The sequence below is a fragment of the Dyadobacter sp. OTU695 genome, assembly GCF_038440355.1.
In the GTDB taxonomy this organism is placed as follows: domain Bacteria; phylum Bacteroidota; class Bacteroidia; order Cytophagales; family Spirosomataceae; genus Dyadobacter.
Map to the genome: position 1 here is coordinate 1 of NZ_JASATN010000023.1, position 91,977 is coordinate 91,977.

General features: G+C 49.2%; 74 protein-coding genes and 1 pseudogene. 41 read left to right on the plus strand and 34 right to left on the minus strand.

Features of this window, described 5'->3' with window-relative positions; translation table 11 throughout:
• Positions 1–204, minus strand: a pseudogene (locus tag AAHB90_RS27825) (hypothetical protein); the annotation flags it as partial.
• A 31-nt stretch (positions 205–235) separates the two neighbouring features.
• Between AAHB90_RS27825 and AAHB90_RS27830 the strand changes: the two are divergent.
• A complete protein-coding gene (locus AAHB90_RS27830; protein WP_342088533.1) occupies positions 236–484 on the plus strand; it encodes a hypothetical protein in 249 nt (82 codons plus the stop codon).
• 169 nt (positions 485–653) lie between these two features.
• On the opposite strand, the gene AAHB90_RS27835 is transcribed toward AAHB90_RS27830, so the two are convergent.
• Positions 654–806, minus strand: coding sequence for a hypothetical protein (locus AAHB90_RS27835; protein ID WP_342088534.1), 153 nt, complete (start codon positions 804–806; stop codon positions 654–656).
• A 285-nt stretch (positions 807–1,091) separates the two neighbouring features.
• Between AAHB90_RS27835 and AAHB90_RS27840 the strand changes: the two genes are divergently transcribed.
• Genes AAHB90_RS27840 through AAHB90_RS27850 form a run of 3 tightly spaced genes read left to right on the plus strand, consistent with a single transcriptional unit; the run spans position 1,092 to position 2,121 of the window.
• On the plus strand, positions 1,092–1,214 hold the full coding sequence (locus AAHB90_RS27840) for a hypothetical protein (RefSeq protein WP_342088535.1): 123 nt from the start codon (positions 1,092–1,094) through the stop codon (positions 1,212–1,214).
• 9 nt (positions 1,215–1,223) lie between these two features.
• A complete protein-coding gene (locus AAHB90_RS27845; RefSeq protein WP_342088609.1) occupies positions 1,224–1,667 on the plus strand; it encodes a 2'-5' RNA ligase family protein in 444 nt (147 codons plus the stop codon).
• Positions 1,668–1,680: 13 nt separating this feature from the next.
• Positions 1,681–2,121, plus strand: coding sequence for a DUF7684 family protein (locus tag AAHB90_RS27850; protein WP_342088537.1), 441 nt, complete (start codon positions 1,681–1,683; stop codon positions 2,119–2,121).
• 184 nt (positions 2,122–2,305) lie between these two features.
• On the opposite strand, the gene AAHB90_RS27855 is transcribed toward AAHB90_RS27850, so the two are convergent.
• From AAHB90_RS27855 to AAHB90_RS27900, 10 genes are all read right to left on the minus strand, one after another.
• On the minus strand, positions 2,306–3,691 hold the full coding sequence (locus tag AAHB90_RS27855) for a putative oxidoreductase C-terminal domain-containing protein (protein ID WP_342088538.1): 1,386 nt from the start codon (positions 3,689–3,691) through the stop codon (positions 2,306–2,308).
• A gap of 45 nt (positions 3,692–3,736) precedes the next feature.
• The gene (locus tag AAHB90_RS27860; RefSeq protein ID WP_342088539.1) at positions 3,737–4,513 is read right to left on the minus strand and encodes a glucosamine-6-phosphate deaminase; all 777 of its coding nucleotides are present in this window, start codon (positions 4,511–4,513) and stop codon (positions 3,737–3,739) included.
• A 13-nt stretch (positions 4,514–4,526) separates the two neighbouring features.
• Positions 4,527–5,717, minus strand: a complete 1,191-nt coding sequence (gene nagA, locus AAHB90_RS27865) for an N-acetylglucosamine-6-phosphate deacetylase (protein WP_342088540.1) — start codon at positions 5,715–5,717, stop codon at positions 4,527–4,529.
• Between the two features lie 249 nt (positions 5,718–5,966).
• Positions 5,967–7,289, minus strand: a complete 1,323-nt coding sequence (locus AAHB90_RS27870; protein ID WP_342088541.1) for a sugar MFS transporter — start codon at positions 7,287–7,289, stop codon at positions 5,967–5,969.
• A 277-nt stretch (positions 7,290–7,566) separates the two neighbouring features.
• A complete protein-coding gene (locus AAHB90_RS27875) occupies positions 7,567–8,949 on the minus strand; it encodes a Gfo/Idh/MocA family protein (protein WP_342088543.1) in 1,383 nt (460 codons plus the stop codon).
• 11 nt (positions 8,950–8,960) lie between these two features.
• Positions 8,961–10,292 (minus strand): hypothetical protein, encoded by a 1,332-nt coding sequence (locus AAHB90_RS27880; protein WP_446717937.1) that lies wholly within the window; start codon positions 10,290–10,292, stop codon positions 8,961–8,963.
• A gap of 24 nt (positions 10,293–10,316) precedes the next feature.
• Entirely contained in the window at positions 10,317–11,684 is a 1,368-nt protein-coding gene (locus AAHB90_RS27885) for a neutral/alkaline non-lysosomal ceramidase N-terminal domain-containing protein (protein WP_342088544.1), read from the minus strand.
• Entirely contained in the window at positions 11,681–13,075 is a 1,395-nt protein-coding gene (locus tag AAHB90_RS27890; protein WP_342088545.1) for a DegT/DnrJ/EryC1/StrS family aminotransferase, read from the minus strand. Before AAHB90_RS27890 ends, AAHB90_RS27885 begins: the two co-directional genes overlap by 4 nt.
• A gap of 34 nt (positions 13,076–13,109) precedes the next feature.
• Positions 13,110–14,129, minus strand: a complete 1,020-nt coding sequence (locus AAHB90_RS27895; protein ID WP_342088546.1) for a Gfo/Idh/MocA family protein — start codon at positions 14,127–14,129, stop codon at positions 13,110–13,112.
• 654 nt (positions 14,130–14,783) lie between these two features.
• On the minus strand, positions 14,784–15,842 hold the full coding sequence (locus AAHB90_RS27900) for a LacI family DNA-binding transcriptional regulator (protein ID WP_342088547.1): 1,059 nt from the start codon (positions 15,840–15,842) through the stop codon (positions 14,784–14,786).
• Between the two features lie 185 nt (positions 15,843–16,027).
• Between AAHB90_RS27900 and AAHB90_RS27905 the strand changes: the two genes are divergently transcribed.
• The 8 genes from AAHB90_RS27905 to AAHB90_RS27940 all read left to right on the plus strand — a co-directional run bounded on the left by AAHB90_RS27905 (position 16,028) and on the right by AAHB90_RS27940 (position 26,655).
• On the plus strand, positions 16,028–17,236 hold the full coding sequence (locus AAHB90_RS27905) for a sterol desaturase family protein (protein ID WP_342088548.1): 1,209 nt from the start codon (positions 16,028–16,030) through the stop codon (positions 17,234–17,236).
• A gap of 439 nt (positions 17,237–17,675) precedes the next feature.
• Positions 17,676–20,768 (plus strand): SusC/RagA family TonB-linked outer membrane protein, encoded by a 3,093-nt coding sequence (locus AAHB90_RS27910; protein WP_342088549.1) that lies wholly within the window; start codon positions 17,676–17,678, stop codon positions 20,766–20,768.
• Between the two features lie 24 nt (positions 20,769–20,792).
• Positions 20,793–22,388: a RagB/SusD family nutrient uptake outer membrane protein gene (locus AAHB90_RS27915; RefSeq protein ID WP_342088550.1), complete on the plus strand. Its 1,596-nt coding sequence runs from the start codon at positions 20,793–20,795 to the stop codon at positions 22,386–22,388.
• 81 nt (positions 22,389–22,469) lie between these two features.
• Positions 22,470–23,909: a sulfatase family protein gene (locus AAHB90_RS27920; protein ID WP_446717938.1), complete on the plus strand. Its 1,440-nt coding sequence runs from the start codon at positions 22,470–22,472 to the stop codon at positions 23,907–23,909.
• A gap of 79 nt (positions 23,910–23,988) precedes the next feature.
• Positions 23,989–24,291, plus strand: coding sequence for a HigA family addiction module antitoxin (locus AAHB90_RS27925; RefSeq protein ID WP_342088551.1), 303 nt, complete (start codon positions 23,989–23,991; stop codon positions 24,289–24,291).
• A 390-nt stretch (positions 24,292–24,681) separates the two neighbouring features.
• The gene (locus AAHB90_RS27930) at positions 24,682–26,127 is read left to right on the plus strand and encodes an arylsulfatase (RefSeq protein ID WP_342088552.1); all 1,446 of its coding nucleotides are present in this window, start codon (positions 24,682–24,684) and stop codon (positions 26,125–26,127) included.
• 100 nt (positions 26,128–26,227) lie between these two features.
• On the plus strand, positions 26,228–26,437 hold the full coding sequence (locus tag AAHB90_RS27935) for a hypothetical protein (RefSeq protein ID WP_342088553.1): 210 nt from the start codon (positions 26,228–26,230) through the stop codon (positions 26,435–26,437).
• A complete protein-coding gene (locus AAHB90_RS27940) occupies positions 26,428–26,655 on the plus strand; it encodes a Txe/YoeB family addiction module toxin (RefSeq protein WP_342088554.1) in 228 nt (75 codons plus the stop codon). Before AAHB90_RS27935 ends, AAHB90_RS27940 begins: the two co-directional genes overlap by 10 nt.
• A 42-nt stretch (positions 26,656–26,697) precedes the next feature.
• Here the strand turns inward: AAHB90_RS27940 and AAHB90_RS27945 are convergent, their stop codons facing one another.
• Both AAHB90_RS27945 and AAHB90_RS27950 read right to left on the minus strand, forming a co-directional pair.
• Positions 26,698–27,315, minus strand: coding sequence for a response regulator transcription factor (locus AAHB90_RS27945; protein WP_342088555.1), 618 nt, complete (start codon positions 27,313–27,315; stop codon positions 26,698–26,700).
• A gap of 47 nt (positions 27,316–27,362) precedes the next feature.
• Positions 27,363–29,294, minus strand: coding sequence for a tetratricopeptide repeat-containing sensor histidine kinase (locus tag AAHB90_RS27950; RefSeq protein WP_342088556.1), 1,932 nt, complete (start codon positions 29,292–29,294; stop codon positions 27,363–27,365).
• A 205-nt stretch (positions 29,295–29,499) separates the two neighbouring features.
• Between AAHB90_RS27950 and AAHB90_RS27955 the strand changes: the two genes are divergently transcribed.
• From AAHB90_RS27955 to AAHB90_RS27975, 5 genes are all read left to right on the plus strand, one after another.
• The gene (locus tag AAHB90_RS27955; protein ID WP_342088557.1) at positions 29,500–29,925 is read left to right on the plus strand and encodes a hypothetical protein; all 426 of its coding nucleotides are present in this window, start codon (positions 29,500–29,502) and stop codon (positions 29,923–29,925) included.
• Positions 29,926–29,952: 27 nt separating this feature from the next.
• Positions 29,953–30,855: a hypothetical protein gene (locus tag AAHB90_RS27960; protein ID WP_342088559.1), complete on the plus strand. Its 903-nt coding sequence runs from the start codon at positions 29,953–29,955 to the stop codon at positions 30,853–30,855.
• Between the two features lie 502 nt (positions 30,856–31,357).
• On the plus strand, positions 31,358–31,480 hold the full coding sequence (locus AAHB90_RS27965; RefSeq protein ID WP_342088561.1) for a hypothetical protein: 123 nt from the start codon (positions 31,358–31,360) through the stop codon (positions 31,478–31,480).
• Positions 31,481–31,513: 33 nt separating this feature from the next.
• The gene (locus tag AAHB90_RS27970; RefSeq protein WP_342088562.1) at positions 31,514–32,599 is read left to right on the plus strand and encodes a sterol desaturase family protein; all 1,086 of its coding nucleotides are present in this window, start codon (positions 31,514–31,516) and stop codon (positions 32,597–32,599) included.
• A 196-nt stretch (positions 32,600–32,795) separates the two neighbouring features.
• Positions 32,796–33,305: a DUF1016 N-terminal domain-containing protein gene (locus tag AAHB90_RS27975; protein WP_342088563.1), complete on the plus strand. Its 510-nt coding sequence runs from the start codon at positions 32,796–32,798 to the stop codon at positions 33,303–33,305.
• On the opposite strand, the gene AAHB90_RS27980 is transcribed toward AAHB90_RS27975, so the two are convergent.
• On the minus strand, positions 33,287–33,784 hold the full coding sequence (locus AAHB90_RS27980) for a DUF1579 domain-containing protein (protein ID WP_342088564.1): 498 nt from the start codon (positions 33,782–33,784) through the stop codon (positions 33,287–33,289). The two genes, AAHB90_RS27975 and AAHB90_RS27980, sit on opposite strands and share 19 nt — an antisense overlap.
• Before the next feature lie 230 nt (positions 33,785–34,014).
• Here AAHB90_RS27980 and AAHB90_RS27985 point away from each other — a divergent pair, with 230 nt between their 5' ends.
• Positions 34,015–35,034 carry a GlxA family transcriptional regulator gene (locus tag AAHB90_RS27985; RefSeq protein ID WP_342088565.1) on the plus strand — a complete coding sequence of 340 codons (1,020 nt, stop codon included), beginning with the start codon at positions 34,015–34,017 and terminating at the stop codon, positions 35,032–35,034.
• A gap of 53 nt (positions 35,035–35,087) precedes the next feature.
• Here AAHB90_RS27985 and AAHB90_RS27990 read toward each other — a convergent pair whose 3' ends face one another.
• Together AAHB90_RS27990 and AAHB90_RS27995 are read right to left on the minus strand one after the other, a co-directional pair.
• The gene (locus AAHB90_RS27990; protein WP_342088566.1) at positions 35,088–39,260 is read right to left on the minus strand and encodes a carbohydrate-binding protein; all 4,173 of its coding nucleotides are present in this window, start codon (positions 39,258–39,260) and stop codon (positions 35,088–35,090) included.
• A gap of 144 nt (positions 39,261–39,404) precedes the next feature.
• Positions 39,405–39,665, minus strand: coding sequence for a filamentous hemagglutinin (locus AAHB90_RS27995; protein ID WP_342088567.1), 261 nt, complete (start codon positions 39,663–39,665; stop codon positions 39,405–39,407).
• Positions 39,666–39,826: 161 nt separating this feature from the next.
• On the opposite strand from AAHB90_RS27995, the gene AAHB90_RS28000 reads away from it, so the two are divergent.
• Together AAHB90_RS28000 and AAHB90_RS28005 are read left to right on the plus strand one after the other, a co-directional pair.
• Positions 39,827–40,780 carry a YjgN family protein gene (locus AAHB90_RS28000; protein ID WP_342088568.1) on the plus strand — a complete coding sequence of 318 codons (954 nt, stop codon included), beginning with the start codon at positions 39,827–39,829 and terminating at the stop codon, positions 40,778–40,780.
• Positions 40,781–40,794: 14 nt separating this feature from the next.
• Entirely contained in the window at positions 40,795–41,880 is a 1,086-nt protein-coding gene (locus AAHB90_RS28005) for a M48 family metallopeptidase (protein ID WP_342088569.1), read from the plus strand.
• A gap of 128 nt (positions 41,881–42,008) precedes the next feature.
• On the opposite strand, the gene AAHB90_RS28010 is transcribed toward AAHB90_RS28005, so the two are convergent.
• Together AAHB90_RS28010 and AAHB90_RS28015 are read right to left on the minus strand one after the other, a co-directional pair.
• Positions 42,009–42,881, minus strand: coding sequence for a hypothetical protein (locus AAHB90_RS28010; protein ID WP_342088570.1), 873 nt, complete (start codon positions 42,879–42,881; stop codon positions 42,009–42,011).
• A 135-nt stretch (positions 42,882–43,016) separates the two neighbouring features.
• Positions 43,017–43,856: a hypothetical protein gene (locus AAHB90_RS28015; protein ID WP_342088571.1), complete on the minus strand. Its 840-nt coding sequence runs from the start codon at positions 43,854–43,856 to the stop codon at positions 43,017–43,019.
• 167 nt (positions 43,857–44,023) lie between these two features.
• On the opposite strand from AAHB90_RS28015, the gene AAHB90_RS28020 reads away from it, so the two are divergent.
• Both AAHB90_RS28020 and AAHB90_RS28025 read left to right on the plus strand, forming a co-directional pair.
• Positions 44,024–44,797 (plus strand): SHOCT domain-containing protein, encoded by a 774-nt coding sequence (locus tag AAHB90_RS28020; protein WP_342088572.1) that lies wholly within the window; start codon positions 44,024–44,026, stop codon positions 44,795–44,797.
• 138 nt (positions 44,798–44,935) lie between these two features.
• The gene (locus tag AAHB90_RS28025; RefSeq protein WP_342088573.1) at positions 44,936–45,811 is read left to right on the plus strand and encodes a mechanosensitive ion channel family protein; all 876 of its coding nucleotides are present in this window, start codon (positions 44,936–44,938) and stop codon (positions 45,809–45,811) included.
• A gap of 75 nt (positions 45,812–45,886) precedes the next feature.
• On the opposite strand, the gene AAHB90_RS28030 is transcribed toward AAHB90_RS28025, so the two are convergent.
• Entirely contained in the window at positions 45,887–46,723 is an 837-nt protein-coding gene (locus AAHB90_RS28030) for a hypothetical protein (protein ID WP_342088574.1), read from the minus strand.
• A 449-nt stretch (positions 46,724–47,172) separates the two neighbouring features.
• Positions 47,173–48,489: an adenosylhomocysteinase gene (ahcY, locus tag AAHB90_RS28035; RefSeq protein ID WP_342088575.1), complete on the minus strand. Its 1,317-nt coding sequence runs from the start codon at positions 48,487–48,489 to the stop codon at positions 47,173–47,175.
• 311 nt (positions 48,490–48,800) lie between these two features.
• On the opposite strand from ahcY, the gene AAHB90_RS28040 reads away from it, so the two are divergent.
• The 7 genes from AAHB90_RS28040 (at position 48,801) to AAHB90_RS28070 (ending at position 54,691) form a co-directional block, all read left to right on the plus strand.
• A complete protein-coding gene (locus AAHB90_RS28040; RefSeq protein ID WP_342088576.1) occupies positions 48,801–49,898 on the plus strand; it encodes a sensor histidine kinase in 1,098 nt (365 codons plus the stop codon).
• Positions 49,899–49,903: 5 nt separating this feature from the next.
• The gene (locus AAHB90_RS28045) at positions 49,904–50,626 is read left to right on the plus strand and encodes a LytR/AlgR family response regulator transcription factor (protein WP_342088577.1); all 723 of its coding nucleotides are present in this window, start codon (positions 49,904–49,906) and stop codon (positions 50,624–50,626) included.
• Between the two features lie 148 nt (positions 50,627–50,774).
• The gene (locus tag AAHB90_RS28050) at positions 50,775–52,241 is read left to right on the plus strand and encodes a PKD domain-containing protein (protein ID WP_342088578.1); all 1,467 of its coding nucleotides are present in this window, start codon (positions 50,775–50,777) and stop codon (positions 52,239–52,241) included.
• 33 nt (positions 52,242–52,274) lie between these two features.
• Positions 52,275–52,598, plus strand: a complete 324-nt coding sequence (locus AAHB90_RS28055; RefSeq protein ID WP_342088579.1) for a hypothetical protein — start codon at positions 52,275–52,277, stop codon at positions 52,596–52,598.
• Positions 52,585–53,055, plus strand: coding sequence for a hypothetical protein (locus AAHB90_RS28060; protein WP_342088581.1), 471 nt, complete (start codon positions 52,585–52,587; stop codon positions 53,053–53,055). The genes AAHB90_RS28055 and AAHB90_RS28060 overlap by 14 nt, the downstream gene beginning before the upstream one ends.
• A 56-nt stretch (positions 53,056–53,111) precedes the next feature.
• Positions 53,112–53,936 (plus strand): TapB family protein, encoded by an 825-nt coding sequence (locus tag AAHB90_RS28065; RefSeq protein WP_342088582.1) that lies wholly within the window; start codon positions 53,112–53,114, stop codon positions 53,934–53,936.
• Entirely contained in the window at positions 53,936–54,691 is a 756-nt protein-coding gene (locus AAHB90_RS28070) for a carboxypeptidase regulatory-like domain-containing protein (RefSeq protein ID WP_342088583.1), read from the plus strand. Before AAHB90_RS28065 ends, AAHB90_RS28070 begins: the two co-directional genes overlap by 1 nt.
• Before the next feature lie 88 nt (positions 54,692–54,779).
• Here AAHB90_RS28070 and AAHB90_RS28075 read toward each other — a convergent pair whose 3' ends face one another.
• From AAHB90_RS28075 to AAHB90_RS28085, 3 genes are all read right to left on the minus strand, one after another.
• Positions 54,780–55,370, minus strand: coding sequence for a carboxymuconolactone decarboxylase family protein (locus AAHB90_RS28075; protein ID WP_342088584.1), 591 nt, complete (start codon positions 55,368–55,370; stop codon positions 54,780–54,782).
• A 111-nt stretch (positions 55,371–55,481) separates the two neighbouring features.
• Complete coding sequence (locus AAHB90_RS28080) at positions 55,482–56,033, minus strand: peroxiredoxin (protein ID WP_342088585.1); 552 nt, start codon at positions 56,031–56,033, stop codon at positions 55,482–55,484.
• Between the two features lie 216 nt (positions 56,034–56,249).
• On the minus strand, positions 56,250–57,557 hold the full coding sequence (locus AAHB90_RS28085; protein WP_342088586.1) for a UDP-N-acetylmuramoyl-tripeptide--D-alanyl-D-alanine ligase: 1,308 nt from the start codon (positions 57,555–57,557) through the stop codon (positions 56,250–56,252).
• A 110-nt stretch (positions 57,558–57,667) separates the two neighbouring features.
• Here AAHB90_RS28085 and AAHB90_RS28090 point away from each other — a divergent pair, with 110 nt between their 5' ends.
• From AAHB90_RS28090 to AAHB90_RS28130, 9 genes are all read left to right on the plus strand, one after another.
• Positions 57,668–59,935 (plus strand): FG-GAP-like repeat-containing protein, encoded by a 2,268-nt coding sequence (locus AAHB90_RS28090; RefSeq protein ID WP_342088587.1) that lies wholly within the window; start codon positions 57,668–57,670, stop codon positions 59,933–59,935.
• 85 nt (positions 59,936–60,020) lie between these two features.
• Positions 60,021–61,103, plus strand: coding sequence for an L-rhamnose/proton symporter RhaT (gene rhaT, locus AAHB90_RS28095; RefSeq protein WP_342088588.1), 1,083 nt, complete (start codon positions 60,021–60,023; stop codon positions 61,101–61,103).
• Between the two features lie 2 nt (positions 61,104–61,105).
• Entirely contained in the window at positions 61,106–62,338 is a 1,233-nt protein-coding gene (locus tag AAHB90_RS28100) for a DUF6786 family protein (RefSeq protein WP_342088589.1), read from the plus strand.
• Positions 62,339–62,775: 437 nt separating this feature from the next.
• Positions 62,776–63,831, plus strand: a complete 1,056-nt coding sequence (locus AAHB90_RS28105) for a tail fiber domain-containing protein (RefSeq protein ID WP_342088590.1) — start codon at positions 62,776–62,778, stop codon at positions 63,829–63,831.
• 186 nt (positions 63,832–64,017) lie between these two features.
• Complete coding sequence (locus tag AAHB90_RS28110; RefSeq protein ID WP_342088591.1) at positions 64,018–65,103, plus strand: tail fiber domain-containing protein; 1,086 nt, start codon at positions 64,018–64,020, stop codon at positions 65,101–65,103.
• 279 nt (positions 65,104–65,382) lie between these two features.
• Positions 65,383–66,378 (plus strand): T9SS type A sorting domain-containing protein, encoded by a 996-nt coding sequence (locus AAHB90_RS28115; RefSeq protein ID WP_342088592.1) that lies wholly within the window; start codon positions 65,383–65,385, stop codon positions 66,376–66,378.
• Between the two features lie 157 nt (positions 66,379–66,535).
• Positions 66,536–70,105 (plus strand): PVC-type heme-binding CxxCH protein, encoded by a 3,570-nt coding sequence (locus AAHB90_RS28120; protein ID WP_342088593.1) that lies wholly within the window; start codon positions 66,536–66,538, stop codon positions 70,103–70,105.
• 68 nt (positions 70,106–70,173) lie between these two features.
• The gene (locus AAHB90_RS28125) at positions 70,174–71,346 is read left to right on the plus strand and encodes an FG-GAP repeat domain-containing protein (RefSeq protein WP_342088594.1); all 1,173 of its coding nucleotides are present in this window, start codon (positions 70,174–70,176) and stop codon (positions 71,344–71,346) included.
• Positions 71,347–71,352: 6 nt separating this feature from the next.
• Complete coding sequence (locus AAHB90_RS28130; RefSeq protein ID WP_342088596.1) at positions 71,353–72,198, plus strand: sugar phosphate isomerase/epimerase family protein; 846 nt, start codon at positions 71,353–71,355, stop codon at positions 72,196–72,198.
• A gap of 141 nt (positions 72,199–72,339) precedes the next feature.
• Here the strand turns inward: AAHB90_RS28130 and AAHB90_RS28135 are convergent, their stop codons facing one another.
• Both AAHB90_RS28135 and AAHB90_RS28140 read right to left on the minus strand, forming a co-directional pair.
• Positions 72,340–73,884 carry a malate:quinone oxidoreductase gene (locus AAHB90_RS28135; RefSeq protein WP_342088612.1) on the minus strand — a complete coding sequence of 515 codons (1,545 nt, stop codon included), beginning with the start codon at positions 73,882–73,884 and terminating at the stop codon, positions 72,340–72,342.
• A gap of 227 nt (positions 73,885–74,111) precedes the next feature.
• The gene (locus AAHB90_RS28140) at positions 74,112–74,693 is read right to left on the minus strand and encodes a hypothetical protein (RefSeq protein WP_342088597.1); all 582 of its coding nucleotides are present in this window, start codon (positions 74,691–74,693) and stop codon (positions 74,112–74,114) included.
• 279 nt (positions 74,694–74,972) lie between these two features.
• Between AAHB90_RS28140 and porU2 (AAHB90_RS28145) the strand changes: the two genes are divergently transcribed.
• Together porU2 (AAHB90_RS28145) and porU2 (AAHB90_RS28150) are read left to right on the plus strand one after the other, a co-directional pair.
• Positions 74,973–77,927: a putative type IX secretion system sortase PorU2 gene (porU2, locus tag AAHB90_RS28145; RefSeq protein ID WP_342088598.1), complete on the plus strand. Its 2,955-nt coding sequence runs from the start codon at positions 74,973–74,975 to the stop codon at positions 77,925–77,927.
• 69 nt (positions 77,928–77,996) lie between these two features.
• Complete coding sequence (porU2, locus tag AAHB90_RS28150; RefSeq protein WP_446717939.1) at positions 77,997–81,299, plus strand: putative type IX secretion system sortase PorU2; 3,303 nt, start codon at positions 77,997–77,999, stop codon at positions 81,297–81,299.
• Here the strand turns inward: porU2 (AAHB90_RS28150) and AAHB90_RS28155 are convergent, their stop codons facing one another.
• From AAHB90_RS28155 to gcvT, 8 genes are all read right to left on the minus strand, one after another.
• The gene (locus tag AAHB90_RS28155; RefSeq protein ID WP_342088600.1) at positions 81,300–83,234 is read right to left on the minus strand and encodes an asparagine synthase-related protein; all 1,935 of its coding nucleotides are present in this window, start codon (positions 83,232–83,234) and stop codon (positions 81,300–81,302) included.
• 11 nt (positions 83,235–83,245) lie between these two features.
• A complete protein-coding gene (locus AAHB90_RS28160) occupies positions 83,246–83,401 on the minus strand; it encodes a lasso RiPP family leader peptide-containing protein (RefSeq protein WP_342088601.1) in 156 nt (51 codons plus the stop codon).
• A gap of 135 nt (positions 83,402–83,536) precedes the next feature.
• A complete protein-coding gene (locus AAHB90_RS28165; RefSeq protein WP_342088602.1) occupies positions 83,537–84,253 on the minus strand; it encodes a hypothetical protein in 717 nt (238 codons plus the stop codon).
• Between the two features lie 23 nt (positions 84,254–84,276).
• Positions 84,277–84,930, minus strand: a complete 654-nt coding sequence (locus AAHB90_RS28170) for a uridine kinase family protein (protein ID WP_342088603.1) — start codon at positions 84,928–84,930, stop codon at positions 84,277–84,279.
• Between the two features lie 48 nt (positions 84,931–84,978).
• The gene (locus AAHB90_RS28175; RefSeq protein WP_342088604.1) at positions 84,979–86,805 is read right to left on the minus strand and encodes a PorZ beta-propeller-like domain-containing protein; all 1,827 of its coding nucleotides are present in this window, start codon (positions 86,803–86,805) and stop codon (positions 84,979–84,981) included.
• A 9-nt stretch (positions 86,806–86,814) separates the two neighbouring features.
• Positions 86,815–88,794 carry a hypothetical protein gene (locus tag AAHB90_RS28180; RefSeq protein WP_342088605.1) on the minus strand — a complete coding sequence of 660 codons (1,980 nt, stop codon included), beginning with the start codon at positions 88,792–88,794 and terminating at the stop codon, positions 86,815–86,817.
• Between the two features lie 21 nt (positions 88,795–88,815).
• A complete protein-coding gene (locus AAHB90_RS28185; protein WP_342088606.1) occupies positions 88,816–89,526 on the minus strand; it encodes a 2-phosphosulfolactate phosphatase in 711 nt (236 codons plus the stop codon).
• A 29-nt stretch (positions 89,527–89,555) separates the two neighbouring features.
• Positions 89,556–90,638, minus strand: coding sequence for a glycine cleavage system aminomethyltransferase GcvT (gene gcvT / locus AAHB90_RS28190; RefSeq protein WP_342088607.1), 1,083 nt, complete (start codon positions 90,636–90,638; stop codon positions 89,556–89,558).
• 160 nt (positions 90,639–90,798) lie between these two features.
• Here gcvT and AAHB90_RS28195 point away from each other — a divergent pair, with 160 nt between their 5' ends.
• Positions 90,799–91,968, plus strand: a complete 1,170-nt coding sequence (locus AAHB90_RS28195; protein WP_342088608.1) for an FG-GAP repeat domain-containing protein — start codon at positions 90,799–90,801, stop codon at positions 91,966–91,968.
• The last annotated feature ends 9 nt before the right edge of the window (positions 91,969–91,977 follow it).

Genomic DNA, 91,977 nt, shown 5'->3' on the forward strand with positions numbered 1-91,977 from the left:
AAAGCGCTTGACGTTGCGGCCTTCGTGGATCTTCGGGTTGGAGGTAGTATGTGTCATACAGAAAGCGATTTCGTTGAAATGGCAATTTATATAAATCCGGCGGGAAGTTTTCGGGTAATTTACAGGTATTTCGGCGTAAGTTACCGGGCCGCTGTGTTGGGTACAATTGGCAGGAATGCGTGCTTTACGGAAAACGTAAGGCAAGATTTGTCCCACACTTCTCAAAACCGACCCCATGAACACAGAAACACACGCACTCGCCCCCTCAGACCCGACCTTGCTGGCCTATGGCAGGGAAGTAGGCAAGCTCCTGAGCAGCAGCAGCGCCGAAAGCTGGTCCAACGAACTCTGGACGATTTTCACCGGCTACATCATCTCCCTCAAAGAACAAGGCCACGCGCCGGAGCTTTGTGATACTTACTTTTCGTTTAAGGAGTTGATTGCGTTTTTTGCAGAGGTGGAGCGGATTGGGAGAGGGGAGTAGGGGAGTGTCTAGTGCTTGTTGCAAAATGTCAGTCTGAGCGCAGTCGAAGACAGTCCGTACCGAGGTATGTAACCGGACATCTCGCATGCGCTTCTACCGCCGGGCGGCCCCTTGCGCTCAGCGTGACAATGACATTTGCTACACCGCAGAGAAGCCCCCAATAATGTAGCTATTCGGGCTTGATATGCGTGATTTTGCCGTCTCTCATGACGACCAGCACGCTGTTTTTCTGCTTCTTGAATTCAATGAGCTTCTCATAGGCCTTGTCTAGGCCAGCGAGAAGCTTGTCTCTAAATTCCAATTGCTCTTTAACTGTTTTCATACTAACTAAATGTCAAGCTTTGCCTTGATTAAGACGGCCGCATCCCTCGTTTCATGTTCGTTTAGCAAAAGAGATGTTGGGGAAAGTGTATCTACTCGCAGAATGATTAACTGGCGGGAACGAACATGCGAACGGCAGTAACTTCGTCTTAATAACTCTTATTTCTCACTGAATCCACATAGCGGGGTGTAGCCACGTTTAAACTGGGTGCGATCGAAATAATCACTTTTCACGAAAACAGTCAATAAATAATTACTTTTCACGAGAAATAAGGGTTTTTCACAAATGAGCCAGCCGATCCGCTACATCATCGCCATACGTCCGCCCGCAGACATCATCGCGGAAGTGAGAGGAATGAAGATGGCTTTGAAGAAAGCCATTGGCGGATTCTACAATAGCGTCAATTGAGAAGCGCACATTACGCTCTTTGAGTTTTATGCCTTGGACGAGCATTATCCGGCATTGCTGGAAGAATGTACAAGGGCGGCTGGAAGTCTGGAACCATTCGAACTGGAATTTCAGGGCTTTCATCACTTCTCGAAGAGCGGAGCATTTTACGTGCATCTGACCAGCGAATCGTCGAGCTCGGTTATTGACCGGTGCATTCAATTCCGGCAGACATTCAGTCCCGAGATTCTAAGTATCCACACCGAAGGCTGGACCGACATGTTCGAAACACCGCACATGACTATCGGCAGGCGGCTGCAACCGCATTGGATCGACATAGCATATTCGCTCTTTAAAGATTTCAACGCCCAATTTTGGTGCAATTCCCTCGCCATTCGAAAATTCAACGACGATAGAAAGCAGTTCGATGTCATTGCTGAGCTTCCCATGATGGGAACGAACTTCAAGTCTTAGCTAACCTTTAACAATGCAACCAGACTACTTTCTCCACGGCCGAAAGGTAACGCTAGTCGAATACGATACTGCAACCAACTGGTCGGACCACCTTCCATATGCCAACTGGCTTTGTGTATTGGTCAGCGACGATCGCGAGCGGCGATATCTGGATGAGGTAATCAGTAAAATCATTGCGAAAGATGTGTGCTGGGTCGCGACAATCGGCAACCAATGTGAATGGGTGCATGACCTGATTGACGAAGAGATTGTTTATCGCCAGGTAGATATTGAACCGCTGTATTTACCGAAGCACGATATTATGACGACTTTTCACCGTGATTTCGCCGATGGAATTTGGTTTTCTATCGTTGCGGCGCATGATGATTATTTTGAAATTGAGACGGTTGTCATTTTGGATTTGATGCGAGGGGCGAGGAAGGAAGAGATTCAAGCCGCTTTGAACAATAGATAGGGAAGCGAACTGACAATGTGACGATAAAAAAACAGCGAGCAGGCCGTGAAACCTGCTCGCTGCATTTGCGTTTATGTTATGCTAAGCGCACGGGGCCGCCCGGCGGTCGAAGCATCATGCGTGATGTTGCATCTTGCTGTACAGACTGTCTTCGACTTCGCTCAGACTGACATCCTCGCAATTATTATTTCTTCTCCTTCGCCTGCTTCAACGCCGACGTCGTCAGCCAATACTTCGCAATCATATTCGGCACCTCCCATTCAGGCAACTTCCCTGCTTTGAGATACTCCATATACTTGTTAGCGACCTGCGCGAAGTGTGACTCGTGCCCTGTATCGTATTTCGCATCAATTACAACCTCCCAACCCGCAGCGATCTTTTTCAGCTCGATGCCCGGGAACTTGTCCTGAACACCTTTGAATGCAGCCGCAACGGCATCTTCATAAGCTTTGCTCTTATCGGTGGTTTCAATGTAAAGCACCGGTTTGTATTTCTGGTCTTTGCCCTGGCGGACGATCAGGTTAGCTTTGGAGCCTTTCATGATCGAGTAATGCGTGTCGCCGGTGCCTTCGGGAGCCTGGAAGTTCCAAATCACGGATACCTTCGCGTGCACGCCTTTCAGGGTGTAGTTCAGCTCGCCGTTGGAATATACATTCAGCAAAGAGTCCTTCACGTCCTTTTTGAGGAATTCAGGGTAAGTTTCGCTTTTGGTGACGAGTTTGAATTGCGATGGCGTCAATTGTGTCGCAGTACGTTTGGTCGACAGTAGTTGAATATCCTTTTGATAATCCAGCGCTACATTTGGGAAACAGCTCCATTGCACGAGGTCGATCAGGTGGGTCGTTACGTCTACCATCCCTTCGCCTTGCTGGTTCACGTCGAAGAACCAGGTAGGACGTACCAGCGCCTCGCCGGAAATGTATTTAAAAAAGTGGTGAACGCTTTCTTTGGAAACCGCAGGGTTACCGGGCGAGCCTTTTTGCAACTCGCCGAAAATGTCGGGCAGCAATGCGAGTTCGCGTTGCAGGGTGTTGGTGATCTCATAACGCTCGGTCATGATATCGTACAGGAGCACCTTATTCTTGTCGGCGCTCGCGAATGCTTCTTTCAGTTTATCAAAACCAGCCGCGTCGATCGCCATCGGTTTGTCGGCGAGGACGTTAAGACCTGCGTCGACGGATTTTTTGATGAAATCGGTCTTTTTCTGGTTGTTACCTGCCAGTACCACCACATTACCCTTTTTCTCCGAAATCATTTTTTCAAAGAAATCGGCGCCGGTGTACACTTCTTCTTTCCAATGCGTCGGGTCTTCGGGGCGGGTGTTGTATTTCTCCACCTTGTCGAGGTAAGCCTTCACATCCGGGCCTTCGGACGCATACACATGCACGACGGAATCAACGTCGGCGTACATGGATTTCTGGACCAGCGCCGCATGGAAGTGGCCGGGTTCCACCACGATCAGGCTCAGCGGTTTCTTCTCCTCATTCTTGGCTTCCTCCTTCTTCGAATTACATCCCTGATTGAATACCATTGCGCTCAATAAAGCGATTGTCAAGAGTTCTTTTCTCATTTGAATGGGTTGAGGTAATACATGCAAGATAGCTCCGGTGCGGAACTATGCCTGCGAGTATGACGAAATTTCTTTGAGTTTCCCTGAACTTGCCTTGTCGGTGAAAAGGATCGCATTCGGGTGCGTGCGCAAGATTGTCGACGGGAATGCCTCCTGAATATCCTCGGCCACGGTATGGTAAATCGCCTGCGCCTTTTTCTCACCCGGGACAATACAGAAGGCATATTTGGCCTTCATCAAAGTTGGAATGGTGAGGGTCAATGCGGTTTGCGGGACTTCGCCGAAGGTATCGAAACATTCGTCATTCACCTGCTGCTGGCGGCACGCGTCGTCGAGCTCCACCACTTTCACTTCCAATGGATCATCGAAAAACGCCACATGCGGGTCGTTGAATGCCAAATGTCCATTCTCGCCGATACCCAGACAAACGATATCGATCGGGTTCTCGCGAAGCAATTTTGCATACCTGTCGCATTCTTCCTGCGGGTCGGTAGCGTTACCGTCGAGATAAGAAACGGAGCGGACGGGCACATAATCGAACAGCCGCACTTTCAGGAAATAACCGAAATTCTGCGGCGCATCGGCGGCGATGCCGATGTATTCGTCCATATGAAATGCATTGATTTTCTTCCATTGGATGCCCGCTTCTTCCTTCAATGCGGCCAGAAATTCATTTTGTGAAGGGGCGGAGGCAAATATGATATTGACAAATTCCTTCGTATCCTGAATCTCGCGGATCTTGTCGGCAACGGCTTTGGCCGAGCTTTCGCCCATTTCCTGGCGGGTTTCGAAGATCTTTATTTCCAGTTGGTCAACTTTCATTTTATGTGTTAGGTTAAATTTGGGGTATAGCGTTATGGTAAACTGTTTTTCCTTTAATAATGGTCCTCTGAACCCGGATGTCGGCATCGAAAATGACTATATCGGCATCCTTGCCCGCCACCAATGTGCCCTTGCGGTCGTGTACGCCCATAATGCGTGCGGGCGTGGCGCTCGCCATGCGCACGGCGTCGAGCAGCGAGACATCGGCTAGATTGACCATCGTGCGCACGAGCCGGTCTGCTGTAGAGACGCTTCCGGCAAACGAAGTACGGTCGGGCAACTTGGCCACACCATCCTCGACGATTACTTTCAAGCCGTTTTTGAGCGAACCGAGCGTACTTTCGCCCTCCGGCATTCCCGCAGCGCGCATGGCGTCGGTGATCAATGCAATGCGGTCGGGGCCTTTGATTTTATAAATGAGTTTCAAAAGCGGCGCGGGTAAATGCACGCCATCGGCGATGATCTCGACATCCATATCGAGCAGAAAGGCGCTCTCGATCGTCCCTGCGTACCGGAACGCATTCCTGCGCGTCACGCCCGACATGGCCGAGTACAAGTGCGTCGCGAGTGTGTAGCCGTTTTCGTAGGCTTCCAGCACGTCCTCATAAATCGCATCCGTATGCGCCACGGCCGCCAGAATGCCTTTTTGTTTTAATCTCTTCCCAAAATCAATAGCCCCCGGCAGCTCCGGCGCAGCGCTCCAACGGGTAATGGAAGAGGAATATGCCAAAACTTCCTCATACTCTGCGGGATCGGGATTGCGGATATAACGCGGGTCCTGCGCGCCCCGCTGGCTCAATGCGAAATAGGGCCCTTCCAAATGCATCCCCAGAAACTGCGCGCCGTTGAAGTTGGTCGCATTCGCCTTTTCATAGAAATCCAGCGTTTCGAGTAAATCCTCTTTTTCGGCCGTCAATGTAGTAGGAACCATCGCCGTGGTGCCATACTGCGCATGGGTTTCCGCGATTTTCAAAAACGCCTCCACGCTTCCATCCATGAAATCATGCCCGCCACCACCATGAATATGCAGATCGATAAACCCGGGAGCGACATAATTTCCACCCGCATCAATAACCTCCGCCCCCGGAAAATCCACATCCCGCGTTTCAATTCCGATGATTATTCCATCTTCAACCAGCACCGTCCCGTTCCGAATGTAGCGGTACGGGGTGATGATGGTTCCGTTTATGATTTTTACTTTCATTTTTTAATTTTAATGTTCGATGTTGCCAAATTGGCCGCACTGTCACGCTGAGCGAACGGGGCCGCCCGGCGGTCGAAGCGCATGCACGATGGCGCTTACATTTCTCGGTAAGGACTGCCTTCGACCGCCCGGCGGCCCGGTACGCTCAGGCTGACATCTCTCAGGCTGACAATTCTCAGACTGACATCTTTCTACATGTTCTCATTTTCTTCTTCCCTTCCTCCCTTTCCTCCATCCTCCTTTCCTCCCCTAAAACCCCCACTTCCGAAACTTATGCCCCTTCACCGCATAAAAAACCAAATACAAATAGCAAGGCAACAACACCCAATAAGCCTCCCGTACATTCACCACATCCGCGAAATGGCCGTAGAAAAGCGGCATAATCGCATTGCCGCAAAGGCCCATGATCATCACTGACGCACCCAGCTTGGTAAAGCGCCCCAGATCATCGAGCGCCAGCGGCCAGATGCCCGCCCATACGAGCGAGTTGGCCAATCCGAGCAGCACGACGAACCAGATGGAAATGTCGGTGGTGTGGCCCAGGAACGTTACCTGTCCGTGCGTGAAGATGATTAATAGAGTAAAAATCGTCCCGAGCAAGGTGCAGATCCGTAGCGCATTGACCTGACTGATGAATTTTGGAATCACCGTAATGCCGATCAAATACCCGCAAATGGTACAGAAAAGCGTGTAGGAAGGAAATACCTTCGCTTCCAGCAAGTCAATACCCATGGAATTGGCATAACCAATAATGGTATCGATCGCGATCACCTGCGTGCCTACGTGCAGGAAGATCGCCAGCGCGCCCAGGATGAGGTGCGGAAAGTCGAAAATGCTTTTCTTGCCCGCATTGGCAGAGGCTATTTCCTGGCTTTCATGCTCCGTGTCGATTTCGGGCAGCGGCGATTTGAAAACAAGGATCCCCAAGGTGAACAGAAAGATTCCAAGGCCAATGTACGGGTTGATTACCCGCCTGATCAGTTCGTCCAGCGCTGCACTGCGTTCCACCTCCGTCATCGAGCTTAGCTGGGCGAAGAGGTCCGTGTCGGTAGGTTTCAGGATCACCGCTGCAAATACAATTGGGGACAGGATCCCGGCAGCTTTGTTACAAATACCCATAATGCTGATCCGCTGGGCCGCGCGTTCCTTGGCGCCGAGGATGGTAATGTACGGATTAGCAGCCGTTTGCAGAATGGCAAGCCCGATGCCGATCGTGAAAAGGCCGGCTAGGAAGATCTCGTACGTACGCGACAAAGCAGCCGGCACGAAAATGAACGCGCCCAAAGCCATCGCCCAGAACCCGATCATCATCCCTTTTTTGAAACCGACTGCCTTTAACAAATAGGAGGAAGGCACCGACATCACGAAATAGGCAATGTAAAATGCGAATGCGACGAGGTAAGCCTGAAAGCTGGTGAGTTCACAGGCGATTTTGAAATAGGGGATCAAAATGGAGTTGACCCACGACACAAAACCGAAAATAAAGAACATCAGCCCGATCAGGAAGATCGAGATCATCGTTTCCCGCTTCGTCAGGTCTTGTACTTTGATGGCAATGGCTTCGCTTTTCATTTACTAAGGGTTTATTTATTCAAAGGCTTTGTGCTGTATGGACTGCCTTCGACTTCGCTCAGGCTGACAATAGGGGCTATGTCAGCCTGAGCGGAGTCGAAGGCGGGCAATTGTGGTTATGTCAGCCTGAGCGTACCGGGCGGTCGAAGGCGGGCAGGCTGGCATTGCGCGTGTTGTCATGTTGAGCGTACCGGGTCGCCGGGCGGTCGAAGTGAGCAGGCTGGCATTGCGCGCGTTGTCATGCTGAGCGGAGTCGAAGCATCATGCGTCGACGCTACTACACCGTAGGTTCCCAGCCTTTTTGGTACTCTCTTTTCCAAAACTTCTCCGCCGCTTTACTTCCTTTAATATGCCCGTTCGTCGGATCGATATTTAGCGTCTCACCAGACCGGATGGCGATATTACCCAACTGCGCCAGCAACGTACTCTGGTGCCCGCCCACGATCTCAGCCGCCAGGGGCGCGCCTTTCTTGATCCCATCAAAGAAATTTTGGATGTGAAATGCATCAAGGCTCTGCGACGGGTTCATTTTATTGCGGGGATCGATGACCAGGTCATTCTTTACTTCTTTTACCAGCTTGTTATCGAGGTCGTAAATCTTATAGTTATTGCCTTCACCGATTTGCAGCGAGCCTTTTTCTCCATAGAAAACCACTCCGACAGAACTACCTTCAATCGTGCGGCCATTGCAGCTGCGGCCTTCCCAGGTCATGGCGGTATTGTTCGCAAATTCGAGGTTGATGACCTGCGTATCGGGCGTTTCCCAATCGTCTTTGTAGCGGAAACGACCTCCCGAGGATGTTACGCGGGTCGGGAAATCGACTTGCAGGCCCCAGCGCATGAGGTCGAGCATGTGGGTGCCGTTGTTGAGCGCCTCGCCGGTACCCCAGTTCCAGAACCAGTGCCAGTTGTAATGCACAAGATTATCCTTGAATGCACGGCGCGGCGCCGGTCCCTGCCACAGTTCGTAGTCGAGCCAGGAAGGTACGGCCGTTTCTTTGCCTATGCCGATGGACGCGCGGTTATTGGTATACCAGCCTTTGGCAAAATAAGCCCGACCGATGGCCCCGTCATGCACTTCCTTGATACCGGCAGCCACATTCGGCCAGGAGCGTCGCTGGTTGCCCATTTGAATTACATTCTTATATTTTTTGGTCACTGCCACGAGCAGTTCACCTTCGTGCGGGTTGTGGCTGCATGGTTTTTCCAAATACACATGCTTGCCTGCCTTGGAAGCCAGAATGGCCGCCGGTGCATGCCAGTGATCGGGTGCAGCTACTACCAATGCATCTAGATCCTTATTTTCAAGCGCCTTGCGGAAATCAGGGATGTTGGCAGGTTTGGATTTTTGAGTATCGTTTACAATGCCAATGCATTTCTCAGCGGCGCGGGTGTCGACGTCCGAAATGGATATTACTTCGCAATTAGGCTGCAATGCATAGTTGGTTGCCAATGCCAATCCGCGGCTGTTCACGCCCATGACGCCTACACGTACCTTTTCATTGGCGCCAATGATTTTGGCATAGCTTTTCGGACTGAAACCGGGCAATATGCCGCCGAATGTCAGCAATGCGCTTCCGGCCAGTGATTTTCTGATGAAGTCACGGCGGTCGTCACCGCGCCGGCCGTCGTTGCCGTTGAGATTATTTAGATTTTCCATTGAGAAAAAGGTTAATGTCTGTTTATTGAAAACGGGTTAGGAATCTTGACGAGGTCTTGAATGATCGTCCCTTCATGCTCGAAACGTGCCAGGGTGTAAATGCTGCCATCGGTTCCCACGGCAATGGCGTTCACATAGGTCGGCCGCGCACCGTCTTCGTAAAAGATCGCTCCGTGGTCTTTATAAGTATGGGTGGGCAAATGATACGTAATTAAATGCAGATTTTCCAGTCCGCGCGCCGCACCTTTTGCTATTTGATCCTCGCCTTTGATACGTCTGCCATGCTGATAAATAGGCCCGCCGGTGAGGTAATAGATCGTTTCCCCATCGGGGCCAAGCTGAAAACCGAGGTAACCGTAGCTGAACTGATCGAACATCCCGCTTTTGCGTGACGGCTCGGAGGTAATGCGCTCGACGAGCTCTATCTTTTCAGCGCGAGGATCAAAACGGAAGAGGTAACCCGAATTGCCATGCACACCATAAGCCACCTGCTCTTTGGGATGCCAGAAAATTTCCCGCCAGTTGTAGCACATGCTACCAGGCCGTGTCGGGTCGTATTTGCCGAAGTAATCCAGGCGCAGGTCTACGTTTTCGAGTTTGTGCAGAATTTGAGTTTCAGGGTTGTAAGTAAAAATATCGCCGTCCGCCACCGAGAAATAGACATCGCCTAACTCCGCATCCACAAACAGCGAGCGGCAAAGCGACCGAAAATCCGAACCCGGCGTGCCTGCTTCTCCTTTGTGGGAAATGGGGCCGAGGTTGTTGAGGGTTTTTTGCTCCGTATCGTAATGAATAAAGTTGCCATACGGCCAGCTAATGCCGTACAAATGCCCACGGTCGCGGTCCATCGTCATCGACACCATGCCTTCGCCATTGGGTACCAATGCCAGATCCTCGAATGCGCCCGTTTGCAGGTCATAGGAAAGGAAATGCCCGCCAGGATAGAGCGCATAACCTTCCGGTGCCTGCTCGGGAAGGCGGTCCATGCCGTCGATCAGCTGGTAGTAACCAACGTGCGTCGAAAAGTAGAGCTTCCCGTTTCTTTCATAAAAACGGACGTGGCTTTTGCCTTGCGGAATGGCTTTTAAATGCGTTTCACCGCAAATGTCGGTCAGGTCGCCGAGGTGTTGGGTGCTGTCGATTGCCGGATCGTACACAAACATTTGCCCGCCGATCTCGTGGTTGTCCGATGAGAGGAGGTAGTAAATTTTCCCGTCGCTCGCCGCCGAAAGCGCATTGTAAGTGTCGTGCGCCCGCGAAAAGCCTGAATAGTAGTGCTTTGCAATCAAAGGCCTCGGCTCGGCGAGCTGCTCAAAAGTCATGGAGTAATCGATACTGTTCACGGGGAAAGGCACTTTTGGTAAACATTAATTCTTGATAACCCTGTATTCCGGCTTGACGACCCCGGCCTGTTTCGCCAGTTGCACCATCCCGTTCAATATCTCTATTTCCACATCCGATGCCCAGGTGGCAGGTAGCCCGTAGACGATCGCAGCTACTTCGCCCTCATAGCCGCCCTCGCGGAGAATGGTCGTGCTGGGGATGTAGGTCATCACGTCATTGGAATAGCCCATTACAAATGTGTCCTGGCCGAATATCTTTTTCAGATTAATCGCATAATCCACCACCAGTTCACCGCCGAGCGTCATAATGGCCTGGTCACCCAGCTTCCATACCTGCAACGGGAAAGGGTAGGAGGTTTGAAAAGGTTTGCCCTCGTCGATCTGCGCGATCATCCGTTTGGCCCATTTCTGTTGGAAGCCGGTTGCTTTTTCAGCCATTGCCGAAAGCTGCTGGCGGGTAGGAGCAGTGGTTAATGAAAGGGTCACCTCGCTGTATGCGGTAGAGAGCTGGGGAGTCAATGGCTTCATTTCCTCACTTAAAACACGCTCCACGGCGGCGGCCAGCGTCTTGCCATATTGAACAGCCAGCGGGACTGTATGCCGCGGCAATGGATTCTGATCGGCTCCCGCGCCTTGAAAGAATAATGTGGTAGCGCCAGGATACAGTTTTTCCAACTCGATCTGTGCCCAACCGGGATAGTCACCCGACCAGTTGTAGCCGTCCAAAACCGTAGGATGGCAGGCATAACCGAATGCAATGGCGATAATTTTACCCTTGGCATCCGAAACTTTCAGTACAGGCACGGCAGGATCGCCGGGGCCGGTGATTTCCGTCAATCTTTCCAATGTCGCCGCGTTATTATTCCGGCGGTTTACCTGAAAGCGCGTCACGCCATTCTTCGCTTCGATCGTTGCGGGCTGCAATGCCTTTAATGCATCACCGGTCAAAGTCACAATCTGTTCAATGAGCTTAGCAGAATATTGATCAATCTTTTTTTGCTCCCCTTCATTCAGAGGGTAAATATCCGACAACGCTGCCCCAAGTACCGGCCCTGAATGCGTGTGCGAGCTATTAAGGATAATTTGCGCTTTCGACAGCTTGTATCGCGTATTGATTTTGGCACGAATATCGTCCGACATTGCTTTGGGAAAACCCAACAAATCCGTCGTGATCAGCACCGCCTGCTTACCGTTCGCATCCTGAATCGCCAATGCTTTTGCCCAAAGATCATGCAGCTTGCCCTCGGACGCGTGCGTGCGTGACGCAAAACCCGCCATCCACATCGGTTCGGCCGGGGTAATCGTCGCTTTGGCAACGCCTGCTTTCCAGCCCTGCGCGTATGCGGGGAGGAAGGACAAAAGCAACAAAAACCATGCAAATGCTATCCTCATTTCTGGCCCAAAGTTTTGATCTTATCGACGTTGTGGTGGATTTTCTCAATCGCGGAAGCAATGGACTTCATGTCGTCCTTTGTGCCGAGGAGCATGTTTTGGGTAAACCAAACGGCTTCTTCGTTGCAGATTTTGTCGTTGACCGGACATTTGTTCTGCTCGTTGTATCGGTTGATATCGAGCATTTCCTTCGGGTACATTCGCCGGTAATTTTCCGATTGGAAGGTTTTTCCTAAAAACGGCTGTGTATTCAGCGGCGTGTAGCCGCTCATGCACGGCACGCCCTCTGCTTTAACCGCCTTGATAAAACTCTCGCGAGAAAGTCCTTTGAAGCCATCCTTTTGATAACGAAAAGCAAACAAATGAAAAGCGCCGCGGTTGACCTTGTCGTATAATTTGTACGGAATAATACCGGGAATGTCCTTGATCTGCGATTTTAAATACTCCGCATTCTCGTTACGTGTCGTCGTTTGCTCATCCAGTCGTTTCAATTGCGCGATGCCGATGGCCGCCTGGTATTCCGAGAAACGCAGTTTGGTCCCCTGCATCACGCTCCCGGTACTCACCGAGCCGACGGCCGTTCCGTAGGGATTCCCGAAATTGTGATACGAATAGCACAAATCCATAAAATGCTCGTCATTGCTCACAATGGCGCCACCTTCGCCAATCGGGAGGTTTTTGGAGTTTTGAAAACTGAAACAACCTACATCGCCGATTGTGCCGACCTTCTTTTTATCATATTCTGCCAAATGCGCTTGGCATGCGTCCTCGATCACGATCAGCTTGTGTTTTTTGGCAATAGCCATAATGCGGTCCATATCCACAGGCAAGCCCAGCACGTGGACGGCCATAATGGCTTTGGTACGCGGCGTAATTTTAGCCTCTATTTTGGCAGGATCAATTTGAAAAGTTTCCTGATCAATGTCTACAAAAACCGGCATCGCCCCGTTGGATAAAATAGAAGAAACTGACGCAATGAACGTATAGGGAGGCACCAGCACTTCGTCGCCGGCGCTGATACCAAGCTGGTTAATAGCAATGACCAGTGCATTGGTACCATTCACGACGGCCAGGCTGCGCTTCACATTCAATGCCGCCGCCCATTCTTTTTCAAACTGTGTCACCACATCGGCCCGCGACCATACACCGCTCCTGATCACCTCCAAAACCAGTTTCTCGTCCGTTTCCGGGTTCCATTGCGGCCATATCGGCCATTTGTCCGCCGCCCAGGCCGACGGCCCGCCCAGTATCGCCGGCATTTGCGCCGCCTTCGAGCCGATCACCGGCGCGGCGGCTGTGAGCGATGAGGAAGCAAGGGCCACACCCAGCCCCGCCATTGAATTCTGTTTGAGAAACGTTCTTCGCGACAATCGGGAGCTGAATGCTTTCATACGACAATGATTTTAAGGGTTGATCTCGGGAAACCTATTTTTTACCGGCCTTGGCAAGCACGCTTTCCAGCGTCACGCTCTTGCCGCCCTGGCGCTTGCTTTCATCGGCTGCTTCCATGAAAGCGAAAATTTCGATCGTCTCTTCGGGTGTCACCGGCACTTCACCGGTTTTAAAATACTTGATAATATCGACTAAAAGCGGCTCATAACCACCATAAGGGCCTAAAACTTTGTTGCCATCCTCGGTGAAAACCGTGCCGCCGTAATCGTGCTTGCCCGTGCGTGTGCCGCGGAAGGTGCCTGTGCGGCCATCTCCCCAAATGCCTACCACAATGTCGGTATTAGGCGTGTTCACGCGGGTTACGCTTTTGCAACCTGTGCCCATCACCGTATACAGCGTTTCGACACCGTGGATACCATACCAGAAGAAATCAGGGTGTGTTTTTTCAAGAACGGCAGGGCTATACGTATCGGCGCCCAGTACCTTTTTCTTATCGATGCTTTCAATGCCCTTGATGTAGCGGAGCGACGAGGCCGTGAAAATCGGGATGTTGTATTTTTTGGAAGCTTCGTAAATCTTCAATGTATCGGAAAGGGAAGCGGCGACCGGTTTGTCGATAAACATCCGTTTACCTGCTTTGAAAACTTCCAGTGCCTGTTCCAAATGCAGGCGACCGTCGTTGGTTTCGAGCAATATCACATCCGTTTTGCCCAGCAGTTCCTTAATGGAGCCAACGATCTCGACGCCCATTTTCTTCACTTCCTCGATATAACCTGGAATGCGCTTGGTACTTGATTCGATATCCTTGCTGCCGTGAGGGTAAGCGGCCACCACTTTGTAGCCGTCATAAACCGAGTCGGGCTGTTCGGCATTCAGTGCCTTCGTGAATGCAATGGCATGTGAAGTGTCCAGCCCAATAATCCCGACCCTTTTGCCTTCGGCTGGTTTGCCCAATGCGGGCCGCGCCGTTGTCGGCAGATAATCCATTAAACCCAGACCGATACCGGTTGCTGCCGATTGGAAAATAAACTTTCGTCTGCTAAGCGAGTGCATACTTGAAGGGGAAAAAGAGTTCAGGAATAGCCACTCCGATTTTGATTTCGGGTACGTACCCGTAAATATACACACATATTTTAATTTACAAGTAATGTGGATTATTGTTTACAGGAAATTTTGTGATGTTCATGGATTTGTGGGAGTAAATATGGTTATGTACGTGAATAGCGATATACGAGGCGTTTTGATTGTGGTTACATGCCTGACGGCATTTTAGAAACGCCAATGCGAATGTGTTTCTACCAATATTACATGCCTAGCGGCATTTTTGGGGAATGCCCGTTGGGAGCAAAATCGCGTAGCGATGTAATGTTGGTAGTAGTCCCGGAACCAGCCTAGGCCGCAAATCCAGTAGGATTTAACGGTGTGTACCTGCAATTTGATTGTCGTTACATGCCTGACGGCATTTTGAAAACGCCAATGCGAATGTGTTTCTACCAATATTACATGCCTGGCGGCATTTTGGGGGAATGCCCGTTGGGAGCAAAATCGCGTAGCGATGTAATGTTGGTAGTAGTCCCGGAACCCGCCTAAGTCGTAAATCCCGTAGGGATGTAACAACGAAAATAGTAAACGTCCTGGTGCAAATCTCAGAATTTGTACACACCATTCGCAGGCATCTGGCCGGCACGAAGGTTGACCTTCGCGCCATTAATTTTGATAAAACGCCTGGTTCTCCTTTGTCACAATATCAATCGGCATGAAATGCGTCTTTTCTACCGGCGCGCCGAGGACGAGCGTCTGGTAGAGTGCCATCAGGCCGCGGTAACCTTGCTCTTCGGGTTTGTGACAGATCAGAAAATCGATGAGCTCCTTGTTCAGGTAGGCGATGTTTTCTTTTAAATAATCATAACCAATCAGCGAAATGTCGGTGCGCTTGCTCTTTTCGAGGAATGCGGCGACGGAAAAAACACGGGAGTTGGTGACGAAAATGGCCTCAATGTCGTCGTGCTCGTGCAATGCACGCGTGAGATCACGGGTGACTGACAGGCTGTCGGTGTCCTTGATGTCGATCCGGATGATCTCGATCGGCAGGTTGTGATCCTTGAAATAGGAGCGGAAACCTTCCTCGATTTGCAGGTAATTATAGCTGTCGGTTTCTTTGGAAATGTTCACGACAGCCACTTTGTGCTTCGCTTTGAGGCGGTAAGTCGATAATTTAGCCCCCACATAACCGCTCTGAAACAAATGCGGGCCGATGTAGCAAAGGTTGTCCTCGTCGGGTACGTCGGAGTCGATGAACACGAACGGTATCTTTTTCTCGCGGCAGGCACGGACGAACTTTCGGGACTCGTCGATGAACGAAGGAGCCAGCAGTACGCCTTTGAAATTACCTCCGAGAATAGCTGAGGCCTGCTCGTTGAATGTGGCCGAGTCGTTCAGATCGAAATAGAAAGTCGTGACCTGTACGCCATATTTTTTGATCTCCGAATCGGCACGGGTAATGCCTTTCATAGGCGCTTCCCAGAAATCGGTTTCCTCCGAAACGCGTGGAATGAGCACGGCCAGCGAGATGATTTTCTTCGAAGCAAGCCGGCTCGCGAGGATATTAGGCTGGTAATCCAGCTCCTTGATAATGTCGTTGATCTTCCTCTTGGTCTTTTCCGAAACGCCCGACCGGTTATGCAATACGCGGTCGACTGTCGCGATGGAGACGTTGGCGCGGCGGGCGATTTCCTTCACGCCGTAGTAGGTATTTTCTTTATCCATCCGGAAAAAAGAGGTTTGGTATCAGTGGTTAATCCGGCAAGCTGACGTACCTGCGTTGTAAAACCACGAATAAAAGGGTTTTACATTTTATTTAACGGTTTTCCTTCAATTTTTTGGCAAATACAATCCTGCATCCAATATTTGTATATATAATCTATTAATTAAATATAGTAAAAGAATCGGTTATGGCGCTGAACTATATGGCATTGGCCGTTCCATTGTTCCTTTTGCTGATCGGAATCGAATACTGGATTTCGAAGCGGCTGGGGCGGCAATTGTTCAATTTCAACAGCTCCATTGCCAACATGAATGTAGGCGTGGCCGAGCGGCTGATCGACATGTTTACGGCCGGTTCGTTCTTCTTTTTCTATGATTACCTGCAAAAAAACTACGGGCTGTTCGAGATCCGGCCGAGCCTGCTGGTTTGGATCGCGCTCATCCTCGCGACCGATTTCGTTTGGTACTGGTACCACCGGATGGGCCACAAGATCAATCTCTTCTGGGGATTCCATGTCGTTCATCACACGAGCGGGGAGTTCAATTACACGGCAGGGACGCGCATTACCATTTTTCAGGCGGTGGTCAGGACTGCCTTCTGGTCGGTGCTGCCGCTGATCGGTTTCCCGGCCCCGATGATCACGACCATGCTCATTGTCCACGGACTTTATCCATTCTTTACGCATACGCAGGTCATCGGTAAACTGGGCTTTCTTGAATACATCCTCGTAACGCCCTCGCACCACCGCGTGCACCACGCGAGCAACGAGGCTTATCTCGACAAGAATTTCGGGGATATGTTCATCATCTGGGACAAGCTTTTCGGGACGTTCGCCGAGGAAAAGGAGCAACCGGTTTACGGCCTCACCAAGCAGCTCGACAGTTACAGTTTCCTCTGGCAGCATTTCCATTTCCTCGTAGAAATATGGTACTCCGCCCAGCAGAAAAAGGGTATTTTGGCCAAATTGAGGGTTATTTTCGGTAGTCCGTCCGATTTCGATCCTGCTGTCCGGCGCATTGTGGAAAAGCGGTTTCTTTCCAAAAACAAGGTACGCGTGCGATCGCAGAAGTTTCGCCGGTATGTGCTTGTGCAGTTCACCATTACCGTAATCACGCTGTTTTTTCTGCTGCTATTTGAACATCAGGAGGAAACCTTCCTGCAAATCATGGTCGCGCTGGTCATTTTCGTGACGCTGATCAACTGCGGGGCCATTATGGAACAGCGCCGCTGGGTATTTTACCTGGAATTTGCACGCGGCGCATTGATCTTCGTAACTGCCTATCATTATTTTCCGCACCCGACATTGCTATTCCTGATCTGGGCAGTACTCATCGGCGGCGTGCTCTATTTCTCGACCCTGCAAAGACAATATTTGCAAACCATCTATGGGCGATGAGTTTAGTTGCTGTTTTAGTATTTTTTTAATGAATTATAGAAATTAACCTTAAAAATTGACTTGTTTGTTAAGAATAAGTAAACGCCGGTTGCTTGTTGATATTTCTCTATTTTACTTTGCCTATATATTTAATAGGATTTATAGTTTGATTAACCCATTTCCCAACCACCAACCTAAACCGACCCATGAATCTCTCCCGACTATTCCCTTTTTGTTGTTGTCGCTAGCCTGCACAGTTTCCCGACACGTTCTTCTTTAACGATTCGATCGCACCGATCCGGCGATCCGGCGATCCGGCGGGCCTGCAATCTAAAAATACGGCCCGTGGTCTACTGTTTGTGGCCGGTCGAAGGCCAAAAAAGCGAACGGTCGTCAACGATCGCTTAACACAGTTGTATGCATTGAATATCCGAACCCAGCCCCATTTTAACTCATTACTATGTTCCAAAATCTATCCAGAAACTCTTTTCTGAGCGGAAACATGCTTGTGGCATTCCTGCTCTTTGGCCTCAGCGCCTACGCCCAGACCGTCGCGGTGAAGGGCACCGTCACGTCCGCCGCCGATAATAGCTCCTTACCGGGCGTCAACATTCTTGTAAAAAACACGCTTACCGGTACCACCACCGATGTGGACGGTAAATTCGAGATCAATGCACCGTCCGACGGCACCCTTGTTTTCTCCGGGATCGGGTACGTTACCCAGGAGGTGGCGGTGAATGGACGCACGGTGATTGACATTAAACTGGCAGCGGATACGAAGCTGCTGGAAGAAGTGGTCGTGGTGGGCTATGGTACCCAAAAGCGGAATGCCCTGACCAACTCCGTGTCGCAAATAAGTGGTGAAACAATTACCAAACGGCCGGTTTCAAATATCCAGCAATCCATGCAGGGCTTAATGCCGGGCGTGACCGTGCTCGATCAGGGTGGTTCGCCGGGTAAATCGAATACCAATATCCGTGTCCGGGGTATTACTACATTTAATATCAATGGCAGCAGCACGAGCGGTTACGATCTGGGTAAAAACGATGCATTGGTGATCGTCGACGGGATCGAGCAACGTCTGAGCGACATTAACCCGGACGATATTGAATCGATCTCCGTTTTGAAAGATGCCTCTTCCACCGCCATTTATGGTTCACGTGCGACAAACGGGGTTGTGCTGGTAACGACCAAGCGCGCCAAAGGAGGCAAGGTACAAGTCGATTACCACGGCTACTACGCCATTCAAAAATCCAATAATGTGCCCAAAATGATGGGTATCGAGGCTTACATGCGCGAGCAGGTGGCCGCGTACACGAATGCGGGCCTGGCCGTTCCGGCGCGCTTCACGGAGCAGTCCATACAGGCGTACGTGAATGCGACCGACCGTGAGAAGTACCCCATGCCGAACACCTGGTTTGAGACCATGCTCCGCTCGGCGCCCCAGCAGAACCACACCATTTCGGTGGCCGGCGGCACGGATGTGATCCGGACGAGGTTAAGTGCCCGTTTTCAGGATCAGCAAGGTGTAATTGCAGGTTATTCCAATAAAATAGGCGAATTCCGCCTCAATACGGACTATACTGTTTCCAAACGATTGCGCGTGAGCGGCGACATCAACTACCGCTATGCCCGTGCGTTGAACCCGACGGTGAACAACACCGGCAACAATCCGCAGCCATTGAACAACTTCTTCCATGGCACATTGTGGGCGGTTCCTAAATACCCGGATGGTACTTACGGATTGAGCACGCAGGGTAATAACCCGTTGATGTTTAATGAGATCGGCGGGCAATCAAGACAGGTGACCGATTACCTGGCTGGTTATGTTAAAGCAGAATTCGACATCGCGGAAGGGCTGACATTCTCTACCCAAATCGCAGGCCGTGGGACATTTACCAACCAGAAAAATTACACCAACTCCTACACCAACACCGACAAGAATACGAACATCACCAAAACCGTGGCGATCAACTCGCTGACCGAGGTCCGGAACACGTTGCGCGAGTACACGCTCAACAACTTGCTTACTTACGAAAAAAGCTTCGGCGATCACGGTTTGAAAGCATTGGTAGGGTATTCGCAGATCGGGAATACCCAAACTTTCCTTTCGGCTTACCGCGAGCGGTTCTATAATAATGATATTGGTTCGATTGGCCAGGGTGCGAATGATGGCACGAAGAGCAACAGTGGAAATGACGCAGAATATGGCTTGCGCTCCTTCTTCGGCCGGGTCAATTATGATTATAAAGAGAAATACCTTTTCGAAGCGAATGCCCGCTACGACGGTTCTTCCAAATTCACCGGTTCGAAGCAATACAGCGTATTTCCTTCTTTCTCGGCGGGATGGCGTATTTCAAAAGAAAACTTCTGGCAGGGGCTTGAAAAGGCTGTGAATGACCTGAAAGTCCGCGGTTCCTGGGGTATCACCGGAAACCAGTCGGTGGATCTGTACAGCTACTATTCCGCATTGACTTCCCTGGGTTACAGCTTCGGCGGCGTGCCGGTGCAGGGTTACCGTCCCACCACGTTGGCGAACACCGGCCTAGGCTGGGAATCGACCACGCAGCTTGACCTCGGCCTGGACGCGACATTCCTCAACAAGCGCCTGACCCTTACAGCCGATTACTACCGCAAACTCACCGACGACATTCTCCTCAACCTCGACATTCCGGCCACGATCGGTTTGAAAGCACCGCCGCAGAATGCAGGATCGGTGGAAAACAAGGGTTGGGAGTTCAGCCTGAATTACCGGGGCGCAGCCAGCTCTTCGGGTTTCCGGTACAGCCTGGGTGGTAATTTGAGTATTAATGAAAACAAAGTAACAGACCTGAAAGGCACCGGGCCGTACATTACCGGTTCCGATATCGACCCGCGCTATATCATCGCAAAAGGGCTTCCGATCAACACGCTTTGGGGTTACCAGACCGACGGGTTGTTCCAGACACAGCAGGAAATCAGCGAATACAAAGCCACCTATGTTGCCAATACCAAGCCGGGCGATGTGAAATATGTAGACCGCAACGGTGACGGCAAGATTAATGCCGACGATATGACGGCGATCGGTAACTCGTTCCCGAAATACACATTCGGATTGAATACCGACTTTTCGTACAGAGGTTTTGACCTGAGCATTCTCTTCCAGGGTGCGGCGAAAGTGGATGCCCGCCTAGCCGGTGCATTGGCCGAAATGGGTAACCAGGAAGGTTTTACCCACGAGATTTACACCAACGATTACTGGACGCCCGAGCATACCGGCGCCCGTTTCCCACGCCCGGTGAAGTTTGACCTGCGCAATGTCGCTACTTCGGACCGGCTCGTGATCGACGGCTCTTACCTGCGGCTGAAAAACGTGCAGCTGGCCTACAACATTCCTTCCGAAATCGTGAACAAGCTGCATGTAAGCCGCATTCGCGTTTACACTTCGGCGACCAACCTGCTCACATTCTCGAAACTGAATGAATGGAACCTCGACCCCGAAGTTCCGTCCGGCCGTGCCGTGTATTTCCCGCAGACAGCCCTGTACACATTTGGTTTGAACCTCTCATTCTAACCGGCCGCTAAAAGCATTTGATCTATGAAAACAAATACATTTAAACATACCATTTACGCAGGGATCGCTGTTTTGACGCTCAGTCTGGCTTCCTGCGACTCGGGCCTGCTCGAAACTGTGCCTAACGACCGTCTTTCGGAAGATTTGTTCTGGAAAACGGAGAACGATGCCAAACTGGCCGTGAACTCACTTTACACGGACCTGGACAGTACGACGGCTGTGACCTGGGACGGCATTACCGATCTGGCGCATACCAACCAGAGCTTCAACGTGGCCGCCTACATTGAGGCGGGCAGCTATGACGCGACGAGCTCGGTGATTTATGATGAATGGAAACGTGCTTACCGTGGCATTCGCGGCGTGAATTATTTCCTGGAAAATGTCGATAAGGTACCGAGCACAAACACCGCATTGCTCAACCAGCTGAAAGGCGAAGCGAAGGCATTACGTGCCTATCATTATCTGAAACTGGCCGGATTGTTCGGCCCGGTGCCGTTGGTAACCTCGTCGATCAGCATCGATGAAGGTCGGGCATTGACGAACACACCGGTAGAGGAAATCTGGAATTTTGTGGAAAAAGAACTGACCGAAGCTGCCGCATTGCTGCCGGCCACTTATGGTGCTGCGGATAAAGGCCGGTTTACCAAAGGTGCCGCCCTGGGCCTGCTCGCACGTGCGGACCTGTACGCGGCACGTTACCAGAAATCCGCCGATGCGGCCGATCAGGTGATCAAGTTGGGTGTGTATGGTTTATATGATTCTTATGAAAAACTGTTTAGCTATGCGGCGGAGAACAATAAGGAGGTTTTGCTGGACAAACAGTATTTGAAAGATGTATCTCAAAACAACGTCTTCAACTTGCTCGCACCTTACAGCCAGAAAAATGCGCAAAGTACTTATGTTCCTACAAAAACGTTGGTAGATACTTACGAAACGCTGGCGGGTAAAAAGATCACCGATCCTTCGAGTGGTTACGATCCTGCGAAACCTTATGTGAACCGTGATCCGCGTCTGAAATTCTCGGTTTTCCTCGAAGGCGATGCATTACCCAGCGGCATTACCTTCCAGCCCCGCCCGACGAGCGGAACAGCCGATGCGATCGGGAGTACTTACATTGCTTCTACCACGGGTTTCAATATTAAAAAGTATATCAATACCGAAGATTTTGCCAACCCAACCAACAGCGGGATCAACATCATCCTGCTCCGTTACGCCGAAGTATTGCTGACTTATGCAGAGGCGAAAATCGAGCTGGGGCAAACTGACGCAAGCGTGCTGGCTGCGATCAACCAGGTACGGAACGGGCGTTCGGACGTGAAACAACCTTCGATAGCAACAGGCACACAAGCGGCATTGCGCGAGATCGTGCGCCGCGAGCGGACTGTGGAACTGGCATTTGAAGGGCAGCGGATATTCGATATCCGTCGCTGGAAAATCGGGGAGCAGGTGATGAACGGGCCGGTATTCGGCATTACTTATCCGGATGCAAGCGGTAAACTGGTTACGGTGCAGGCCGCTTCATCCGACCGTGTGTTCGATGCGAGCCGTCATTATTTGTGGCCAATCCCGCAAAAGGAGCGGGATTTGAACCCTAATCTGAAACAAAATCCGAATTGGTAATTACTTTTGGAATAACGCGATGGCACCGGCGGGACGCCGGCGCCATCGCGGCTTATATTTACCTAAAACCAACCTTCAAATATGTTTAGAGTACTTTCGCTGTTGCTGGTATCGGTGGGCATTTGCCTGTTGATGGCCTTTCAATCCGAAAAACCGGCGGCAAAAACACCCAACATCATCCTGTTCTTCATCGACGACCTCGGCTATGGCGACTTATCCGTCAACGGCGCATTGGGTTACAAGACCCCCAACCTGGATAAAATGGCCGCGGAAGGCACGCGTTTCACCAATTTTATGGCCGCCCAGGCTGTGTGCAGCGCTTCCCGTGCCGCATTGCTGACAGGTTGTTATCCCAACCGTTTGGGTATTTCAGGGGCATTCGGACCCAATGCAGGTGTAGGATTGAACCCTAAGGAAGAAACGATTGCGGAACTTGTGAAAGCACAAGGCTATGCGACCGGTATTTTCGGGAAATGGCATTTGGGCAGCGATCAGGAGTTTTTGCCATTGCAACAGGGCTTCGACGAATATTACGGGGTGCCTTACTCGCACGACATGTGGCCGCTGCACCCATGGCAGGAACGCGCCAAATACCCGCCATTGCACTGGATCGACGGCAACAAGCAGGTGAAAGAGATCAAAAACCTCGAAGATGCCAGCGAACTGACACCAGTGATTACCGAAAAGGCTATTTCATTTATCAAAAGGAATAAAAACAAGCCATTCTTCCTGTACGTACCGCACCCGCTGCCGCACGTGCCCCTGGCCGCCTCCGCGAAATTCCGGGGCAAAAGTCAGCGCGGTATTTTCGGGGATGTGATGATGGAACTCGACTGGTCGGTAGGGGAGATCATGAAAGAGCTGAAAGCGCAGGGACTGGATAACAATACCCTCGTCATTTTCACGAGCGACAATGGCCCCTGGCTCAACTACGGCGACCATGCAGGCTCAGCCGGCGGTTTCCGCGAAGGCAAAGGAACTTCTTTCGAAGGGGGGCAGCGTGAGCCATGCATTATCCGCTGGCCGGGAGTAGTCCCAGCAGGACGGGTGTCGAACAAGCTGCTTTCAAACCTCGACGTGCTGCCGACCATCGCCAGACTCACCGGCGCCAAACTGCCCAAAGAAAAGATCGACGGCCTCGATTTCACTGCATTGCTCAAAGGCGACGAAACCCAGACGCCACGCGAAAGTTTCCTGTACTACTATCGCAAAAACAACCTGGAAGCCGTCCGCAAAGGCGACTGGAAGCTCATTTTCGCCCACCCTGGCCGTACTTATGAAGGCTCATTGCCCGGCAAAAACGGACAGCCAGGCCCGGCGCCCGAAGACCATCAGTTCCCTAAAGCATTATACAACCTCGCCCGCGACCCAAGCGAGCGCTACGATGTGCTGGAACAAAACCCGGAAATCGTGGCCGAACTGGAAAAAATAGCCGACGCGGCACGGGAAGATATGGGAGATGATTTGCAGCAGAAGACAGGAAAAAACGTTCGGGAGATCGGGCGTACCATTAAAAAATAGCGGATAGTATTTTCAGCAGTGATGTGAGTATTACTGCTGAAAATATCAGTAACCCTCTGGGTGACACGCTATATAAGTTATGGAAAGTGAAATGAAACCTGTGCATCCCGGTGCCGTTCTGCGGGAGGACATTCTGAAAGAAATGAATATCTCCGTCACGCGGGCGGCCAGGGAGCTGAATGTGAGTCGTAAGCAGCTCTCGGAAGTTGTCAATGAAGTAGCTGCGATATCGGCGGAAATGGCGGTGAGATTGGAAAGCGGCTTTGGTGTAAGTGCAGAATTCTGGCTGGATATGCAGAAAAAGTATGATATCTGGCGCGTCAGGAAGAGTGGTCGGGGTCAAGGCATTCATCCGATTACATCCGTCGCCGGTATCAGATAATTTTTTTTAACGAATTCATTTTGGACTTGTTTGTTTAATCGTTTTATCTTTACTTTGTCTATCAAACAAGTAGATTATATCGATTCTTCGATTCGCAATATTCAGAACGTATCTGCTTTTCCGATACCCTAAAAGACAGTCCTGGCGCGACTTGCCGGAATTTTCGGTGGTTGTCAATTCATGCTGGTCGTCCGGGCTGTCGTAGGGTATCGGGAACAAAGATACATCGCATTTCGCTTTTTGTCCTCTGCACTTCCGGTTTTTGTAAATCTGCTCTCAAAACGGTCTAAGCAGGTACTTTTCCCCAATTTTAAAGGCACTGGCCTCGTTTAATTCAAGTAATCCTAGGGTTGCATTGTCTTTCTGAAGTATATTAACCTACTCCCCAAAATGAAAAAGTATTTGTTTCTGGTTACCCTCCTGAGCTCTTCGTTCCTTTACCACCGTTCCCAGGCCCAGGCGCCGAAGCCTACCCGCCCGAACATCGTTTTTATCCTGGCCGATGATCTGGGATACGGCGATGTGGGTTTCAACGGTCAAAAATTAATCAAGACGCCTAACATCGACCGGCTTGCCCGGGAAGGGATGATATTCAATCAGTTTTATGCTGGTACTTCTGTATGCGCGCCGTCGAGGTCGTCGCTGCTTACCGGGCAGCATACGGGGCATACCTACATCCGCGGTAACAAAAGTGTGGAGCCGGAAGGCCAGCAGCCGATTGCCGATTCTGTGGTGACGCTTGCGGAAGTATTGAAAAAGTCGGGATACGTAACGGCGGCTTTCGGCAAATGGGGATTAGGACCGGTAGGGTCAGAAGGCGACCCCATTAAGCAGGGTTTCGATCGTTTTTACGGTTACAATTGCCAGAGCCTCGCGCACCGTTATTACCCGGAGCACCTTTGGGATAACAGTAAAAAAGTCCTTTTGGAAGGAAATAAAGCCCTTATTCACAATAAAGAATATGCACCGGACCTGATCCAGAAAAAAGCGCTCAGCTTCGTGGATGCGCAGGATGGTAAGCAGCCTTTCTTCCTGTTTTTGCCCTACATTCTGCCCCACGCCGAGCTGATGGTGCCGGATGACAGCCTGTTTCGGTATTACAAGGGCAAATTTGAAGAAAAGCCGTACAAAGGAGCGGATTACGGTAAAGGAGCGACAGGCGGCGGCTATGCTTCACAGGAATTTCCGCACGCTACATTCGCGGCGATGGTGGCGCGCCTCGACCTGTATGTAGGCCAGGTGATGAACAAATTGAAAGAGAAAGGGCTGGATAAAAACACGCTGGTGATCTTCACCAGTGATAACGGCCCGCACATTGAAGGTGGGGCCGATCCCAATTTTTTCAACAGCAATGCAGGCTTTCGTGGTGTGAAGCGCGATTTGTACGAAGGCGGCATTCGCGAGCCATTTGCAGCGCGCTGGCCGGCCGTTGTTAAACCGGGCTCAAAAAGTGATTATATAGGTGCATTCTGGGACATTCTTCCCACTTTCGCAGAACTGGCAAATGCATCGGCACCGCGTAACATCGATGGCATTTCATTCACCGACGCGCTGAAAAGCAAACCGACACAGAAAAAGCATGATTACCTTTATTGGGAATTCCATGAGCAGGGCGGAAGACAGGCCGTACGCCAGGGCAACTGGAAAGCGGTGCGGCTCAAAGCGGCTGGCAACCCCGACGGCCTGGTCGAGCTCTACGATCTTTCAAAAGATCCCCAGGAAAAGACCAACCTCACCCCCCAATTCCCCGACAAAGCCAAGGAGCTGGGCCAGATTATGAATCGGGCGCACGTTTCATCGGCTATTTTCCCATTCGGAAGCCTGGCGACGAATTGACGTCATGCAGAAGCGCTGAGCATGGTTGAAATGATCAGCGCTTCTGCGACAAGTAAGATTGTAAGAAAATCGGTATATTTGATTTTAAATCGATTGGAATATGGCCACATTAATCATTGAGGGCGAGAACGATCAAATCGCGACTGTAAAAGCGTTTCTTGAAACTGTCGGAATCCGTTTCCGGACAGAGCAGGACGCTACTGACTATCTACTCAGCAATTCCTCTAATACTACTGAACTTTTAGACTCCATCAGAGAAGCCAAGGACGGAAATACCTTGAAACTTGGCCTCGATGATATATGGAAATAGCGTTCACCCCGAAAGCATTATCGCAGCTCAATTATTGGAAGCAAACCGGAAACGAAACCATTCTCCGGAAGATTCGCACATTGCTTGAATCGATCTCAGAAACGCCATTTTCAGGACTAGGTAAGCCTGAACCACTCAAACATCAATTATCCGGATACTGGTCGAGACGCATTAACGACGAGCATCGGCTGGTGTATTGTGTGGAGCGAATAAAGTGATTGTCGTTCAATGCCGCTTCCATTACCCCAAATAGTATCCCCCTATATCAGCCCCAACCCCGCGGCCAGCTTGATCAGCGAAGCGGTATTCGATACTTCGAACTTTATCAAAAGATTTTGTCGATGGCTGTTTACCGTAGTGACACTGATGAATAGCTGTTCTGCGATTTGTGGGTTGGTAAGTCCTTCGGCAATCAGAACTAATACTTCCTTTTCGCGGCGGGTCAGGAATGGTAACGTTTTTGGAGCCGTGGAGGGCGTTACCTGGTCGAATTGCACGTTCATAAAGTAGCCGCCGGCCTGTACCTGCGCGATGGCTTCGAGGATATCTTCCTTGCCCGAGCTTTTGATCAGATAGCCGGATGCCCCGTTCTGGATCATGCGAGAGACGTACGCCCGTTCGTTGAATGTGCTCAATGCAAGTGTTTTTACCTCCGGAAACTGATCTTTCACCTTCTTGCATAGGTCGATACCGCTGATGTCGGGCAGGTTAATATCGAGGAATGCAATGTCGACTTCGTTGCTTTTCAGGAATGCGATGGCATCGATCGCGTTGGTGGCCGTTCCGACCACTTTGACTCCTTCCGCGTCGGCGAGCAGCGATTTCAAGCCTTCCAATACCAGCGGGTGATCGTCTACGATGAGGATTTTGACACTCATAGTTCTTTTATTAAGGTTAAAGCCGTTTCCGGCATTGGTATCATTTATTAAAGCGTGATTTCGACAAGTACCGATGTGCCTTCGCCCGGTTTCGACTGAATATCGAGTGTCCCGCTCAGGTAGTCTACACGCGCTTGTACATTGCGAAGACCTGCGCCTTTGTTTTGTTCGAGATTTTTAATGTCGAAGCCTTTACCATTGTCCTCTACGGTAACACTCACATTGTTATCCACCCAGGTAAGCTGCACCTGCGCTTCACTGGCGTCGGCATATTTGAGCACGTTGTTGAGCAACTCCTGGATAATGCGATAAAGCACCACTTCTACCTGGGAATCGAGGCGTTTGTCGTCGAAGCCGAATGCCTGCATGTGCACTTTCAGGCGGCCGGATGCGCTGATACCTTCGCAAAAATCGCTCAGTGCGTCAATTAATCCGAACCGTACAAGCGATTCGGGCATCATGCTGTGGGCTACGCGGCGCATTTCGCTGATCGCGCCGTCGAGTTGGGTTAGGGCCCTGGTAAACGTCATTGCGCTTTCTTCGGGCAGGATTACGTTTCCTTTCACGGAATTCAGAGTTAGTTTTATGCCTGATAATAGTCCGCCCAGACCGTCGTGCAGGTCACGGGCCACGCGGGTGCGTTCTTCTTCCTGTCCTTTCAAAATGGAGTTAGTCGCAACGAGTTGCTTTTCCTGTTGCAGCTGCAACACTTCCTGCTCGGCCACGCGCTTGCGAAATGCAATGTTCCGGTAAGCCAGCACGGCGATCGCCAGCAACCCTACCAACCCTGCAATGAGGCCATATATCAATGTGTTGCGGGTTTGCTTCTCCGATTCCAGGGTTACAATTTGCTTTTCCTTCTGCGCCGTGAGGTATTTTGTGTCGAGCTCCTGTAATTGTTTTTGTATGTCAATTCCCTGAATGGAGTCGTTCAGGATCGAATATTTCATCAGGTAATCATAAGCGCCTTTGTAATTGTTCTGCCGCGCGAGGTCGGTAGCATAATCTTCATAAAGCTCTACCAAATGGTCGGTCATGTTGCTGGCCTCCGCGATCGTGAGTGCTTCCTTCGTGTATTTGGCTGAGAGGTCAATTTTATTGGCATCTTCTGCTAGGAACATCAATGCGCGAAGGCAGTCGAGTTCCAGAAACACGTTCCCTGATTTTCGGGCGAGATCAAGTCCTTTCTGTCCGTAGACCCACGCTTCGTCCAGTTTTTTTTGCAGGCGACTGGTGCGGCAAAGCCCGATGTAGGCCTGGGTAACAAATATGTCCGAATGAATTTTTTCGGCCACAGCCAGCCCTTCCTTGAAATGCGCGATACTTTCCCTGTAACGTTTGAGGTTGAAATAAGAGCCGCCAATATTGGTCAGGATATCAGCGAGTTGCAGGCTGTCCTTCATCGGGCGGGCCAGTTGAAGCGCTTTCTGCTTGTAAACCACCGACTTATTGAAAAGATTGGCATGCTCGAATGCGGATCCAATGCTGATGTACAACCTCGGCAAAAACTCCTTCATGCCCAGCTTATCGAACTGGCTTGCCGCCTGCTGATAATACTGGATCGCCTGCGTGAAATTTCCCATATAGGTATAACTCGCAGCGATATTGTTGAGGCTCTTGCCAATGTTGACCTCGTGCTTCATCCGCTTCGCTATTTCAAGACTTTCGCGGTTCAGTTTGAGCCCTTCTTCAAATTTCCCCTGCAAATTGAGGATATAAGTGTAATTCGACCGGAACTTGAAGCGGCCCAGATCGTAGTTCAGCTTTTCGCTGAGGGCATCCGCTTTGAGGTAATATTTACCGGCACTGTCGAGGTTGTGGTTTTCATAATACTGCCCGTATTCGATGTACGCGAGTACCCGGTTGGTATCCTGCCTGCTGGCCTGAATGCGTTTCAGAATGGCGGTGGGATCTGGGTTTTGTGCAAATGCTGCGCTGGGAAAAAGGATAAGTAAAAGTGCTCGCAAATATAATTTCATCGGATCCGGAGAGTAGAATGGACTGGAAAATTACCGTGGCAAAAGTCTGAAATAAAACCTTTTAATAATATCCTATAAACATATGATTTTTGAAAAATCCTACTTTCATAGGATTGATCCCGGACTGTCGGCTGAGCTACCTTTGTCATGTCGAAAGGCAAAAAATTATCTCATCCATTATCCATTTTCCAAATCAAATACAGCCATGAAAAAGATTACATTTTTGAAAAACATTTTCGCTCTGTTGTTGCTTTCCACTCTGATGTTCGCCTGTGAGGATGACGATAAGGACGTATCCCCGGAACTGAGCTCGAAAGCAGCGGGGATTTACAAGGTGACGAAGCTAACCGTCGACGGGGACGATTATCCGCTGGAAGCAGCAAAGGCGGTTATCACTATTCAGTTGGACAAGTTCTCTTCCGAAGTTGTGACCGGAAAAATGAAGGTGAAAATCGACGGAGACTCCGAACCGGATGAAGACCTCGGTACCCTGAACCTGAAAAATGCCGGAAGTACCGGAATCGATATTTATGAAGGCACCGACAAAGTAGGGAATGTTAAGGACAATAAAATGAGCATTTACGTCGAGTATGAAGGTCAGGATTTCGAAATGATCGCAGAAAAACAGTAAACCCTTCCCTTGATTACAATTACAGCCATGAAAAATAGATCAGTACCCTTTTTACTCTGCGCCTTTTGCGTTGCATTCCTGAACTTCACTTTCAACGACGAATTCGAAGAATACGGGATCAGCCAGAAGGACATTCAGAACCGCCTTTGGAACGGCTTGCAGAATCCTTTGAACGTGCCCTATTTCAGCAGTTCCGTGAAGTCGGCGTGCCGGTCACTGGCGCCCGATGCGCAGGCCATTGCCATTAAAAAGGCCGGAACATTTATGAAGACCTATTTCAGTTCGGAGGATTTTCAGAAGCGGTACAGCGAATCGATCGCGAAACGCTATCCGAAACTGGAAACGGCCGTGAGCGAGCAACGCAAAGCGGAAATCCGCGCGAACCGTCTGAAAGGCGTACAAGGATTGCAGGCGAAAGATATGGAGCCGGTTGTGGATATTCAGATCCAGTCTGCCGAAACATTTGTCGGTATGGAAAGCATGCTCAGCAGCATTCCGGCCGAGCAACGTACCGATTTCAAGAAGCAGATCGAGGACGGGAAGCGTAATGCGGCATTCTTCAAAAAGATCAAACCGCTTTTGAAAACCAATATGGAGGAATTCAAAAAGCAATATGCGGAGTATTTGGCCAATGACGAGATCCGTCAGTCGGAAGAGACCCTGGCGCGAAATGCGAAAAGCAATGCGGATGAATTCGAGAAGCTGAAAGACCCTAAAAAGGTGCTCGTCGCCCGCCTGACGGACTTTCTGAACCAAAGCAAAGGCGTGGATTTCGCTGCGCAGACGAAGGAAGTGAATGGCCGTAAGAAGTTTGTGAATGGGGCTTACGAGGGTAAAAACGACGTTTGGAAGTTCTGCTACCGGATGGGCGCGACGCCTACTAATACTGCACGTGCATTTGCCCAGCAGTGGTTGACCGAGTTGAAATAAATTGGTTTATATAAAATCGACAGACAGGTGTCATTGACGCCTTTTCTGTCTGGTCCGTGGCCGACAGCGCGTTACTGTTGCCACGGATTTTTTATTTTCGAGAAAAATTGACGGGAGGTATTGCATTTTAAAAAACATTAAACTTACTTTGTCTATCAAATAAGTATACTATTAAAAGCAAAGCTCCTGAACCACCCTGAGCTGAGTATTAATCCAGGCATCTTAGATATGAGCGCGGTTAATTTACTTTGTAAGGCCCCTGCGAGGGGAGTTGTGGGACATACCTTCACGCTTTGTTTTTCCCATCCCGATAGCTGTTGTTGCAACGGCTAACATTCGACTGACATTTCTCGGAAATATCCCGTGTGATAGTCATGGCTGATCATCTGAAATTTTCGGTGGTTGGCGATTTCAGTTGCCGGCTGTGCTGTCCCGGGGTATTTCCGTGCCCATATTATTTGCTGCGTTTATAGTAAACCGGTACTACAATATCTTTTCAAATATGTTCACATTCTCAGACGTGGTGCTGCTTGCGAGGAAGATCGCCGTCGGCATTCTGCTAACACTAATCCCCTTTGTACTGATCGCCGGAGGCATTTGGCTGGCGTGGAAATTATTTACCTGACATCTCATTTCACCATAAAAAAACAAATCACGCATGAAATTGGATAATACACTGGCCCGGAAGATTACCCGCGACGGCCTGATCAGCGTGGTGCTGTACATCGCACCCATTATTTTGATGTTTGCCAGCTTCCAGGTTTTCGATTACCGGCCCTGGGAAGGTAGCAATGAGTTTCCCTTCAAGGCTCCGGCTTTCGTGGAGGCCGTATTTAAAAACCTCAGCAGCTGGGGATTACCGGTAATCGTGCTCGTGCTGGGCGTGATCGAATTTGCCGCCGGTTTGTACGAAAACAAATGGACCAAGAATGAGCGGATCCTGGATATCGTCTGCTTTGTAGTCCCTAAGCTGATTATCAGGCCTTTTGTCGCCTATTTTGGATTGAAATTCTTGCCGCTGGTGCTGCCCGATGCCAAAGATGCATTTGGGTGGGTGCCATTCTGGTGGGCATTCCTGATCATCGCCGTAGCGGACGACCTTACGCAATACTGGTACCACCGCCTGCACCACCAGGTGCCATGGCTATGGCGCTTTCACCGCACACATCACTCGGCTACCTACATGGGTATGGCCATGGCGAGCAGGCAGAATGTGATCTATTCGATTTTTTTCTCACAAACATACCTGACAATCGCGCTTACTTACCTGGGATTGGGTTATGCGGCATTGTTTGTGAAAGTGATCAAGTCGCTTATCACCACCGGCGCGCATTCGAGCATTCCCTGGGATAAGCCTTTTTATGAAATCAAATGGTTGAAACCCATCGGCTGGGTGCTGGAAAGAGTTATTTCCACTCCCGCCACACACCATGCACACCACGCGGATACGACCGATGACGGAATAGGCTATTATAAAGGCAACTTCGGAAATATGTTCTTCCTCTGGGACATTATCTTCGGAACCGGCATCATTACCCGCAAATACCCGTCGTCCTACGGTATCAAGCATTATCAGGAAGAAGAATGGTACGCACAGTTTATGTGGCCCATTTTTAAATCCAAAAAAGAGGGCAGTGAGTTGTCTCAAAACGGGCCGATGGTGGGAGACGCCGTTCCGGATACGCCAGAACCTATTATCCTTAAACCTGATACTACAATCACTGCTGCTACGGCAGTCGCTTAAAATTCTTAGATGACCATCGGCTTGACTGATGGTCATCTTTTTTTGTATTTCAAAGCTTTGGAATACAAGGGTAATGTGCCCAACTGATGGCTTTTTGAACCTCAGGATAAGGAAGTCATGTCATTGGAGAATCGGATGAGGTCGATAACGCAGGATGGTTTGATCTTTTGGCTTTCTCACCAAAACTTCATCGATCATGACTGACTTTAATTCCTTAGTAACAAGTATTCACGAGACCAATTCCACCCTGCAACAAAGCGCTTCCAAGGCAATCAACAGGTATCTGACAATCCGCAACTGGCTGATTGGTTTTCATATTGTCGAATTTGAGCAGAATGGAGAGGATCGGGCCGAGTACGGGCAGAGACTGGTAGACGAACTGGCCGAAGTTCTGGCAACACCAGGGCTGGGTGCAAGAAATCTCAAAGTGTTTCGGCAATTCTATCTGGCCTATCCTCAAATTGTGCAGACGCTGTCTGCACAATTCAAAGGTCTGTCTTCTATAAGGTTAAATGACCTGACTGCGCGGCTAAACACGGTTAATTATGTTGCCAATGAGCCAGGCAATAAGTTCTCAATCGATGCGGAAATATTGCTTTCCCGGTTATCATTTTCACACCTCGCCTTACTACTTCCGCTAAAAGAGCCAGAAAAGAGGGCTTTCTATGAAAGACAATGCGGTGCTAGTCAGCTTACCCGTTTGTAAATCGTCTCAGTCGCTTTGTCTTCCTCACCTTCCGGGGAAATGTTGTAAGCTGTGATGATTAGCGTGTCCGGGTCTGTGAGTTCGGCTGTGGTGCGCCAATTCCAGGGGGCCGGATATTCGGGTACGCTGTATTGACCCAGGACAGAAAATCCATTTTCGGTAGGCGTACCGTTCGAAACCATCAATCCCGTGCCCATGTGGAAGCTGTCGATCCAAGCCGATTGGAATGTATTGTTCGGAATGTCGAACCCATAGATCGCGATGCCCTCGAATGGTTTGCCGTTGAGGCTGCCCTGGTATTCGTGCAGGAGGAATGCGCCGCCAAGAATGGGTTTGATGGTCCCTTTCATCTCGGATTCGTCCGCAAGGACGCCGGGCTCGAACCATGTTTTGGTAGAGCCTTCCCAGCTGCCCGTTAACGCTTGCAGCCGATGGTGTACGCCGGATTCCAGCGAAATTTCGAATTTGCTTTTTGACATGGTCGGTATGGTTAAGGTTGCCACTGGACTACGAATTTACGCGAATCCTTTTGCCTGAAACACACGGCGCGTGTAGTGGACACAATATATTAATATGGAAACCCAAAACTTGATAAAAATAAGATCGGATGCAACTGGGTAAAATGCCAAATGGGAGGGGTATTTGAGACAAAATCTTTATATTGGTGCCCGCTTTGGTCTGAATATCAAAGATTAACCACATCAACAACATGATACAATTAGGTTTATTAATTACCAACCGGCACCGCTTATTGAGCGTTGCCGCGATTCTGGATGTATTCGAATCGGTGAACAGCTTCTACGAGCGGGCCAACCAGCCACATTTTTTCAATATTACCCTTTTCTCACCCGATCCTGAGCCGGGAAAATTCTACGGTGCTTACCCGATGCAATCGATCAGCGAATTCACCCAACAGGATCTCGTACTGGTGCCGGCGTTTGGCGCCGGGGATGTCCAGCTCTCGACTATGAGCAACCAATGCTGTATTCCCTGGCTTTGGGAGCAATATAAAAACGGCTCGGAGCTGGCCAGCTTCTGTACGGGGGCATTTCTGCTCGCAGCGGCGGGACTGCTGAATGGCAAACACGCTACCACGCATATAGACGCAGCGGAGGCGCTGGCCTCGAATTTTCCGGATATTATCATGAAAAGCGATGCCGTGGTGACGGAGGACAAAGGGATTTTTACGAGCGGCGGCGCTACCAGCAGTTTCCACCTGATGCTGTACCTGATACAGCGTTTCTGTGGAAAAGATCTTACGCTGAGGACTGCCAAAATGTTTGCAATAGACATGGACCGGGAGCAGCAAACTTATTTCGGGACCTTCGCGCCGCCACAAAACCACGGCGACGGGTTGGTAAATATGGCGCAGCAGAAGATCGAGAAAGAGTACCAGGAAGGAAGTACGATCGAAGTGCTTATTCAGGATATACCTGCGAGTCGCCGAAATGTGGTGCGGCGTTTCAAGCAGGCTATTGGCGTGACTCCCATCGAATATTTGCAGCGGACGCGTATTGAAGCAGCCAAGAAACTCTTGGCACAAACCGATCAGAGCGTACTCGAAGTGATGTTAAATTCCGGGTACAACGATTTGAAATCTTTCCGGCAGTTATTCAAGAAAAGTACGGGCGTGACGCCGAAGGAATACCGCGACAAATTTAATATAGCACGGCTCGAAACCGGTGGACAGTGGACCCGGCGAATGAGCGGTGCATCTTACCTTGATTAAAGCAAAAAGCCCGGATCGAAAATGTCCGGGCTTTTAATTTGCTTGATATTACGTCAATTAACTTTGGCAATTTTACGGAATGCGCGATCATTGCCTTGTTTGATTTCAACAATGTATACGTTTGCAGGAAGCTGTGTAATGTTAAGCTGGTGCGAGAAACGGCTGGTCGTTTTATTCACCAGTACATTTTTATAGAGCGTGCCCGATTTCGCGTCAAAAATGCGGATTTCGATTTGTTCGGTTTTATCATTGGCAAGGTCGATGCTCACGAAATCAGAGGTAGGATTGGGATAGACTTTCGCATCGGCATGAAGAGAAATTTCTTCCTTTAAAACCGGCGCGGCTATTTCCACTGCTGCCTTTCGTGAGTTTTGTCCGTCGGCTGCGAGGACAAAAATAGGCGTTTCTCCTGCTGTAACGGTCACTTTGCCATCTACAATGGGCAGCTCGGTCATAGCCATATTACTGGCACCGGCGGTTGGAGTGTAAATACGTGCAACACCCGACTGGTTCAGATTGACGGTATATTCAGCCGTTCTCCCGACCTCATCAGGCACGGTCAATATGAAGAGCGATTGGCCATTCAGCTCATAGCGGTCCACAATCGGGTCGTTGTGGAGCGTTTCCTTGTATTCATATTGGCCGAATAGTTTCTGCGTTTGCAGGAAATAGTCCGCGGAAGGCCGGCGGGTCTGGTCGTCATTTACAAAGCCGGAGGATGCGAACATCCCCCAACCGCCATTGTCGTACATCTGGTAAAAGAATACTCTCTCTACTCCGTGACGCGCAGAGAAAAGGGATGTGCGAAGAATCCAGTCGGCCTGGGTTTGCTGTACGGATTTACTGCCGATAGCAATCGCTTTCAACGGGCTTTCCTGGTTGAGGTCGTAGCCGGCTTCGGTGAGCCACACAGGCTGATCATTAGATAGTTCACGAGCGACTTTTACAAAATTGTCGAGAAGCACATTGGCATTTGTAACCTCGGGGGCCGCGCCGCGCGTGGATGTGCCGCTCTGGCTCGATGAGGCGTCGTCCGTATACAAATGAAAGTTCACAATATCCCAGCAGAGGTTCACGGTGCCGTCGGCATGATAGCCGCGGAATTCTTTGCACCAGTCAACCATCCCTTTGATGAAATCGGGGCCGGTAACCAACCCGGCGATTACCACTTTCATATTGGGATCGGCATTTTTAACGCCTACACCAACACCCATCGTGTTTTTGTGGCCATCATAAAATGCCGACATGTTCGCGGCATATTCGCGGGCTGTCTGGTAACCTTTGCGGCCTTTCCACCATTTATCGCGCTCATTGTCGCATTCGATGTATTTAATGAGATTCAAACCGATTTTTACGGTATTAACCGGGTCGTTTGTCCATCTCGGCGTGGTAGACACGCTCAAAAGCGACGGATCGACATTGACATTACTTCCATAGCGCGCCGCGTATTGAAATGCAACCTTGGCTTGTTCGATATATGAAACAGGGTCAGCGAAGTTCTTTCCATAACGAACCGGCACATTTTCAGCATCGCGTTGGTCTTCCGGGTAGGTCTGCATCATCCAGCCCGGTTGTGTTTTAAGACAAGCCAGTACTTCAATTCCTTCCTGTTTGCAGCGCTCGTAGATCAGATCATAGTTCCAGCTGCCGCTCAATGTGGGGTTATAGGAATAAACGCCTTCCGTCGATTCCAGTTTTTCCCAATCCATGTAATGCCGCAGACCGGTGAAGGTTTTCGCTGCCTGCACTTTCGTTTCCACCAGTGACTCGGTGTGTGCGCCATCCTGAAAATACCATTCATAACCATTCACACCCAGCATATCGTTCAGCTTAATGTGCTTGGTTCGGGCCGGCGGCGAAGGCTCATTGCCTGGTGTATAGCTTCCGTAAAACTCGATTTCCGTCGGCAATGTGTTCGACATGGTCATTACCAGATACCGGATATTGCTCATCGGCTGGTCCAGTTTGTACTGCGCGTCTCCGGACAGTTGGCGATCGGGATAGGGGCCAACCCAGCCGTTGTAGATCTCGCCTGTGAAAGTCGCGACCGGAATGCGCTGCCATTGATCGGTAATGACGGATAGCACGAGCGGAAAGTCCTGCGCGCTGCCTGTGAAATCAAAGAATTTGACACCATTAAGCGTGATTTGTTCCCCTTCTTTCAGCGGATAATACGCTTCGTAGTTATTGATTATCTTTCCCCAGCCCGTGAGTACGTTCTCTTGCGTGTTGCCATCGAATAGCCCGTCGAGGCCGTTAGCGGCATTGGTGAGCTGGTACCAGCGTTTCGGATCAATGGGGATCTTCGTACCTAATGCGGGGTTGTTGGGATTCGAATTGTCGGAAACGGTAAATGTCCTGGAAATGTTTTCTGCCGTCAGATAATTGTTGTTGCCGGCTTGGGAGGCTGTAATCGTTACCTGTCCCGCAGCATGAATGGAGGCTTTCCAGATACCGGTTGCATTCGAAACTGAAACGATCGATGGATTGGAAGAAGTAAATTGAACGGGCGTTTCCGGATTGGTGCTGCTGGCGGTGAGGTTGAACGAACCATCGGTCAGGTTTTTGTCTGAAATGGGTTCAAAAGTGATCACGGATTGTCCCTGAACGGAACCGGGAATTACCTCAAACCAGTTGAAATTAAATGCACCGCGGTTGGCAAAAATGCGGAACACCTGGCTGCCGGCTTCCAGTTGTACCGTAGTGCGTACGGTGGTGTAAATCTGCCAGCCGCCGGTTTGGGGCACATCCACACTTCCAAGCACAGTCCCGCCCGTATTTTTGAACTGAATATTACCATTGCCCCATTGGTTGGACACCCTGAAATTGATGGTGTAAGTTCCCGCCGTTGGTACATTTACATTATAGTCCAGCCAGTCGTTATCGTCAATATAGTTCACATTAATGTCGCCGTCTACATCGCCTGTCACCTCCGTGCGCACGTCCGACGCCACATCGTACGTTTCCGCTTCAATTCTTGTTGTTAACGCACGGGATTCTTTCGCTTCAAACCAGTTGAAATTCCAGCCGCCTTTGCTGGCAAACACCCGCAACCGCTGATTGCCGGCAGGCAGGGAAGCAATCATACTGACGGTTTTCCAACCTTGCATACCACCCGTTTGAGGCAATAGAATGCTACCCAGTTCAGCGCCATCACTATTTCTGAGTGCCAGTGTCGCCTCAGGGCTGTACCCATTGGCTATGCGGTAGTTGAATGTAAAAACACCAGCAGTTGGTACATGGACATCATAATCAATCCAGCTGTTATCCTGGACCCACCCTACATTCTGTCCACCGCCGGTATCCTCCGTATTCTCAAGTTGTACGCTGTTAAAGTCATCATAGCTTTCGGCTTCAATTTTGGCGGGTAGAATCGTGCCGGTGATTCGGGTACCGGCCGAGACGAAAGAAAACCAGTTGAAATTGAATGCGCCACTGCGGGCGAAAAGTCGCACTACCTGGCTACCGGCAGGGAGGGGAACGGTCGTGCTGACGGTTACCCAGTTCTGCCAACCACCTGTTTGAGGTATATTTACCTGCCCGAGCACAGTGCCCGCCGCATTTTGGATTTCAATAATACCGTTTCCATAGGCATTAGCGACCCGGAACTGAATTTCATAGTCACGCGCATTCGCGAGATTCAGGTTGTAATCCATCCAGTCGTTGTCGTCGATGTAACCGACATTCTGACCACCGTCCTGATCACTCGTAGCTTCGGTACGCACTTCATACATGGCATCGAAGCTTTCGGCTTCGACTTTCCCCGACGAAATTGATCGCGAACCAGCCACCTCGAACCAGTTGAAATTCCAGCCTCCTTTTTCGGCAAAAATGCGAATTGTATGAGTTCCTTGTGGAAGTAATGCGACAAATGAGATCGTCTGCCAGCCCTGCATCCCGCCGGTTTGCGGTAGAATGGCCCGGCCAAGCGTGGCACCGCCTGCCGTTTGTAAAGCCAGCGTTGCTTCCGGGCTGTATCCATTCGCTATGCGGAATCGGAATGTGTAGTAGCCTGCCGATGGTGCCTGCACGGCGTAATCCATCCAGCTGCCATCCTGAATCCAGCCAACGTTGCGGCCTCCATCAACGTCTGAGGTATTTTCGGTACCTACGGCGTTCATGGCCACGAAATCTTCTGCTTCGATCTTTCCGGGAAGTAGCTCAGTTGATTGAGCCTGAATAGAGAAGGAGAGTAGTAAAAAGTAGATAGTAAAAATTCTAGCCATTCGTCGGGTCTACAAATAAATTCAAGTGAAGATACAACGAATTTAACTTCGGCTACAACTTTTGTAGTAGTTTTTTCAATGAAAATAGAAAATATAACACCTGTCGATGAAATTAACTTGAAATGCGACGTTTTGTAAATTTCATCACTTAAAAGCCGGTATTCCAGGCTCTTCACCGGGTAGCGGCTCTACTTCCGGCACGACGGGCTCTGTCGCTGGTAGTTCGGGTTGAGGTTCTACCGGGGGCGTTTCGGGTTCTTGCTCAAAGGGCGGGGTTTCTTCCGGCACGTCCGGTGAAGGGACTTCCGGTCGGGGATCGAATGGAGGCGTCTCACGCGGACCGCCCGGATCGCCCCCTCCATCGATAGCATCCAGGTATTCGTTGGCCAATTGATAAATATCCATGATTTCCAGTTGTTTGATGAAATGAAATATGAATGTTTTGGTAAAATAACTGTGCCGGATGATAAATCCCCTACTTGTTTTTGTGTCTGTTAATGGTAGATTAATTTATTAGCGGGTTGAAATTTTTATATTTGACATTCTTCAAATTCAAATCTAACTAAATGGAACAGCACGAAACCCGCCAGGTTACCTTCTACGGAGAGGGGGCCAAACTATTCGGTATTTACATCGTCAATATTCTTTTGACACTTGTTACGCTCGGACTCTACTATCCATGGGCAAGAGCCGCTTTGCTGAAATACATGTATGAGGAATCCGAATTCGAAGGAAGCCGTTTTACATTTCATGGAACCGGCAAGGAAATGTTTATCGGTTTTATCAAAGCGATCGGGATTTTCCTGGGCCTCTATTGCATTTTGCTGGGTGGAATTGTAACAAACAACACGACCATCACGCTGATCGGCGCCGCTGTCTTTTATATCGGATTTCTGCTGTTGATACCCATTGCCATTCACGGCGCACTTCGTTACAGAACATCCCGGTCGTCGTGGCGGGGAATCCATTTTGGCTACCGCGGAGATAAAAAGGAGTTTCTGAACATGTTTATTGTAGGCAGTCTTATCACGCTGTGTACGTTGGGCATTTATGGTGCATGGTTTGTTATCGAAATCCGGAAATATATCTTCAAACACTTGCGCTTCGGGAATATCACATTCTCGTACGAAGGCGAAGGAGCAGCTTTTTTCTGGCTGAATGTAAAAGGCTATTTTCTGTCACTGATCACGCTGGGTATTTATTCGTTCTGGTGGGTAAAAGACCTTTTCGGCTATTACGTGAACAATATCCGAATGTACCAGGGCGAAACGCGGCTGACTTTCCGTTCGACAGCGACCGCTGGCGGCTATTTCAAGCTGATCGTAATAAATATGCTGATCATCGTGCTGAGCCTTGGTCTGGCCACTCCCTGGGCGATCGTGCGCGCAATGCATTTTGTATTTTCCAATATCCATATCGATGGACCGCTCGATGTTAACGCAATCGCTCAAACCGAGGCCGATTATACCGATGCAACCGGCGAAGATCTCGCGGATATGATCGATATTGGGATTGTTTAACCGACTATTGCTTCATGTACAATTTTAGTGTCCGTTATCACGACGGAAGACTGTCCATCGCGCACGACGCGACGCTCACCCTTATGCCCGATCACTGGCTCATTCATTACCTGGACCCCTCAGGTGAGCTCACTTCGGTGCGATGGACACTGCCCGGCATTGTAACAGACGAGAATTTCAGCAACCTCTATATTTTTCGGTACGGAGAATTTCCGCGGCAAACTATTGAGGCGAAGGACGAAAACCTGCCGACAATGCTCAAAAAGCAATATCCTGAAAAGATATTCTTCAAAAGGCGTGTCACAGACATTTTCAAGCTGAACAATGCAACTATTGCAGGGGTTGCGTTGGTCGTTTTAATGCTGCTTGGTCTCGGTTACTGGTTTGGACTCCCCTGGTTGGCCGGAGCTGTGGCCGCCCGCATACCCGTGAGCGCGGAGACTAAAATGGGTGAAACCATGTACGATAATATGATCCTCGCCTACGACGTGGACGACCAGCTAACTGCCCGCGTGAATGATTTTGCCAAAGCCATCGATTTCAAAACCGAGTACCCGATCCGTGTGACGGTGGTGAAGGAAAAAGACGCCAACGCATTCGCGCTGCCTGGCGGCAACATCGTGGTATTCGACGGTATTCTTCGTAAAATGAAAACGAAGGAAGAACTTGCCGCACTGCTCGCGCATGAAGTGTCGCACGTGCATTACAGGCACTCGTTGCGCAACATTTTCCGGAGCCTGGGCGGTTACCTCTTTCTTTCGTTGCTCCTGAACGACATCAATGGTGTCGCCACCGTCCTCGCTGATAATTCCAATATGCTCGCCAACCTCACATACTCCCGCGAACTGGAAACGGAAGCCGACCGCAAGGGAATGGATGTTCTTCAAAGCAACGGCATTAGTCTGGAAGGTTTCGTCGACCTATTTCAAACGCTTAAAAGCGCGCACGGGGATGTTGGAAGCCTCAAACTGCTAAGCACGCATCCATTGACCTCTGACAGGCAGCGGTTGGCGGAAACGATGGCAGAACAGCAGAAGGGGGTAAATGAGAACGAGGAATTGGAGCGAAAGTGGGCGATGATTTTGAGGGCAGGGAAATAATAGAATAGGACCGTTGGCGAGACGGCCCTATTCGTTTGACTACGGTGTGCGCCGTTGAATGTAGGGTTATAAAAAAGAGGCTTCTGAATAGCAGCCTCTTTCCTAATTGAGTTTACAAATATATTATCCTACAATCCCGCCCATTGGCTCGAAAATGTTAGCAGATTGTAACTAGTTTGCTTGCCAGCATTGTAACCATATCCCAGTGGGTAGTATTCTTTTGTTATTGAACTGACATAGCCATTATAGTCAAGTCCATAATAGTATTGGAAAAATGGTTTCGACTGGTTGGTATATGGAAGTGGTGTAATTTGCGCTCTTAGCACTAATGCATCACTGAATTTTCCAAAAATGGTCAGGTATTTATCGAAACCGGAATTTTCGGGATTAAGGAAGTATTTGTCCTGCTTGGAAGGTTGATCGCCTACGGTGTAAAAATAGTTTACACGTTGGAATTCCCCTACTGGAGTTGATGTCGTTATGTCGCTCAAGCGTTCCGCACCGGTAGCGGGAATATACTCATATTTAAACACTTTCTTTTGGGAAACTCCTCCGCCCGATATATTAACTTCATCCAGACGGCCGACCTCATTATACTTGTATTCGGACGTGCGGTTATTGGTGATATCAATACTTTTAATGCACCTTTTGTTGGAGATTTTATATTTGACTTCTTTAATCAAAGTATTCGACGATTTGCTGTATTGCTTGCTGGTGATCCAGAGATCGCCGGTGCTGTCGTCGTACGAGTAGATGGTGTAGCAAGAGACTTCGGAGACTTTTGAGAGGTAACCCAAAAACCTTCCCGACTTAATGTACTGCAGTATTGTCGCCCCATCCTTTACTAATTTGAGCTCTGCGTTTGTTTTTGCATTTTGGTCGCTGATTGTGGAAGTGGCACTATCAGCTGGAGATACCTGGTCCTGATTTTGGCAACCGGCCAGCAGGCCTGCAAATACCATGGCCTTTAAAACTTGTCCTGCAATGTTCAGTTTTTTCATAATCATTAATGATTAAATGTGTGAGTAAAAATTACCGTTTCAAACATAGAGGTGGTGTTTATTATCCCAGTAATCCGATGGGTGAGCGGACTGGTTGAATAAGCTTTCGGCTTAAGAGAGGCTATTAAACCTGGGTTATAATTTTGGAGAGGAGTAGGTGCGGCTTGTGGTGACCGATGAGTTGGTCATAGTGGAGTTCGCAGTAATTGTTTTAGCATAGCCGTTAGAATTGAAGCTATATGCGAAATTGTTTCCGGGAAACGGCGCGCCGTTCCAGGGAAGACTTTTTATTCCTTCCAATGTCGGTAGGTTTGAATGAAAAACTCCGAATAGGGGCAGGTATTTACTTGTAATGCCCAGTGCATCTGGATTAGTAGGGTATTTGTTTTCCAGCTGGCCTCCTCCCTGAACGGAATAGTTGTAGGTGACCTCCTTCGTAGGCGTATTTCCCTGGTCAAAAAAGTTGATTTGATTTAGTAGTGGAGCATTACTCTGGGCATATTGGAACTCCATGCGCTCGTTGGGATTATTCTTGTTGTAAACCTTCACCAACCTGCCCAACTGCCCATATTCATATTTCAATGGTTTGTTCGTTTCGGAGCTTAGGCTTTCGATGCACCGGCCCGAAGCATCCAGTTGATAGGTGACCTGATAGACAAGGGCATTCGTTGAAATGTGACGGCGTTGCGCTACGATAGTTTGCCCGTTGTATTGATATTCAGTATACGCCCCCTCAGGTACATTGGTGAGTTTTTTAAGCTTGCCCCTGTTCAAATCATAATCTCCGTAATATTCCAGTTCGTTCGCACCTTCTTTTAGCAGCTGTGGCGTAAAGATGGTTTTGGCATTGCGGTCATGGGCCGTAGCGTCGGTCTGCGAATTATGCGTAACAACGTCGTCATTCTGGCATCCGGTCAGCAGCGCAGCCAGTACCAGCCCTTTTAGCAGGTTTCCTGTTGCAGTAAGTTGTTTCATAACGTTTTGTGTTAAGTGATTTGACATTTTGACTTCTGTCGGATCAAACATAGGCGCAATGTAGAAGTCGACCGAAATCAAATGCGTGAGTGGCCGGGCTCGATAAGTCTGCGGTATTTTTTAGCGTAATGGCACTGTTTTTGTGGTTGTAGCTAAAAATGGAAATCATGAAAACATTAAGCAAAGACGGACAGCAGAAAGTGAATGCTATTGCTGACCGATATAATTTGAAGCCCGAAACGGTGGGGATGCTCTTAAAAGCGATCGTCCAGGGCAATGGCACCATGGCGCAATTCAACTTGCCTGAGCTGGGAGGCGCAGGGCAGTGGATGAAGGGCGGGATGACCATGGTAGGGGATATGTTCAATAGCTCGCTGAAAACCACCGTCGACCAGCTTTGTAATGAGCTGGCCGGACTGGTCACTACTACGGTGCTGTACGAGGATACCGACGAGCCCGCAAATCGGCCGATGGCGCAAAAAAATGCCTCCTTTGCTCGCCCGGGAGGTTCATGGCCAACTGTTTTTGGAAATCCGACATCCAGCGGCTCGCAAAACAATTTCCGTTATGCCTATTTCGCTCCTGTGCACAGGTTGGTGATCGAGGAGGGTGGAAAACGGACGATCTACGACACGAAGCATCATCAGATTACCGGTGTTTCCCAACAGCAGGGAGCGACCAGCTCGTACCGGTTTACCAGTCAGGAAGGGCAGGTAGATCTGTCGGAACTGCAGGTGGTCTCGGATCCGGACGCACCCAGGCAGGCAACCCCCGAGATGGCCTACGATGTCACGTCGAATGCCGATTTGCGATCCAACGATAAAAGCCCGCAGGATATTGTAATAGCTACGATTGAAAAGCTGAATATTCTTTTTGAAAAAGGACAGATTTCCGAGGCGGAATTTAGCGCAAAGAAAAAAGAGCTGCTCGACCGCCTTTGATTCGCAGACAGTAAAAAGCGGCGGGGCCTGGATCTAATCCGGGCCCCGCTCGTTATTTTTGTACTCCATACAACATTTTCCGGCCAAGGCCTGTTTAGAATGCGCCGGGAAGCCGATCCCGGGCAGTTATAACCAAATATGATTTTCGCACAAATTTCAAAAATAGTAGATCCCATTGCCGTAAAGGTCGACCGATGGACGGTGGAAGCTTACCGCTTGTTGCCCAATTTGCTTATTGCCGTTATAATCCTGGTTGTATTCCGGATATTATCAAGGCTTGGCGGAAAGTTTATTGAACGCATATTGGGGCACGCTTCGCAGAATGTGGCACTAGTAGGGTTGATTTCAACCATTACCCGTATTTCAATCATCACCACCGGTTTCTTCTTTGCATTGGGTGTTCTGGGATTAGATAAAACGGTAACTTCACTGCTCGCAGGCGCGGGGGTACTTGCATTGGCGCTGGGTTTTGCATTCCAGGACCTTACGACCAACTTTATTTCCGGCGCATTCATCGCCATCCAACGGCCTATTCAGGTAGGAGATATTATCGAAACGAATGGCTACACAGGCAAAGTGCTGTCGATCGGGTTGCGATCGGTGAAGCTGGATAACTTCGAAGGACAACAGGTGGAATTGCCAAGCAAGGATATTTTTCAGAAGCCCATCGTGAATTTCACGCATTCGGGTGACAGACGTGTACGGATGGAAGGCAGCATCGGTTACCGGGACGACCTCGCATTGGTAGAAAACCTCGCATTAAGCGTCGTTAAAAAGCTGGATTTCATCGACCCATTGAAAACGGTAGAATTTAACTTCACGCGTTTCACGGAAAAGAGCATTGATTTTGAAATCCTGTTCTGGATCAGACAGGACAAAATCGGGCCGGGACCAGCGAAAAGCGCGGCTATGAAAGTGGTGAAACGGATATTCGACGATAACAATATCTCTTTCCCAACGCCAGCGAGGCCAATTGACCTGGTTCCGCCGGCGCCAGGCAAGCCTGAGGCGTGATTTTGAATTTAACTCATAAAAAAGACCGGCCCGCAATGAGCGTAGGCCGGTCGTTACTCGCGACGGGTGCTTTCGCTAAAATTTATACGTCGGTACAAAGTATTTTCTGTCAGTGGAGGAGACCAGCGTACCATTGGTTTTCTTCATAGTAATATTGTTAACCCTACCTGCATAATCAAAAGTATAGCTATACATATAGGTGTTACTTGACGCTTTCTGCCCATTCGCGAGGTATTTGTCTTCAATCAGGACTTTCACGAGATTAGTATTGAAATTCCCAAATATCGGTAGGTACTTGCTGACTTCGGCCGGAAGAATGTCCGGAGTTAAAGGATGCTTGTCCGGAATAAGTCCTGCTGCTGTACCGTAGCTGAATTTTAGTTCCTTCGTTTTTACGCCCGACTCGTTATAGAATGTCACTTGGCTCAGGGATTTTTTCCAGCCATTAGCATCTGCGGCATATGAAAGTTCTCTCCGCTCATTCGGCTGGTTTTTATTGTAGAAGCCTGTGAGCTGACCACTCGCATTGTATTCGTATATATATGTTTCCCAATATGTGGCAGACTGAACACAACGTCCATACGGATCGAGGATGTATTTGCACTCTGTTGATGGGTTACCATATTTATACCCTTTGGCCGTAATCAGTTGTGGTGCGTAGGTGAATTCATAATAGCAATTCGCATGAGTTTCCTTCGAAAGAAGAGTTTGATATTGGCTGCTATATGCCAGATCGGTATTGCCGTCCTTAATCAGTGCACCAGTTGCTACCGAAGTTCTTGCGTTTTGGTCTGATGGTGCTGATGGTACCTGCGGCGCCACCGGCATGTTGTTCTCGTTCTGGCAAGCGCTCAGCATGCCTGCGACGAGGATGCTTTGAATGAAAAATGGTGTGTTTCGAAATAGTTTCATAATCATACTGTTTACGTTAGATAAAATGGATTTTGAACCAGATCGAACATAGGGGCGCTCACCGACTATAAGAAATGCATTTGGCAACTGGTAGAGCTTGAATAGCTTGCGGTAAAAAGGAACTTGTCAGCAGGCCATTTTTCTTAAGAGGTATGTTTGCAAGCAATGCCATACTTCCGAGTTCTTTACCCGTCCGAAGAAATCGGGCCGCTTATTAATTCGACGGAGCAGCCGCATTAGTAATATGCTTTTATCTCCCGCGTATTCATCGCAATTCAGCGACCCATTCCAGGCGGGATTGGGTCGAGTCGGGTCAATTGAAGGTGCAGCAAAGAAAGTAATGAAGCGATGCCCGGGAAGCCCTTGGGCAGCAGAAGAGTTATTTTTTAAGCAAAAAAAGACCCCGCAGACTTTCGCCGCAGGGTCTTTTCAATTTCAATCCAATAAAATTAATACCGGTAAGTCTCCGCTTTGAAAGGACCTTCTACGGATACGCCGATGTAAGCAGCCTGCTCTTCCGTCAAGGCATCCAGTTTCGCGCCTACGTGTGAGAGGTGCAATGCAGCTACCTTTTCGTCAAGCGCTTTTGGAAGAACGTATACTTTCTTCTCGTAAGCAGCCGTGTTAGTCCAAAGTTCGATCTGAGCCAGGGTCTGGTTCGAGAAAGAGCAGGACATTACGAATGACGGGTGCCCCATCGCGCAGCCCAGGTTCACCAGACGGCCTTCTGCCAATACGATGATGTCCTTGCCTTCCACGTTGTAGATGTCAACCTGCGGTTTGATCTGCGATTTGGTGTGGCCGTAAGATTTGTTCAACCAGGCCATGTCGATTTCGTTATCGAAGTGACCGATGTTACAAACCACCGCTTTGTCACGCATTTTAAGGAAATGACGGTCGGTGATGATTTTGTAGTTACCAGTTGCAGTAACGAAGATGTTAGCGCGGTCGGCAGCTTCGTCCATGGTTACTACTTCGAAACCGTCCATAGCAGCCTGCAATGCGCAGATTGGGTCGATTTCAGTAACGAGTACGCGGCAGCCTGCTCCACGAAGCGATTCGGCAGAACCTTTACCCACATCGCCGTAACCTGCTACTACTGCTACTTTACCAGCCAGCATAAGGTCGGTTGCGCGGCGGATAGAGTCAACCAGTGACTCGCGGCAGCCGTATTTGTTATCGAATTTAGATTTGGTAACCGAGTCGTTTACGTTGATGGAAGGCAGGTGAAGCGTTCCGTTTTTGTAGCGCTCGTACAAACGGTGAACACCGGTTGTAGTTTCTTCCGAAAGACCTTTGATACCGTCGATCAACTCAGGATATTCGTCAAATACCATGTTGGTAAGGTCACCACCGTCGTCGAGGATCATGTTGAGCGGCTTGCGGTCTTCACCGAAGAACAAAGTCTGCTCGATACACCAGTTGAATTCCTCTTCGTTCATTCCTTTCCAGGCGTAAACAGGGATTCCCGCTGCTGCGATAGCCGCCGCTGCATGGTCCTGGGTAGAGAAGATGTTACATGAAGACCAGGTAACCTCAGCACCCAGCGCTGTAAGCGTTTCGATCAGAACGGCTGTCTGGATCGTCATGTGCAAGCAACCCGCAACACGCGCACCTGCCAATGGCTGCGAAGGACCGTATTCAGCACGGATCGCCATCAAACCAGGCATTTCAGCTTCTGCCAATGTGATTTCTTTACGGCCCCATTCGGCCAGCGAGATGTCTTTTACCTTGTACGGGATGTACGTTTCGGTTGACGTTGCCATTATTTTACAGTTTAGTTAATATCTTGATTTTAGTACAAAACTAAGTAGAAAAACCACCAGAGGGAATATTTGCAGATACAAATTCTGGTTTGAGGCCTTAATTTGGATATTTTATCTTTCAAATGCTGGATATAGACGTATTATGAAGTGACGGCCCTGTGATTCACCGGTTAAGGAAGATATTTTGTCTGTACAACAAAGGATTACCCGCAGGAGTACCTGTTTGATGCCGTTCGTCGACAATAGTATGACATTGGTCGACAATGCTTTTCAAAGCCCGTATTGGCTTTTGAAATCGTTATCTTTGTTACATGCGCCCTGTTTCCCCGGTACTGAATTACCCCAGGCATCAAAGAATCTTACTGCACATCCTGTTCTGGCTCGCCGTATTGACGATCCTGACAATTATTTACGGTGCAGGCATGCCCGATTATTGGCTGACGATCGGCATTGTAGCTTTATTCATGCCCATCCATATCGGCTATTTCTACCTGATCGCCTACGTGATCATCCCACGGTATTTTGACCGTAAGAAGTATGTGCAGTTCGTGGTTCTGTTTCTGCTGATTGTCGCCGGTTCTACACTGGCATTCAGGTTGATGGAGATTCTCGTCGCCGATCCGATTATTTATAATGCAGTAAAAAAGAACGATCCGACGTTCGTTTGGCGCAAGCTGGAAGGCACTTTCCGGCAACAGCTTGCCAAGCCTACTTACCTGATCAGCGCATTCGAGCAGACCAATATTTTCGTTTGGATCGCATTGTCGGTGAAGTTTTTCAAAATGTGGTTCGACAGGCGGCAGGCGGCGATCGAAGCGGAGCTTAACTTTCTGAAAGGGCAGCTGCACCCGCATTTTTTATTCAACACACTCAATAATTTATATGCATTGACCCTGAAACAATCCCCGCAGTCGCCGGGTGTGGTCATGGGGCTGGCGGAGATATTGCGGTATATGCTTTATGAGGCTAATACGGAGATCGTGCAGCTGGAACGGGATATCAGTATTCTCAAAAGTTATATTGAGCTTGAAAAAATAAGGTATGAGGAGCGGCTCGATATTAATTTCAGTATCAATGGTTTATCTCCGGAATACAGGATCGCGCCGTTGCTGATATTACCGCTCGTGGAGAATGCATTCAAGCACGGCGCCAGCGAGCAGATCGGCCAGGCGTGGATCAATATGGATTTGCGTGTGAAGAACAATGCATTGAAGTTTAAAATCTCGAACAGCAAACCGGAAACGGCCGTGCAGGACGACCGCCCGCACCACGTGAGCATAGGCCTGGCGAACGTGCGCAAACGGCTCGAAATCCTCTACCCTTCGGCCCATAACCTGAAAATTATGGATGAGGAGGATGTATTCGCCGTGATCCTGGAAATTGACCTTGACAAACGTTTGGAAATCTGATATTTATGAAGTTGAAAGCCATTCTGGTGGACGATGAGCCCCACGCTATCGAAGTATTGGACAACTACCTCGCCAATTTTACGGAGATCGAAGTTGCGGCGCGCTGCCAGGATGCCATTCATGCATTCCAGGTTTTGCAGCAACAGAAAATAGACCTGATGTTCCTTGATGTGAAAATGCCCGGACTCAAAGGGACCGATTTGCTGAGAAGTCTTAAAAATCCACCCAAGGTTGTCTTTACGACGGCTTATCAGGATTATGCCGTCGAAGGCTTTGACCTTAATGCCGTCGACTATCTGCTGAAACCCATTCCGTTCGAACGTTTTTTGCGTGCGATGGATAAGGTATTTACGGGATTGAATATGACGAACCAATCTGTTTCGGTAGCGCAAAAGGCCGCGCCGGTAAGCCAGGATGTGTTTTTGTATTTAAAAATTGACCGCAAGATGGTGAAGGTAAACGTCAACGACATCTACTGGATCGAAAGTTTGCGGGACTATATCAAGGTTGTTTTGAAAGACAAGGCACTTGTTTCAAAACAGAAGATCAGCCTTTTGGAAGAACTCCTTCCGGAGGACGCCTTCATCCGCGTTCACCGATCGTTTATCGTTTCCGTCGACAAGGTTGAAAGCTACCATTCTCACAAACTCGAAATTGCCGGTAAGGAGCTTCCTATCGGTCGTAATTTCCGTAACGACTGCCAACGCCGATTCAAGCTGACTTTTTAAACGGCGCCGCAAAAGGCGTTTGTCGACAAAACCCGCTGTTGATCGACACTCGCTTTTCGGCCCTTCTCCGGCTCGCCAAATCGATTTAAAATTGCACCGCCATTGAGAAATGGAATGTAATTCATTCAAATCATTTGGAATATTAGCCATGTTAAACGCAAGAAGAATTCTTTGGGCAACCTTGTCCTTTGCCCTGTTACTGGGGAGCTGCAAGGAAGACGAAGATGTAAAACCATCCAACACATTGACCGCCAAAGCAGGAGCGGACCAGAATGTAAATGCAGGCTCGGTTGTCAAACTCGACGGTAGCGCTTCTACCGACAGCGAGAATAAGCCGTTCGAATTTAGCTGGGCATTCAGTAAAAAACCTGCAGGCAGCACGGCCAACCTGGCCTCGGCTGCCACTGCCAAACCTACTTTCACCGCAGACGTTCCGGGTGAGTACGAAGTTGAACTGACCATCAGCAACGCCAATGGCCAGAGCAAAGACAAAGTCCTGATCACCGCGGCGGTCATTGACCCGATCGTGATCGATGCCAACATCCGCGCCAAACTGACTTTGAACGACCGTATCGACAATCCTGCCATTCCGGATTACATCGTGAACGCGAATGTATCGGTGAACGCGGAGCTCGAAATCAAGCCCGGCGTCGTGATCGCATTTGCACGTGATACCCGGTTGGAGATCAACGACAACGGCGGCATCCTGATCGCCAAGGGCGATTCGGCAAAACCTATCCGCTTCATCGGCAAGGAAACTACGAAAGGTTTCTGGTCGGGCGTGACATTCCGTTCGTCGAGCAGCGCGAACACGCTCGAATATGTGCAGGTGTTGCACGCGGGAAGTAAGCCTTTATATAGCACCACCAAGGCAGGGATGGCGGTACTTGGCAGTCAGGCAGAAGTGAACATCAGACACTGTCTTTTCGAAGTCAATGCAGGATATGGGCTTTACATTCAGCAGGGTGCGAGCCTGGCGGCATTTGAGAAAAACAATTTTAAAGACAATACAGAAGCCGGTTTGCTCCTGAGCGCTGAAAATGTGAAAAACCTCGATATCGACTCGAAATTCACCAATGGCAACGGGCGTAATGTGGTAGAAATATTTGCTTCATCGCTACCTAAGAATGCAGCTGCCGAAGTGATCTGGAAAGGTTTCAAAGACAAAACCCCTTACCGCATTCTCGAACATCTCACTTCCGATGCCAACTGGAAACTATTGCCGGGCGTGACCATCGAAGTGGGACGCGCCGGATTTATCACTATCGACGACGGCTATTTCAATGCGGTAGGCACAGAAACCAATAAAATCGTGATCCGCGGGGCCGAAAATACGGCAGCTTACTGGAAAGGCATGCTCTGCTTCTCGACGAGCGACCAGAACGTGATCGAAAATGCGGAAGTTTCAGGGGGAGGTAACATCGCGATCGTGTCGGGTAAGAAAGCCAACATCGCAATCTACGGCGGGCAATCGCGCATGGCGATACGCAAGTCGGTAATTTCCAACAGCGGAGGCTACGGTATTTTCGTCAACTACCAGGGGACTGTTAATGCCGACGTTGAAACCGTCAACACGTTTAAAGACAACGCCCAAGCCAAGCTGCTGAAAGAGTAGGGTGCTAGGAATGGATAGTTACACGTCGTAGCCATGAAAATCATAACACATTGTATGCTCGCGGGCCTGCTGGCGGCCGCGGGCATACAAAGCCAGGCCGTGAGCAAAGCCGCACGCTCCGCACGGCAGCCATTCCCCGAAAAGGGCTTCTGGGTGGCGGAAACGGTTCCCGGTAAAAAATCGACGATCGTCAGATATTACGCCCATAGCAACTACCTCGTGTCGGAAACGACCGAGCCTGTGCTGCTCGACGTCAGGAAGGTTTCCGTTAGAAAATACCTCAATGAGAAGCTCCGCAAAGAGCTTGAAAAAGATACAACAGGCCAGGCGGCAATCAGACTTTATGAAATCGATTGAAATCCTGGATATCGTGCGGTCGCTCGGACTGGTGCTGTACTTCTTTGTGGCGGCGCAGGGCGCTTTTTACCGGGTTGGCTTTGGGAAGGCACTTTTCGATATCTCGCCCGAAAGTTTCATCGAGCTGCGCAAAGCCGTTGACCCGCGCGTGAGGCGACCGCTGAAAGCCCTGTATGTTTCGTCATTGGCGACCATGCTTACCTGGCTGGTCCTGACGGTTAATTCTGGCGGATTGCTCACCTATGGGCCGGTCCTGGTCGCCTTTCTGCTGCTGGTCGCAGATCTGGTACTTGCATTGAAATGCAGTGAGCCGGTTAATGTGCTGATCAACGCAGACCTCCTGAACACACGCCAGGGTTACGTCAACGCCCGGGACGAATGGATGAAGTATATCCATATTCGCGGTTTACTGAGTATTACCGGCTTTGTGGTACTCTTGCTGCATGTGGGTTTGTGATAGAAGTATTAGTGTTAATTGTTTAAATATTAGTTATTTATAAATTTAAAATTGCCATGAAAATTAAAGTACCCTCACTAGCCATTGGCAGATTTGCGAAACCTGCATTGGCCCTGGCCGTTCTGGCTATGTCCTTCACTGCTTGTAAGGACGACGACAAAAAACCGGATCCTGATGGCGGCGATGGCGGCGGTACCGAAAAAGTGTTTATCCCGTCGAAAGACAAAAGCTATTCGTACAAAATCACTGATTCGGACGGTGAAACCGGCGATATTATTACCAAGATCGTCAGCACCAAAGACTCAGCCGGAATCGATGTCCACACGATCAGCAACTTTATCCGCGAAAATGAAGAGGAAAAAACGTTTTTTTCGAAAGCCTATTTCAAAGGCGGGACCACAACCAACGAACTGCCTTACCCGGTTGCTTTGAAAGAGCTGATCAACGAGATCAACGACGTCGCATACGTCTCTAAAATAAAGGTAACAGGCTTCCCGCAGTTCCAATATCTGGAAAATAACGGTAAGGTCAACAGCGCGCTCACATTCAAAAGTGACCCTATTAATCTATCGATGGAGCTGGAAATTCCGGCGGGTGATGAAGGTTCGGTGCTCGGGAAGCTCGAAGCACGCATGACTAATAAAAATGGAAAGGCCGTTGCCGAGGAAGCGGTAACCACACCGGCAGGTAATTTCAATTGTACGAAATGGGAATACTCGTATGAGGCTTACATTAAGTTTGAGACGGAGGTAACCGAGCCGGAAATCACCACGGAACTGGTCCACGTAACACTCTGGACTGCGCCTGGCGTGGGAATAGTGAAATCGATCGAAAAGGGGGAAGACGGCACATCCACAACCGAATTGCGTAAGATCGAGTAATGAAAAAGTGGGTATTAATGCTGCAATGGGTCCTGATAATGGGTCTCGTTGTAGCCTGCACCACCGACGACGAACCCGCCGCGGATGGGCCAGGTCCTAAAAAAGGCTATGCGACCGGAAAGGTCATAGATACGGAAGGTAACCCGATCAAGGGAGTGGAAGTGGTGATCGACAATAACATGATTTATGCATCGTACTCCCTGGGCAATACCGATGCGAACGGCAATTATGAAATCCAGCTGCCCAAAGTAGGCACCTTCACAGCTTCGGCGCAGATTGTGAAGCTATATAACGGCCGCCGTTACGAACTAGACCTGGACCCCGATGTGTACGAGGCATTCAGCATCGACGGGGCCGTGCGGAATTTCCAGTGGAAACTCACCGGCGAGCGCCCCGAAGGCGAGGGCTACTACGGCGCCACGATCGGGCTCAACAAGTCACTTTACAGTAGCATTTACGACGAAGAGAACATTGAGTTTACGCTTACACCGGTAGGGGACCTTATCGATGGGTCCAAAGGCAAGACCTTGAAAATGAAGCCGGGGAAGCCTTATTCGAAGACTTACGGCTACCTGGTAGATATTCCCCTGGGACGGTATGAAATGACCGCCTATTACAATGGGGAAGGTGGCAAAGCTCCGCTGAAACTGCGCAATCACTTTTCGGAAGACGAGTATGAAAGCAAACTGGTGGTCGATTTCGAGCCTAGTACCATGTGGGGTCGAAACTCCTTCTACATCAGCTACATGGAGTAGGGTAATACAGTATCCAAAGAGAAACAATAGAGAAATAGGATGGATAATTTGGGACTAGCCAGATCTTCAAGACCTGGCTAGTTTTGTTTTATATCAAAACAGAAAAGCTCTTGAAGATCGCTCCAAGCCTAACTGCGTCGAATATACGTGCCTGCGAACCGCCGTGGTTCAGCACCGACTGCTCGTGTGAAGTTACGCACATCTCGCAACCATTGAGCGCCGATACGACAAGGCTCATCAATTCGAAAAATTCTTTACCCAAAACTGGGTTTACCATAATGCTCATTTTGATGCCTGCGGGCGCATTATCGTAAAATTCCTTGTGCATGAAATGACGGAAGCGGTAGAATACGTTGTTGGCGTTCATCAGTGAAACACAAGCTGTCACTTCCGCGATCTCTTTCTCGTCGGCGCCTTCCTGGATAGCCAGTTCTTCCAGCGCAGCGATCAACGCCGCATTCTTTTCATTGATAGCGACCGACAATGCGAGCAGTAATGCCTCCTTGCGGTTCAGTGTCTGTGATTTTAAAACATTACCTACATTGATTTTCAGGTCTTTGAGGTAGCGGTGGTCAAGCGCTGCAAGCTTGTTCAGCAACACGCTTTCAAATTCCGCAGGCAAATTGACTTCTTTATACAGGGACTCTTTCGTGTTCCCTGTGGCTGCAAATGGATACATGTTTGTTTGAAGTTGACTGGGAAGATAATCCCGGTGGGTGTTAAAAAAAGCAGTTCACAGAACCGGCGTACGAATGACTAAACCGCTGTGAACTGCTTCATATAAGGTCGGTTAGGCGATAGTTGCCTCGCCTTTTTGCCAGTTGCAAGGGCAAAGCTCGTCGGTTTGCAATGCATCAAGCACACGCAATACCTCAGGTACGTTACGGCCTACCGAGAGGTCGTTAACGCTTACCCAGCGAATGATACCTTGTGGATCCACGATGTAAGTTACGCGGTAAGCGATTTTCTCGTTTGCTTCAAGAATACCCAATTCTTCTGCCAATGATTTTGAAGTATCGGCCAGCATTGGGAATTGCAGGTCGCGCAGGTCGTCGTGGTTTTTGCGCCATGCCAGGTGAACGTATTCGCTGTCGGTAGAAGCACCGATCAGGATCGTGTCACGGTCAGCGAAGTCTGCAGTGTGTTTGTTGAACTCGGCAATCTCCGTTGGGCAAACAAAAGTGAAGTCTTTTGGCCACCAGAACATCACCATCCATTTCTCAGCGTTTTTGTGGTCTTCAGAGGTAATATCGTAGAATTCGTTTCCTTTTTCAAGCGATACTACGGATGTCTTTTTGAATTCCGGGAATTGCGATCCCACTGATAACAGTCTATTAGCCATGATTGCTCGTTTGTTTATAAATTGTATTTTTTGGTGTTACAAAACTACGAACGATGAGTACATGGGTCAAACCCCAACCTGGTACTATGCCAGGAAAGAGTTGATTTAATTAAATGAATTTAGTTTTATTTATAGGAACGTAGAAGTTATAAATGGCGCTTATAATGCCATAAATTTTTGCAATATAATTATACTAATAATAACTGTAATAATAAATTATCTATCGGGCATTACGCTAAGCACTGTTTCCAGGGACATTCCCCTCGAACCCTTGATCAGGAAGTGTGTATTTTCCTGCGGATTATCCATGATCCAGTTGTGCAGTGAGAACTTGTCGGGGAAGTAGTAGGCCTTTGGCAAAGCCGGTAATGCGTGTTGCATGAGTTTTCCTGCGAGAATCACAATGTCGAAATGCTCCCCGGCGATCTGCTTTCCGAGCGCGAGATGCTCCTCCGCTGCCGCCTCGCCCAGCTCGAACATATCGCCCAGTATCAATATCTTGCGGGGCGCTTCCATCCTGCCGAAATTAGCTACCGCCGCGGCCATCGAGGATGGATTTGCATTGTAAGCATCCATGATAACCGTGTTCGTGCCCTTTTTAACGATCTGCGAGCGGTTATTGTCCGGCTCGTAGGTGGCTACTGCCTCGCAGGCATCGGCGTCGTCCACCCCGAAATGCTTTCCGACGGCCAGTGCGGCGCAAATGTTGTCGAAATTGTACCTTCCGGGCAGATGTGTGGTTACCGTCTTGCCACCGTTGCTGAATACTACAAAAGGGTTTTCCGAGATCAGCGTTGGGTTCACTGCGCTGTTTTCCGAGCAATAGAATACGATCTCACCGAACGCCCGACGCTTGCTCACCATATCCATGATCACATCCTGCGTCGAGTTCACGAATACCGTTCCCTTCTTTTTGGAAAGGTAGTCGAACAACTCGCCTTTTCCTTTGATAATGCCCGCTACCCCGCCGAAGCCCTCGAGATGCGCTTTACCGATGTTGGTAATGAGCCCGTGCGTAGGTTGGGCGATACTGGCGAGCAATGCGATCTCCTGCTGGTGGTTGGCCCCCATTTCAATCACCGCCATTTCATGCCTCGCCGGATCGATCGAAAGGATCGTGAGCGGTACGCCTATGTGGTTGTTCAGGTTCCCGCGCGTGGCGTAGGTGTTGTACTTCATCGAAAGCACCTTTGCGATCAGCTCTTTGGTGGTGGTTTTGCCATTGGAGCCAGTCAGTGCGACGACCGGCATTTCCAGTGTTTTGCGATGATGCCGCGCCAGGTCCTGCAATGCGGTGAGGCCATCGGCAAAAAGCATGAAACGATCGCTGGTAACGACGTTCGGGTCGTCTACCACGGCATAGGCAGCTCCCTTTTGTAATGCCTCCGCCGCGTACTGGTTGCCATCGAATTTATCACCCTTCAATGCGAAGAAAATGCAGCCTTCGCTGATCTGGCGGGTGTCGGTGCAAATTTTGGCGCCCTTGCGGTATATGTCGTAAAGCGTTTCTATGGAAGTATACATGAATTGTCGGGTCGTTATAAAGTTATGTTGGCTTATTTCGTTACGTTTAAGACAAACAAGCCCGCGGCGTCCGTCAGAAACCTGCAAAACTAATAGATTATTCCTCAACGATGCGAACCAAATTTACCTCCTTTTTCCTCTGCCTCATTTGCTTTTACAAACCTTCGGAACTACTGGCCCAGCAAACCTGGTTTAAGCTCGATACGCTTACCAACGTGTCGGCCGGCGGCGTGAAAATCACGAATCCCTGGGGCGGCGGACTCAACGCGTCGCAATACCTCAAAATGCATTTGAACAGCGATGCCGACGAGGACCTCGTAGTTTACGACCGCACCAATAGCAAGGTTACCACATTCCTGGCCGGCCCTGATCCCGTAAATGCGGGTAAGAAAACGTTCATCCATGCGCCGTATTATGAAACGCTGTTCCCCCAGGCCGACAACTGGATGATCCTCGCCGATTACGATGGTGATGGTCTGAAAGATCTTTTCGCGAGCACTTCGCTGGGCATTATCGTTTACAGGCAGGTCAAAACAGGCAATGCCTGGTCGTGGAAGCTCGTGCGTGATGTTTTGTATACCAAAGGCTTTTCGGGTAATATCAACTTGCAGGTGTCGGGTACCGATATTCCGGCCATTACGGATATCGACGACGACGGAGATCTCGACCTGCTGACCTTCGATTTTTCAGGAACCTATATCGAGTTGCACCAGAACCTGAGCATGGAAAAATTCGGTGTGCGCGACAGCCTCGGCACGCAAGTCAGCCCGGTTTTTCAGCGTAACGGCGATTGCTGGGGCAACTTTCATAAAGGTGATCTGGAAGATTTTGTCGTAGGCGTCAACTGCGAGGTCGTTACAGATCCCTCCGGTCGGCTGGCCGCGCCCGTGCGTATCCTGCATGCGGGCAACTCCATTCTGCTCCACGACCTTAATGGCGACGGCACTAAGGATCTCCTGGCCGGCCACGTGAGTAACGAGCATATTTCTTTCCTGCCCAATTCCGCCAAAGGTATTATTGCCAATTTCACGGGTTTTACCAATACCTATCCCGCCAAGGACCCGGTTTCAATGCATATTTTCCCGGCGGCTTTTTATGAAGATGTGGATTTCGATGGCGCAAAAGACCTGCTCATCGCACCGAGCATTCCGGCCAATGATATTAACCTGACGGATTTTAAATCCTCCGGCTGGTATTACCACAATGAGGGCACAAGCGATAAACCGGTTTTCAAACTTGTGCGGAAGAATTTCTTGCAGGACCAGATGATTGATGTCGGAGAAAATGCGGTGCCTACCTTTTTTGATGTCGACGGCGACGGCGACCTGGATATGCTCATCGGGACGAGTGGAATGCCGGTGACCGGTGGTTTTAAAGGAAGTTTATGGTTCTTGAAAAACAATGGCACTGCCGCCGCACCCGATTTCAGCGTAGAATCGCAGGACTATCTTCAACTGCTTTCAAAGCTTTCTGTCTACAATATCAAACCGCAATGGGCGGATTTTAATGGCGATGGCGTCGCAGATCTTGGGTTTGCAGCTACTGCTACATCCAACCTCAAACTCGAATACCGCTATATTCCTAACAAAGGAACAAACAGTGGCGCGGTACAGCTTGATATCGCCGATGCGGTCACGATAGCATTACCAGCGGAACTGCAAACCGGCGACTCGCCCTATTTCTACGATGCCGACGACGACGGCGACCTCGACCTGCTTACAGGCAAAACCCAGGGCAACATTTATTATTATACCAACACAGGAACCAACAAACAATATGCATTCAAACTCGAAACTGACTCGTTTGCGGGCGTAGGCATTAATTTCGCCGGCCGCTTCCCGCAGGTAGCCGTTGCCGATTTCGATCTCGACGGCAAGCCCGACCTTGCGGCAGTGGATCACACCGGGACGATCCGGGTCTTCCATAATGCCGATTGGGGCAAATGGACCGAGCGTGCCGGCACTATTGTGAGCTTGAACGGCAAGCCAGGGGATGTCAATTTCGGAAACTACCTTTCTCTGGCCGTCGCCGACCTGAACGGCGACAAAAAGCCCGACGTCGCGATCGGAAACAATGCAGGGGGCGTGCGTTTGCTGACCAACATCCTGCCGGTGTCGATTACGGGTGTAGAGCCGGGCAATGGAGGTGAAGTAAAAGTATTCCCTAATCCTTCGGTGGATTTTTTCAAAGTCTATTCTTCCAGAACGGGCACATTCGATGTACTCACAGCAGGAGGCGTACGAATGCTCCGGAACCGTGGCATCCGTGCCAACGAGGTGCAGCAGATATCTACTGCGCATTGGCCGGCGGGATTGTATCTGGTGGAGTTGAAAGCCGGTAACAGCCGGGTTGTCAGGAAGGTTGTCGTTGGCGAATGAAAAAAATGCTGATTTAAAGAGTTTTCCTGTCTTCCAGTAGATACCCGGAGGAACGCCCTTACATGATAAAATTCAAAAATTATTCATGCAAGCTCTTCTGGGTGTTATCTTCCATTTCATCGGTGGCTTCGCCTCCGGCAGTTTTTATATTCCCTACAAACAAGTTAAAGGTTGGGCCTGGGAATCGTACTGGATCGTCGGCGGGCTTTTCTCCTGGCTGATCGTCCCACCCCTTGCGGCTTACCTGACCATTCCGGGTTACACGGAAATCATCGCCCACACCAATGGCGGCATTCTCTTTCTGACTTACTTTTTCGGCGTGCTCTGGGGCATAGGCGGCCTCACATACGGGTTGGGCGTGCGTTACCTGGGCGTCGCGCTCGGAAGCTCGATCATCCTGGGGCTTTGCTCCGTTTTTGGTGCATTGATCCCCTCGGTGTATTACGAATTCAACCCCCAGCCCGGTAAGGACACGATTTCAATGCTTTTCAGCGAAAGTTGGGGGCAAATGGTATTACTGGGGTTGCTCGTCTGCGTGATCGGGATCATCATCTGCGGTAAAGCCGGCGCGATGAAAGACGGTGATCTGCGAAAGACAGGCCACGTGGCAGCCGACAATACCGAGTTTAAAATAGGCCTCGGCTTAACGGTATCTATTATTTCCGGTATTCTCAGCGCCTGTTTCGCATTCGGGATCGACGCCGGTAAGGTGATGGCACAGGAAGCGAACGAGGTATGGAAAGCGGCGAATCCCGGCGAAGGCGAGTTTTTATTCCAAAACAATGTCACTTATGTCGTGATCCTCTGGGGCGGGCTTACCACCAATTTCATCTGGTGTATGCTCCTCAATGCACGCAATAAAACCTTCGGCAACTACACCGATTCGTCTACGCCCTTGCTGTCGAACTATATTTTTTCAGCATTGGCCGGTACCACCTGGTTCCTTCAATTCTTCTTTTACGGCATGGGAGAGAGCAAGTTGGGTAACGGGCCTAGCTCCTGGATCCTGCACATGGCTTTCATTATTCTGGTTGCGAATTCGTGGGGACTAGCCCTCAAAGAGTGGAAAGGAGTAACTAAAAAGACGATTACGACGATTGTTACCGGCATTCTGGTGATCATTCTCTCGGTGCTGATCGTCGGTTATGGTAACTATTTGAAGGAATAGCCATGAAAGCGTATTATCCGGTCGTTCTTGCGGCAATGATCGCTGCGGGCTGTTCGACGAACAACAAAAGCGACAAATTGGAAACAGAACAAACGCAGGCAGCCGGTACTTTTGGCTACGACCTGGCATTTTTAAAGAAACACAAAGAAGCCGTCGTGCTATCGGCGCCGGATAATGCCGATGCACAGGCCATTATCATTCCCGCATACCAGGGACGCGTCATGACCAGCACTGCCAATGGCGACAAGGGCAACAGTTATGGCTGGATCAACTACGGGCTCATCGAAAACGGGCAATACCAGCCGCATATGAATGGTTTCGGCGGGGAAGAACGTTTCTGGCTCTCTCCCGAGGGCGGGCAGTTTTCGGTGTATTTCAAAAAAGGGAAAGCTTTTGAATTTGAAAACTGGCAGACGCCTGCACTGATCGATACGGTTGCCTATCAAGTCGTGGAGTCGGATGCTTCGTCGGTGAAGTTTCAGATCAATGCGATGATCGAGAATTATTCGGGCAAAATGTTTGTCATCGGGATCAGCCGCAAGATTCACATGCTGACAAAGCAGAACATAGCCGATCTGCTCGATTTACCTGAATTAAATGGCGTGAAAGCCGTTGCTTACCGCTCCGTTAATGCAATCACCAACCAGGATGAAGCATGGAAACCGGAAAGCGGTATGCTGGGGATCTGGCTGCTGGGTATGTTCCGGCCGTCGGACCAGACGACCATTATCGCACCTTTTTCAAAAGCATTATCCGATAAGCCACTTATTACCGACGATTATTTTGGTAAAATACCTGCCAATAGGCTCGTAATGAAAGACTCTACCTTATTTCTTAAAGCCGACGGCAAGCACCGGAGCAAGATCGGTATCGCCCCCAAATCGGCCCGGAATGTGGCGGGAAGCTATGATGCGGAAAAAGGCATTCTAACGATCATTCAATTCGACCTCGACCCGCAGGGCCAATACATGAAATCGACCTGGGAGCTGCACGAGGACCCTTACAACGGTGACGCATTGAATGCTTATAATGACGGAAAACTAGACGATGGCACGCAAATGGGGCCGTTTTACGAGCTGGAATCGAATTCTTCGGTAAAAGCGTTGAAAGAGGGCGAGTCGATCACACATCGCCAGAGCACATTCCATTTCGAAGGCGACAAAGCGGCACTGAATGCCATCGCACAAAAGGTACTCGGTGTGCATATTGAACAGATCGGGCAAATTTTTAAATAAATCGGGATTTAGGGAGCAGTCAGCACAAGACGTTCGCCGGAGTGTGCCTGAGCATCGGTAATCGGAGTGAGCGTATACTTGTCTACGTTACGATTGAAGGTGTGGGGAAATTGTTTAAATGTTACCTGGTCCGCTGGGACGGGCATTGTAGATAAAGCCCGGAGCCCGTTCATCGAAGGCTGAAAAGAATGAATCGCGGCGCTACACATCTAACAGCAGCAAGCCATTGCATTACAGAACGGGGGAGAATTCATGACTTTTGCGCCAATGGCGAACCGGGGTCGGGCGGGAGGGGGGCGTTACGATTGCAAGCCGTGAACGCCGGTAAATAAACGTGGTTTGCCACTTGGGTATCGATGAATGTGATTGTAGGGCAATTGGCTGACATTCGGGCATTTTAATGATGTCCAATGTCAAACTTTTACAAATCACGCACAATGAAAAAAAACAAAAAAGTGGGACTGCTTGCATTAGGTGCTGCTGTCCTTAGTTTAGTGGCCTTTACCTCGGAAGCGCAGGTGGGGATCGGAACGACGTTGCCGCAGGAGAAATTACATGTACACAATGGAGCACTACTGGGAACAAGCGACGCAGTAGGGCCTGAAAACAATCCTTATTCGCAAGAGCAGGATCCCATCGAGTTCAAAATGAAATGGTTCCAGGATAAAAGTGCCGTGCGCTTTTTGGGCGAAAGGGTAGGACAGACTGGGTTGGACAAGACCTCCATAGGAAATTACTCATTTGCCTCGGGATTTGAAGTGACCGCCTCAGGTGAAGCATGCAGTGCATTTGGGATAAGAACTTTCGCTGCAACCCGGGGTTCTTTCGCAAGTGGCCAGGAGGCTGTAGCAATTGGAAGTTCTTCTTTTGCTCATGGCGTGCAAGTTAAGGCAATTGGACACCACAACGTCGCCATGGGGAGCCAGGTCGAGACCAATGGATACAGCGGATGTTTTATTTTTGGGGATAATAGCGGGGGTTCTACAAAAAGTATAACTGATAATCAAATGATTATGCGGTTTTCCGGGGGGTATAGGCTGTATACCAATAACAATTCTTCGCTGGGACTGGTAATGGGTCCAGGAGGAAGCTCCTGGTCTGTTATTTCGGATCAAAATAGGAAAGAAAACTTTGTACCTGTAAACGGGGAGGATTTTTTGAAAAAGATCAGCGTTATGAAGCTGTCTTCCTGGAATTATAAAGGCCAGGATCCGAAATCATTCCGGCACTACGGCCCGATGGCGCAGGATTTCTATAAAGCATTCGGACAGGATGAATATGGTACGATTGGTACGGACACGACCATCAACCAGGCGGATTTTGACGGGGTGAATTTGATTGCTATCCAGGCGTTGATCCGAAAGATGGAACAGATGAGTGCAGAGATCGTAAAAATTAAGGCTCAGTTGGGAGAGGCTCAATCTGCCGTAGGGAAAAGGAAGAAACGTATACGGGAGACCCCAAAGCAGCATCTCATACTAGCTGGAAAATGAAGGGCATAAGCTACTCTTTGACACGACAGCGAAACATTACCGATTCAGGGATAAACTTAAATGGTGCGTTCCGGTAAATAAACACAAAGTGCCACTTGGGTATCGATCAGTGCGATTGTGGGTCAATAGGTTGACATTCGGGCATTTTAATGATGTCCAATGTCAAACTCTTACAAATCACGCACAATGAAAAAAAACAAAAAATTGGGATGGCTTGCATTAGGTGCTGTTGTCCTTAGTTTAGTGGCCTTTACCTCGGAAGCGCAGGTGGGAATCGGGACGACCTCGCCACAGGCGAAGCTGCATGTACACGATGGGGCAATAATGTCCACGACCAAAAATTACGATCCCATATTTGACCCATTCTACGACCCTCAGTTACCATTTACTGATTCAATTCAGTTTGGTTTAAAATGGATTTACGATAAGGGAGCCTTACGAACGGGAGGATTCAGGGAAGGGAAAAGTGATTTCGATTCTCCTAATATAGGATTGTACTCTTTCGCTTCGGGTTACGAGAATTCGGTTATGGGACGGGCAGCGGCCGCAATTGGCCTGCAAAATACCACAAGTGGTTCAGGGGCGCTTGCTGTTGGAATTGGCTGTAAAGCTTTTGGTGACTATTCATTTGCGCATGGAAGCCAATCCAAAGCAAGCGGACTCAATGCTGTTGCTTTGGGAGTTGGCGCGATTGCAGACGCGGGTAACTCTGTCGCGATAGGAAACGGCTCCACCAACAGCAAAATAGGGTCCTTTGTTTTGGGCTATGGAAACACGCTGATCAAGAGCAACCTTAATTATCAAATGACCATCGCATTTACAGGAGGATATCGATTGTATACGGATGATATGGCTACTATCGGAGTCTTGCTTCCATCCAATGGAAATGCCTGGCAGGTTTTTTCCGACGTGAATAAAAAAGAAAATTTCGCGCCCGTCGACGGCGAAGAGTTCCTTCAAAAGATCAGTAAAATGAACCTCACATCCTGGAACTACAAAGGCCAGGATCCGAAACAATTACGGCACTACGGCCCGATGGCGCAGGATTTCTATAAAGCATTCGGACAGGATGTATATGGCACCATCGGTACGGACACGACGATCAACCAGGCGGATTTTGACGGGGTGAATTTGATAGCCATTCAGGCATTGATCCGAAAAATGGACCAGATCAACAGCGATTTGCGGGAGGAAATAGCTTCACTAAAAGCACAAATAGCCATTCGGGACAGACCGTTGAAAGGCAGACGGGTTCTGGTCAGCAAAAGGTAAACACTAGCCATACACTATGATATACAAACGGAAAGCAGCCCGTTTACGCTCCTCTTTTTAATGACGACGATGACGTAATCCATACTTTCAAATGGTTCATGAAAAGGGTATTATCCGGTTTTTGGGTAAGGGTTTTAACGGCATCGGTCTGGACGCGACAAAAGCCGGGAGGTCCTCTTTGGCAGCGGGCTATACTTCCGGAACGGCGCCGGAAACCCAAACGAAACGGGATATTGCTTTCCAGGAATTAGTCTTTTTCACACATCTACCACAATCGTTATGAATATTAAAACTTTAACATTTGGGCTTGTTTTCTTTCTGACAAAGCTGGCCGCTCATGCCCAGTTCGTGACGGGCAACAGCTTGTTTGTGAATATCGGTACGGTCTTCTCGGTCGACAGCTTGGTACTGGTACCCACCGAAGGTCTCAACCTGGGCGACGATTACTCGCTTCAAGTTACTCACACCGCGGTGCCCGGTGCTCCGAATCCAAGCATCAAAAAGACCTTTGTTTTTAACAAGCCAGTCAATTTTCACGGGAGCCTCGGGATCATTTATGCTCCTTCCCAGTTGAATGGAAATACGGAATCGCTGCTGGAACTCGCTAATTCCTGGTCGGATCAGTCGGCATTTGTGACCATGACCGGCAGCACACGCGATTTAGGGATGCATTATGTTTCAAAGGACGTAGCCGACCTTGACATCCGTATGCTCACGCTCGTGAACGGGCAAAGCGCATTGCCGGTAACACTTGTCGCCTTCGATGCCGAAAAGGAAGAGAAGGGTGTGAAGCTGACCTGGAAAACTTCCTTCGAAACAAACAGCGATTTCTTTGAAGTCCAGCGTAGCAAGGATGCAAAAGGGTGGCAGCCGCTCGGGCGTGTAGCCTCTACGGGAGAGAGCAGAGGCCAGGTGTCCTATAACTTCACGGACGGCGATCCATTTGCGGGAGAAAACTATTACCGGCTCAAAATGGCCGACCGGGATGGCACTTTTGCATTCAGCCAGTTGAAAAAGGTATCATGGGCCGGCGGCAAGCTGGCGGTTTTCCCAAATCCCGCTGTCGACCGGCTTGAAGTTGATCTGAAGGACTGGTCGAAGGTAGTTAAAGTCAGGATACTGAATGCGGCCGGCCGGATTGTCCGTGATGGAGGGATGGCACTGAATTCGAAGCAAACTAATGTGCCCCTTACCGGGTTCAAACCCGGCAATTACATCTTGCAAGTCGAATACCGCGACGGTAGTACCGAACGCACTCATTTTGTAAAATATTGATAATCCGGCTCCGGGCTATTGTGTTGTCGGTAACGCGCACGATAGCCCGGTTTCTAATTTAAATCCTAATTATCATAGTAAAATTACCGACTTTCCGGGTTTAGTTAACAATACCTATTCAACGAAATTCCTTAACCCTGCTTTCCTCTTCGATCGTATGCCGCCATTCCGAAGTACTTTCAGGATCGGTCTGTCATTGCTGACCGCTTCCCTGCTGTTTTATCCACAAGGCTGCAAACCTCTCAAAAAATCTGGTCAGAATGTTACCGTTAAGAATGCGCCCCAACAGGCAGAAACGGACATTTATGCCGAGCACATCCGGACCTCCGGTTTCAAAACGCCGGAAGAAGAGCGCCTTAGCTTTGTGCTGCCCGAGGGCTTCGAGGTAACGCTTTTCGCTTCCGAGCCTGATATTACCAAACCGATGAACATGGAATTCGACGACCGCGGAAGGTTGTGGGTGACCCAATCGTCGGAATACCCTGTGGCGGCGGGCGAAAGTGACGGAACGGACCGCATTACGATCCTGGAAGACAAGAACGGCGATGGGCGGGCCGATACCTTCACCCGTTTCGACGACAATCTTAATATTCCCATCGGTATTATGCCCGTGGCAGATGGCGCGATCGCGTATAGCATCCCAAACCTGTATCATTTAAAGGATAATAACAACGATGGCAAGGTTGATAGCAGGGAAATATTGCTTGGCGGCTTTGGGCACAAGGATACGCACGGGATGGTCAACAACCTCATGCGCGGGTACGACGGCTGGTTGCACGTATGCCATGGGTTTTCCAACGTTTCGAATATTGCTGGAACGGACGGTGATTCGATACGGATGACCTCCGGGAACACATTCAGGGTGAAAATGGATGGAAGCCACGTCGAACAAACGACCTTCGGGCGCGTGAACCCGTTTGGATACGCATATGACGAGAGAGGCTATTTGTACTCGGTAGATTGTCATACCAAACCGATTACGCAGCTGATTTTTGGCGGGGAATATCCTCATTTCGGAAAGAAATCGCCCGTCGGGTTGGGTTTTGCACCGGCAATGATGACGTACGATCTGGGCTCGACGGCATTGGCCGGACTTGTCTATTATACCGGAACGCAGTTTCCGGCCAGGTACCGCGGCAGTTTCTTCACCGGCGACGTCGTTACCTGTCGCATTGACCGGAATACCGTCACTTTCAACGGCTCGACACCTTCTTCGAAAAAGGAAGAGCCGCTGCTGATCAGCAAAGATCCGTGGTTCAGGCCGGTAGATATTAAAGTAGGGCCGGATGGAGCTTTATACATTGCCGATTTTTATAACCGGATCATCGGGCACTATGAAGTTGCCCTGAACCACCCCGGCCGTGACCGTGTGAGCGGGCGAATCTGGAAAGTAACTTACAAAGGAACCGAGCCGCATGATAATTTGCCGGTCACCGACTGGTCGAGGGCAACAATCGCCCAGCTTTTGCAGGGGCTTAAACATCCGCAGCTGAACACACGCCTTAAAGTAGCCGACCGCATTGTGGACACCTGGAAAGAGAAGGCAGTCGAGCCGGTGAAGGGGCTCCTGGCAGATCATACTGACGCGCCTTCTTACACCCATGCACTATGGATCTTACACCGCCTCGGCGCGCTCGACGATCGGATGCTTGATCATGTATTGGCAGGTAAAGAACCGATCGTGCAAATCCACGCACTGCGAATTCTGAGCGAACGCAATGCTATTAGCGACGCGCACTACCAACGGGTGAAGGTAGCATTGAAAAGCGGCGATCCATTTATCCGACGGACGGCGGCAGAAGTTTTGACTCGGTTTCCTAAGTCGGAAAACATTGGATTGCTTATGGATTTGTATGAAAAAACGCCCCGGGAGGATACACATTTACGCTATGCCGCATTGCTGGGTTTGCGGAATAATCTGAAAAATACCAGTGTAATGTGGCGCGTTCCAGCGATGCAATGGACCGATAGCCAATTGGCGTTGCTGAACAAGGCATTACTCGATGTGCCGTCTTCCGCTGGCGCGGCGTTTGTGCTTGACTACACACTGACCCATGAGCAGGATCCCAAAGACCTTTTGAACAATCTCGAATATATCGGCCGTCTTGCCGGACCCTATCAGATCGAAAAGGTTATTGACCTGATCAATGCAAAGTTTGTCAACGAACCGGAAAAACAACTATCGCTTTATGGGACGATTCAGGCGGGTATCCGGCAAAGCGGGGCTTCTCCAAGCCCAAAAATGGTTGCCTGGGGAGAACAGCTTGCGGGAAAATTTTTGACCAATATTTGTGCCGAAACTGAAACCTGGAAAATTAGGAAAATAGCCAAGAATGCGGATCCGGTGAACTCCTGGACGGTTTCCGATCGGTTCCTGACAGATGTAATGCCTGCATTTCGTATCGTTCTGAGTGAAAAAGGGGGTTATGGCCCGCAGTCTGCTTTGTATTCGGTGCCGTTCAAGTTGCCGTCGACCTTGAAAATGAATGTATTTGATAACGATGTGCACAACCGGGCGGAGAAAAAAGGTATTTCGAAAAACTCCGTGAAAATCCGGCTGGCCGACACCGGAAAGATAGTCGCAGAATATCGGGTCAATCAGGCAGAAGCCATGCAGTTCAAAGAGCTTATCCGGAATGCGACGTTCAATCTGGCCGGATATGAAGGGCAAATGGGGTATATCGAGGCAGTGGATAGTTCGCAGACGGGCTCAGTGGGCATCGGGCAGTTTGAACCGGCGGTTGTTACTATTCCCGAAAAAGGTCCGTCCACCATCTCGGAGCAGAGGATTACAGCCGCTGAGATTGCAGGGGAATATCGCATCAGATCCCTTCAGCCTGCATTGAGAAGCATTTTACAAACCAAATGGATGGACTATACGGTGCGAAGCGTTGCCGCAGGCGCGTTGATGAACATCGATTCGAAGGAAAATGTGGATGTTCTGTCGGGTATTTTCAATGATCCTGCGGAGCTGCCCGCTTTAAAGGAAAAGCTGGCCGTTTCGATGGGACAGGCATCGTCGCCTTCCGTGTATGAAACGTTGAAAAACCAACTGGCAAGCGGTGCAAGGAATCTTCAAATCGTGATCGCAACCGTACTGGCCAATACTTCGGAAGGCATCGGTTATTTGTTGAATGCATTCAAAGAAGAAGAGCTCGCGGCCGATATCGCTACCGAAGTGCCGGTGCAGGAGCGGCTCACCCACAATGCAGACGCTTCCCAGCAAACACAAATGCGGCAATTGCTGACAGCCGGAGCGAGGGAACGCGAGGAACGCCAGAAGCTCATCGATGCGCGCATTGCGAATTTCAAGCCGGCGAACACGTTTTCAGAGGCGGGAAAAATGATTTTTGTGCAGAATTGCAGCGGCTGCCATCAGATTCAGGGCTCCGGCGGGCTCGTCGGTCCGCAGCTCGACGGCATCGGAAACTGGGGACATAAGGCATTAACCCAAAAAATCCTTGACCCTAACAGGAATATAACTGAGGCATTTCGTACTTATAATATCACATTGAAAAATGAAAAGACCCTTACCGGCTTGTATCGTAGGACCGAAGGAGAAACAATCGTGTTTGCGGATATGACAGGGCAGGAGTTTTCAGTGGTAAAAGGCGATATGAAGGAGTACCGGGCGTCCAAATACACTTTAATGCCCGACCAGTTCCGGAATATCATCCCTGAAAAGGACTTTTACGCACTGCTCGACTATCTGCTGGGAGTAAAATGATATTTAAGTATTAATCCTAAACCATAAATCCGATGTTGTTAACGGGAAGAGTTTTGAAATGGCTTTGTTTGATCAATATTGTAGTCTTTGCCTGGACAAATGCAAATGCGCAGACAAAAGCGAAGAAAGGATCGGCTATTACATTTAAAAAAACGGATCTTACCAAAAGATTCATCGCGGAAGGTGCCGCGATGGGCGATGTGAATAAGGATGGCAAAAAAGACATTCTTTCGGGGGCCTATTGGTTTGAAGCGCCCAGCTGGAAAGCGCACGAGCTGGCGAAGCCCGATTCCTTTATTGTAAATGGAAGTTACAGCAATTCGTTCCTGGATTTTGCGATGGACGTGAACCAGGACGGATGGATAGACCTTATTCGCATCGACTGGCCTGGTAAGGCTGCCGCCTGGCATGAAAACCCGCATAACAAAGAGGGACATTGGCCGATGCATACTATTTATTCTTCGGTAGGGAATGAATCACCGCAATTGGTAGACATCGACGGCGACGGGAGGATGGACCTGCTTTGCAATGACCCGACGGGTAAGAAAGTGATCTGGCTGAAAAGTCCTTCCAAAAAAGGGGAAACGGCCTGGGAAAAATATGTGATCAGCAACGACCCCAACAACTCCACGCATATGTACACGCATGGAATCGGTTATGGCGATGTCAATAGTGATGGCCGTAAAGATGTGCTCGTGAGGAGCGGCTGGTGGGAAGGTCCGGCGGACGGGCCTGCCAAACATCCCAAAGACAAAGACTGGGAATTTCACCCGGCCGATCTGGGGCAGGATTGTTCACAAATGTATGTGCTGGATTTGAATGGCGACGGTCTGAACGACGTACTCAGCGCTTCGGCGCATAATTATGGAATCTGGTGGCACGAGCAGAAGAAAGAAGGGAAGGAGACGGTATGGATCCATCACGACATCGATAAAACCATTTCGCAGACACACGGGTTGGCGCTGAAAGACCTGAATGGGGACGGCCATCCCGATTTTATCACCGGTAAACGCTATTTCGCACATAATGGCAATGATCCGGGAGAGTTCGAACCTGCATTTATTTCATGGTTTGAATACAAACCCGGCAAAGTCCCTACCTGGATCAGGCACGATATTGATGACAATTCGGGTGTAGGCCTGCACGTCACCGTCGAAGACCTGAACGGCGACGGCCTGCTCGATATCGTCACGGGAAACAAAAAGGGCGTACGCATTTTCACACAGCAAAAAGGGAAGTAAGCACTGATGAAGTTTGGTATCAATACCTATCTGTTTTCTTCACCATTCACGAATGAAAGCACCTCGTTTTTCCCACAGTTCAAAGCGTGGGGTTTCGATTTTGTTGAAATAGCATTAGAAGATCCTGCCAATATCGATCCGGAATTCGTTCGAAAAGCATTGGACGAGAACGATCTTGAATGCCGGTCGGTGTGTGCGGCTACGGGTCCGGGGCGCGACCTGCGTGCTACACGTAAGGATCAGGTCACCGCTATCGAGTACGTAGAGGCGCTTATACGTATAGCGCCGGTGCTTGGAAGTAAGCTCGTAGCGGGCCCTGTTTATTCTGCGGTAGGTCGTGCCGAGTTCGTTCCCGACGATGAGAAACGCAGGCAATGGGAGCTTGTCGCAGGTAATCTTAAAACACTGGCTGATTTTGCCTCGCAGCACGGCGTGAAACTTGCTATCGAGCCCCTGAACCGGTATGAAACCGATTTTATCAATACCTGTGACCAGGCATTGCGGATGATCGAAACCGTCGGCAGCGACGCCTTACAGGTGCACCTCGATACTTTTCACATGAACCTGGAAGAAAAGGATCCGGCGCTGGCCATTCGGAAAGCAGGTAACAGACTGGGCCTTTTGCATGCTTCCGGCAGCGACCGCGGTACTCCCGGTGGTGACCAGATCAACTGGGACCGTATTTTCGCCGCGTTGGACCATATCCACTACCAGGGCGATATTGTTATCGAATCGTTTACCCCAGACGTGAAGGTAATTGCCAAAGCCGCGTCAATATGGCGCCAGGTCGAACCCTCACGCGAGTCGATCGCGGTTGATGGTTTGCGTTTCTTGAGGTCGTTGGCATTTTAACCTGTTGTTGATTGAATGGGAGATGTTGTGGATTGAAACGGCATGTCCCTTATTCCGCGATCAATCTTTCCGAAGTATTTGTAGCATAAGTAAAAAGCCCCGGAACATATCCAGGGCTTTAATATTCGATTAATCTGAAATTCAGGCAGTCACTTCTTCTTCCATGTGCGAGGCGCTTAAATGCAGGACCTCGGTAGTCCAGGCGCGGGTTTTGGCGGCCAGATCTTTTTCTTTGGATAGCGATTTGCCGAAAGAAGGGATGATTTTCTTGAATTCGCGCTGCCATTCGGGAGATTTGGCTTCCGCGAAACAGCGGTGGATCAGGTCGAGCATGATCGATACCGCAGTAGATGCTCCCGGAGAAGCGCCCAGTAATGCGGCCAGCGAACCATCTGCGGCAGTCACCATTTCGGTGCCAAATTCGAGCACACCGCCAGCCTTTTTATCTTTTTTGATCACCTGAACGCGCTGACCCGCCGTTTCAAGATCCCAGTCTTCCAGTTTTGCTTCCGGGAAATAACCTTTCAAAGCTTCCAGACGGTCCTGCGGCGATTGTCTTACCTGGTCTATCAGATATTTGGTCAGCGGAATGTTGTGCAGACCTGCGGCCAGCATCGGCTTTATATTATTCAGCTTAATGGAAAGCGGAAGGTCCAGGTAAGAGCCATTTTTCAAAAACTTAGTCGAGAACCCTGCATAAGGCCCGAAAAGCAATGCTTTCTTGCCGTCAATAATGCGGGTATCCAGGTGAGGTACCGACATCGGCGGTGAGCCCACCGAAGCCTTGCCATATACTTTCGCCTGGTGTTTTTCGATGATTTCCGGCTTGTTGCACACCAGCCATTGCCCGCTCACGGGAAAACCTCCGAAGCCCTTGCCCTCGGGGATATTCGACTTTTCCAGCAACGGCAGAGAGCCGCCTCCCGCACCGATGAAAACGAACTTAGCGCTGACCTTGCTCTCCTTTTTAGTAGCCCTGTCTTTCACCTCGATCAGCCAGGAATTGTCCTTCTTGCGCGAAAGATCGTCGACCTCATAGTTGAGAAACAGATTGACACCGTCCTGCTTTTCGAGGTAATCGAACATAGCTTTCGTCAGCGCACCGAAATTGACGTCGGTGCCGAGCTCCATGCGGGTCGCCGCCACTTTTTCATCGGCATCACGGCCATTCATGACGAGCGGTATCCAGCTTTCGATCGTATCCTTGTTCTCGGTATATTCCATTCCCTGGAACAAGTGATGGTTTGTCAAAGCTTTATAGCGTTTGCGGAGATACTCCACGTTTTCCTCACCCCAAACAAAGCTCAAATGGGGAATATTGTGGATAAATGTATCAGGCGAATCGATCACACCATTTTCCACCAGGTACGCCCAGAATTCTTTCGACACTTCGAACGACTCGGCGATCTTGACGGCTTTTTTGGTTTCAATGGAGCCGTCGGGCAACTGTGGTGTGTAGTTCAACTCGCAGAATGCGGAATGGCCTGTGCCGGCATTATTCCACGGATCTGAGCTCTCCGCAGTCACGCGGTCGAGGCGTTCGAAAACCGAAATGGTAATGGATGGATTAAGCTTTTTCAGTAGAACCCCGAGCGTAGCGCTCATAATGCCTGCCCCAATCAAAACCACGTCAGGTGAGCTCGTTTTTGAAGACTTTTTGGTATTCATCACGAAAAAAGGAAATATGGTAAGAAGGCCTAAGCCCGGAAAAGTACAAATCACTGTTAGATAACAATCGTCCTAACAATATTTGTTTCGAAAATAGTATAATTTCAAAAATAAAAGTTATGGCGTTTTGCAACTTCTTGGCAGGGGGCAATTAAAACTTTCTTTGTTGCAAAAATCACGAAATCGGGCAAAGAAAAAAGCTGCCTGTCGAGGGCAGCTTCGTTCTTATCGTATCATAAGTAAATTTATAGGTCGCTTTGGATGATATCCGACTCTTTAATGCCGAGTGCCTTAACTACCTCATCATAATTACTCCAGTTAATTTCCGCGCTGGATCTTCTAAATTTCTCCGTAGGAACCAGCACTATACGAATCGCTTCAAAATCTCTGGCAGGCGCAGTTTGCTGATCTTCCGACCATGAAACAGGACGGATGTCAACAAAAAATGTCTTTGTCCGAAGAGATTGTTTGAATTCGAAAGTACTGGTTTTGCCATTTCCAAAATCAACTTTTCCGGGTATATTCCACCACCAGTTTTGACTTTTGATGTACACCAGGACTCCGCACGTTGATAAAAAAGTACTATCTTCTTTGGTGATATTGCTAATACCGAACGTATAGCCGCCCGCGTCGGATTTTACAGCACCAGTTGTTACAACTCTTGCTCCCAGAGCGTCTTTACCCGCGACACCGGTATCACCTTTGGCGCCAGCATCACCCTTATCACCTTTAGGCCCTGCTGGTCCTACATCACCTTTTTCACCCTCGCAGGCCATTGTTAAACCAGCCAGCGCGATCCAAGCAAAGAAAATTATTTTTCTCATCATACTAGAGATTGTTTGAGTTTAGAATAATAAGTGTTTCGGCAAATATAGCGACGAATTTACATTACGATAAAAAAAATCATGCCTACGGTAATTTATCTTTAACGCAAAATAGAAAGGTGCAACTAATCAGGCAAGTCGACTAATACAATGAAATCTTGATCTGTTTGCTAATTATAGTATTTTTGTTTAATAATAGATTTGTGCTAAAGTTCGTTTGAAAACCGAGTTAGTACGAGAATTAAAATCATTCGGATCGGTAAACAATAAAATCAGAATTCTATGAAAGGAAGAATTTCTACCACATTTTTCAGCTTGCTCTTTTTCGGAATTATTATGGCACCTCTCTCCGCGCGTGCGCAGTGGAGCGGTGCCTACGGGAATGAGTGGCTTGCAGGCAAGTATAGTCAGAGTTGGGTGCGTATTGGTGTAACCGCCAAGGGCCTTCAGCGCGTGGCGATCGCCGACTTGCCCGGCAATTTTCAATCTGCGGACAAATCGAAGCTACAACTATTTCACCGGGGAAATCAGGTTCACATCGTCAAGGCGGATGCGAACGAAATTATTTTTTATGGTGTGCCCAACGATGGAGCCTCGGATGAACTGCTGTTCCGCCTGCCAACATCGAGAAAAAACCCGTATTTCAGCTGGTTTTCGAACGAAAGCGCTTATTTTCTTACTATCGGTACAGACAACGGCCTTCGGGCGCAGGTTGAAAACACTGCTGTCGACGCTGGCGTTACGCCGGCAGAGTCGCATATCAGGACTGAGCTGAGAACCTATACGAACGAGTTTACACACGATACCAAGTATTCGTTGCGGCCCAGTACGCTGAACAGCTATTTCGAGGAAGGTAAAACCGGGACAGGGAGCCGTCTGCCACTTCCAGGACAGTTAACCACTGTTTATACTTCCAACCCCAAGCCGACCAGTTACACCAACACATATGTTGCCGAGCCATTCTCGTTCAGTGTAAAGAATGTTGCTCCTGGTTCGACACCGGCTGTGAAGATTCTTTTGAGTGGCCGCTATGCCAATCAGTTGGCGGAGATATTTGTGGGCAAAGATGCGGGCTCGTTGCGCGCTGCAATCTCTATTCCAACCAATGATTTTGCACCTGCGGAGGCAAATTTCCAGTTGCAGCCGACGGATTACGACGCCAATGGAGCAGGTACTTTTGGTTTTAAAGGTGCTACTGCTACCGCTTACTATTCGGTATCGTACTTCACAATTGTTTACAACCAGTTGATTAACATGCAGGGATTGCCTTCGTATGAGTTCAATTTCCCGTCGGCAGCCAATGGAGTAAAATCGAGAATCCAGATCACTAACCCGGCTGCCAATGCAGCATTTTACGACATTTCGAATGTAGATGCGCCGCGCATTATCCAGGGGAGCGCTGCTGATTTGATGGTAACCCGTAGCGGCGGTACGTTAAAGCTTCTTGCAACCAACGAACTTACGCAGGTCGGTGCCGGAAAGATTTCGACGGTAACTTTTAGCCAGGCCACCCCAGCAACGTATAACTATTTGATTGTTAGTAATGAAACGTTGTTCGGAGCTGCGGGACAGTACGCTGCTTATCGCCAGAATGCAAGCCCGGGGAAAAAGTACACGCCGCTGGTTAGAAAGATCAAGGACATTTACAACGAGTTCAACTATGGCGAGCCAAGCCCTGTTGCAATCCGTAGATTTGTAGACTACATGATTTCTGACGGCAACAAAGAAAAGTTTCTTTTGTTGATCGGTAAATCAGTCACAAAGCCGGACCGAATGGTGAAGGAGTTGCCGGAAGAAGTTCCAACAATTGGTTTTCCAGGTGCTGATTTGCTTCTGGTTGATGGTTTGGCGGGAACTCCGGATGACGTTCCGGCAATTCCTGTTGGGCGGATCTCTGCGATCACTCCGCAACACGTTACAGATTATCTGGCTAAGATCACAACCTACGAGGCGCAGAAGGATCTGGCATGGAGAAAGAATGTGCTGCATATGAGCGGTGGTAAGGACCAGGGGGAAATTAATCAGTTTTCCGGGTATCTGTCTTCAATTGGTAGTATTGTATCGTCAGCTCCGTTTAATGGTGCGGTAATACAAAAAATCAAGAGTATTCCTCAGGATGTTCAGGAGCAAATTACGATCGCGCCTGAGCTGAATGGTACCGGGGTGGGGATGGTCAGCTACTTTGGCCATGGAGCTACATATCGCACGGATTTGAATGCAGGTTATGCTACCGACTTTGCAGGTAAAGCCTACGACAATGCCAACAAATACCCGGTGCTTTTCTACAATGGATGTGGTGTAAACAATGTTTTCAGTGACCTGTTCGCAGAAACAGTTAACCAATCTACTTCGCGCCCGATGTCGCTGGATTGGCTGCTTGCGCCTAGTAAAGGAGCAATTGTCGTTTTTGGTAATACCTGGGATGCTTACGCAAGCACATCGAACGAATACCTCGACAGGCTTTATCCTTTGATTTTTTCTAAAAATGATGACCAACGCCTTACTATTGGTCAGATATTGAAGGAGGTTGCGATACAGACCAAAACAGCAAAAGGCTATAACTATAACCCAGGTCAGAATGCCCGTGTTGCTGCCTTTTACGATGCTGACAGGGCTAATATTCACCAGGTTTTGTTACAGGGTGACCCTGCCTTGAGAATATTGCTGAATGAAGCTCCACTACCGGTAGATCTGATTTCGTTCGATGCTAAGAAACTAGGCACTGATAAAGTCGAACTAATTTGGAAGACGGCTTCTGAAAAGAATAACAGCCATTTCATAGTAGAGAGAAGCTACAATGCGAGAAATTTCGAAGCAATTGGACGGGTAGAAGGAAGAGGTGACTCCAATACAGAAGTGTCTTACTCGTTCATCGATTCTAAGCCGCTGGGCGGAACTAGCTACTATCGTTTGAAGCAGGTCGATTATGATTTGATTGTCGATGGAAAAGTAATCGAAGGTCCTAGTACACTTTCAAAAATTGCCTCGATTGTTCGTGAGAGCTCCGATATAGTTTCGATTTCACCAAACCCGGTTGTGAGTGGTGTTGCGGAGATCCGTCTGGGTATTCCTGCCAACATTAAGAGCTGGAACCTTTTCGATATCAATGGAAAAGCGGTACTGAAAGATCAGACAGGCTCCAAAGTCTCGTTGTCAAATCTCCCATCCGGTGAGTACCTGGTAGAAATACTGACTTCAAACGGCGACAAATATACCCGCAAAGTTTTCAAGTTGTAAGTGATTGAATTTGATAGGCATGGAATGCACATGTTCCATGCCTATACTTTTTACTTTATATTCTCAAAAATGGCCAGATTACCTCTTATTAGACTTCTTCTTTTGTTATTGCTAGCCGGATCAATGCGTGTTTATGGTCAGTGGGGAGCGCCGTATACGAACAGCTGGATTACGTACGGACAACCGTACGCGAAGATAGGGGTAACACAAAACGGCATACAAAAGGTCTCCTTTTCTTCACTGCCTTCCGGTTTTTCTGCCGATCAGCAGGCTAAATTTCAGCTCTGGCACAGAGGCCGGCAAGTTGCCATTTTAAGTACGTCAAATAATGAGATCTTGTTTTACGGGGTACCCAATGACGGAGCCCTGGATTCGCTCCTATACAGGCCGATGAGCTCGCGCATGAATCCTTATACGAGCCTTTACTCCGATGAAAGTGCCTACTATCTGACGATAGGTAAAGAGAATGGCTTGCGTGCCACGGTGGTAAATCAGAATCCCACTGCCATAACACCCTCTACATACCATAAAAAGACGGACGTCGCATCGTTCGCGAAGGAATATTCGCTAAGTACGACAAGTGCGATCCGCGCTAACTTCTTCAATAGCTTTTTTGAAAATGGCGCCAGCAAGACTGGTGAGACCATCAAAGACGGATTACCAAGAAATTACAATTTTCAGTTAACAAATATGTCTGCTGATTCAAAGGATAAGGCGGTCATTAAATTGATGGTGCATGGCCGGAGTAATGCGGTTCACTCTATCGAGGTTTATGTAGGCAAAGACGATAAATCATTGAGAAAAGTGGATGCCATTAAAAATGAGAACTTTACTGCATCGGTTTATTCTTTCGAGGTACAGGACACCGACGTTGATGCAAATAAAAAGGGTATTTTGTCATTGAAGGGATTAAGCTCTGATATCCGGCCATGGTATTCGCTTGCTTACTACACTGTGACTTACCCTCAGACATTGAATATGGGTACAAACAAAAGTTATGAATTTACTTTTGACAAAACCGCTGATACCTGGACCCGGGTAAATATTGCCAATACGCCGGCGAGCTGTAATTTTTACGACATTTCGGATATCGACGTGCCGCAGATAATTACAGGAAAGGCTACCGACCTGATGATACCGCGTAAAACAGGCAAATCGGTGAGGTTACTTGCAACTACTGAAACCATCGTGGTACCCGCGGCAAAAATCACATCGGTTTCACTGACTAAGCTGGATCCCAAAGCCTATAACTACATTATAATCACGACAGACGCGCTGAAAGAAGGGGCAAATACCTATGCATCTTACCGGTCATCAGCCATCGGCGGCTCTTTTAAGCCGGTTGTAGTGACTATTAAAGAGGTATATAACCAATTTAACTTTGGTGAACCGAGCCCTGTGGCAATAAGAAGGTTTATGGACTATATGCTTTCGGACGGCAACACTGCCAAAAACCTTTTTCTGATAGGCAAGTCGGTTACATTTAATGAAAGGATGACTAAGGAGTTGCCCGACGAGGTCCCGACTATAGGTTTTCCGGGATCAGACGTTTTACTGGTCGAAGGGCTTGCGGGAACTCCTAAGGAAGTGCCGGCTGTCCCGGTTGGCAGACTTTCGGCATTGACAAATCAGCATATATATGATTACCTGGAAAAGGTGAAAGAGTATGAAGCTCAATCGGCCAACGGTGTTAGCTGGAAGAAAAACATTCTGCACTTGAATGGCGGAAAAAGCACCTCTGAAATTACTCAGCTGAAAAATATCCTGGCTGAACTGGCGCCAATGGCGGAAGAAGGATTTGCCGGAGCGAAAGTCAAGGCATTTGTAAAACCGCAACCGATTGCTGAAACCATCTCCGTTAACATCACTCCGGAAATTAATTCGGGTGTCGGATTACTTACCTATTTTGGCCACGGTTCAACAACGGTAACAGACCTGGATATTGGCTATATTACAGATGCTTCGAGGGCATACAGCAACCAGGGCAGATACCCGCTCATGTATTTCAATGGTTGCGGTGTAGGTAACGTTTTTAGTGGCAGGTTCAATACAAGCCCATCTTCGGGCGATAGAATGGCGCTCTCACTCGACTGGATTCTGGCACCGAAAAGAGGTACTGTGGCAGTGGTGGCCAATACGTTCGATACCTACGTCTCTACCACAACCGATTATCTGGAGCACCTTTATACGGTACTTTTCGTGGATAACACCGCTTCGAAGCTTCCGATTGGTGAGGTCCAGAAAGAGGTGGCCAGAAGGACTTTTGCTAAGGGATATAATTCCTATTTGGTGGCAAACGTGCATCAGGCGCTATTACAGGGCGATCCCGCGCTGCATATGATTTACGTAGCGTCGCCCGATTATTCGGTTGATTCGGATGAAGGGATAATGCTTTACGCTGAAAACTCCGGTACAACAATAGGGAAATCAGCCAACTTGATAACCGCGATAACGGTTGAAAATCAAGGAAGGTATAATAAGGGTGAGCAGGTTCCTATCCAGATCAAGTACGTATATGGAGACGGCACACAGGTGGTAAAAAATGAAACAGTGCTGTCTTTTCCTTACCTGGATACGATCAAGGTGACGTCGCCGTCGAAGGCAGGGTTGTTGAGAGTTGAAGTGGTGATCGACCCGGCGGGAAAAGTAACGGAGCTCAGCAAGAGCAATAATAGCAGTGAGCTATTGGTCGAATGGGACAAAGCGAAAGATCAGGCAGCCTATCCGATTGAAAGGGTGAAGGATGTTATACCGCCAATATTGAATGTGACTTTTAATGGCAGAGTGATTGAAAACGAGGAAAAAACCTGGGCGAAACCAGATGTTCGGTTCGTGCTGACGGACGATCGTTTGATGTCGATGGATACGTCGTTGATTTCCATTTTCATTAAAAAATGTCCGGATAACGATTGTGATTTTGAGGAATTAAGCTACTCGGATCTGGAAATGAAACAGTTGTCAGACCGGTCTGTTGAGGTCATCTACCACTCAGAACTTGCTGTGGAAGGTTTGTACGAAATACTTGTTAATACGAAGGATAAAGCAGGAAATGCTTCCGAGAGCCCTTTCAGCATTAAGTTCCGTATCGGAGATGCCGATGAGCTAAATGTGGTGACCAGCCCCAACCCTGCGACGGATTATGTGCGGTTCCGGATTAAGGGGAACGTTACTGGCTCTCTGAAATCAGCCGAGGTTACGATTTTTGATCTGAAAGGCAATAAGCGCTTAACTCATGAAATACGTCCTACCGCAAGCACGGAAGATTGGTATTGGATGCCAACGGGCGCGGGTCTTTTTATCTATAATGTAACGCTCAAGAGCGCCGACGGTAAAGAGAAGAAAATAACGGGGAAGGTAGCTGTTGTGAAATAATTACTTCAAATTTTTCTGCCAATCAAGCCAGGAGGCTAGCGAAATGGCCCTGGTGACATGGAACATGCTTCGATTGTACTGGTCGGTCGGAAGTCCCTTTATTTTGAGAAATTTGACAGAGCTGTTGAACAGGCTCTTGTCGAGGTAGTCCCAAACCTGAGTGGATTCACTGAGGAAATCTTTTGCCTGATCATAAAGCCTGAGTGTTACATCGACACCATAAGAGCCGACCTGGGTTTTTTGATGGCGCAAGCGAACATGCTCAGGCAAGATGCCTTCCATTGCCTCTCTGAAATGCATTCGACCCAGGCCATTTCCAAATTTTGCTATCGGCGGAATAGACATGCAAAGTTCAAATAGCTGCTTGTCATAAAATGGGGAACGATTCTGAAAGCCGTAATGGTTGGCAAGGATGTGCCTGCTCTCGTTCAGGCTGATCGATGTCATTGTATAAACGTCTTGAAGCCATTGCCGTGAGGTGTCGGGCAACGTCTCCATAAGGGATGCCGAAAGGCCACGGGATGGCGACGCTATAAACCTTGTGTCTCGCAGGAACTCCTCCCTTAAAATTGTTACAGGCTGGATTGACTGGCCCTTGATTTTTTTGAATAGGGCTGCCGCGCCTCTCCGAAGAAAATATGGGAGCGATAAATCAAAATGAGAGGAGAGCTCCTGATAGGTATCAAAAGCATGTTTCACTCCATCCTTTCGCAGCACAGCCGTCAATCTGTTATAAAAGAAGTTGTGTTCGACGATGGCCGATTTCTCTTCTTTACTCAAAGAATCCCAATTTTTATAGCGATTGGCAAGCGTGAAGAATGGAACTCGTTTGTCTAGCAGTTCTTTGAGTAAAAGCCAGTTTTTTTCGTAGAAGGTGTACTCCGGCAACTCCATCCCGCTTCCAACGATCGAATCTCCGTCACTTCCATTTAATAAGACTTTGCAGCCTGCCTCAGAAGCGCATTTCATGAGGCTGTCCTGTGACGCCGGTGAAATTAAGCCGGGCTGCGGATAGCCGTGTAATGATGTATGAAGTTGTACAATATCGAAATCGTTGGTCTCCTGGGTCACATAGTGATGAACGGAGCCAATCTGCCTGGCTACGCTTATAGCGAATGACTGGTCGTATGTAGGATCCTTTTGTGTGCTGTAATAGAAAGTATGAAGCGTTCTGTCTGGATGAATCAATCGGGTAAGCGCACTAACGGAGGACGAATCGAGGCCTCCACTGAGGTGTGATCCCAGAAGCAAACCCTCTTGCAGCGTGTTTTTTTTTACAGAGGTTGCAAGCATGTCCCGGAACAGAAACTTATAATCAGCAGCGGAATGATGGTTTGATGATTGGGGGAGTTGAAAGGAAAAGAATGGCTTAGACCTGAGCTCGGTCGGGTCGAGCGATAAAATATGCCCGGGAAGTACCGTTTTTACATTTTGATAGAATGTGTCAGCCGAGTAGTCTTTTCCTTGTTCACCTCTGAATGTGAGGTAGGACGTCAATCGCTGATGGTCTATTTTCAGATGTTGCTTCACAAGAGGCATCATCAAGAGCTTCACCAGGTTGGTAGAGAATGCGGCAAACTGATTGGGCAAATGAATATAATACAATGGGAATATTCCAAAGATGTCCCTTGCCAGGTGGAGTACATTGGTATCATCATCATACCATACCCCCAAGCCGACCTCTTCACTATGCTTACTGAGATACGCTTCAAAATCCGATAACGAAAATAGGCTATCGGGATTGGATATACCCGATAGCCTACTATCTTCCTGTTGACCAGACTTTTTCGAACCAATAATGAATTTAGTTGGAAAAAAATAGTCTAGCTTTTGCAATAATATGTATCCATTAGGCCATTGAATACTTGATCTTATTTCCGGTATACAAATCCCAATTTTGGGATCAAAAGAAACAAAACCCTCAATGTACATCATGGATTGCTTTACTAAGCATCCTCCGAGTAGGTGTTCTCAGAAGTAAGTTCGTCAAAAGCGCTGCCTTGTTTTCCCTTGGTAAGGTTTTGAACGTTACCGTGTTGAACGAGGACCGGCTTGCGGTAAGACTTTTTCGTCTGTGTAGAGTGCGATGTCAATGTTCTCATTGTTTATCGGTTAATGAATGATTAATACCAGTATCCGTCGTAAATTTAGATAGATAAATTGAATTTGCAAGCATTATTCGCAACGAATATGAAAAAATCAAGTTTTGGCTGAATATACGGTTGTCTATTTACGGATTACCTATTGCCAAATTCTATGATTTTACGAGATTTGTGACTGCCGGATTCAACTTTTCCAGAACCGATGCATTCGTCGTTTTGGCAGAATTCAAAGTTAGTCTGATCATCAGAAATAAGACCAACGCCCGGACCGTATTGTTTGATCGTTACGTATCTGTTGATGATAGAGGTGTCTTTGCGCTCTACAACGGTCAGGACATTATCGAATGATTGGTCGCCGATCTTGACTGAACTGAACCCCGGCTCATAGTATGACTCCTGTTTGTCGAGGTTGTTGTAGCTGTTGCCGTTCCAGGTAGTGCGCGAATTGATCGGAAACGTAAGCGACAAGAATGGTTGATTATCGACGTTGGTCAGTAGCTTGTCAGGATATTTGTGCACCGCAAACTCTTTTACCTTTTGCCAGTAGTCGGTCGGTGAATTACGGGTTGATCTCGCAATTACGTATGTAACGATCCCGGCCGAATCGGAAACGATCCTGTCTACTTCGTCTTTTTCCTGCCACTTCGTTACCACTGGAGCCGCCTGGCCTGTGGAATATACTTCCTGATTAACTTCGTAGACGAGATAATGCCCGATAGTCAGCGGGTAATATTGGTAAGGGTCCGCTGGTTGGGTGTCGTCGTCGCAGGCGGAAAAAGCGATGGAAGCTATTGCAACAATAGTGATGTGTTTTGAAAAGACCCGGTAAATCGTCAGTAAAGAATTCTTCATTAACTCGGTTGAATTTGAGATGACTATGATGAATGTTTGTATTGCTCTTTCAATTTTCCTTTCAAAAACCCTATCAACACCTGCAAGCCCGTATCGAACCGGGAGTTGTTGTTGATGATCATATCCGCTTCTGCGCGCAATGGGAGTATGAATTTGTCGTAAGTCGGCGCTACGTGATGTTCCCAACGGTATAGGACGTCGTCGAGGTCATAACCGCGCTCATTATTATCACGAATAATCCGCCGTTTTATTTTAACATGCTCCTTGGCATCGACAAAAATTTTCAAATCGATAAGCCGGGCTATTTCAGGGAAGTAGAAAACGAAAATTCCTTCAACGATGATAATAGGTCTGGGTTCGAAAACCAGAATCTCGGGGGTAATCAGCGGATTGTTGAAAGTATACTCTTTCTGCTGTACGGTACGGCCCGCACGAAGGACGGCAATATGCTCCGCGAAAAGGTGATGGTCGATCGTCTCGGGTAAGTCGAAATTCTCCACGCCGTTTTCGTCACGGGGGATTTCGTGGATCGGCCGGTAATAATTGTCCTGCGAAATACGTGTGACCTCATCCTTACCAAACGCGTCGATGAGGTTTTTCATAAAATAGGTCTTGCCCGACGCGCTGCCGCCGGTGATACCCACAATGTAAGGCACTTTTTCTTGATTGGAGGTCATATAGTCTGTTGCGTCCGCTAAGCTGAACGCCTGGATTAAATTATGATTTTAATTGATAATTGCCAATTTACCTGCCTGTCGCTCAGAACCATCGGCCGACACGATGAGTACAATGTATATTCCGGCCCGCGCGCGGCGCCCCGTGTAGTCGTTCAGGTTCCAGGACACGAGGCCGCCTTCGGAACGCGTTTCAAACACGAGCCTGCCTGCAAGGTCGGTGATTTTGACGATAGAGTGACCGGTCAGGCCGCTGATTCCCACATTGCCCGAATAGTCAGGTCGGATTGGATTAGGAAAAATGGTGATGCGGTCGAGGTTTTCGGCTGGGGCTCTTGCATCGCTCTGATAAGAAACCATACCGGCGGGCGTATCTACAAAAAGCAATCCCGTCTCAGCCTCGAAACGGAGTGCGCGGATCACATCCGAGGGAAGCGGACTGTCGTCGGAGGTGAATTTTCTGATGAGTTCAGTGCCATCTTCATTGAAAAGATAAAGCCCCGTCCGGGTGCCAATCCATTTTCGGTTGCCCGGTTCAATGGCGAGCGCGGTACATTCTTCATTGTTGAATAACCTACGCTGACCGTAAACAGGCAGGATCGCATCTACACGGGCAGCCTCCAAAACGCCATCGGGAATGAAGTAACCAACGCCTTTCGCACCCGCAAACCATACGAATCCGTCCTGGTCGAGTGCCAGACTGTTGACTTTGGAGGAAGGTAAAGTCCCGCTGCCGATCGACGTGGAAAGTACTTTTTTCCGTGAGGCGTCTGCATTGCTTACCATAATACTTCCACCAAGCGTTTCGGGAAGTCGCGTCCATAACAGGCCATTCAGATCGGTGATCGTTGAATCCGGGCGCGGAGAAATGGTCGTATCGCCCTGCACCGGTGAAAGCGGTTTGAAATCTGAAAATTGATTGGTGATCATTCCATTTTTTTGATCGCCAACCCATAGTGTTTTCGATCCCAGAAGAATGCCCGATCGGATGCCCAGGAAGAATGGGCTGCTATAAGTTTGGGCTTTGTAAAGTGGATTGAGCGTAATGACGGAGTTTCCGTTTGTTATTGTCAGTAAATCACCTGTATCCAGGATACGCAGGTTAGGACTTCCGGAAGGATAAACGAGTTTCCAGTTCCCGTTTTCATATTTAAAAATACCCTTTCCCGAAACAGCCACATGGACGGTGCCGGAAAAGAATGCAATACCTGAAATGTTGCCCGGACTTGCTATCGGTTTCCAGTTTGCGAAATATTGCCGGTTCACATCTTCACGCATTGAGGTAGCCAGAATACCCTGGCCACTTAGGATAAAAAGTGAGTCTCCGGAAAATACCAGGTCGCTGACGGCCAACTGGGTACCGTCAGGGCCGATGTAACGATATGTTTCTTCTACCTGCCGAAGTCGAGTGTCCAGCACGAGCACCCCGAAACCCGTTGCGATGTAGGCCAGATTCTCTCTGAAAACAATATTTCGGATGGCCTTGTCCGCAGGCAATCCCTGGGTTTCATTCAGAAGATCCCAGGTTTCGGTTTGATTTGGTTCGGCTTGCTCATTGAGGTATGCAAAATCGATGGTACCATTGCGGTAGGCCATCATCAGGAGCCGGCTCGAAGACAGGTAACCCATTGTCGCAATCCCCGTATTGCTAAGGCCGTCTGCTTTGGAAAGCATCCGGATTTCTCCGCTTTCTTTATTTACGGAAAAGAGCCCGTTGTAGGAAGCGCAATAAACTCGTGAACCTGCCTCGACGACCTGTTTGGCGGAGAGATAGTTGAAATGACTTTGCCATTCGCCCAGCGGCAACGCCTGTCCGAGAATGCGGGAAGGACCGAATACGACAGTCAGCACGAAAAACAGTATCCTCCCTATTCGCATGGCTGTATGCTAGTTTTCTACCGTCACCACGGCCGAACCCCGCCCCGTGCCGGTTCCGCATCCACTTTTCAGTGATGTGATCGTGTACTCGGTGGTAGAAGCCGGTGAAACGGAAATGAGGTACGGGTTAAGAAATGTACCGTTGATCGCCGTGCCGTCCGAGAGCGTGAATGACCACGGCGGAAGCCCATTTTTGAATTTCAATTGAATACGGGTAGAGCGCCCGGCCGAAACCGTACCCCGCCCGGAAACTTCTGCCACGGCCTTGTCCGGCGCGATTACTTCCAGCTCTTCAATGGCGCTGGAAACGGCGGGAGACGAGGAGACAATACGGATCTTATGAATCTTCGTGGTATCTCCGGGTGCGGCTGCGGCGAGTTTCACCTGCATTGCCGTAGGCGTCACGGTCGTCGGCAACGTCACAAATCTTCCGGACTTGTCGGTCATCTGAACCGTAAACTTGTTGTTCGGGTTATAGCGGCCTTCTGTTTTATAAGGAATATCAATGGTAGACCCCGCGCAAGCCATGTTTTGCGGCAATTTTTCTAGCGTGATGCTTGCCGGCGGGCTTTTCACGGTGACTTTCGCCGAGCCCGAGAATTTACCTACACCACAAAGTCCCCCGGCCGAGCTGATCTGATAATTGGTATCATAAAATGGTTTTACCTTAATCTTATGTGGCGACTCCTGGATATTGTTCTCATAAGTTCCATCCGAAAGCAGCACAAACCAAGGGCCTCCTCCGGTAAACTTTACGGTGAGCTGGCCCGATTCGTTTTCACCCAGCCTTAGGGAGTCTTTTTGCAAAGTGCCCACGGTAGGCGACACGATTGAAATGTTCGTAGTCTGGCTCACGAGATAAGGTGCCGTCGAAGTCACGCGCAACCGGTATTCGCCCGGCTTGTAGGTGTCGGGGATTTGGGTAGTAATATAGCCACTCGAATCAGGCGTTGAAATGTTTTTGAATGCGCCGTTCCGTTCCGCAATCTGAACAACGAATTTATTTCCTTCCTTATATTTTCCCGTTGCATTGAAAGGCACCTGAAAGGGAACACCCGCGCAAAGTTTCGCTATTTTCTCGATCTCTTTCAGTTCCAGTTTGGGTTCCGGGTTATTGTTCACATTCACGATGGCCTCCCCCGAAACAGTACCGCTTCCGCAGGCATTCGAAACGGCGGTTACGCGATAGGCCTTTACGTCCATCGGTTTTACGGTAATAAAATGTGGGTTCGAAAGCGTTTGCAACACCGTAGTGCTGTCCGAAAGCCGGAACGACCACGGTGCCGCGCCGGTCAGGTTCACGCGCAGGTGCGCCTCCTGCCCGGGCATAATGCGTACGGTCTGCGTGCCGTCGATCAGGTCGATCTTCGCTGCGGGCGCCTGCAAAAGTCTTATAGGCACTTCCTGGCTCCTTACAACAGGGATGGAGGCGATGATTTGAATGCGATAAATTTCCCCACCCACTTTATAGGAAGGGATCACCGCTTTAATCGGGCTTTTCTTCACAGGCAGTGAAATGGGTACCGATTTGCCCGTCGCGTCGATGATATGGGCGATAAATGTATTGCCTTCGTCAAACGGCCCTTCGGTTTTGAACGGGATGGTTACATTGGTACCCGGACAAACCGCCAGGTATGAAATATCCTCGATCGTGATCTTAAACGAGTGAATGCTGTCCGCTTTGGGTTCTTGCTGCAACTTGGCTTCTGCCGCAGCTTCTGTCAGCGTGTCAGAGGAAGTGTCGATAGCCGGCGCTGCGGTAGGTGCTGCGAGCGTATCCTGTGCAGTGGCCGAAGTGTCCGGTGCCGTAGCAGGTACTTGCGCCTTTGTCGTGTCCGTAGCAACGGCCGCCTGCGGTTTAGCGGGGGCCGGGGCCTTTTTCTTGGGAGCAATCAGCTGCTTTCTTGGAGGAGAGGTTCTACGCTGAGCCTCAGCGACGCCAGCTATCAGAAATAACCCCAGAAAAATGACAAAGACGAATCGGAACATGCAATTTGGTTTGAGTAAATATTAATTCATGGATACCAGCGTGCTACCTCTGAGGACGGGAACGACGTCGTACAAGTCGGTTTGCAGGCAGTAGGAAATATCTTTCTGAATGCCCAGGCGTTGCAGGCGTCGCACGTGTGACGAATTGGAGACGCTGGCCAGCAAATTGTCACGGCTTTGGAGGTATAAACGCTGCGCCATCAGGGTTCCGTCTTCAAGCAGCATAAATTGGTCCTTCAATGCCTCCGCCAATGCCCCCGCAAACAGGGTATCTTCCAGGTTCGGGCGGCCTTTCCATCCTGCGCATAGCACGAGCACATCATAAGGCTCGGATTTCAGATGGTTGGCCAATGCGCCCAGGTTAAGGAATGAGCCGATCATTACCTTTACAGCCGAGGATTTGGCTTTTGAAATCGAAAGCGTCCCATTGGTGGTCGTCATCGCAATCTGCGCGCCTATCAGGCTTTCGTGCATGTAGCTGAATGGCGAGTTGTCCAGGTCAAAACCTTCTACTTTCCGTGCGTCCCGCTCGGCTGCGGCTATATATCCTTTGTCTTGCAAAAACTTACATTCCTCCACACTGGCCACTGGGGTAATGCTTTTTACACCATAAGCGAGGCCGGTTACCATGCAGGAAGTGGCCCTGAAAATGTCGGCCACCACTACTATTGAATTATCGAGTTTGTGCAGATGAAGTAAATCGGGGGTAAGACAAACGTCAAGTTGTTTCATAAAAATGCAATCGGACTTAATAGGAGGGATTAATTTTTAACAAAAGGCGTTTTAACAACCTGCGCTTTCAGAAGCCTGTCGCGCACTTTTACGAAAATTTCGGTGCCCGTTTTGCTGAATTCGGTTGGTACATAACCCAATCCGATGCCTTTTTGCAATGTAGGCGATTGGGTCCCGGAAGTTACCTCGCCAATTTTATTCCCCTCCCCATCGCACAGCTCGTAATGCCCGCGCGGAATGCCGCGATCGATCATTTCAAAACCAATCAGTTTTCGTTTCAATCCTGCGTCCTTTTGCGCTTTCAATGCTTCGGAATTGATAAAATCCTTCGTGAACTTGGTCACCCAGCCCAGTCCGGCTTCCAACGGCGATGTTTCATCGTCGATGTCATTACCATAGAGGCAAAATGCCTTTTCCAGTCGCAGCGTATCGCGTGCACCCAATCCCACGGGCTTGATACCGAACTCGGCACCCGCTTCGAAAATGGCATTCCACATTTTCTCTGCATCTGCATTCTTTACATATATTTCAAAACCTCCCGCGCCGGTGTAGCCGGTTGCCGAAATGATAATGTCCTTGATACCCGCCATTTCCCCGATACGGAATGTGTAATATTCCATCGAAGCAAGATCCACATCGGTTAGTTTTTGCAGTGCGGCCGTCGCATGAGGTCCCTGGACTGCCAAAAGGCAAAGCGAATCCGATAGGTTTTCCATGGCCACGCCTTCGGTATTGTGGCTCTGGATCCAGTTCCAGTCTTTTTCGATGTTCGACGCATTTACTACCAGAAAATAGTCGTCCTCGGCAATGCGATACACGAGGAGATCGTCAACCACGCCGCCGGTGGCATTGGGCAGATAGCCGTATTGCACTTTTCCGTCATACAGCGTAGCAGCGTCATTCGACGTTACTTTTTGTACCAATGCCAGCGCGCCAGGCCCTTTTACGCGGAATTCGCCCATGTGAGATACATCAAAAACACCCACGGCATTTCTTACGGTGTGATGTTCATCCAGATCCGAAGAGTAGCGAACAGGCATTTCAAAACCTGCAAACGGGACCATTTTTGCGCCCAAACGGATGTGGAGCTGATGTAAAGGGACTGTTTTCATGAAGGATATTTGGTTTTACAATAATTTACAAAAGTAGGTAATGCAGGTCAAAGCGACACAAAAAACTGTTTTTTCAATGTCCGCAGAGTGCATTTTGAAGTATATTGTTAAAAAATAGGTTAAAACTTTTATCAACCGGCCGTTGCTGGTTTTCAGGAATATGAATAAACGACTATTATTCTCGATCGCATTTTCAATGGCCGGAAGCGCATTTGCACAAACTGCTACTTTCAATGGCGAAACGATCGACGACAAGGTGAGTATCGGCTATGGAGTGGCTTCCGGGGATGTGGATGGCGATGATAAACCGGATATTCTGCTGGCTGATAAGAAGGAAATTGTCTGGTATAAAAATCCCGGGAAAAAAGACGGCGCATGGACGCGCTATGTGATTGCGAAAGATCTCACAGAGCAGGACAATGTCTGCATAGCCGCCCGCGATATCGACGGCGACGGTAAGGTGGAAGTAGCGGTAGGAGCGGGCTGGAATCCATCCGAAACGAAGGATTTGAAAACCTCGGGAGCCGTATTCTATATGGTAGCCTCCGACGACCGCACGAAACCCTGGGAGCCGGTGCGTTTGCACCATGAAGTGACCATTCACCGGATGCATTGGGTTAAAACAGCCGATGGGCCATTTCAGTTGGCCGTGTTACCCTTGCACGGGGAAGGTAATACCGGTGGAAACGGTGCAGGTGTGAAACTGATCGTTTTTGATGTCCCTGAAAACAAAAAAGGCATCTGGCCTTATAGCCTCATTGAAACCAATATGCACATGACCCACAACTTCCAGCCTATGGAAATTCCGGGTAGAATGGCAGGATTGTCCATTGCCGGCAAGGAAGGCGTGCAGGTGTTTCTCAACGGGGCCGATGGCTGGGCTCCCTCCGGCAACTGGATGGTGCCCGAACGTGGGGTGGGGGAGATCAGGACGGGAAGCCTCGGGAAAAAGCAATTGTTCACGGCCACGATCGAGCCCATGCATGGCAATGCACTGGCGGTTTATACCAAAGACGGCCGCACAGTGCTCACCGACCGCATTAAGGAAGGCCATGCATTAGCCTGCGCCGATTTCTTCGGGCAAGGCCGCGACCAGGTTGTAATGGGCTGGCGCAACCCGAATGTGACCGGCGAAACGGGTGTTCGCATTTACGTGGGTACCGATCCTGAGGGCAAGAAATGGACGGAGTATACTTTGGATGAAAAGATCAAGATCGCTTGCGAGGATTTGCTTCCCGCGGACCTGGATGGAGATGGGGATTTGGATATCATAGCTTCCGGTAGGGCGACGCATAATCTCGTGGTTTACTGGAACCAGCGGAAGAAGTAGCGATAATTT

Coding starts and splice junctions, on each gene's coding strand:
- ahcY (WP_342088575.1), bottom strand. CDS start 48,489: ATGGCAACGTCAACCGAAACGTACATCCCGTACAAGGTAAAAGACATC.
- AAHB90_RS27990 (WP_342088566.1), bottom strand. CDS start 39,260: ATGGCTAGAATTTTTACTATCTACTTTTTACTACTCTCCTTCTCTATT.
- AAHB90_RS28155 (WP_342088600.1), bottom strand. CDS start 83,234: ATGATGTACATTGAGGGTTTTGTTTCTTTTGATCCCAAAATTGGGATT.
- AAHB90_RS27840 (WP_342088535.1), top strand. CDS start 1,092: ATGAGCCAGCCGATCCGCTACATCATCGCCATACGTCCGCCCGCAGAC.
- gcvT (WP_342088607.1), bottom strand. CDS start 90,638: ATGAAAACAGTCCCTTTACATCAGCTCCACATCCGTTTGGGCGCAAAA.
- AAHB90_RS27890 (WP_342088545.1), bottom strand. CDS start 13,075: ATGAAAGCATTCAGCTCCCGATTGTCGCGAAGAACGTTTCTCAAACAG.
- AAHB90_RS28160 (WP_342088601.1), bottom strand. CDS start 83,401: ATGAGAACATTGACATCGCACTCTACACAGACGAAAAAGTCTTACCGC.
- AAHB90_RS28170 (WP_342088603.1), bottom strand. CDS start 84,930: ATGACCTCCAATCAAGAAAAAGTGCCTTACATTGTGGGTATCACCGGC.
- AAHB90_RS27965 (WP_342088561.1), top strand. CDS start 31,358: ATGTTCACATTCTCAGACGTGGTGCTGCTTGCGAGGAAGATCGCCGTC.
- AAHB90_RS28065 (WP_342088582.1), top strand. CDS start 53,112: ATGAAAATTAAAGTACCCTCACTAGCCATTGGCAGATTTGCGAAACCT.
- AAHB90_RS27925 (WP_342088551.1), top strand. CDS start 23,989: ATGGAAAGTGAAATGAAACCTGTGCATCCCGGTGCCGTTCTGCGGGAG.
- AAHB90_RS28085 (WP_342088586.1), bottom strand. CDS start 57,557: ATGTATACTTCCATAGAAACGCTTTACGACATATACCGCAAGGGCGCC.
- AAHB90_RS27885 (WP_342088544.1), bottom strand. CDS start 11,684: ATGAGGATAGCATTTGCATGGTTTTTGTTGCTTTTGTCCTTCCTCCCC.
- AAHB90_RS27980 (WP_342088564.1), bottom strand. CDS start 33,784: ATGTCAAAAAGCAAATTCGAAATTTCGCTGGAATCCGGCGTACACCAT.
- AAHB90_RS28195 (WP_342088608.1), top strand. CDS start 90,799: ATGAATAAACGACTATTATTCTCGATCGCATTTTCAATGGCCGGAAGC.
- AAHB90_RS27905 (WP_342088548.1), top strand. CDS start 16,028: ATGGCGCTGAACTATATGGCATTGGCCGTTCCATTGTTCCTTTTGCTG.
- AAHB90_RS28165 (WP_342088602.1), bottom strand. CDS start 84,253: ATGAAGAATTCTTTACTGACGATTTACCGGGTCTTTTCAAAACACATC.
- AAHB90_RS27970 (WP_342088562.1), top strand. CDS start 31,514: ATGAAATTGGATAATACACTGGCCCGGAAGATTACCCGCGACGGCCTG.
- AAHB90_RS28010 (WP_342088570.1), bottom strand. CDS start 42,881: ATGAAAAAACTGAACATTGCAGGACAAGTTTTAAAGGCCATGGTATTT.
- AAHB90_RS28185 (WP_342088606.1), bottom strand. CDS start 89,526: ATGAAACAACTTGACGTTTGTCTTACCCCCGATTTACTTCATCTGCAC.
- AAHB90_RS27855 (WP_342088538.1), bottom strand. CDS start 3,691: ATGAGAAAAGAACTCTTGACAATCGCTTTATTGAGCGCAATGGTATTC.
- AAHB90_RS27835 (WP_342088534.1), bottom strand. CDS start 806: ATGAAAACAGTTAAAGAGCAATTGGAATTTAGAGACAAGCTTCTCGCT.
- AAHB90_RS27860 (WP_342088539.1), bottom strand. CDS start 4,513: ATGAAAGTTGACCAACTGGAAATAAAGATCTTCGAAACCCGCCAGGAA.
- AAHB90_RS27875 (WP_342088543.1), bottom strand. CDS start 8,949: ATGGAAAATCTAAATAATCTCAACGGCAACGACGGCCGGCGCGGTGAC.
- AAHB90_RS28120 (WP_342088593.1), top strand. CDS start 66,536: ATGCCGCCATTCCGAAGTACTTTCAGGATCGGTCTGTCATTGCTGACC.
- AAHB90_RS27955 (WP_342088557.1), top strand. CDS start 29,500: ATGAAAAAGATTACATTTTTGAAAAACATTTTCGCTCTGTTGTTGCTT.
- AAHB90_RS28015 (WP_342088571.1), bottom strand. CDS start 43,856: ATGAAACAACTTACTGCAACAGGAAACCTGCTAAAAGGGCTGGTACTG.
- AAHB90_RS27910 (WP_342088549.1), top strand. CDS start 17,676: ATGTTCCAAAATCTATCCAGAAACTCTTTTCTGAGCGGAAACATGCTT.
- AAHB90_RS27920 (WP_446717938.1), top strand. CDS start 22,470: ATGTTTAGAGTACTTTCGCTGTTGCTGGTATCGGTGGGCATTTGCCTG.
- AAHB90_RS27945 (WP_342088555.1), bottom strand. CDS start 27,315: ATGAGTGTCAAAATCCTCATCGTAGACGATCACCCGCTGGTATTGGAA.
- AAHB90_RS28115 (WP_342088592.1), top strand. CDS start 65,383: ATGAATATTAAAACTTTAACATTTGGGCTTGTTTTCTTTCTGACAAAG.
- AAHB90_RS28020 (WP_342088572.1), top strand. CDS start 44,024: ATGAAAACATTAAGCAAAGACGGACAGCAGAAAGTGAATGCTATTGCT.
- AAHB90_RS28030 (WP_342088574.1), bottom strand. CDS start 46,723: ATGAAACTATTTCGAAACACACCATTTTTCATTCAAAGCATCCTCGTC.
- AAHB90_RS27850 (WP_342088537.1), top strand. CDS start 1,681: ATGCAACCAGACTACTTTCTCCACGGCCGAAAGGTAACGCTAGTCGAA.
- AAHB90_RS27830 (WP_342088533.1), top strand. CDS start 236: ATGAACACAGAAACACACGCACTCGCCCCCTCAGACCCGACCTTGCTG.
- AAHB90_RS28110 (WP_342088591.1), top strand. CDS start 64,018: ATGAAAAAAAACAAAAAATTGGGATGGCTTGCATTAGGTGCTGTTGTC.
- AAHB90_RS28140 (WP_342088597.1), bottom strand. CDS start 74,693: ATGATGAGAAAAATAATTTTCTTTGCTTGGATCGCGCTGGCTGGTTTA.
- AAHB90_RS27930 (WP_342088552.1), top strand. CDS start 24,682: ATGAAAAAGTATTTGTTTCTGGTTACCCTCCTGAGCTCTTCGTTCCTT.
- AAHB90_RS27915 (WP_342088550.1), top strand. CDS start 20,793: ATGAAAACAAATACATTTAAACATACCATTTACGCAGGGATCGCTGTT.
- AAHB90_RS28175 (WP_342088604.1), bottom strand. CDS start 86,805: ATGCGAATAGGGAGGATACTGTTTTTCGTGCTGACTGTCGTATTCGGT.
- AAHB90_RS27895 (WP_342088546.1), bottom strand. CDS start 14,129: ATGCACTCGCTTAGCAGACGAAAGTTTATTTTCCAATCGGCAGCAACC.
- AAHB90_RS28060 (WP_342088581.1), top strand. CDS start 52,585: ATGAAATCGATTGAAATCCTGGATATCGTGCGGTCGCTCGGACTGGTG.
- AAHB90_RS27960 (WP_342088559.1), top strand. CDS start 29,953: ATGAAAAATAGATCAGTACCCTTTTTACTCTGCGCCTTTTGCGTTGCA.
- AAHB90_RS27975 (WP_342088563.1), top strand. CDS start 32,796: ATGACTGACTTTAATTCCTTAGTAACAAGTATTCACGAGACCAATTCC.
- AAHB90_RS28105 (WP_342088590.1), top strand. CDS start 62,776: ATGAAAAAAAACAAAAAAGTGGGACTGCTTGCATTAGGTGCTGCTGTC.
- AAHB90_RS27940 (WP_342088554.1), top strand. CDS start 26,428: ATGGAAATAGCGTTCACCCCGAAAGCATTATCGCAGCTCAATTATTGG.
- AAHB90_RS28055 (WP_342088579.1), top strand. CDS start 52,275: ATGAAAATCATAACACATTGTATGCTCGCGGGCCTGCTGGCGGCCGCG.
- rhaT (WP_342088588.1), top strand. CDS start 60,021: ATGCAAGCTCTTCTGGGTGTTATCTTCCATTTCATCGGTGGCTTCGCC.
- AAHB90_RS28045 (WP_342088577.1), top strand. CDS start 49,904: ATGAAGTTGAAAGCCATTCTGGTGGACGATGAGCCCCACGCTATCGAA.
- porU2 (WP_342088598.1), top strand. CDS start 74,973: ATGAAAGGAAGAATTTCTACCACATTTTTCAGCTTGCTCTTTTTCGGA.
- AAHB90_RS28090 (WP_342088587.1), top strand. CDS start 57,668: ATGCGAACCAAATTTACCTCCTTTTTCCTCTGCCTCATTTGCTTTTAC.
- AAHB90_RS28130 (WP_342088596.1), top strand. CDS start 71,353: ATGAAGTTTGGTATCAATACCTATCTGTTTTCTTCACCATTCACGAAT.
- AAHB90_RS27935 (WP_342088553.1), top strand. CDS start 26,228: ATGGCCACATTAATCATTGAGGGCGAGAACGATCAAATCGCGACTGTA.
- AAHB90_RS28000 (WP_342088568.1), top strand. CDS start 39,827: ATGGAACAGCACGAAACCCGCCAGGTTACCTTCTACGGAGAGGGGGCC.
- AAHB90_RS28080 (WP_342088585.1), bottom strand. CDS start 56,033: ATGGCTAATAGACTGTTATCAGTGGGATCGCAATTCCCGGAATTCAAA.
- AAHB90_RS27995 (WP_342088567.1), bottom strand. CDS start 39,665: ATGGATATTTATCAATTGGCCAACGAATACCTGGATGCTATCGATGGA.
- nagA (WP_342088540.1), bottom strand. CDS start 5,717: ATGAAAGTAAAAATCATAAACGGAACCATCATCACCCCGTACCGCTAC.
- AAHB90_RS28070 (WP_342088583.1), top strand. CDS start 53,936: ATGAAAAAGTGGGTATTAATGCTGCAATGGGTCCTGATAATGGGTCTC.
- AAHB90_RS28025 (WP_342088573.1), top strand. CDS start 44,936: ATGATTTTCGCACAAATTTCAAAAATAGTAGATCCCATTGCCGTAAAG.
- AAHB90_RS28050 (WP_342088578.1), top strand. CDS start 50,775: ATGTTAAACGCAAGAAGAATTCTTTGGGCAACCTTGTCCTTTGCCCTG.
- AAHB90_RS28005 (WP_342088569.1), top strand. CDS start 40,795: ATGTACAATTTTAGTGTCCGTTATCACGACGGAAGACTGTCCATCGCG.
- AAHB90_RS28180 (WP_342088605.1), bottom strand. CDS start 88,794: ATGTTCCGATTCGTCTTTGTCATTTTTCTGGGGTTATTTCTGATAGCT.
- AAHB90_RS27870 (WP_342088541.1), bottom strand. CDS start 7,289: ATGAAAAGCGAAGCCATTGCCATCAAAGTACAAGACCTGACGAAGCGG.
- AAHB90_RS27900 (WP_342088547.1), bottom strand. CDS start 15,842: ATGGATAAAGAAAATACCTACTACGGCGTGAAGGAAATCGCCCGCCGC.
- AAHB90_RS28075 (WP_342088584.1), bottom strand. CDS start 55,370: ATGTATCCATTTGCAGCCACAGGGAACACGAAAGAGTCCCTGTATAAA.
- porU2 (WP_446717939.1), top strand. CDS start 77,997: ATGGCCAGATTACCTCTTATTAGACTTCTTCTTTTGTTATTGCTAGCC.
- AAHB90_RS27950 (WP_342088556.1), bottom strand. CDS start 29,294: ATGAAATTATATTTGCGAGCACTTTTACTTATCCTTTTTCCCAGCGCA.
- AAHB90_RS28040 (WP_342088576.1), top strand. CDS start 48,801: ATGCGCCCTGTTTCCCCGGTACTGAATTACCCCAGGCATCAAAGAATC.
- AAHB90_RS27985 (WP_342088565.1), top strand. CDS start 34,015: ATGATACAATTAGGTTTATTAATTACCAACCGGCACCGCTTATTGAGC.
- AAHB90_RS28100 (WP_342088589.1), top strand. CDS start 61,106: ATGAAAGCGTATTATCCGGTCGTTCTTGCGGCAATGATCGCTGCGGGC.